Genomic DNA, 83,565 nt, shown 5'->3' with positions numbered 1-83,565 from the left:
CGACGATGACCGTAAAGAATTAAACAAAGAATTTAGCGCATTAAAAGAAGAAATCACTCGTATTTCTGATACAACTGAATTCAACAAGAAAACTTTATTAAACGGCGACTTTGATGGCGCTGCTAAAAGTAAAACAACAGCTGGAACAGAAGCTAGCAAATATTATACTCTTGACGTAAGTGACCATGAAAAATCTAACTCATTAGAAGTTTCATTCACTCGTACTGATGGCGATGCTGGAAAAGCAAAAGTGAATGCAGGTTTCTTCTTAGACACTGATGGAAAAGTTTATAAAGGTACTGATAAAACTGGTGATTTAGTAGGATCAGTTACTTTAACAACTGAAGGAAAATCAAAAGTTGGCGATGTAGCTGATACAGATACTAAATCTACTGTTGCAACAACAGCTCCAAAAGATGATACTAAATCATTAAAATTACATATTGGTGCTAACAAAGGTCAAAACATTTCTGTAACTATTGGTAAAATGGATGCTGAATCTTTAGGTATTAATGATTTAGACTTATCTAAACAAGAAGATGCTAACTCAGCTATCGAAGTTATTGATCAAGCAAAAACTCAAGTATCAAGCACTCGTTCTGACTTAGGTGCGGTACAAAACCGTCTACAACACACAATCAACAACCTTTCTACAACACAAGAAAACTTATCAGAAGCTAACTCACGTATCCGTGACGTTGACATGGCTGAAGAAATGATGAGCTTCACTAAGAGCAACATCCTTTCTCAAGCTGCAACTTCAATGTTGGCACAAGCTAACGCTATGCCACAAAGTGTTCTTTCATTATTACAATAATAAAAGCATCACGATATTGAATTGAAAAGTCGACGATTTTTGTCGGCTTTTTCATTCATTTTAGATAGTGTTGTTTTGTTTAGAAACAAAAGGAGAAAATTATGGATATTAATCATATGGTCCACGCTAGTCCAAGAGTGTTACCAATTTCTGATTCGTCTAAAGTACAAACCGGAGTGCAACCAGATATGACAAATCAAAAACAACCACTTCAAAATAGAATTCAACATTTAAAAGATTCAAATGGAGATTTTTTTGATGCGGGTACGTTATCAGGATATAGTAAGGAGCAAATCGACAAAGCCATTGAGGACGCGAATCGTTTGTTAGTTGGAAAGAATACGAAATTTAGTTATAAAATTCACGAAGATACGCAACGGATTATTATTGAGTTAAAAGATATTCAGACAGATGAAGTAGTTAAAGAAATACCACCCCAAAAAATGTTAGATATCATTGCTGATATTTGGAAACAAACGGGAATAATTGTAGATAAGAAGGGATAATAAATGGCAAACGTAACTAGCACAACGGGAATTAGTTCAACTTTAGGTAGCTATTCTGGAATTACCAGTCAAGATATTGACAAATTAATTGAAGCAGAATCATTACCGATTGTAAAACTTAATAATCAAAAATCAAAAATTAATGAGCAACAAAATGCGTGGAAAGATATTAAATTACGCTTGAGTACAATGTTGGCAAAAGTTGAGAACTTACAAAAACCAGAAGCCTTCAATACAAAAAAAATCAGTAACTCAAATGACAAGAGTGTGGTTTTTACAGCCGATGCTAAGGCGATGAATGAAAATTATACATTAACAGTTGATCAATTGGCGACGTCTTCAAGAATGACATCAGGTAAAATTGCCGATTTAGAAGGTAAAACTGTTTATGAAAAACTTGGTGTTGCCGGTGAGTTAACTTTTGAAGGAACTAAAGGCAAAGCAACGATTAATGTTGATAATTCTGATAGTCTTAAAGAAATCACTAATAAAATTAACGAAACATCTAAAGATACAGGTGTTAAAGCCGCGATAATTGATAATCGTCTTGTTATTTCAAGTGTGGAGACTGGTCAAAAAGAAATCAAGATTGAAGCAACAGCCTTAGCAGGCACTTTAGGATTGACTGAAGAAACAGGTGGGAAGTTCGACGAAGGTAAGAAAGCTCAATTTACGATTGATGGCATGAAAGTCGAACGTGACTCAAATACAATTACTGATGTGATTGAAAATGTCAAAATCCAATTAAAAGCACCATCTAAAGATCCAATTCATATTGAAATGACGCAAGATATTGATCATGCTGTGAAATCAGCGCAAGAATTTGTTGAACAATATAATAATGTTATGGATTTTATCAATGAAAAATTAGACGTTGGTGATCCTAGTAAAAAAGACAACAAAGCTGGGGCTCTTGTTGGCGATAGTTCTTTAATTCGACTTCAAACACAATTACGTGAGATGATGACTGACAATGTTGATTCTGGTGGGAAATCAGGAATTAAAAATCCGTCTGAATTAGGAATCAGTAGTAAAAAAGAGAGCCGGTCGACGATTGTTTTTGATGAAGAAAAATTTAGAAAAGCCTTTGAAAAAAATCCAGAAGATGTCCAAGCATTCTTCCATCAAGCCATTGAAACAAAAGAAACAGTTGTCAATGAAGCTGGCGAATCTGAAATTGAAAAAGTAACAACGAACTTTGGCTATACTAAAGGAATAAAAGAACTAATGAATTCTTTTATTACGGATGACAAAGGGAAGAAAAGTGTATATACTACTAAAAGTGATAGCTTTTCAGCATCTGTTAAAAATATCGAATCACGTATCGAAAAATTCACAGCGCAGATTGATAAAAAACGTGATTATTATGTTCGTACTTTTACAAGACTGGATAATGTGATGATGAAAGCTGAAGAACAAATGGCGTATCTACAAAGTCAAATGGCTGCGTTTATGCCACAATAGAGTTTAGGGGAAATTATGACAGATAATGTATTGAATACATTGTTTTTAAACTTGGAAAAGTGGGATGGCAATTTAGCTCATGGCGAGCAAATTATCAATGAGAATCACCCACTTTTTGAACAATTGAAGCAACAAGATATTATTTTTGATTCAAAAGACAGCCAAAAATTAAAAACAATTATGACAAAAACGATGATGATTCGGACACAAATTAGCACTGAAAAGAAAAAAGTTGTAAAGCAAATGTCGCAGATGAATCAAAAAGACAAAATGGTGAATAGTTACTATACGTCATCGCAAGATGCGAGTTTTATTGATCGCGCATTTTAAGGCAAAGGGGAAAATAAAATGGGGTATCAAAAAGGTGTAAATGCATATAAAAATAGTCAAATTTTAACGGCATCACCAAAAAAAATTATTGATTTGTTGTTAGAAGGTGCTGTTAAACAGATTAAATTGGCACAATTGGCTCTTGATCAAGATAATTTTGAAGCAGTTAATATCCATTTAATTAAAGCACAAGATATCATTCTAGAACTTAAATTATCTGTTGATACAACAGTTGAAGGTGATATTCCGAATCAGTTGATTGAAATGTATGAATTTATGTTCTCTCGTTTGGTCACTGCGAATATGGAAAAAGACCTTGAATTAATGGAGTTAGTCATTCAAATGCTCGAAGAGTTTCGCGAAACTTGGCAACAATTGTAATCAGGTTATGCCAATGAAAAAATCTATTTATCGAAAATTAACTATTTTAACTCTTGTTTCTCTAAGCATTGGGACAGGGATTTATTTTAAAGATACGGTCTTCGATGCTGCTGAATCAGATTATCAGCAAGTCAATTTAATGCGTGGTTATCGTGAAATTCAACCATTAAAAGAAGTGACAAATTATCAGCTAGAGGTTCCTTTATATAATCAACTTGACGCTCCTAGCCTACCTTATGGTTGTGAAGTAACTGCCTTAGGGATGTTACTAAGCTATTATGGCTATGACGGCAATAAAAATACATTACAGGATCAAATTCAAAAAGAACCTTATCAAGACGAAAATGGCTTGATGGGAAATCCTGATATTGGCTTTGTTGGAGACGCCACGGGTAAGAAACCAGGAACGGGTGTCAATCATGGCCCCATTGCTGATTTGGCACAAAAAGTTGTTCAAAATGATTATCAAGTTCATGATATTTCCAATCAATCTTTTGATAAAGTCATCGAACAAATTAAAGAAGGTCGACCGGTTTGGGTTGTGACAAGTATTGACTATGAGGTGCCTTCTAGTAGGGATAAACTAGCATGGCAAACGAAACAGGGAATGATGACTCTTGAGTTAAAACATCATGCCGCTGTTGTCACAGGTGTTGACCAGACTCATGTCTATTTAAACGATGCTTTTGGAGAGAAGAAAAAAATTGAATATCCAAAATTTGAAAAAATCTTTAAATCAATGGGATCACAAGCCATTTATTTAGAAAATAATACGATTTCATAGTAGTCTACGAAACAATTTATGTTGTTTTGTGGACTCTTTTTTGCATTTTATAATAATACCTTTTACAATTAAAGTAACAAATGAATTTAAATGGAGGTTAACTTAATGTATTGGCTATGGATATTAATTGTAGGTGCAACGATTGGTGCGATTGCAGGGGCATTAGTAAATAAAAACGATTCAAAAGGCTGTCTTTTTAATATTATTGCTGGATTAGTTGGTTCATCAGTTGGACAAAAATTGTTTGGAGATGACTGGGGCGGACAGCTTGCTAGTATGGCATTAATTCCGTCTATTTTAGGTGCTGTCATCGTTGTTGCGGTAGTTTCCGTATTTATGAAAAAGAACCACTAATTACGAAAGACTGGAGGGGTTCTGATGCATGTAAATTTTTGTAATCAAGAAAATGAAACAATGAGTGTGACTTATGCTGAATCATTTAAAAAGTATGTAAATGCTGGCAAATTTGATGCTTGGTTGAACGACGGCCCCATTTTGATTATAAGTCAGGCAACTCTTTATGAGCGATGTTATGATTTATTAATGAAACGTGTTAAAAATATCGATAAAATTCAGTGGTATATTCTCCCAAACTTACCGCTTGGTGAGTCTTTTTCATTATTTTCAAAAACACTAATGTTTATTGAGCAGATGAAATTACCGCGGGGGACAAAACTTTTGAGTCTTGGAAATGAAACAATCAATCAAATTGGCTCATTTATTCATGGTGTGAGTCCTTATATAGCTGAACAATTTCATATTGCGAGTGATTTGTCGGGCTTCCTCTCTGCCATTAGTGGTTATGCGACTTTAACCGGGCCAAATCTTGAGACTTTATCGGAGCGAAAGGCTTTGCCGAATGGTCTGTTTTACGATACAATGTTGAGTGGTAGTGAGACTCTTTTTGAGACGAGGCTGTCTTTATTTAGAATGGTTCAAATTGGTTTGCAATATGATGTGTCAATTTTGAATCGACTTTATGAAGAGACTGATAAAAGAACCGAACACTATGTTGCGTTTAGTCAGGACCTACTGGAATTAGCTCAAAAGCAGTCGCTTGATTTTGAATATGGTAAAACATTCACCCAAGCACTATTTGTTACAGAAGGTTCTTATGCCCTAAATTATGAGCAAAAACGTTGGTTAGGTTTACTGCTAACAATGTGTTGTCAAAACGAACAAGTACATTATCACGCTGATTTTAAAATAATCAAGCACTGGTTGGAGTACCAATTAGGCGAAAGCTTAAGTTTACCAAAATTTTTATTAACCAGTGATTTAGTCGAACAGGTGGCTTTAATCTTAGGAAGAGAACAGAAATGGTTTGGCTTAAGTCAAATGGGAAGTAGAACAACGCAAGCAATACCAACATTATTAGAAATTGAGCACGGAATTGAATCGTTTCGCTCAATAGAATAAAAATTTATGAATGTTAGATGGGAGTAATGAAATGTCTTATAGTAAAAAGATGTTAGATTTTATTTCAAAAGGGGAATTTATTGATGCACAAATGGTCTTAGAAGATGTCATCGCACATGACCTGCCAGAAGAGAAACTTCAATTAGCCGATAATTTATTCCAACTTGGATTTTTAGAAGAGTCAGAACAATTGTTTGAACATCTCTTAGAAGTTTTTCCAAGTGAGGAAGGGTTAAAGATTTCACTGGCTGAGATTGCAATTGAAAATAATGATATTGAAAAAGCAACGGAATTATTAACGTCAATTCCGGAATCAAGTGATGTCTATGTTCAAAGTTTATTAACGCAAGCTGATTTATACCAAATTCTTGAAATACCAGAAGTCAGTGAACAAAAATTAAAACAAGCACAAAAACTTTTACCAAATGAACCAATTATCCAAGTTGCCTTGGCAGAATTCTATTTTTCAATGGAGGATTATCAAGAGGCAGTAGAGCTTTATCAAACAGTTCTAAAAGAAAATCCGACATTAGATATTGGGATTAGTTTTTACGAAAGAATTGGTGTGGCACTCTCAAGGATTGCTGAATTTGAAGAAGCAATTCAATATTTGGAAGAAGCACTTAGAGAAGAAGAAACAGTAGAACGTTTATTCCAATTGGCGCTATGTTATTATCAATTAGGCGAAAACGAACGTGCTATCGAGTTATTACGCCAAGTTGTTTCAATCAACGAAGATTTTCAACAAGTATATTATCCACTTGGTCAAATTCTTTTTGACGAAGGAATGGACGAAGAGGCACTAAATTATTTGGAAATTGGGATTGAAAAAAATCCTTATGAAGTTAGTCTTTATCATTTAGCATCTGAATGTGCGTATCGCTTATATAAAAAAGAAACGGCCATTCATTATTTACGTCAGGCTATTGCACTTGAAGAAGATAGCGATTTTTCTAAATTACGCTTAGTAGATTTACTTAGAAATGAAGAAGATTTTGATGAGGCGTTATCGTTACTATCAACGCTGGAAAATCCCAACTTAAGTGAAGCACAATGGTATGCTGCTAGATTATATAACGATTTAGAGGAATTTGGTCAAGCTGCGGTTGCCTATGAAAAAGCCGCACCAGAACTGTTAGAAGATGCGGAATTCTTAAAAGAATATGGTATGTTTTTAAGAGAAGAAGGAAAAATAGATCAATCAACACAATTACTTCAAGCTTATTTGAAACAAGTACCTGATGACATGGAGATTAGTGATCTGATTGATTAAGGAATGAGACGATAATATGACGGGTATTGAAGAAAAAAAGACTTTTATCAAATGGGTACTAGAAACCTTTACATTACAAAAAAGAGAATCGTATTGGGTTTTGAACTATTTATTAAATCACGAGGTTTTACTTACAAAAATTATTTTTGTTAGAGATGCACTTGCGACGCCAAGAGGTTTAAGAATCAGTGAGTCTTCGATTAGCGATGATGACTCTGGAATGGTACTTGTAAAAGATGGTCTATTATTTGATGATCCAGAACAAATTTTTCATGATATTCGTTTGAATTGGCGCCAAGTTTTATATGTTGAGATTCAATTTCCGAACGCGAGCCGTTATCTACCATATCAGGCTGTTTTAGAAATTAATCCTTACGTTCCTGAAACAAATGAAATTGACAGTGAATGGGACTATTCATTAGATGCATTTTTGAATAATTATGATCAGACAGTTCAGCTGGCCAATCTTTTGACAGCTATCAATCAAGCGATTGATGAAGAAGATGAAACTAGCTTTAAGCAACTGACTAAGAAATATAATCATTTAAAGAAGTTAATATCTGAGAAATAATAAAAAAAAGAGGGACTGTGACATAAGTACGTCACAGTCTCTTTTCTAAACTTAAACGGTGTCGCAAAAGTAGCTTCTTTGGAAATAAGCCGAAAATCACAAAAATTTGAAAAGCAATATTTGTGATTTCTTTCTTATTTCTTGAAGGTGAACACTTCTGTAACAACCACTCTAGTGTGTATATATTATTCTGGGCTACTGGAGAGTTGTTCTTTTCGACGCTTAGTTAAATGTTTGAATTTTTTTGGCTTATCAAATGAGAAGCCTTCACCATGCACTTCTTTGACGTCGATAATAGAAATGAACGCTTCAGGATCGATTTCTTGGCACAGTGACTTAAGTTCAGTTAATTCTGACAAGTCAATTACACAATAAAGCATCAGACGATCTTGATTAAAGTACGCACCTTCCGATTTAATAAAGGTCGCGCCACGTTCGAGGTTTTGCATAATTGAACTGGCGATGTCTTCAGAGTAATTAGAAATAATAAAGACCCCTTTTGAGTAGTAACTAATACCCTCTTGAATGAAATCAACAACAATACTAAATATAAATACAATAATTAAGGTATATGTCATTTCACGAATAGAAAGATATGTTAGTGACAAGGTTAGAACAATAATATCGAGCATTAACATCGACTTACCAATTGAAATTCCAGTATATTTTTGAATAATCCGAGCAACGATATCTGCACCGCCTGTTGTTCCGCCAAAGCGGTAAACAATCCCACTTCCGATACCAGATGCTAGTCCGGCAAGTAAAGCTGCAATCAATAAATCATTTTCTAACGGAATAGAGACTGGAAATTGTTGTTCCCACCACAAGTTAAATGAAAGTGAAAAAGAACCAACAAATGTATATATAAGCGCTTTCTTTCCTAAAAATTTAAAACCAATGAATAAGATGGGGATATTTAATAGCAAAACTGAGGTTGCTGGATTTATGTCATAAAGATGAAAAAGAATCAATGAAATCCCAGTTAATCCTCCTTCAGCTAGACTGTTGGCCATGTTAAAATTAATTAAGCCAAAGGCGACTATTACTGTCCCAAAAAATATCATAATTGTGTCAATAAAATACTCTTTTTTTAATGTCATATCGATCGACTCCTTTCATAAATCACACGAGTTCATCATATCACAAGATATAAAAAACGAACAGATAATCTCAGTTGCGAAATGTAATTATTTCTAATAAAATTAGGGAAACTGAGTCATGATATAGGGGGAATAAAAAATGAAGCAAGAAAAAAATATTGCAGCACTACAAGAAGAACTGGCACAATATATTGCTCAGTTTGAAGAAGGTTATTTTTCTCCAACAACGCAAGTTTTGAATTTAGTTGAGGAAGTTGGTGAATTAGCACGTGAAATTAACCACCACTATGGTGAAAAGAAAAAGAAAAATCAAGATGAATCAAATCATATTGAAGAAGAGTTGGGTGACGTTTTAATTGCGTTAATTATTATGGCGAATTCTTTAAAAATAGATTTAGCTGATTCCTATGAAAGTAATATGCAAAAATTTAAAAGACGTGATCATAATCGTTTTGAGCGATTGGACCGGAAAGAGATGGAGCAAACTGAATGAAATTAGAAAACTTACCACAGGAATTTACTGATGCTATTCCAGTGATGGAAAAAATTATCGCAGCTGGTTTTGAAGCATATTTTGTTGGTGGCAGTGTCCGCGATTGTTTCTTAAATCAACCTATTCATGATGTGGACATCGCGACAAGTGCTTATCCAGAAGAAATAAAAGCGATTTTCAAAAAAACAATTGATGTGGGAATTGAACACGGTACCGTTTTGGTCTTAGCTGATCAAGGAGAATATGAAATTACAACTTTTAGAACTGAGTCAACCTATCAAGATTTTCGTAGGCCAGATCAAGTTACATTTGTTCGATCTTTAGAAGAAGATTTAAAACGACGCGATTTTACGATGAATGCCTTAGCAATGACAACAGAAGGAGAGGTTATTGATTTATTTGATGGTGTGCAATCGATTAAAAATCACGAAATTGTAGCAGTTGGCAATCCACAAGAAAGATTTTTTGAAGATGCTTTACGCATGATGCGTGCCTTACGCTTTGCATCTCAACTTGACTTTGATATTGAAGTTAAAACACTTCAAGCAATTAAAAAACATGCTCATTTACTGGAAAAAATCTCAGTTGAAAGAATCGAGATTGAATGGGTAAAACTATTACTTGGTCAAAATCGTGCTAAAGGATTGGCACTTTTCATTGAAACAGCATGTTATGAATATTGTCCAGGATTAAAGCATCAAGCTCAAGCATTGAATCGTTTCTTAAAGTTACCATCTAATAAAATTTCAAATGAAACACTTGCTTGGCTCCTATTAATTTATAAATTAGAAGTGAACAATGTTTCGAAATGGATGAAGCAATGGAAAGTTTCCAATAAAATGATTCAAGATCTAACAGCTGGTTTAGCATTATTAAAAATAAGGCTTGAAGATGAGTGGCGTTCGAATATGCTTTATCATGCGAATCCAAATCTTATTCAGTTAGTAGAGGATGCTCGAGAGTTTTTAGGGAAAGATAATGATTATTTAGCCGCAATTTCCCTTTATGAGGAATTACCAATTCATAAAATTCAAGAATTGGAAGTCAATGGCCAAGTTTTAATGCAACATACGCAAAAAAAAGGTGGGCCATGGTTGGGCGAAACACTACATGAACTTGAACGACAAGTAGTAAATGGTGACATTCAAAATAATCAAGTAGACTTGCTTAGTAAAGCTGATGAATTACTTGGAGAGGAAGCTTAAAAATGTATCGTAAAAAATTTACTGTCACAAAAGACTGGACAGCCTTAGCAATGGGTTCGGGTAGCTTACAAGTTTTAGCAACACCGGCTTTAATTGCATTTGCTGAAAATACCTGCGCTGAGTTAATTGCTCAAGAATTATCGGCAGATGATACAACTGTAGGGACCCAAATCAATTGCAAACATCTTAAGGCAACAGGATTAGACCAAGAAATTGATATTTCTGTTAAACTTATCCAAAGTACTGGTAAGAAATATGAGTTTTCATTCCAAGCTTTTGAGGGTGAAATGTTAATTGGCGAGGGCAATCATACGCGTGTTAAAGTCAATCGCGTAAAATTTTTACGTCACGTTTAGTAACGTATATAATATGTGAAATATTTCATAAAGTTATATTTTTTGCTTTCATTTCATGGTATACTAAATGCGTTCCAAGATAAGCAACCTAAATAGAAAGAGGAGATTTTGATGACAAAAGAAATGACTAGTTTTAAATTCTTTTTTAGAAATGGTGAAACATGGACAATAGACCGCGAGTATATTGGGGATCTTTGGATTAGTAAAGTAACAACAAGTTATGGCCGTATTCATGGTAGTGATTTTCAAAAAATTCACCCATGCGAAGGTTTAAAAATTGAAATATTCAGCGAAGCTGATCATGTTCAATCAGATGATATCAATCAGGGTGGCCTTGAATTAGGTATGTTTGCTAGAGCATTAAAATATCAGGACATCGAAAAAATGGCGATAAATTTTGACGATCAAACGAGTGATCTCATTTACTTCCCATACAAAGATAAAGAAACGCCAGGTCAAGAAGGTTTAGACAATATTTATCAATCAACAAAGATTTCTGCTGACAATCGTTTATATATCGTAATCGATGCTGAAAAAACAGTTGCAGAAATTTACCAAGATAAATTTTAATTAATCAAAAATTAAAAAAGTAAAAATCATAATTTGAGTGATTTTTACTTTTTTTATTGTGGTTTTAGTGAAAAAATCTAAAAGAAGCTGATACAGTAATGTCCCGTACCTTGTTTCAGAAAACTAAATCTGTTAAAATGGACAAGATAATAAAGAGGATAGGTGAAATAATGAAAATTCTAAGAGCCGATCATTTAACAAAGTCTTATGGTGAAAAGGTCTTATTAGATGATGTTTCTTTTTTAGTTCGTGAAAAAGAAAGAATTGGTTTGATCGGTATTAACGGTACCGGTAAATCAACGTTGATGTCAATTTTAGCTAAAACAGATCAACCTGAAAATGGAACACTAGATCACCCAACAGATTATTCGATTAGTTATCTTTCGCAATATACTGATTTTGAGGATGACTGGAGTGTGATGGATGTCGTCTTTGCAGGCGATAGCCCAATCATGAGAGCTGTCAAAGGTTATGAGTTAGCATTAACTAACTTGGCTCTAGATGGTGAAAACGAAACTTTCCAAAAAGCTTACACAAAAGCTGAAGAAAAAATGAATCAAGAAGATGCTTGGATTGCAGATACTAATGCGAAAACCATTTTAAGTAAATTAGGCGTTCTCTTTTTAGATAAAAAAGTTTCTGAATTATCAGGTGGTCAGAAAAAAAGATTAGGTTTAGCCCAAGTTTTAATTCAAGAACCAGATTTACTATTATTAGATGAACCAACTAACCATTTGGATTATAAGAGTATTGAATGGCTTGAGAATTATTTAAAACAATATCGCGGCGCCTTAGTCGTAACGACACATGATCGTTATTTCCTTGACCGTGTGACGAATCGAATGATGGAGCTTTCTAATGGTCACCTTTCTGAATATGATGGCAACTATGAAGCGTATCTTGTTCAGCGTGCTGAACGTGATGAAATAGAAAAGAGTCAAGAACATAAGAATAAGCAACTTTTCAAACAAGAATTAGCTTGGATGCGTGCAGGTGTTAAAGCACGTGGTACAAAACAACAAGCACGAATCGATCGCTTTACAGACTTAAAAGAAAAGGTATCACAAGCTAGTGATACAGATTCTTTTCAAATTACAACAGGCTCAACGCGCTTAGGAAAAAAAGTAATTGAAATTGAAAATGCAAATTATACAATCGAAAATCAAATTATTTTAAATGATTTTAACTTGTTGATTCAAGGGCAAGAACGTTTAGGAATTACTGGTGAAAATGGAACTGGTAAATCAACGCTACTTAATTTAATTGCAGGACGCATGAGTCTTGATAGTGGCACTTTAAGTTTAGGTGAAACCGTCAAACTTGGTTACTATACGCAAGAAAATGAAGGTATGGATGAATCAAAAAGAATGATTCAGTATTTGCAAGAAAAAGCTGAAGAAGTGAAACAAAGTGATGGCACAGTCATTAGTGTGACTGAAATGTTAGAACGCTTCCTTTTTCCACGGCATATGCATGGGACGTCAATTTCGAAATTATCAGGTGGTGAAAAACGTCGCTTATACCTATTAAACATTTTAATCCAACAACCGAATGTGCTATTATTAGATGAGCCGACGAATGATTTAGATATTGAGACGTTAACTATTTTAGAAGACTATTTAGAAACGTTCCCGGGTGCTGTTATTACAGTCAGTCATGACCGTTACTTCTTAGATAAAACAATGTCTAAAATTATGATTTTCGAAGGTAATGGTGAGATGGAGCTTTATTACGGATTAATGAGTGAGTACTTGTTAACAAAAAAAGAAGCAGATGAAGCTGTTTCCACTCCAATACCATCAGCTATTAAAGAAGTTAAGGCTGAAGAAATACAAGAAAAAGTTAAAAAGAAATTAACGTATCAAGAAAAGATAGAATGGGAATCAATTGAAACCGATATTGAAAAGTTAGAAAATAAGTGTGAAGAAATCAATGATTCAATGTTAGCAAATGCGAATGATGCTGGTAAATTACAAGATTTACAAAAGGAATTAACTTTGACTGAAACACAGTTGGAAGAAAAAATGGAGCGCTGGGAATATTTAAGCGAATTCTCCGAAAGTTAGGATGTAAAAGAATGGAACAAGTATATTTAGATTTAGGCCGTCATATTTTGGCTGAGGGTCATGAGAAAAGTGACCGGACTGGAACCGGAACTAAAAGTATCTTTGGTTATCAAATGCGATTTGATTTACAGAAGGGGTTTCCATTGTTAACGACCAAAAGAGTACCGTTCTCATTGATTAAAAGTGAATTGTTGTGGTTTATTAAGGGTGACACCAATATTCGCTATTTATTAGAACATAACAACCATATTTGGGACGAGTGGGCATTTGAAAGATATGTGAACAGCGAAGATTATGTTGGTCCTGATATGACTGATTTTGGTCGTCGTGCGTTAGTCGATGAAGCATTTAATGAGCAATATCAAAAAGAAAGCCAAGCATTTTGTCAAAAAATTATTGAAGATGATGATTTTTGTGAAAAATACGGGGAACTTGGCAATATTTATGGTGCTCAGTGGCGACACTGGCAAACATCAACAGGGGAAACTATTGATCAATTAAGTCAAGTGATAGAGATGATTAAACAAAATCCTGATTCTAGACGTTTGATTGTATCGACTTGGAATCCGGAGGATGTACCAAACATGGCTTTACCACCTTGTCACACGATGTTTCAATTTTATGTGTCTGAGGGCAAACTAAGCTGTCAATTATATCAAAGAAGTGGCGATGTCTTTTTAGGGATTCCGTTTAATATAGCAAGTTATAGTTTGCTTACACATCTCGTCGCGCATGAAACAGGATTAGAAGTTGGTGATTTTGTCCACACAATTGGAGATGCACATCTTTATAGTAATCACTATGATCAAATGGCTCTACAACTAAGCCGTGAAGTACGTGAATTACCAACATTGGTATTGAATGATAAAAAGAAAAGTTTGTTTGATTTTGAAATGGAAGATATTGTTCTGGAGAACTATCATCCACATCCAGCAATTAAGGCTCCAGTAGCTGTTTAAAATTTTAGGGGGAAAATGAATGTTAGTAGCAATATGGGCTCAAGATGAGAATGGTTTGATTGGTAAGGCGGAACAACTTCCGTGGCATTTGCCCGATGATTTGCAATTTTTTAAGAAAATGACGCAAAACAATACTATTGTAATGGGTCGTAAAACGTTTGAAGGTTTAGGCAAAAGACTGTTACCAGATCGTTCAACAATTGTTTTAACGTCTGATCAAAACTATGATGGTAACGGTGCAACTGTCATGCATTCCGTTCAAGAAGTTTTAGATTACGCTGAACAATTTGAAGGCATTACTTTTATTACTGGTGGTGGTGAGATTTACAAACAATTTTTACCATACTATGATGTCTTGTATCGTACGCTGATTAAAGCTGAATTTGAAGGTGACACTTACTTTCCTTATTTAGATTGGGATGAGTGGAATATCGTCAGTACCAGTGAAGGCACGGTTGATGATAAAAATGCCTATGCCCATGATTATGAAACATATCAACGCAATAAAAGTGTTGTAACAAATTAAAATAAAGAACTTATAAAAATCGCTGCTAAACGCAAATTTTTATAAGTTTTTTTCTTTTGTATTCTGTTGTTTTTAGAAGTATGCTTAAGGAAAAGAGGAGGAACAAAAAGGATGGATACATTTAATAAAATATTTGAAGAAATCAAACAAGATCCAATGAATCAAGCTTTCACTCAAGCAAATATTGATCCGCTTTATTCCGTTTCTAAAGAAGTTCGTTTACTTATAATTGGTCAAGCTCCAGGTATTAGAGCACAAGAAACACGTTTATTTTGGAATGACCCAAGTGGGGACCGCCTGAGAGATTGGTTGAATATTTCGCGGGCGACTTTTTACGACTCTAAAGAAATTGGTGTTTTACCGATGGATTTTTATTATCCTGGTAAGGGAAAAAGTGGCGATTTGCCACCACGAAAAGAATTTGCGGCCAAATGGCACCCACGACTTTTAGCATTAATGCCTAAAATCGAATTGATTCTGCTTGTTGGTTCGTATGCAACGCATACTTATTTAGACTTAAAATCGACAGTAAAATTAACTGATATTGTTCGAAACTATGAACATTATTTACCAACATATTTTCCAATTATCCATCCTTCTCCTCGTAATCAAATCTGGATGAAGAAAAATCCGTGGTTTGAAATAGAAGTCATTCCAATCTTACAAAAGGAAACAGCACGTATTCTGTCATAATTCTACTGAATAGGTATCCAAATCTCTGTAATATGTGAAGGAGAAGTTGGGTCTTGATCTAAAGGATAAGCTTCAAAATCTGGCAATTTTGCTGGTTTTAATTGCGAGCTTGGGAAAAAAACTTGGAAAATGTCTTGATATGTTTTTCTTAAAGCGTCAGGAACAGTACCTTGAGCTTCAAAAACCAACCAGGAACTAGCCGGTATTTCAAAAGTTTTTGTTTCAAGTTCAGTTTCTTTCAAGCCGTAAGTCGCAATCATATAGTCAAAACCATTTATATCTTTCGGAATGCAGATTCCAAGGACTTGGTTTGGCTGTGTGGTATCTCGATTCGCTAACAATCGTTCGCCTTCTTCAGATTCATTGAACCAATCCCAAAATTTTGGAATATCAGTTTGGGCTACTTCATCATTATCATAATGTCGGGTAAAACCTTGAACGGTTATTTTTTCATTTTTTATAATTTGATAATTCATGGGAACATCTCCTTCAAGTTGGATACGTATTTTTAGTTTTGGAAAAAGTGTTACAGGCGTTTCGGCTTTGCGGACTGCAGATGGTGTTTGATTAAATAAATTTTGAAATGCGCGTGTGTAAGCTTCAGATGATTGATAACCATATCGAAAGGCAGTATCGATAATTCGATCATTAGAATATTGTAGATCAGCAATCGAGCGAGAGAGTTTACGTTTTCGAATATACTCTGAAAGTGTCATACCAGTTAATCCCAAAAACATTTTTTGAAAATTATAGTATGAGACATTTGCGAGATGCTCAATTTCTTTTTCATTAATCGTATCAGTCAGCTGTGTTTCTATATAATCAAGAATATTATTTAGAGCTTTCATAAAGCAATCTCCTTTCTGATTTAAGATTAACACGGGTGGTTCATATAAAAATGATAGTATTAGTTCAATTTTATCAAAATAATAAAAAAACATAAACTCTTTCACAGGTGGAAATTGTTTATGGTTTATCTTTATATTAAAGCTTGTTAGACAATTTGCTGATTTAGTTCCCAATTATTTTCGATTTCTTTTTCATCAAAATCAAGATAATCAACAACTGATCCTTCATAAATATATTCTAAAGGTAGTTCATCAAGTAAATCCATCGGTTTAATAAAATGCGTTTGTTTTTCAAACTCTTTAATTTGCGCTTCTTTTAAAATTGTTGCGACAAATTGAGAACAAAAATAAGCATTTTGTCGTTCAAAATTAAAGTTGAGAGCAAGTGTTAATAAACCGATAAAGTTGTATGTTAATTGATGTTGGTGTTTTTCGAAGTAGTGAATAGCAGCTTGTAAAGCATTTAATTCTTCTGGCGTGACAGTCAAAGAATAAATTGCAGTTTGACTACATAAGAAAAACGGGTCATAAAAATCTTCCTTCACGAATCCTCCAATAAGTGGGTTTGAGATTTTTTTTCTACCAAAACTATAAACATTTTTAAGTTCAGAATCGAATGCTATTGAAACGTGATTATAGCGTTGTTGTGTATACATACCAATTAATTTAGATAGGAAACTATCTGTTGCGCTAAAAATTAAATATATTTTCATTTGTTAAACTTCCTTTTATTTTATGAACTAAGTATAACAAAAAAGAATAGGAAGATATATCAATCTTAAGTCCTATTCTTTCTTCATATTTAGTTAGATTATTTTCAGGTGCTTAAACATATAGCAGTACTGAGAAATAAATGAAACCAGCGCCTAGCATAACGAATAAATGCCAAACAACGTGCATGTATTTTACGTTTTTTAAATTATAGAACAAGGCGCCAATTGTGTAAGATATACCGCCAAGAACGAGTAAAGTGAAGCCAGCCATTCCCAAACCAATGTATAAAGGTTTAATGGCAACTAAGCAAAGCCAACCCATTAAAATATAGATGATGACACCGGTTTTTTTAGCTGATTTTAAGAAGAGTGATTTATAAACGATTCCTGCAATCGCCATTGCCCAAATGGCACCGAAAAGTGTCCAGCCTAACCAGCCTTTAATGACAACTAGACAGTAGGGCGTGTAGCTCCCTGCAATTAATAAGTAAATCGAACTATGATCAAATACCTGGAACACGGTTCGAGCTTTAGTAAAAATTAAACTATGGAAAAGTGTGGATGCTAAAAATAGTAGTACCATAGTTGACCCAAAAATTGTATTCGACACAACATGAATCGCAGAGCCAGTTTGCGCTGCTTTGACAATTAAAATGACGAGTCCCGCAATACTTAAACCTGTTCCAATACCATGCGTAATTGCATTAAATACTTCGTTTACGATTAAGTAGCGTTTAGTTTGTTGCTTGATTTGTTGCATGTGAAGGCACTCCTTTATTTTTTAAGTGAAAATATAAACCGTATCTGTTATACTAGTCAATAGATAAGTTTACAATAATTGTACACGAATAGCGTGCATTTTGAAAGAGGTTTGAGAATGACAACAATAAAAATAGTGACTGACTCATCTTGTTTATTTGAAACAAGCCGAGCAGACGAACTAGATATTCATATGGTTGATCTATCTGTAATGATTGACGGTGTATCTTATGATCATCGCGAAGACTTAGATCATGAAGAGTTTGTAAAGATGATGGAAGCTTCAAATGAGTTGCCAAAAACAAGTCAACCGCCATTAGGAAAATTTGTCGAATTATATGATGAATTAGGTGCGGATGGAAGTGAAATTATCTCAATACATCTAACTGAAAAATTAAGTGGAACTGTAAATACAGCACGTCAAGCAGCAGAAATGACTGATAGCAACGTGACGGTCATCGACAGTCAGTTTATTGATCAAGCATTAGGGTTCCAAGTATACGAAGCTGCAAAAGCAGTTCAAGCAGGTGCTTCAAAAGAAGAAGTCTTAGCAATCATTGAGAAAACACGTGAAAATACACAACTCTTCATTGGGGTTGCGACATTAGAAAATTTAGTTAAAGGCGGCCGCATTAATAAACTTGTCGGTGCCTTGTCAGGATTTTTAAATATGAAAATTTTGATGGAATTTGTAAATGGTGACTTCGATGTTGTTGCCAAAGGTCGCGGAAATAAAACATTCATTAAGTGGGCTAAAACATTAGAAACAAAATTAGCTGACTTAGATGTCAAATACATTGGAATTTCTGATGCAGATAGTCGCGAATTAACGACAGAAATTAAAGGAATGCTTACAGAGGTCTTTACAAAACGTAATATTCCGATTCTTCATACAAGTCCTTTAGTTGCGACACATGCTGGAAAAGGTGCCTTTGCAGTTATGTATTACAAGAATTAACATTACGAGTTAAAGCAGATCTTTGATGGTCTGCTTTTTTAGATAAAGGAGATTTTAGATGAACAAATTAAAACAAGCAAGTCCATTCGTGGCCTTTTTTGTTGGTGTGATATTTATCTCATTTTTAGGATTGTCATTATTTATTCCTAAAGCAGATAATATTGCACAACCGAAACCAGAAAAACCTAAGGAGAAACGAACCGAAATTGTTAGAATTAGTGCACTGGGTGATTCTTTAACAGAAGGTGTTGGCGATAGTACTAAAACGGGAGGTTATGTCCCGATTTTACAAAGAGATCTGGTTGATTCAATGCCAATTGATGTGGTTCAAATTGATAACTTAGGTAAATCAGGCGATCGTAGTGATCAGATCTTAAAAAGAGTAAAAAAAGATGAGTCTATTCAGGAGTCGTTAAAAAAAGCTGACGCTATTTTGTTAACAGTCGGCGGAAACGACTTATTAAAAGTTATAAAAACAAAAATGTTTGATAAATTTAATCCGAAGAGTTTTAATCGTCCTCGAAAAAAATATATTGCTGAACTGGATAAATTGTATCAAGAAATCAGAAAATATAATCCCAATGCGCCTATTTTTCAGTTAGGCATCTATAATCCTTTTTATAAGAGTTTTGGTGAAATAGAAGAGATGCAAGAAATAGTGGACCAGTGGAATCAGTCATCGCGTGAATTTGTTGAACAAACGGATAATGCCTTTTTCGTTCCAATTAATGATGATATTTATAAAGGACGTGAAGCAACTTTATCACGAGATGAAAATGCTGATACAAGTGAAACTGAGGCAAATAAAAAAGAAGCCATCAATAATCTATTGTCAGAAGATGATAGCTTCCACCCTAATAATTTAGGGTATCAAATTATAGCCAATGCGTTTAAAGCAAAACTCGAAGCAAATAAATCATTATGGATGGATGTGAAAGAATGAAAAATCGAAAAGGGCGCGTAAAAGTGCAAAAGAAAGTGCAAAAAAATAATTTTTTTAGTAATCCTTGGCGCATAGCATTTTTAACGGTGATAGCGCTAATTATAGGGGCATTCCTCTTTATTGGTAGTCGTATTTTTACAAGCCGGACAACATATGATCCTAGTCAACCAAAAGTTGAATTAAAGGGTGAACCTGCTGTTCAAATTAAAATGAAAAAAGAGCAAGTGAACCGCTTAGTCACATATTATTTTAAAGATTTTATTAATGATTCTGATGTTGATTTACACTTTGTATTAGAAAATAATGCTTTAGTTCAAGGAACATTTCCAATCTTAGGACACAATACTAAGTTTTATTTATACTTTGAACCTTATGTGATAAATGATGGGAATGTGCAACTGAGAGCTAAAGAGTTGTCGATTGGAACATTAAATGTACCAATATCAGCCGTGATGAATTACATGACCCATAGTATCGATTTTCCAAACTGGATTGATGTTGATTCAAAACAAAATATGATTACATTGCATTTAGATCAATTTGCTTTAAAAAATGGTATGAGTGTGAAAGCTAATAAAATCAATTTAATTGACGACCAAATTTCTTTTGATTTATACTTACCTAAATAAAAGAACAAATAATGAGGTGGCAAGATGAAAGAAGTAGCAATTTTTGCTGGTGGTTGTTTTTGGTGTATGGTTCAACCATTTGATCAATATCCCGGTATTTTATCAGTGATTTCAGGATATACCGGTGGACATATTGAGAATCCAACCTATGAGCAGGTTTGTTCAGGGGTAACAGGACACACTGAAGCAGTTGAAATTACCTTTAATCCAGAAATTATCACGTATAACGAATTATTAAATATTTATTGGCAACAAACTGATCCAACGGATGCTTTTGGTCAATTTGAAGACCGCGGCGATTCTTATCGTCCGGTCATCTTTTATACAAATGATTCGCAGAAAGAACTTGCGCTAAAAAGTAAACAAGCATTAACTGAAAGTGGTCGCTTTATGAATCCGATTGTGACAACAATCGAGGCAGCCAAACCTTTTTATAAAGCAGAGGAGTATCATCAAGACTTTTATAAAAAAGCCCCAAACCGCTATCATTTAACACATCAGAATCGGCAAGATTTTATTGACGATCATTGGAAGGAGTCTTTTTAACTGAATGAAAAGAAGTTTTTATCACTATATGCAGACATTTCGCGATTCAAAACTAAGAACAGATGAAACGCTACTTGCCGAAGATATTTTTAAAGATTTGCAATTTCCGAAACAATCAGAAGATTACGAGGAAGTCTCTTATTATTTAGAAACAAATGCCTATTATATTTCGAATATGAATTTATTTGATGATTTATGGGAAAAATATCTTGAAAATAACTAGAAAAAGAAGGATTTTGCGATGAATAATAATCAACCCCATAAAAAATTTACATTGAAATATATAATTGTACTTGTTGTTGTTGCTGTTATGGCTTCAGGAGCAACGGTTTTTATCTATGAATTGAGCGGTAAAAGTGCACCTCTCGCTTCTTCAGGTAGTAGTTTTGAGGAAGTTGATCAATTGTACGAGATGATTGAGGGCGGCTATATTAAAAAAGTTGATAAGGAAAAATTAATTGATGGTGCGCTAAAAGGTATGACTGAAGCTGTAGGTGACCCACATACTAACTATTTAAGTCCTGAAAAAGCAAAGGATTTTGATGATAGTGTCTCAGGAAACTTTGAAGGTATTGGAGCTATTATGACACTTAAAGATGGTTATCCAACGGTTGCTGAACCACCAATTAAAGGGTCACCAGCTGAAAAAGCCCAACTTAAAACTGATGATGTGATTATCAAAATTGACGGTAAAGATGTAATAAAAGATAAACCACTAGAAGATACAGTGAAACTGGTTCGTGGTAAGAAGGGAACCTCAGTTAAACTAGAAATTTCCCGTGGCAAAGATACATTTACTGTTAATATTAAGCGTGACACGATTCCGGTTGAATCCGTTCATAGTTCAATCGATAAAAACAATAAATCGATTGGAAAAATTGAAATTACGAGTTTTAATGACACTACGTCTGATGAATTTAATAATGCTGTAACACAACTGAGAAAAGAAGGAGCTAAATCATTTATCGTTGATTTAAGAGGTAATCCTGGTGGTGTATTAGGTGAAGTTGAAAAAATTATTAGCCGTTTCTTAAAAGATGGTGAAACAATTGTTCAATTTGAAAGTCTTCATGAAAAACGAAATGCCGATAAAGCACGCAAAGAACTAGATAAAGGAGATAAAATTAAGGAACCAACAGTCCTTTTAGTTGATGAGTATAGTGCGAGTGCGTCAGAAGTAATGGCAAGTGCCCTTAAAGACACGGGACGTTTTGAAGTAGTTGGTGAAAAAACGTTTGGTAAAGGTACAGTGCAAATGTTATTGCCACTTGAAAATGGTGGTGAATTGAAATTAACAGTTCGCAAGTGGTTAACACCAAAAGGCGAGTGGATTCACGAGAAAGGTGTAAAACCAACAGTCGAAGTTAAATATCCAGATTATTTTGAAAATCTTGTGATCGATACATCACTTAAATATCGCGAAGGCGTGATTAGTGAGCATGTAAAAATTATCAATGAGTATTTGAAACTGCTAGGTTACCCGATTGAAACAGTTGGAGATGTCTATAATGCTGAAACAGTTGCAGCAGTTAAACAGTTCCAAAGCGATCAAAAATTATCAGAAACTGGGAATGCGGATGAAGAAACAATACAAAAATTAACGACAGCAGTTTTTGATAATTGGAAAGAAAACGACCAACAATATCAAAAAGCAGTTGAAATTTTAACTAAGTAATGACAGAAAGAGGTGTGACAGAAGTATTCGGTTTATTTCCGAAGAAACTACTTCTGTTACACCATTTAAAACGTAAAAAGGATCAAATTCAGACTTAATGAATTTGATCCTTTTATATTATTTTTTGGTTTGTTGTTTTCCAGCGTTACGGCCTTTGCCGTTTTTGTTACCTGATTGATTTGCGTTTGCCTGTTTTTTAGATGTTACGTTTTTCATTGGTTTAGCATTTGGCGCTTTAACTTTAATGGGATTTTTTTCAAAATGATCTGCGATATCTTTTTTGATTCTTGGTTTGTAGTAAAGATTTGTAATCAGTGCTTGAATACAACTGAAGAACCCACTAATTACCCAATATAAAGTTACACCCGCAGGTGATTTGATTGAGATAAAGATAATCATTAAAGGTGAGACATAAGTCATCATCTTCATTTGTTTCTTTTGTTCCTCATTCATTCCAATCATACTAATGAAACTTTGTGCGAAGTAACTGATACCTGCCAAAGCAACTAAAATCATACTTGGTTTACCTAATGGAATAAAGTTTAAGAAGACTGCTTCTTGAATCCCAGGTGTTGTTTTTGCAGCAGAGAATAGTGCTGCGAAAATTGGCATTTGAATCAATAATGGTAAACATCCCATTCCACCGATTAAATTGATACCATTGTCTTTATAAAGACTTTGAAGCGCCATTTGTTCTTCACGCTGTTGTTCCGGTGTCGTTGCAGCTTTGATACGGTCATTAATTACATCCATATGCGGCTTGATTGCTTGCATTTTTTCTTGTTGAATCATTGATTTTTTCATTTGACTTAAGCCAAGTGGTAAAATAATAATTCGGACAATTAAAGTTAGGATGATAATCGCCATTCCATAACCTAAACTCATGTCCTCAGCTAAATAAGTCACTAAAGCAATCATCGGTTTCACTAAAAATCGGTATATTAGCCCAGTCTCAACAGGATTCCCACTTTTGTCATATTTGACACATCCAGATAGTAGCAAAACTAAAGCAAATAGTCCTGATCCATAGAACCATCTCTTGATATTTTTCATCGCATTCTTCCTTTTCTATAAATGTACACAAAGATAACTATAACGAATTTTGATGTAGATTTCAATTGCTTTCTTGAAATTAGTAGACGATTTCAAAACTAAGTGGTGTTGCTTCTGATTGCTCAAGTTTCTCCACTTGAAAATCTTCAACTTTACACCACGGACTAGGTCCTTTTTTGATTTCGTTAATAAATTCGTTTAGAATGCGTTCTTCTGCATAGGCTATGATTTCGACTTGTCCTGAGGTCAAATTTTGGACTGTTCCTTTAACTGTTAAATTGACAGCTACTTGTTTAGTAAAATAGCGGAAGCTTACCCCTTGAACGCGACCCGATACGACAATTTTTACTTTCATAGTCAACCCCTCCCTTTTTTCTATTATTATACGCTTAAATCTTTTAATATGAGAATTATTTGTTATAATGAAACACGAAGAAATGAGGAGATTTCGATGGAATACATTACATCAGCAAAGAATCAACTAGTAAAAAATATAAAAAAATTAGCAAAAAAAAAATATCGTGATGAACTTAATCAATATGTTTTAGAAGGCGAGCACTTAGTTGAAGAAGCATTAAAGGGTGGAGCAGATTTTGTTTACCTCTTAACAACAGACGGAGGCTTAATAGCATACCGAGAATTAATTCAGCATGTAGATGAAGATAAAATTCGAGTTTTAGCGTCCCATGTTTTTGAAGGGATTTCTGAGATTCCAACGCCACAAAAAATAATGGCAGTTGTCAAAAAACAAAATCTTAACAGTCAAAACCAGTCTTACCGAAAAATATTAATCTTAGATAATGTCCAAGATCCTGGAAATGTTGGCACGATGATTCGTACAGCGGATGCAGCAGGATTCAGCCACGTCATTTTAGGATTGGGTTGTGCGGATATTTATCAAGGGAAAGTCTTGCGCGCGATGCAAGGCAGTCAGTACCATATTGCCATTGAAGAACATAATCTATTAACTTTTATACCAGAACAACAAACTAATAAAATGAAAATTTACGGGACGGAATTAAATAAAGATGCATTTGATTATCGTCATATAGAAATGAGTGACTCTTTCGGTATTATCCTTGGAAATGAAGGTCAAGGCGTTTCAAAAGAAGTCTTAGCGTTAACAGATGCAAATTTATATATTCCAATCTTAGGTCAAGCTGAATCATTAAATGTTGCCATTGCAGCTGGTATTTTGATGTTCAGTTTATAAGAATTAATTAAAATTTGTTAATTTTTAACGAAATGATAGTCGTTACGCTCTAAAGATGGTAAAATAAAAAAAGTTGGGTTGCCGAAAGGTAAAAATTAGGAAGATGGAAGTGGAGTTAAGCATATGACATTAGATTGGCAAAATGATACAGAGTATCTTGAGCTTGTTGAAGATTTAATTTTTACTGATGAGGTTCAATCATTAAAACAATATAAACAACACCATTATTCAAATAGATTAGAGCATTCAATCAGTGTATCGTATCGTAGCTTTTTATTAGCTAAAAAATGGAATGGTGATGTTCGAGCAACAGCACGTGCTGGACTTTTACACGACCTATTCTTCTATGATTGGCGTGAAGAAAAAATGGGCGAAGGCACACATGCTTATGTGCATCCAAGAATCGCTTTAAAAAATGCAAAAGAATTAACTGAAATTTCACCATTAGAAGAAGATATTATTGTGAAGCATATGTTTGGCGCAACAATCGCACCACCTAAATACAAAGAAAGTTATATTGTGACTTTAGTTGATAAATATTGTGCTTGTGAGGAAGCAATTTCACCTTTCTATCGCAAAATGAAATTAAGAGCTTTAAGTTTTGTTTAATTAGAATAGAATGATTATAAACAGATAACTAGTAGTTTTCCTTATTTTGCTTTATACTAGTTTCACAAGATATTGGCAGAACAAAGGGGGAGATCGTTATCGACTGTTTAGAACGTCAATTCCAAATTTGCCCAAAATTCGAACAAACATTTGCAATTTTAGGTAAGAAGTGGAATGGCTTAATTATTGATGTACTGCTAGAAGAAGGTCCTCAGAGATTCGTTGAGTTGGCTGGTAAGATTCCAAATGTTAGTGATCGCGTCCTAGTAGAACGATTAAGAGAATTAGAAGAAAAAAATATTGTAGAGAAAAAAACAATTTCAGAAGAAACCAATCGTGTCGCTTATCAATTGACTTGTAAAGGAGAAAATTTGCGCGGCGTCATGCGAGAAGTCCAAAAATGGGGAGACAAATGGCTAGACTAACTTGACCTTTTGTCAAATCTTTTGTAGACTGTTTGTATTGGAATAGAAAAAATATGATGATGGAAAAGAGTAGCTTTAGCAACTTTTGACAGGAACGTTTATCACCGACTGAGAGTAAACGAAAAGAAACTTTAGTGAAGTTCACTTCCGCAGTAGTTATATGATAACCGGTGTCTGACATCGTTAACAAATTTTGAGACAAGTCTTTTTGACTTGTGAATTAGGATGGTACCACGAGACATCGTTCCTTAAGTTATTAAGGAATGATGTCTCTTTTTGATTTATAAAAGTAGAAGGGAATGGGTAAAATGTCTTTAAAAGAAGTTTTGGAGAAATTAAAGCATGAAACAACAGAAAAAATCGAAACCACTGAATCTTTACAACAATTAAATGAGATTCGTGTTCAAATTTTAGGTAAAAAAGGATCAATTACAGAAGTCTTACGTGGTATGAAAGATTTAACACCTGAAATGCGTCCAGTAGTTGGTAGTTTTGCCAATGAAATAAGAGATACATTAACAGAAGCATTGGAAGAGAAAAAAGCTGAATTAGAACAACTTGAAATGAATGCTGCTCTTGCAAAAGAAACGATTGATGTGACGTTGCCAGGTAAAAGTATGAAATCAGGTCAATCACATATTTTAACCCAAACGATGGAAGAAATTGAAGATATTTTCTTAGGTCTAGGTTATGAAATAATCGAAGGTTTTGAAGTTGAACAAGATGAATATAACTTTGAACGTATGAACTTACCAAAAGATCACCCAGCGCGTGATATGCAAGATTCATTCTATATTTCGGAAGAATTATTATTACGTACGCATACTTCGCCAATTCAAGCTCGTACAATGGAAAAACATGATTTTTCTAAAGGACCACTGCGTATGATTAGTCCAGGTAAAGTGTTCCGTCGTGATAATGATGATGCGACTCATAGTCATCAATTCCATCAAATTGAAGGCCTAGTTGTTGATGAAAATATCACAATGGGTGACTTAAAAGGAACTTTAGAAGTTTTACTTAAGAAAATGTTTGGTGAAGACCGTGAAATTCGTTTACGTCCAAGTTATTTCCCGTTTACAGAACCTTCAGTTGAAGTTGATATTAGTTGTTTTAAATGCGGTGGTAAAGGCTGTAATGTTTGTAAACAAACTGGCTGGATTGAAATTTTAGGAGCGGGTGTTGTCCATCCACGTGTCCTTGAAATGTCCGGTATTGATTCGACTAAATACAGTGGTTTCGCCTTTGGCTTAGGGCCAGACCGTGTGGCAATGTTAAGATATGGCGTGAATGATATTCGCTATTTCTATCAAAATGATCTTAGATTCTTAAATCAATTTAATGTAAAGGGGTAGAAAAATGTTAGTTTCATATAAATGGTTAAATCAATTAATTGATATTCAAGATATAACACCTGATGTATTGGCTGATAAAATGTCACGTTCAGGTATTGAAGTGGAAGAAGTAAATGTTGCCCAAGATGGTTTGAAAAAAATTGTTGTTGGTGATGTTAAAGAATGCGTACCACATCCAGATAGCGATCACTTATCAATTTGCCAAATTGATGTTGGTGAAGAGGAACTTTATCAAATCGTTTGTGGTGCTCCAAATATTCGTGCGGGCAAAAAGGTGATTGTTGCTTTACCGAATTCTCGCATTACAGGCAACGTAAAAATTAAAAAAGGTAAAATGCGTGGTGAAGTATCCTTAGGGATGGTTTGTTCATTAGGCGAATTAGGCTACAGTGATAGTGTGGTACCAAAAGAATATGCTGATGGCATTTATTTCTTACCAGATGATGCTAAGGCAGGCGATGAGGTCTTTTCATATTTAGATATGGATGATGCAATTATCGAACTTTCTGTGACGCCAAACCGTGCTGATGCTTTAAGTATGCGCGGTGTTGCGTATGAAGTGGGAGCTATTTATGGTCGTAATCCACACTTTGAAACAAAAGCTCTAATCGAAGATGAAAATGATACAATCGAAAACTATGTGTCTGTTGCTGTGGAATCTAAGGATGATGCACCAGTCTATCGGATGCGTGTGATTAAAGACGTCACAGTAAAAGAAAGTCCGTCATGGTTACAAAACCTATTAATGAATGAAGGCATTCGTCCTGTTAATAATGTTGTTGACGTTACAAATTACGTTTTATTACTATTTGGTCAACCACAACATGCTTTTGACTATGCAAAATTAAATAGCAAAGAAGTTAGTGTTCGTCGTGCCCAAGACGAGGAAAAATTAACAACTTTAGATGGCGTTGAAAGAGAATTAGCTCCAAATAACCTAGTCATTACAAATGGTCAAAAAGCAATCGCTTTAGCTGGTGTGATGGGTGGCGAAGAAACTGAAATTGACAAGTCAACAACAGTTGTTGCGCTCGAAACAGCATTATTCGAACCTGTCTTAATTCGCCGTACAGCACGTAGTTTTGGCTTATCAAGTGAATCGAGCAAACGTTTCGAACGTGGTATTAATACAGGCACAATTTCAGAAGCTAGTGATTTCGCTGCAGCAATGATTGCTGAATTATCTGGTGGTACAGTCGTTAAAGGTGAAGCAATATCAGTTTCGCCAAAAAAACCATTAGAAACAGTTTCGATTACACTTGAAAAAATTAACAATTCACTTGGTACAACATTATCTCTAGAAGAAGTGAATACAATCTTTGCTAATCTACAATTTGACTATGAGCTAGAAGGTGAGAAGTATACTGTGACGGTTCCGACACGTCGTTGGGATATTTCAATTGAAGCTGATTTAGTTGAAGAAGTGGCTCGCATTTATGGTTATGACAATCTACCATCAACGTTACCAAAAGGTAGTTCTCTTGCAGGCCGCCTATCACATTCTCAAAAATTAACACGTGAAATTCGTCATTATATTGAAGGTAATGGCTTAGTTGAAGCGATTAGTTATGCTTTAACGACACCTAAATCGGCAACTCGTTTTGTCTTAGAGCCGAAAGATGTTGTCACATTGGATTGGCCAATGAGTGAAGAACGTTCAGTTTTACGTCAAAGTCTAACTTCAACTTTATTAGAAGATGTCCGCTATAACTTAGCTCGTAAAAATAATCGTGTGGCATTATATGAAATTGGTAATGTATTTGAAGCGACATCAGCAAACGAATTACCTGTTGAGACAAAACATTTAAGTTTTGCAATCAGTGGTGAATGGCAAGCAAATGATTGGCAAGGACAAGCACAACAAGTTGATTTCTATACACTAAAAGGTGTTATAGAAAGTGTTTTAACTTCGTTAGGATTAATTCAAGATACCCGCTTTGAACCAATTCAAGACGCTCCAGACTTACATCCAGGCCGTACTGCTTTAGTTGTGGTTAAAGACGAAGTTGTTGGATTTATTGGTCAAGTTCATCCGTTAACAGCTAAAGAGTTAGATATCTCTGAAACATACGTGAGTGAGTTAAATCTTGAAAAGCTATGTGAATTGGTACCAACAATGGTTGATTTCAAAGAAGTCGGAAAATATCCTTCTGTTAAACGGGATATTGCGTTATTAGTCAATCAAGAAGTGAGCCATCAAGAAATTTTAGATGTGATTTATGCTAAAGCTGGTAAACATTTAAAACGAATTGAATTGTTTGACATTTATCAAGGAGAAAAATTAGGAGCTGGTAAAAAATCACTCGCTTACTCATTAATTTTCCAAAATGATGCTGATACATTAGTTGATGAAGAAATTACAAATACAATGACAAAGATTACTGATGAATTGGTAGCTGCTTTAGGAGCAGAAATTCGTTAAATTTAGTCAATAGATAAGAAGATGTCGTCCTTAGGGATGGTGTCTTCTTTTTATTTGTCGTTTGTGTGCAAGAGTATTCGTTAATCATAAGGCACGTGTTATACTAGAACATAGGAAGTGAGAAGCTTTTTTATGAATAATATTAAACTCTTTCTAGAAAGAAGAGTTTATTTTGAATATCTATTAAAGAAGGGAAGCAATGTTTTATGAATGAAACTATTCAGAGTCAATTAAATCATCGTACCATTCGTCAATTTAAACAAGAAAAAATATCAGAGGAAATGGTATCATCATTAATTGATGTAGCAAGACACACCGCAAGTAGTAGTTTTACACAAACATTTAGTTTAATTCGTGTGACAGATATAGAATTAAAGAAAAAAATCGCCGTAATCTGTAATCAAGCTTATGTGGCAGATGTCAGTGAGTTATTAATTTTTGTTGCTGATCAATATCGTAATGAACAGATAGCTGTAGAACAAGGACAAGAGACATCGGTTTTACAAAATATGGACCGATTTATGGTTGCAATGACAAATGCAGTTTTAGCTAGCCAAAATGTAACCGTTGCCGCTGAAAGCTTAGGTTTAGGGACTGTTTATTTAGGTAGTATTTTAAATGATAGTCGACAAATCATTGATTTATTAGAACTTCCAGAGTACACTTTTCCTATTTTGGGTTTAGGCATTGGTTATCCAGATCAAGAACCACAATTAAAACCGCGTTTACCACAAAAGTTTATGTGTTTTGAAAATAAATATGCCTTACCTTCACCGCTAATAGCTGAGTTAAAAGATTATGATGAAGTAGTTTCAGAATATTATGATTTACGGGATACAAGCCGCCGCGTAGACTCATTTACAAAACAAATGGCAAGTGATATGACGAAAAAGCCAGAGAAGAGATTGCATATCTTAGAGGAGATAAAAAAACAAAAATTAATCTTAGAATAATGATATCTTTTCGATAATTTATCGAGTATGATTATCTTGTAATTACTTATTATTGATTGGTGATGAAGGAGGCTTTTTAAGTGGGCAATGTAACAAAAGCATATCAACAAAATGAAACAATTAAAAAAATAATTATCGTCATTTTAGCTGGCTTTTTATTAGCAGTAGGTTTAAATATATTTTTAATACCTGCCAATGTGTTTTCGGTGGGATTGAATGGGATTTCGCAATTATTATCGAGTTTTATTGACATGAATTTTGGAATCCATATCAATACCGGTATCTTCATCTTCCTGTTTAATATCCCAATTGCTATTTTAGGCTGGATAAAACTCGGGAAGTCGGCAACCATTTATAGTTTGCTCACAGTATTATCAGTTACAGTCATGACACTTATCGTGCCGATTGTTGAAGTAACTGACAATATTTTAATGAACGCAATTGCTGGTGGTGTTATTACTGGTGTTGGCGTAGGGTTAACTATGAAATTTGGTTTTAGTACTGGCGGGATGGATATCATTTCATTAATCCTTGCTAAAACAACTGGACGGTCTGTCGGTTCATTAATGTTAAGTATCAATGCCTTTATTATTGTAGCAGCTGGCTTTTTATTTAACTGGGAATCAGCTTTGTTTACCGTTATTTCTATCTTTGGCACTACGCAAATGATTGATACAATCCATGTGAGTCATCAAAAAGTAACAGCTTTTATTATGACTAAAAAACCCAATGAGACCATTGAGTCAATTCAAAATGAATTAGTTCGCGGGATGACCGTTTTACCTGGGATGGGTGCATTTTCCAAAGCTGAAATTTCGACAATTATGATTGTTGTCACACGCTACGAACTATATGATTTAGAGCATGCTGTGTATGATGCAGACGCAAATGCTTTTATCAATGTCATGCCTACACAAACAGTCATGGGGCAGTTTTGGAATCAAGATCAACAAAATGAATTCCGCAAAAACTTAGTCAAACCAGAAGATAAATAAATTAAAGCTTAGTTTGAGGGAGCTAGAAGCCCTATAAACTAAGCATTTCAAATTATTTTTAAAATATTTTAAAAAAAGTGTTGCATTTCAAATTATTTCCGTATATACTTTGAACATCAAATCATTTGAGCTTCAAAGTATTTTTTATCGATACTTTGATATTCAAACTAAATGATTTGATTATTTCTCAACTAATACTTTGAGTTTCAAACTAAATTTCGAGATTGCTTTTTTTTATTTTTACTTCTATACTTTGATTATCAAACAATAGACGAAAAGAGGCTGATAAGATGTCGCAAGAATTTAACATTATCAACGCCCAACTAGTAAGAGTCTTTAATGACATTTTGACGATTGAAGAAACAGAATTAAAAAAGAGTAATTTCAGTGATTTGTCAATCAAAGAGATGCATACTATCGAAGCAATTGGTATGGGTGGAAATAAAACAAGTAGTGAAGTAGCTAAGGATTTATCTATCACAGTCGGAACGTTGACTGTCGCGATTAATAATTTAGTGAAAAAGGGCTACGTGGATCGTGTTCGAAGTGAAACTGACCGCCGGGTAGTTCGCTTAAAGTTAACAGACAGAGGTCGATTATTTTACCGAGCACATCAAGATTTCCATAAACGAATGGTTGAGGCGGCTTTAGAAGGAATGGAAGAAACAGAACGAGAAGCCTTAATGAAAGGATTACAAAGTTTACATTCATTTCTGAGAAAGTACTACTAAATTGTTAAGGAGAGTATGATGTATCCAAAAATCACAAAGGTTGCAAAGTACCTACCCCAAAAGACTGTCACAAATGATGAGTTATCAAAAATTATGGATACGTCAGACGATTGGATTCAAAGCCGAACTGGCATCAAAGAGCGCCACATTGCCCTCGATGAATCAACGAGTGACCTAGCGTTTGAAGTTGCCAAAAAATTAGTTGAAGACAGAGATGTCTCATCAATTGATTTTATTATTGTTGCGACAATGACTAGTGAATATGGCACACCTTCCACAGCATGTCTGGTCCAAGGAAAACTCGGCGCGCAACAAGCATTTGCATTTGATGTGAGTGCAGCTTGCTCAGGATTTGTCTATGCTTTATCAGTTGCCGAAAAACTGATGCAATCTGGCATTTATCAAAAAGGACTTGTGATTGGTGCGGAGAAGATGTCGAGTGTCCTAAATTGGCAAGATCGGCGAACGGCAGTTTTATTCGGAGATGGTGCTGCAGGCGTACTACTTGAAAACACAGCAGCAACCTCACATTTTCTTGGCGAACGCTTGGCTTCTGATGGAACAAGAGGATCATCATTAACAACACGTCAAAACACAAAAGAATTTCCAAATATTAGTCAAAAAACAGAAGATGCTGAATTTTTAACAATGGATGGAAAAAAAATATTTGATTTTGTCGTTAGAGATGTTGCCAAACAAATGAAGTTAATGTTAACTGACATTGAAGAAAAGAATCTAGTGTTAGACTACGTATTGCCGCATCAGGCGAACGAACGCTTACTGGATGCACTTTCTAAGAAAACAAAAATTCCGCGTGAACATTTCTTGGCAAATGTGGCGCACTATGGAAATACCTCCGGTGCATCAATTCCGTTACTTTTAGCGGATATGATTGATGAAGGGACACTTAATTTTGGAAGCGGGCAAATTGTACTGCTTACAGGATTTGGTGGCGGCTTAACTTGGGGAAACTTATTAATAAAATTATAAAAATTCGGAGGAAACAAAAATGACAACAACTTTTGAAAAAATTCAAGCAATTATTATCGATCAATTAGGTAAAGAGGAAGAAGAAGTATTAGTTACAACAAAATTAAAGGATGAGCTAGAAGCAGATAGTTTAGATTTATTCCAAATTATGAATGATATCGAAGATGAATTTGAAGACTTTGATGTTAAAATTGAAACTGATGAAGGTTTAGAAACAGTTCAAGATTTAGTGGATTATGTAGATAATCAAATTAAAGCAAACAAATAGTAGAAGATAAATAGAGAATAGCTATAAAGATTCGTCTTTTTTAGCTATTTTTTTAAAAGGATTGAAAGGGTGAAGACATGAAACAGACAAAATTATGCCAAATGTTAGGCATTGATTATCCAATATTTCAAGGAGCGATGGCGTGGGTCGCCGAAGAAAATTTAGCCAGTGCGGTGAGTAATGCAGGAGGCTTAGGTTTAATTGCTTCTGGACATGCGTCAAAGGAAGTTATCAAAGATAAAATTGATAAAGCGCGCCAGTTAACAGACCGTACATTTGGTGTAAATATTATGCTGATGTCTCCCTTTGTTGATGATATTGTCGATTTAGTAATTGAAGAAAAAATTCGTGTGATTACAACTGGTGCTGGTTCACCGGCTAAATACATGGCACGTTTCAAAGAAGCTGGAATTATTGTGATTCCTGTCATCGCTTCTGTTGCACACGCGCGTAAAATGGAGCGTGTTGGAGCTGATGCAGTAGTCGTTGAAGGAATGGAAGGCGGCGGACACATCGGTAAATCAACGACGATGACTCTAGTACCACAAGTTGCTGATGTGGTTAATATTCCAGTAATAGCAGCAGGAGGTATTGGTGACGGACGTGGCATTGCGGCAGCATTGATGCTAGGAGCCGATGCGGTTCAACTAGGGACACGCTTTTTAGTATCGACTGAATCGATTGCTCACAATAATTTTAAAGAAAAAGTTTTAAAAGCCAATGATATTGATACTGTGATTACGGGACTATTAACAGGACATCCCGTACGTGGACTTCGTAATCGCTTAACCAAAGAATTTGAAAAAGCAGAACGCGAAGAAGGCGGGAAAGCAGAACCAAACTTTGATCGTTTGGAAGATCTGGGTAAAGGTGCGTTGAAGCGTGCAGTTATTGATGGTGATACCAAAGACAGTTCAATGATGTCAGGTCAAATAGCTGGTTTAATTTCAAAAGAAAATCAAACATGTCATGAAATTATTGATGAACTAATGGCTGAAACCACAGAAGTGATAAAATCACGAAGTAATTTTTGGTTAGAATAGGAGTTATTCTATGACAATTGCATTTGTTTATAGCGGCCAAGGTGCACAATACCTTGGCATGGGCAAGGAATTTTTTGAATCTTCTGATAATTTCAAAAAGAATTTAGAATTTGCGAATGAACAGGTCTCATTTGATTTGTTATCCGTGCTTTTTGAAGATGAAGGAAGATTAAATCAAACAGAGTTCACACAACCTGCAATTTTGGCAGTTAGTGTGGCCATATCAGAATTAATAAAAGAAATGTGTCATATCAGACCTACAGCGGTTGCCGGCTTAAGTTTAGGTGAGTACACCGCTTTAGTTGAGTCTCAAGCATTATCCTTTGAAGAAGCCTTAAAACTGGTTCAGATAAGAGGCCGTTTGATGAGTCAAACTGTCCCAGACGGTGTAGGTGCAATGGCAGCCGTTATGGGTTTGGATCGTCAAATAGTTGAGAATGTTTGCCAAAAATGTTCTGGTAATGAATTAGTGGTACCGGCTAATTATAATATGCCCGGACAAATCGTCATTGCAGGACACAAGAATGCTGTATTGCGAGCAAGTGAGGAGCTATTAAATGAAGGAGCGAAAAAAGTGATTCCTCTGAATGTAAGTGGTCCATTCCATACTTCACTCTTAAAAGAAGCGAGTGATGAATTATCCCTTGTTCTAGCTGATATTAATTTTAAAGCCTTACAAATTCCAACCTATACGAACGTAAATGGTCACCAAATTAAAGATGTTTCTGAAATTAGAGATCTGTTAACAAAACAAGTCATGTCACCTGTTTATTGGGAAGATTTGGTTTTACAAATGATAAAAGATGGTGTAGATACTTTTATTGAGGTGGGCCCTGGTCGAGCACTTTCTAGCTTTATTAAGAAAATTGATCGGAGTGTCACAGTTTATAATGTTGAAAATCTGAAAACATTATCAAAATTACAAGAAAAACTAGGAGAAAACAATGTTAAAAAGTAAAACGGTTATCATAACTGGTAGTTCTCGTGGTATTGGTCGACAATTGGCATTAGATTTTGCTAAAGCGGGAGCTAACATTGTGTTAAATGCACGTCAAGAGATTCCAGTTGAAATTATCGAACAAATTGAAGCAATAGGAGTAAAAGTTCATATCGTTTTGGGCGATGTTCAGGAAAAAGAAGTTGCTAAGCGACTCATTAATGAGGCAAAAGAAACATTTGGTTCAGTTGATGTTCTAATTAATAATGCTGGTATTACGCGAGATGGACTCATCATGCGAATGTCTGAAGAGGACTTTGATACTGTCTTAAATGTGAATCTTAAAGGTAGTTTTAATACAATTCAAGCTGCGTCAAAAATTATGTTGAAGCAAAGATCAGGTACGATTATTAACCTTTCAAGTGTGATTGGTTTGATTGGAAATGCGGGTCAAGCAAATTATGCTGCAAGTAAAGCTGGGGTGATTGGTTTAACCAAATCAGTCGCTCGTGAATTAGCAAGTCGTGGCATTACATGTAATGCGATTGCACCAGGCTTTATTGAAACAGAGATGACTAATAGTTTGAATATCAAAGTAAAAGAGCAAGCTGTACAACAAATTCCGTTAAACAAGATGGGAACAACAAAAGATATTGCTCAAGCAGCACTATTTTTAGCAACGCAACCATACATCACAGGTCAAGTTTTAAATGTTGATGGTGGAATGGTAATGAATGGATAGGAGATAAACAAACATGAGAAGAGTCGTAATTACAGGGATTGGTGCCGTAACTCCTCTTGGAAATACGGCCCAAGAAACGATGACAAATTTACGTGAAGGTAAAAATGGGATTGCACCCATCTCACGTTTTGATGCTAATGAAACAGGTATTACAGTTGCAGGTGAAGTGAAAGATTTCGATCCGACTTTATATATGGCAAAAAAAGATGTCAAACGTATGGATATGTATTCTGTTTATGCGATAGCTGCTGCCGAACAAGCTTTACAAGATTGTGGCTTAATCATTGATGAATCAAATGCGGACCGAGTGGGATCAATGGTCAGCTCAGGAATTGGTGGTATGGAAACTATTCAAAACCAAGTTATTCGCATGTCTAAAAAAGGGCCTAAACGAATTGCACCACTTTTCGTACCAATGGTGATTGGTAATATGGCAGCGGCCAACGTAGCAATCAAAATTGGTGCCAAAGGAAATTGTTCGTCGATTGTAACAGCATGTGCCTCTTCAACAAATGCCATTGGTGAAGCTTTCCGCGATATTAAGCATGGTTATGCTGATGTAGTCTTTGCTGGAGGAGCAGAAGCAACAATTTGTGAAATTGGCATTGGTGGTTTTGCTGCTTTAACAGCACTTTCAGAAGAAACAGATCCAACAATTGCATCTCGTCCTTTTGATAAAGATCGTGATGGTTTTGTAATGGGTGAAGGTAGTGCAATCTTAGTGCTTGAAGAATTGGAACATGCAAAAGCACGTGCCGCAAAAATTTATGCTGAAGTTGCAGGTTATGGATCAAACTGTGATGCACATCATATTACGAGTCCCAATGCTGATGGTTCTGGTGCCGGTAAATGTATGCTCTTAGCGATTGATGAAGCTGGTATTGCAAAAGAAGAAATTAGCTATATCAATGCTCATGGTACAAGCACACCAACTAATGACGGTGCTGAAACAACAGCTATTAAATATGCATTTGGCGATTATGCATATAAAATTCCAGTTTCAAGTACAAAAAGTATGGTTGGGCATCTTTTAGGTGCCGCTGGTGCAGTTGAAGCGCTAGCTTGTATTACAGCCTTAGAAAATGATGTGATTCCACCAACAATTGGTTTAGAAAATCCAGATGAAACATGTGATTTAGATTATGTACCAGGGCAACCACGCCAAACAGAAGTTAACTACACCTTAAGTAATTCACTTGGATTTGGTGGACATAATGCAGTCCTTTGTTTGAAGAAATGGCGAGGTAATTAAGATGATAACAAGTGAATTAATGGAACTATTAAATTTCTTTGACCAAAGTTCAATTCGAGAACTTGACTTGTCACTTGAAGATTTGGATTTATATTTGAGTAAACAAGAACAAGCCAGTCAAAGAAATTTCGAACAATCAACAACTGTTCCAACACCAGAAGCACCAGTCAGTTTGACTCCCACGCAAAAAGTGGAAGTACCGATTGTTGAAACTAAAACACCCGTGGAGGAAAGTGCTGTGAATCATGTGATTACTGCTCCGTTAGTTGGGGTAGCTTATACATCAAGTGATCCAAGTGCTACACCCTATAAAAAAGTAGGTGACACGGTCGCAGTGGGTGATACTGTGGCGATCATTGAAGCAATGAAAATTATGAATGAAATCAAAAGTGAGGTTGCAGGAGAAATTATTGAAATCTCATTCGAAAATGAAATGGTTGTTGAATTTGGACAACCGTTGTTTAAAGTGAAATAGGAGGCAGAATGATGCAATTAAACGTTCAAGAAATTATGGAGATTATTCCCAATCGCTACCCAATTATGATGGTAGACAAAGTAACTGAATTAGAACCAGGAAAATATGTTAAAGCCATTAAAAATGTGACTTACAACGAGCATTTCTTCCCTGGACATTTTCCAGGAGAGCCAGTGATGCCAGGCGTCTTAATTTTAGAAGCTCTTGCTCAAACAGGCTCAATTCCACTTTTAAAAAGTGAAGAATTTCAAGGTAAAACAGGCTATTTAGGTGGTATTGATAAAGTAAAATTCCGCCAAAAAGTGGTGCCAGGTGATGTTTTAGTAATGGAAATGGAAATTATTAAACGTAAAGGAAATATCGGTGTCGGCAAAGCAACAGCTAAAGTTGAAGATAAAGTTGTCTGTCAAGCCTTAATGACCTTTATTATTGGGGCATAGTCTGATGGCATTTGGAAAAGTATTAATTGCAAACCGTGGTGAAATTGCAGTTCGAATCATTCGTGCATGTCGTGAATTAGGCATTAAGACCGTTGCAGTCTTTTCCGAAGCGGACAAAGAAGCACTACATGTCGAACTTGCAGATGAAGCGATTTGTATCGGTAAAGCACGAGCAACCGATTCATATTTGAACATGCAACAAATTTTAAGTGCAGCCGTAGTAACCAATTCTGAAGCGATTCATCCTGGTTTTGGTTTTCTAGCGGAGAATAGTTTATTCGCACAAATGTGTGAAGACTGTCAAATTAAATTTATTGGTCCTAAAGGTAAAACAATTGATGAGATGGGTAATAAAATCAATGCCCGAACTCTGATGCAAAACGCTGGTGTTCCAGTCATTCCTGGAAGTAAAGGCGAAGTCTCCAATCTAATCGAGGCTGAAAAAATTGCCAAAGAAATTGGTTACCCTTTAATGTTGAAAGCTGCTGCGGGTGGTGGTGGCAAAGGGATTAGGAAAGTTTTAACATCATCAGAATTGGCAGAACAATTTCATTCGGCACAACAGGAAGCCTTAGCCTCATTTGGTAACGGGCAAATGTATATTGAAAAAATAATTTATCCAGCCAAACATATTGAAATTCAAGTTTTGGCCGATGAATATGGCAATGTCATCCATCTCGGTGAGCGTGATTGTTCCTTACAACGAAATAATCAAAAAGTTCTCGAGGAAGCACCTTCACTCACTCTGAGTGCTGAACTTAGGGACAAGATGGGGCAAGCGGCCTTGAAAGCCGCCTATGCGGTGAATTATGAAAATGCTGGTACCATCGAATTCCTAGTTGACGCTGATCAAAATTTCTACTTTATGGAAATGAATACCCGAATTCAAGTTGAGCACCCAGTAACAGAAATGGTGACAGGTGTTGATATTGTGAAATGGCAATTACAAATTGCGGCGGGTGAAAAGCTGTCCTTAAAACAAAGTGACATCGAATTAAAAGGGTTTGCAATTGAATGTCGGATTAACGCTGAAGATGCTACCCGAAATTTTGCCCCTGCACCAGGAAGAATTAAAAATTTATATTTACCGAGTGGTGGTATGGGTTTAAGGGTCGATAGTGGTGTGTATAGTGATTATTTAATTCCGCCATTTTATGATTCAATGATTGCCAAAGTGATTGTTCATGCTGAGACACGGATTGAAGCATTGAGAAAAATGCAACGCGCTTTAGGCGAACTTGTGACAGAAGGCGTGACAACCAATCAAGAATTTCAATTAGATTTAATTACACATCCTGATATTATTGCTGGCAAGTATGATACCAGTTTTTTAGGTGAAACATTTTTACCCACATGGGAACCGCAGAATGAATAGATTAAGAATGGAGGTGGCTTGATATGGGGTTATTTAAGAAAAGAAGATACATTAAAATCAATCCCTCCCATGTCACACCAGAAGTGCCAGTCGAAAAAAAAACAATTGTTCCAGATGGGATGTGGGAAAAATGTCCAAGTTGTCATGCGGCCATCTATACCAAGCAGATGGGGCAAGAAAAAATATGTACAGCTTGCGGATATGGCTTTAGGATTGGTGCCTTAGAACGTCTCACTTTAATTGCGGATGCTTTTGAAGTGTGGGATACAGATTTAGAAACGCAAGATCCCTTGGGATACCCAGGTTATCAAGAAAAAGTAGCTAAGAATAAAGAGATGACAGGTTTAGATGAAGCAGTTGTCACAGGAAAAATTAAGATTCAGAATCAAGAATGTGTAGTAGGCATCATGGATAGTCGCTTTATTATGGGGAGTATGAGTGCCGTCGTTGGTGAGAAAATCACCCGTGCCTTTGAAAAAGCAACTGAGTTAAAATTGCCAGTTGTGATGTTTACTGCATCAGGTGGAGCCAGAATGCAGGAAGGCATTATGTCGCTGATGCAAATGGCTAAAATTTCTGGAGCGGTAAAAGTTCATAGTGATGCGGGATTATTATATATTACTGTTTTGACAGATCCAACAACCGGAGGCGTAACTGCAAGTTTTGGGATGCAAGGCGATATTATTTTAGCCGAACCACAATCCATGATCGGCTTTGCGGGTCGTCGTGTGATTGAACAAACCATCCGTCAAGAATTACCAAAAGATTTTCAAAAAGCCGAGTTTCTTTTGGATCATGGCTTTGTTGATGCCATTGTGCCGCGAAATGAATTAAAAGCAACACTAGCTCAGTTACTGGCCTACCACAATCAAGGGAAACGGGAGGTAAGCCATGAAACTAAAAAAACAGGCAAGTGAAATTGTCAAACTCGCACGAAAAGCAGAAAGACTTACTTCACGCGAAATTATTGAAGTGATATTTGATACATTCTTTGAATGTCACGGAGATCGTTACTATGCCGATGATGCAGCCGTTGTAGGTGGAATCGCCACTCTTTCAGGTGAAACAGTCACAGTGATTGGCATTCAAAAAGGTCGTGATTTGACAGAAAATTTAGCGACTAATTTTGGCTCACCGCAACCTGAAGGGTATCGCAAAGCTTTGCGGTTAATGAAGCAAGCTGAAAAATTTAAGCGTCCGATTATCACATTTGTTGATACACCAGGAGCCTTTTGTGGAATTGAAGCGGAAGAGCGTGGTGAAGGTGAAGCAATTGCGCGAAATTTATATGAGATGAGTCACTTAAAAGTACCTGTCATCACTATTATGACTGGTGAAGGTGGTAGTGGTGGTGCTTTAGGCTTAGCAGTTGGCAATAAAGTTTGGATGTTAGAACACAGTATTTATTCAATTCTTTCACCGGAGGGATTTGCCTCGATACTTTGGAAAGATAGTTCAAAAGCAGATGAAGCAGCTAATTTAATGAAATTAACAGCTAATGACTTATTAGAATTAACTGTCATCGATGGCATTATTCCGGAAACGAAACGGCAAAAAGTTTTATCAAATGAGCAAATTTTCGCGAGTATGAAAAATGTGATTCAAACCGAATTAACAGAATTGTCGCGTTTAAGTTCAGACGAACTTGTTGCACAAAGATTAGCTCGATTTAGAAAATATTAAAAATAAAATAGCCTGAAAGAAAATACTGTTTGGTTTTCTTTCAGGCTATTCTATTGGTGCTTCCTCTGAGTTAGATAATTGGATCGGTATCAAATAAGGTAAACCCTCTTCCGACAACTTCGTTTGCACTAGTAATGGTAATAAAAGCTTCTGGATCTAGTGATAAAACGTGTTGTTTAATATTAATAAAATGTTGTTCACGAATAACAGTCATAATCATTTTTTTGGGGTCTTGATTTAACCCGCCTTCAATGGCTATGTATGTTATACCTAAACCTAAATCTTTGACTAGCGATCTGCCAATCACATCGTAATGATCTGAAATGATATAAATACTTTTCGAAAGGTCAGGACCGACTTGAACGGTATCAACCATACGACTTGCAAGATAAAGTGAAATAAGTGACACTAAAACAATTTGCAAATCAAAAACGAATAAAGCACATAAAATAACGAGGCCATCACAAAAACCAAGCAAAATGCCAATTCTTAAGTTGGTTACTTTTTGTAAAAGTAACGCTAAAATACTAGTGCCGCCTGTTGAGCCATTGCCTAAAAAGACGATCCCAACGCCTATCCCAACCGTTACGCCTCCGTAAAGACTTGCTAAAAGCGGGTCATTAACACCCAAATCAACGCCTTTAAGTAAAGAAACGAAGAGTGGACTGAGCATACTGCCTAAGAGACTTTTCACAAAGACTTCACGTCCAAGGAAAATTAAACAAAGAGCAAGTAGCAGCCCGTTTGCAACAAATAGTATCACACTTGGAGACCAACGTAGAGTTTCGTAAAGAATAATGGTCAAGCCGTTAATACCACCTGAGACAATTCGGTTCGGTAAGAGGAAGGCATTAAAGCCAAAAGCAACGATGAACGACCCTAATGTTATGAAAAACACATCAACGATACGTTTTCCAAAAAGATTGTGTAGTTTTTGAATCATAAACATCCCTCCAAGGACTTATCCTAACTGATTTAGATAGACTTAGCAATCTTTTTATATGATTTTTCTAGATTTTTTTCTGAAATAAAGATAAACGTCGATTAATCGTAATATAGATAGAAAAGTCTGACAATTATGAAGCATATAGTGAAACAATGGGACGTCTTATTAAAGTTAAAAATAGGTCTTGATTATATATAATACGTCATATATAATTGAATCAGTCGTATTATATATAGGAGGTATCACATGTCAAAGCAAGTCTATCAATTTAACGAAGGTCAAGCTTCAATGCGTGATTTATTAGGAGGAAAAGGAGCTAACTTAGCCGAAATGACTCGTTTAGGTTTACCCGTTCCCCCAGGATTTACAATTACAACGGAAGCATGTATTGAATATTTAGAAAATGGTAAAACAATTTCAACTGAATTAAAAAAAGAAATCGAACGTCATTTAGTTCTATTAGAAGACCAAGAAGGTAAGAAATTTGGTTCAAGTGAAGAGTTACTTTTAATATCAGTTAGAAGTGGTTCAAAATATTCAATGCCAGGAATGATGGATACTATTTTAAACTTAGGATTAAATGATGAAAGTGTAAAAGTTTTAGCAAAAATGACCAATAATGAAGTATTCGCTTATGATTGCTATCGCCGTTTAATTCAAATGTTTGGAAATGTTGTCTATGGAATTGATGGCCAACAATTTGAAAGTTTGCTTGATTTTTATAAATCAAAATATCGCGTTAAACAAGATTCAGATTTAACGAGTGACCAATTAAAAGATATCGTAGAAGATTTCAAACGTGTCTATTTAGAAAACAAACGTCAACCATTCCCACAAGATCCAAAAGAACAATTGCTTCAGGCAGTTGAAGCGGTCTTCTCATCTTGGAATAATGAACGTGCTTTTGTCTACCGTAATCTGCACAATATTGATCACTTTATTGGAACCGCTGTCAATATTCAAGCAATGGTCTTTGGTAATAGTGGTAATGAAAGTGGAACAGGAGTTGTGTTCTCACGCCATCCAGCTACTGGTGAAAAGGAACTGTTTGGTGAATATCTGATTAATGCTCAAGGTGAAGATGTGGTGGCTGGTATTCGTACACCACAAAGTATTCATCAATTGAAAAAAGATTTACCCGAGTGTTACGACGAACTAAATCGTCTAGTTAATCTTCTAGAAACTCATTATCTTGATATGCAAGATATTGAATTTACAATTGATAACAAAAAACTATATTTACTTCAAACACGTAACGGCAAGCGAACAGCTAAATCGGCGGTTAAGATTGCTGTTGATATGGTGAGCGAACGTTTAATTACGAAAGAAGAAGCGATTATGATGATTCGTCCAGAATCAATTGTAAGCTTATTATATCCAGTCTTTGATGAAAAAGCGTTAGCTGAAGCAACGTTAATTTCTGATAAAGGTCTGCCTGCAAGTCCGGGTTCTGCCACAGGTAAAGTTTACTTTGATGCTGACAGTGCAAAAGCTGCCGCAGCTTCAGGTGAAAAAGTTGTCTTAATTCGTCAAGAAACATCTCCGGAAGATATTGGTGGCATGGTAGTCAGTGAAGCAATTGTGACAAGTCGTGGTGGTATGACGTCGCATGCTGCTGTTGTAGCTCGTGGTATGGGGACATGTTGTGTGGCTGGTTGTTCGGAACTTGAAGTGAATGAATTAGTGAAACAAGTCACTTTCCCTGGTGGCGTTATTAAAGAAGGCGACGTTGTTTCAGTTGATGGTTCGGTTGGTGCTTTATATGTCGGTGCAATTGCACAAAATGTTGCTGAACAAGATGAAAACTTAGAAATGATACTAAAATGGTCACGTGAGTTAGCAAGGTTGGAAGTTCGTATGAATGCTGAAACAGTCAACGATATCCAAACAGGACTTGATTTCCACGCCAGCGGTATTGGTTTAATTCGTACAGAGCACATGTTCTTTGCTCCAGAAAGACTAAAAGAAATGCGTCGTTTTATCTTAGCAGATACATTTGATGAACGTAAAATGGCATTGAAAACTATTTTAATGTATCAAATTCAAGACTTTAAACAAATATTCGCTACAATTGGTGAAAAACCAGGTGTGATTCGTTTGCTTGATCCACCTTTACACGAATTTGTGCCAAGTAATGAAAAAGAGTTTGCGAAAATTGCGCAGGATCTAAATGTACCAGTTGAAAAAATTGCTTCAAAAGTTAACGAACTACATGAAATTAACCCAATGCTTGGACATCGTGGTTGTCGTCTGGCTGTTACCTATCCAGAACTTTACATTATGCAAGCAGAAGCAATCATAAAAAGTATCATTGCACTTAAAAAAGAAAAAGGCATTATCGTTGAGCCCGAAATTATGATACCATTAGTAGGCACTACAAAAGAATTAACACTACTTAAAGAAAAAATTGTGAACTATGTTGACCAATTGTTAAATGAAGAACAATGTCAGGTTGTTTATACAATTGGCACAATGATTGAGATTCCTCGTGCTTGCTTTATCGCAGATCAAATTGCTGAGTCGGCAGAATTCTTAAGCTTTGGTACCAATGACTTAACACAGTTGACATTTGGTTATTCAAGAGATGATGCAGGTAAGTTTATCCATCAATATCTTGAAGAAGGTATTCTAATGGATGACCCATTCCAAACAATTGATTTAGAGGGTGTTGGCGAATTAGTGCAAACGGCTGTAGTACGCGCAAGAAAAACACGTCCGGCAATTAAAATTGGTGTTTGTGGCGAATTAGGTGGTGACCCACGTTCAATCGACTTCTTTAACCGAATCGGCTTGGACTATGTGTCATGTTCACCATTCCGTTTACCAATTGCTTATATTGCAGCAGCAAGAAGCCAAATTGAGTTTCAAGAAAAGGTAGATGTGAATAAATAATAATGAGGGATGACGATGCAATTAAGTGAGCGCCAAAAAAAAATTATTGATATTGTTAAGAATAATGAACCAATTAGTGGGGACCGAATTGCAGAACAATTAGGTTTAACAAAACCAACACTAAGAAGTGATTTAGCTGTATTAACGATGACGGGCATACTAGATGCGAGACCAAAAGTGGGCTATGTTTATTCAGGCTTAACCTTTGATCCATTGTTACAAGATCAGTTATTTAAGACGCCGATTTCAAGTATGATGTCTTCACCAGTTCTTTGCTATCCAGATACATCTGTTCGAGATGCAACAACTTCACTATTTATGTATGACAGTGGTTCCTTGTATGTTGTCGATCCTGAAAGTAAAGCCCTTTTAGGTGTGGTCTCACGCAAAGATCTACTGAGAAGTTTATTAAATAATCACGATAACGATTTGGCGATTACAGTGATCATGTCACGCATGCCGAATTTAGTAACCGTAACTGAAGATACGACTGTCTTAAAAGCGGGAGAGTTGCTAGTGAAACATGAAGTTGATTCATTGCCAGTTCTTTCAGAAGATGGCCGCGATGTTGTCATCGGTAAAATCTCAAAAACAAGAATAATGGAACATTTTATCCAGATGGGGAGCGAAAAAGAATGAACCAACTACAAAAGAGACGCGAAAGTCCTTTAAAACTTTTTGTCATTTCAGATTCGATTGGAGAAACAGCACAACGTGTGATCCATGCAGTCTTAGCCCAATTTCCTGATTTAGACGAATATGAAGTGAAAACTTTTCCGTTTATCAATTCAAAAGAAGGCTTATTAGAAATTTGTCAGGATGCTTTAAATGAAAAAGCTGTTTTAGTGACAACAATGGTCGATCTTGAGTTAAATCAAGTTTGTCGGGAGTTTTGTGATAAAACAAGTTTAGAATTAGTTGACTATATGTCTGAGTTGATGGGGATCATTTCAAACAGAACACATATGGAGCCAATTTTCGAGAGTGGCTCACAATATCACTTGAACCAAGAATATTTCAAGCGTGTGGAGGCGGTTGAGTTTGCGGTTCGTTATGATGATGGAAAAGATGCGAAAGGTTTTAAAGATGCTGACATCGTTGTTTTGGGTGTTTCGCGTACATCTAAAACGCCACTTAGTATGTATTTAGCTAATAAATCATATAAAGTTGCCAATTTACCATTAATTCCTGAAGTGATGTTACCACATGAAATTGAGGATTTAAAAGGCAAAGTTGTCATTGGTTTAACAGCAAACGCGAATTACTTGATGAATGTTCGTCAAGCGCGTTTAAGTTCGTTAGGATTAGAAGGGCTATCTTCTTATGTTAAATTGGAAAGAATCAAAGAAGAATTGGCATATGCACGCGACGTTTTTGAAAAAACTGATGCCTATGAGATTGATGTCACAAATCAATCAATTGAAGAAACAGCACAAGCAGTAATAGAATATCACAATGATTTTTATCAAAAATAAAAAATAAATAAGTTTGTACCCAAATTTCACATTAAAGTTGAAATAAAAAGGAGTCAAGCTTTAAGTGTGGTATTTGGTTTAAAGGATGAGTCAGCTGACAAGTCATTCAAACAATTTTGTTTGAGTTTGTCAGCTGATTTTTTGTTGGATTTATTAGAACACTTGAAATGAGGTTGAGCTTTCTAAAAAAATAGTTTAAGGTAAATTAGAAGAAAGAGATAAGCTAAACGTATCTTTAGATAGAAGTAAATAAATGGATGAAGGATGTTTTGTAGAAATGAAAGAAGCACAAAAAATTTTAGCAGAGACGTTTGGCTATGAAACTTTTAGAGAAGGCCAAGAAGCTATTATATCGCTTATTTTGGCACAAGAAAATAGTTTGGGAATTATGCCAACAGGTGGTGGGAAATCGATTTGTTATCAGCTTCCAGCACTGATGTTAGATGGGTTAACACTTGTCGTGTCGCCACTAATTTCTTTAATGAAAGATCAAGTTGATGCCTTAAATGATATGGGCATTCCCGCAACGTATGTTAATAGTAGTCTGAATTATCAAGAAGTGAGTCACCGCTTTGGTTTAGCAGCGCGAGGCGAAGTAAAACTACTCTATGTTGCACCAGAACGTTTGGAATCGCCAGACTTTCTTGAAATGGTACGCCATACGCGAATTGATTTACTTGCAGTGGATGAAGCCCACTGTATTTCCCAATGGGGGCATGATTTTAGGCCAAGTTACTTAAAATTAGCAGAAACGATTCAAGTGATTCAACCCAAACCGACAATCGTCGCCCTAACAGCGACAGCAACTCCAGAAGTTGCGCAAGATATTTCTAAATTACTGGCTATCAGTCCGGAAAATCAAATCAAAACTGGCTTCGCACGTGAAAACCTAGCCTTTCAAGTGATGAAAGATCAAAATGATATTTATTTAATTGAGTATTTAAAAATGAATCAAGGTCAATCCGGCATTATTTATGCGAGTACACGTAAGGAAGTTGAACGTTTATATCGCTTGATTCATGCTGAAAACTTAAGTGTAGGGATGTATCACGGCGGGATGTCAGAGGTTGAGCGAACGAAGAATCAAGAGTTGTTCTCTTACGATAAACTCCAAATTATGGTGGCAACCAATGCTTTTGGAATGGGAATTAATAAAAGTAATGTCCGTTTTGTCGTCCATGCTCAAATACCAGGTAATTTAGAGTCTTATTATCAAGAAGCAGGACGTGCGGGTCGAGATGAATTGCCAAGTGAGGCAATCTTACTTTATCGCCCACAAGATGTTCAAATTCAACAATATTTTATCGATCAATCAGAGTCAGAATTAGAATATAAACAACATGAATATGAAAAACTGCGTGAAATGAATCAATATGTGCATACGCAAATGTGCTTACAACGCTTTATCTTACGTTATTTTGGTGAAGAGGGTGAAGATTGCGGTCGTTGTACAAACTGCTTGGATGACCGTGAATCTGTTGATATCACCGTTGATGCGCAAAAAGTGCTATCTTGTGTGAAAAGAATGGACGAAAAATTTGGTAAAGCGTTGATTGGTAAGGTACTAACAGGTTCCAAAGATCAAAAAATTAGTCAATGGCGTTTTGATCAACTCTCAACCTATGGCATTATGAAGCATTTAAGTCAAAAAGAAGTCAATCATTTGATTGATTTTCTAACAGCAGAGCAACTGTTAGTCCCATCAAAAGGACAATTTCCAACTTTATCTGTTTCGGCGACTGGTGTCGATGTGTTGTTAGGAAAAGAAAAAGTTTTCCGTAAGCAAGTGATGGTTCGAAAATTGGTTCAAGACGATGCGTTGTTTGAAAAATTAAGAGTCATTCGTTCTGATTTAGCATCTGAACAAAATCTACCACCATATGTTGTCTTTTCGGATAAAACTCTTCGCGAGTTTTCAGAAATCCAGCCTCAAACATCCGTTGAGTTTTTACAAATTAAAGGGGTAGGAAAAAATAAATTAGACAAATACGGTAAAATTTTTATGGATGCCATTCATGACTATCAACAGACGAAAGAGTCTGAATAAAAAAATTAGCGAGATTGTGACAGAAGTGTTCACCTTCAAAATTAAGAAGGAAATCATGAAAACTGCTTTTCAAATTTTTGTGATTTTCGGCTTATTTTGGAAGAAGCTACTTCCGTGACACCGTTTAGTTCGTAGGAAAGGGACTGTGCCGTATTTATGTCACAGTCCCTTAAAATAATGTGGTGTTTATTTAATTTGGTTTTTCTTACGCATTGATTTCGTCCAAAAACCACCTGAGATGTATTTGGGCTCGTAAGAAATAATGAAAGCACGCTCTTCAAATTCTTTGACAAGTTGATAAAGAGCACGTTCACGTTTTCGAGATGACAGAATTTCTAAGACAAGGCGTTCGCCGTCACGACCTTCACCAATACTTTGTGTGACACCATACCCTTCATCACGAATTTGATTGGCTAATTTTGAATGAATGTCAGGGTTATAAGGAATAATAACAGTTACCATAATATATCCAAGTGCTAAATAGTTTTCAATTTGAATCCCGACACTAATTCCGACAGCGTAACCCAACGCATAAACAAAAATGTTAACCGGGTTATCCATTCGATTTAAGACCAGCGATAAACCAACAATGTAGATGGTGATTTCTACCATGCTGACGAGTGGCGCAATGACTCGGTAACCTTTCATCGTCAACATGAAACGAATTGTGTTTAGTGTGATGTAACAAAAGTTAATCGAAAAAATCATTAATAATTCTTTGATATCCATAAGTGAGTCACTCCTTCTATATTCTCTGTATTAATAGTAGCATATTTGTGCGAAAATGAATTTAATTTGACGGATAATTTTGAGTATGTTATATTGCTTTTAGCAATTATAAGGGTGAGACAAATGGTTTTTATTAGACGAATTTGCTCTGAGCATATGAAATTTAGATGAAGCATACGTTCAGAGCTTAATGAAAGATTTCTTCATCACTACTTTAGAATAAGTGGAACGAAAAGACTGTTTTAATTAGTCTTATTTGATGATGCTTTTATTCTAGTAGTGATTGTAGAGAGGGCGATTGAGGGATGTGTTTCAATTGTCTTCTCTATTTTTATCTAGAATGAAAGTAGAGAGATTAAACGCAAGCCTACATCCGCGCTTAATCTCTTTTAATATGTATACGAAAGAAGGAGTAACAAAATGAGTATTTTAACAATTACAGATTTAAATTATGAATTACCAGATAAAGTTTTATATAAAGACAGTTCGTTACGTTTAAATAAAGGTGAACATTTAGGTTTAACTGGAAAAAATGGTGCCGGAAAATCGACACTATTAAAAATGATTCAAGGAGATGTTTTGCCGGATAGTGGTCAAATCATTTGGCAAAATAATATTCGCATTTCATACTTGGAGCAACAATTAACATATGCAGAGGGAGATACAATTTTTGACTATCTAAAAAATGCCTATGCCTACCTGTATGAAATTAATGATAAAATTCAAGCTTTGTATATGGAATATGCTGAATCATATGATGATGCATTGCTAGAAGAAATTGGAAGCTATCAAGAAACATTAGAAAATCATGATTTTTATAATATTGAAACCGAAATTGAGCGTGTTGCATCAGGTTTGGGCATTCAAGCGCTCGGTTTGGATCGTGAAGTCGACGCTTTAAGTGGGGGTCAACGCTCGAAAGTCTCTTTAGCAAAATTATTACTTGAAAAAGGGGATGTCTTCTTATTAGATGAGCCAACCAACTATTTAGATGTGGAACATATTACTTGGTTAGCCGATTACTTAAATCAATTAGAAGATAGTTATATTGTGATTTCCCATGATCGTGATTTTCTAAATCGTGTGACAAATTGTATTTGTGATATTGAGTTTCAAACTTTAACAAAATATACAGGTTCTTTTGAAGCTGCGATGAAGCAAAAAGAAGCCCAACAAGAACATCTACACCGTGAATATGAAAAACAACAAAAAGAAATTGATAAGTTAGAAAATTATATTCGTAAATATAAAGCGGGTAGTCGTTCAACAATGGCGAAAAGTCGTGAAAAACAATTAAATAAAATTGACCGCTTAACACCACCAGTTTCTCCAAAACCTGGCCATTTCCACTTCCCTTATACTGCATCACATGGCAGTTTAGTTGTTGAAACAAAACGTTTGGAAATTGGTTATAAAAAAGCTTTATTACCACCAATCAATTTATTGGTTAAAAATGGTGAGAAAATTGCAATTAATGGTTTTAACGGGATTGGTAAATCAACCTTACTTAAAACGTTAATTCAGGAAATTCCAGCTATTGCTGGTGAAGTGGAATTATCACGAGAAGCAAAAATTAGTTATTTCTCTCAAGATTTACACTGGGAAAATCCACATCAATCAGCTTTTGATTGGATTAAGGAACAGTTTCCAAAATTAAATAATAAAGAAGTGCGTCGCTATTTGTCTCGTAGTGGGATTGTTGATGATAATGTGACGAAAGATTTAGATCAATTAAGTGGTGGAGAACAAACCAAAGTTAAACTTTGTGGTTTAACACTGCAAAAAAGTAACTTCTTAATTCTTGATGAGCCAACTAACCATTTAGATCAAGGGACTAAAGATGGTTTGAAACGTGCATTAAAAGATTATCAAGGAACATTAATTGTCGTTTCGCATGAACCAGATTTCTATACTGGTTTAGTTGACAAGCAGTTTGATGTTGAAAGCAATCAAATGAAATTTGTCTAAGCAAATATGTGTTTTAAAACGTCTTTTCACAATTTAAGTGAAAGGCGTTTTTTATTGGTTTTTTTACATTAAAAATGATGAGATATTTTTGTTGAAATTCTCAAACATGTGTTAGACTATTCTTAAGATGCATTAGATAAATTCAGTACAGCTAGGAGGAATGATTATGTTTTCAAAAGTAACAAGAGAGCAACACCTAGAACGTATGAAAGAAGAGCAATTAGATGTCTTAGTGATTGGTGGCGGTATTACTGGTGCAGGCATTGTTTTGGATGCGGTTACACGAGGGCTTAATGTTGGCTTGGTTGAGATGCGTGATTTTGCTTCAGGCACTTCAAGCCGCTCGACAAAATTAGTCCACGGTGGTTTACGTTATTTGGCTCAATTTGATGTCAAAACCGTTGCTGAAGTAGGAAAAGAACGTGAAATTGTTTATCAAAACGCACCCCATGTTACAACACCAGTCAAAATGATGCTACCCTTCTATAAAGGTGGCACGTTTGGTTCATTGACAACCGGAATAGGCTTAGATATATACGACCGTTTGGCCCAAGTAAAAAAAGCTGAGCGTAAATTTATGCTAGATAGTGAAGATGCTTTAAAAAGAGAACCGATTCTCCAAAAAAATAATCTTGCTGGGGCAGGAGTTTATGTTGAATATCGGACTGATGATAGTCGTTTAACATTAGAGGTTATCAAGAAAGCGAATGACTTAGGTGCGAGTCTGGCAAACTATGTTAAAGTAGTGAAATTACTTTATCGTCAAGACACGAACCAACTAATAGGTGTCCGTGTCTTCGATGAAATAAATAAAGAAGAATTTACGATTCACGCGAAACGTATTATTAATGCAGCTGGACCATGGGTTGATAATTTACGTGAGTTAGATCATTCTAAAGAAAACAAATATTTACATCTGACAAAAGGGGTTCATATTGTCGTTGATCACAAAAAATTTCCGATTCAAAATGCTTTATATTTTGATACTCCATTCAACGATGGCCGGATGATGTTTGCGATACCACGCGGAGAGAAAGTTTACGTAGGCACGACAGATACATTTTATGAAAAAAATCCAGCCGAACCTGAAATAAAACGCGCCGATGTTACATATATTTTAGATGCCATTAATCAAATGTTTAATATTCAGGCACTCACAATTGATGACATTGAATCGGCATGGGCTGGCGTTCGTCCATTGATTCACCAAGCTGGGAAAGATCCTTCTGAGATTTCGCGTCGTGATGAAATATTCCATTCTACAAGTGGCCTTTATTCAATTGCAGGTGGAAAATTAACTGGCTATCGTAAAATGGCCGAAACAATTATGGATCAAGTTTTGAAAGATTTATCCGAAAATGAAGGGATTCCTTATTTAGATTGTCAAACACGGACTGTCTCTTTATCAGGTGGAACAGATTGTGGTTATCCGGCTTACGATCAAATGATTATGAAATTAACGCAGCAAGGTGTGACTCACTATAATTTAGATAAGCAAGTCGCGAAAGAAGTGGTAGCACATTATGGTACCAACGCAAAATTGGTCTTTGACTTTCTCCTAGAAGATAATCCATCAACGTTAACCGATATTTGTTTTGCTAAACTACGTTACGCTTTAGAATATGAAATGACCTTGCACCCAATTGATTTCTTGCTGCGTCGTACTGGCTTGATGTTGTTTGATATTGCGGAGTGTCGTGCGATTGAAGCCGAAGTGATAAATTATATGGCCAGCTATTATGATTGGAATGATGCACAGAAAGAAAAAATCATAGCAGAAGTAGCCACAGAATTTGAACGTCACACACAATTTAATTATTAATTTTTTAGATAAAGTTGTTTTCGATGTAAGTTAATCGGAAGCAACTTTTTTATTAATTACTTTTTGTAAGCAAATTATTTTGGATTTGATCTTAAAAGCGGTACACTATTTTTATCAAAGAAAGAGTGGGGAATGAACGTTATGAAAATTGAGATTTGGTCAGATTTTTTATGTCCATTTTGTTATATCGGTAAGAGAAAGTTAGAAATGGCTTTAGCACAGTTACCTTTTATTAAAGATCCTGAAATTGTTTATAAAAGCTTTGAATTAAATCCAGAAGCCTCTTTATTTAATGGCACTAAAATTGAAGTTGAATTGGCTGCTAAGTACGGCATGTCGATCGATCAAGCGCGCCAAAATAATCAACAAATTAAACAGGTAGCTGCAGAAGTTGGTTTAGCATTTGATTTTGAGGCGATGAAACCAACAAATAGTTTGGCGGCTCATCGTTTAGCAAAATATGCGAAAACAACAGCCTTTGAAACTGAATTTGTAGAAGCTTTATATCAAGCTTATTTTGAAGAGGGACAACTAATTAGTGATGCTGAAGTTCTAAGTGCAATTGCTGTCGAAGCTGGTTTGGACAAAGTAGCAGTACAAGAAGTTTTAGCAGATGATTCACGTTATCTTGCTGAAGTTCGTCAGGATGAAAATGAGGCTTATCAATTTGGTATTTCAAGTGTCCCATATTTTGTTTTAGATCAAAAATTTGCGATTCAAGGCGCACAACCAATGGAAATTTTTATTAAAGCATTAACGGATGTGTGGGCTGAAGGTAATGCGACCGATTCGATTCAACAACAAAGTGATATGATGTGTGATGAAACAGGATGTGAAATAAAGAAAAGCTAAATCCGTTTTAGGGATTTAGCTTTTTTCTTTATTATTTTTATCTTTGCTCGTTTCATTAAGAAACTTTTGTGCGAGATGGTTAAACTGATTAGGTCGTAAAAATGGGATAGAGTGTGGTGTGTTTTTAAACGTTGTAAAGAAAGCATTTGGTAATTTTGACGCAAATTCTTTAATTTGTTGCGGTTCCATAATATCATACTCACCCACGACAATCAGAGTCGGGATATCCCAGTCTTTAAATTGATATTTAAAAATAGGTAAGTCGGTCATTGCCAGACGAATGACACGCGCTTTTTTCTTCAGTTTTAAGATATTTTTTGTAAATGAATAAGAAATTCTCGAAGCTGTTCGTGACACAAATTTTAGTTGATCAAATGTGATATTTGGTGAAACCAAAATAATGCGGTCTACTAGCTGTCGATAATAACTACTAAATGTTAAGGCAATATTTGCCCCATCACTAAAGCCAATAAATGAGACTTTTTCTATTTTTTCATTTTTTAATATGGCACGGATATCAGACATGATTTGTCCAAAAGTGAGATGATCAGAACGATTAATCGAGCGACCGTGATCACGTGTATCCATTAAAATAAGCTGATACTTATTTTTAAAGAAATCAATTTGTTTCTTAAAATAGCGATGATTACTACTATTACCATGGATAAAGAAAAGAGGTTGTCCTTCACCAATTACTTCGTAGAAAATTGTACCGCCATCTGCAGTTGAAATCATTTTTTCCATATTTATCACCTTCAAAGCGAATTATTTTTTTAGTTCATAAATTTTGGACGGACGTCCAACACCTATTGCTTTTTGTCCTACTTCATTAAAGTAAGGAAGGAGAGCTTTCTTGAAATTAGAATGATCTAAATCTCGATAGTCGACCCCTAAAAATTTTGCATAAACTTTACGTGCTTCTGTGATTGTAAAGTTTTCCCCTAGAACGCGTAATACTTGTGGTTCATGAAACATTTTGTTGCAGACACGATTAAAAGCTTTCGTTACGATTTCAGCGTGGTCAAAAGCAAGAGAGTCTTTACCTAATGACTCACCATCAATTAAATTGAGTTTAATCTGTGTTTTATTTGGATTGGATAAAACCAATAAGTTAGCAGTGCGTTTAATTGATAACCAAGAAGCTTCATTTGCTTCTAAACCAGCTTTTAGTGGTTCTTCGCCGATAAATGCCAAATAACTAACTGTAATCACCCAACCACGTGGATCTCGGTCTGGACGACTGAAAGTGTGCAGTTGTTCAATATTCGAGCGTGTAATTGAGACGCCTGTTTCAGCATAGGTCTGTCTAATACAGCATTCTGATGTTGCTTCTTGTTGATTGACAAAACCGCCCGGTAGTGCCCATGAATATTGGTACGGGTGTGTATTTCTCTTAATTAAAAGAACTTTTAAATCATCCTCTTCTCTATTATAACAGAAAAGAACGATATCGACCGTGACAGAGGGTACCTCTTGGGTCGGAAAATGTTGATTTTTATACCAACTGAGGAACTCTTTTTCAGAAACTTGTGTTTCAAAATAGTGCTGTTCTTCAGTCTTAGATTGAAATGATACCATACTTGCCAACCTTTCTAAATTATCAGTAAATAGTACTATAACAGTATCATTTTAAGCCGAAAAAATCATCTGTTTTGCTAATTTTTTTGATGATTTTAACAATTGAAGGAAATGTTTTCAAAATTTTTAATAATTAGTGGTTTCACAAGCTTGTGAAAGGGTTTTATGATAAGATTAAATAAAAATGGAATGTAGAAAGGGTATTGATAAATGAGTATGTCAAAAGACCAATTAAGCGTTGAAGCTGCTAAATTGTATTACCAATTAGAATACGGCCAACAACAAATTGCGAAAGAATTAAATATCTCAAGACCAACAGTTTCTAGACTTTTAAAACATGCTAAAGATAATGGATTTGTGACGATTACAATTACAGATCCATTTAATGAAACAGTTGTGTTAGCCAATAAATTAAAAGAGAAGTTTGGCTTAAAAGAAGTTCGTATCGCTCAAACACCGAGTGAAAACTATGATCTTATTATTGATCAAATCAGTACCGAAGCAGCAACATTCCTTGATGAAGTGATTGTTGATGGTGACACAATTGGAATAGGGTGGGGAACCACAATCTATGAAGTTGCCAAAAAATTAAGTCACAATCAATTAAAAAATGTGCAAGTTGTTCAGCTAAAAGGCAGTATCACTCATTCTAAAGTGAACACATATGCACATGAAACTTTATCATTATTTGCAGATAGCTATCATACAACAGGAACGGCTTTACCTTTACCTGTTATTTTTGATAATAGTGAAGTGAAACATGTTGTCGAACAAGACCGTCATATCCAACATATTATGACGTTACAAGAAGAAGCGAATATTGCCATCTATACAGTGGGAACGACGCGCGAAGAAGCACTTCTGTTTCAGCTAGGCTATTTAACCGATGCTCAACGTGAGAATCTCCAAGAAAAAGCAGTTGGTGACATTTGTTCACGTTTTTACAATCAAGAGGGAAAAATTGCCTCAGAAGAGATAAATGATCGAACAATTGGTATCGAACTATCTGAACTACATAAAAAAGAGCTTTCGATTTTAGTTGCGGGAGGCGAGCACAAGCTTGACGCAATCAAAGGAGCATTACGGGGAAACTACGTCAATACACTGATTACTGACTATTGGACTGCAGAAAAACTGGCGGATTGAAAATAATTTCATTTTGTACTTTACATTTGTTCAAAGAGGGTATATACTTCATTTATAAACAAAAGAGAGGAAGATTTTATTATGACAAACTACGCACAAATGATCGACCACACAAAACTAAAAGCAGATACTACAAGAGCGGACATTATTGCTTTAACTGGTGAAGCTAAACAATATGGCTTCTGGTCAGTATGTATTAATCCATTCTGGATTCCATTTGCTAAAACTGAATTAGCAGGAAGCGACGTTAAAATTTGTACTGTTATTGGATTCCCTTTAGGTGCTAACTCTTCAAAAGTAAAAGCTTTTGAAACTGATCAAGCAATCAAAGATGGTGCTGATGAAGTGGATATGGTAATTAATGTTGGTGCTTTAAAAGCTGGCGAATTCGATGTTGTCTTAGAAGACATCAAAGCTGTTATTGATACAGCTAAAGGTCGTGCTTTAACTAAAGTGATTATCGAAACTGCATTATTAACTAAAGAAGAAATCGTTAAAGCTTGTCAATTATCAGTTGAAGCTGGTGCTGACTATGTTAAAACATCAACAGGTTTCTCTACACAAGGTGCAACACCTGAAAACGTTAAATTAATGAAAGAAACTGTTGGCGACAAAGCATTAGTTAAAGCATCTGGTGATGTTAGAACAACTGCAGACGCTGAAGCAGTAGTTGCAGCTGGCGCATCTCGTATTGGTGCAAGTGCTGGTGTACAAATCATTGGCGCTGCTGATGGTTCTGCAACAAGCGGATATTAAGAGTCTTATCCAAGATCAATTAGGGACATTGTCTTGAAATCCCCGTTTTAAGTCATGACTCGTTTGATAATGATTGGGCTTCCCCATTCTCCCACATCTTAAATAAATGTAAAAAAGCAAGCGACCAAGATCAAAATAATGATTTTGGTCTTTTGTTTATGTAAAAAATAGTTAAAATGAAAAATTTATGAGAAAATGTCATTTTTTTTATTGACTTCTTAATAGTGCTTTGGTAAGATGAATCCAATCAAACAACAAAATGATTTAAAAATTAGCTTTGAAAAGAAGAGTATATGTTTTAGAACTTTTAAAGAGACCTCGGTTGGTGAGAAAGAGGATAGGGACAGACATAGAAGATGGTCTTTGAGCTTAAAGTGGGTGAGTTTAAGATGAGCCTACTTCGGGAGTTCCCGTTAGCGGACAGCAGTATTGAAGAAGAAAACTTCTGCGTACTGAGTAAGGTCATTGTTGCAAAGCAATGATAAAAAAAGGTGGTAACACGAATAATGCTTTCGTCCTTTGTTTACTTTTAATTAGAAAAGTAGATAAAGGACGGGAGCTTTTTTTGTTCATCGCGTTTACAAAAGGAGGATTATTGAAATGGGAATTATTAATTTAAAAAATGTAACGAAAACATTCCAAACAAAAGATAAGGCTGTTACAGCCGTTGATGATGTCACATTATCAATCGAAAAAGGTGAAATATTTGGTGTGATTGGTTTCTCTGGAGCGGGAAAAAGTACTTTGGTCCGCACATTGAACCAACTTGAAACAATTACAAATGGATCAGTTGAAATTAACGGCCAAACAGTGAACGACTTACAGGGAAAAGATTTACGTGATTTTAGAAAAAAAGTTGGCATGATTTTCCAACATTTTAATCTATTGTGGTCACGGACAGTCATTGAAAACATCGCGTTACCATTAGAACTAAATGGTATGTCAAAAGAAGAACGAACTAAAAAAGCGACAGAACTTCTGAAACTTGTTGGTTTAGAGGGTCGTGAGAATGCTTATCCAAGTGAATTGTCTGGTGGGCAAAAACAACGTGTCGGTATTGCCCGAGCTTTAGCAAATGATCCTGAAATTTTACTTTGTGATGAAGCGACGAGTGCACTTGATCCACAAACAACTGAGGAAGTATTGGATTTATTACTTTCAATTAATCAAAAATTAAATTTAACGATTGTCTTAATCACACATGAAATGAACGTGATTCGTAAAATTTGTCACCGGGTGGCAGTCATGGAGAATGGTCGTGTAGTGGAAGAAGGACCAGTTATCTCAGTGTTTAAACATCCGCAAACCGAAATTACCAAACGCTTTGTTAATCAAGATGTGGTGATTGAAACAGAAGAAAACCAAGAAACAGTGCGTGACTTAATCGCAGCTTATCCCGATGGTATGTTACTTCGTTTGTTATTTGAAGGTAAGAAAGCGACGGAAACGATTATCAGTAGTGCTTTAAGAGAATTTGATATTAATATTAATATTTTACAAGCGAATATTCGTCCGACTAACCAATTGTCTTTTGGGACAATGTTGGTACAAGTGACTGGTAACCCAGAACTTGTTAGTGAGAGTGTCGCTTACTTTGAGAAAAATGGTGTTGGTGTGGAGGTAATCAATTATGGATAAATCATTTGTAGAAACATATTTTAATTGGAGCGAAGTCCAATTAGACGCACTTTTAAAAGCATCAAAAGAAACATTATACATGACATTTGTTTCAACATTGTTTGTTGCGATTATCGGATTATTAATTGGTTTGCTACTTTTCATTTTTAGTCGTAAAAATACAAAAGTGAATCGCACGCTTTACACAATTGTCTCAGTCATTAGTAACACATTCCGTTCGATTCCATTTATTATTCTCTTGATTCTTTTATTCCCAGTTGCGAATACGCTCTTTGGTTCAATGATTGGACCAACGTCAGCCTTACCGGCGTTAATCTTATCAGCATCACCATTTTATGCACGGATGGTTGAGATTGCCTTTCGTGAAGTCGATCAAGGTGTGATTGAAGCGAGCGAAGCAATGGGCGCGTCACTCACTCAAATCATTTGGAAAGTCTTGATTCCAGAAAGTCTTCCTGCATTGATTTCAGGCATTACCGTGACAACAATTACCATGATTGGTTTTACAGCAATGGCTGGTGCTGTTGGTGCCGGAGGTTTAGGTAACTTAGCGTATCAAACTGGCTATGCTGCCAATAAATATACAGTCATTACCGTTTCAACCGTTTTAATTCTAGTCCTTGTCTTTATTGTACAGTGGATTGGTGATTTATTAGTTAAAAAAATAGATAAACGATAATATAGGAGGAATTTATGATGAAGAAAAAATTATTAACACTTGGTTTAATCGGGTTAGTTGCAATTGGTTTAGGAGCTTGTGGTAAAAAAGAAGCCGCATCATCAGATAAAACAATCAAAGTTGGGGCTTCACCAATGCCTCATGCTGTTATTCTAGAAAAAGCAAAACCACTTTTAAAAGAAAAAGGTTACGATTTAGAAATTGAAGAAATTAGTGATTACAAAATTCCAAATAAAGCTTTAGATGGTAAAAATATTGATGCTAACTTTTTCCAACATATTCCTTATTACGAAAAAGACGTGAAAGATAAAGGCTATAAATTTGCGAATGCTGGACCCGTTCATATTGAAAAAATGGCTTTTTATTCAAAACGAATTAAAGATGTGAAAGATTTGAAAGAGGGCGCACAAGTCCTGGTTAGTAATTCACAAGCAGACTGGGGACGTTTAATTACAATTCTTCAAGATGCTGATTTAGTGAAAGTGAAAGAAGGTACGGATTTAACTAAAGCAACTTTTGATGATATTACCGAAAACCCTAAAAAACTTAAATTCAAATATGATATTGACCCAGCAATTATGGCAACAACTTATACAAATGATGAAGCTGATTTAGTAGCAATCAATGCTAACTTTGCTCAATCAATCAATTTGAACCCAGAAAAAGATGGTGTTTTAGTTGAGAAAGACAATTCACCATACGCAAATATCGTTGCTGTTCGTGCAGAAGATAAAGATAGTAAGAAAATTAAAGCGTTAATGGACGTTCTTCATTCAGATGAAATCCAAAAATTCATCACGGACGAATGGAAAGGTAGCGTTACAGCAGTCAAATAAACAAATAAACAGTCGTTAAATACTCAAAAGAGTATTCAGCGACTGTTTTAATTTACTATAAAGGGATTGTAAAATATTAGACTTTTAAATGGTTGTTAAATTAATTGTTTGAAAGTTTTTTGTTTTGTCGTAAATGTATTAAAATAGAAGTATGAAAACTAATACTCTATTTGATGTCTATAATAAAAGGGATAATGTTTTAAAGAAGCATACTAAGCGTATTCGTTCAGTTTTTAAAGCTGAAGTGAAAAAGTTTCGTTATTGTGGAGATTATACAAAAGGATAGCTGTTAAAAAGATTTAATTTTCTATGAGCTACTAATGCTTCTAAATATATGATACGAGGAGTTGTTGGATGATGAAAAAACGATTTTTTAAATTGACAAGCTTTTTACCAATGAGTGTTGTTTTTGTATATTTTTTATTTGATATATATCTGACATTAAAAGATATTGAAGGGCCAATGTTTACTAATAATCATACTAGTTCTAACTATGGTAATGCAATGGGAGCAATGACTGGTACTACTTTTATAGTTCTCTTTATGTTGATCGATAATTTTTTATTTAAAAAGAAAAAAATAAAGTTACTTTTTTCTTCAGATAATAGAGGATATCTTATTGGCGTTCTAGTGATGTTAAGTATTTTTATTATAGAAAACCTAGTGATTATTCGATTTATAATTAATAATAAATTAGTTTAAAAAGTAAGGAGTAAAGAGATGGCTAGATATGCTGAAATTGAAATCGTAACCTTTAAAGAAAGACAAAATAGATTTATCGCGACTTGCGTAAAAGACATGGGTGAAGAAATTATAACTCATGTCAAAAATACTGGAAGGTGTAAAGAACTACTAATACCAGGCGTTCAAGTTGCTGTTAATTTCCAAGATAAAGCAACAAGAAAAACCAAGTATGATTTAGTATCTGTCAAAAAAGAGGACGCTTGGTTCAATATTGACAGTCAACTCCCTAATGACTTGGTTGAAGAAGGTATCAAGCAAAATCTGATAAAATTTGCCATACTAAGGGGCAAAGTGACGAATCTAAAAAGAGAGTTCACGTATAAAGATTCAAGAATTGATTTTTTAATTGAAACAGATTTAGGTGAAAAACTCCTAGTTGAAGTAAAAGGGATGACTCTAGAAGCCAATAGGATAGGCTCATTTCCAGATGCGCCGACGTTAAGAGGTCTTAAACATGTAGAAACTTTGATCGGTGCCAAAGAAGATGGCTATTTAAGAGCTGTGTTATTTGTAGTTCAATTTGAAAATATTGATGTAGCGACCATTAATAAAGAGATGCAGCCTGATTTGCAAGTTAGCTTTCAAAAGGGCATGGAACAGGGGCTAGAAGTATTAGCTTACAATTGTAACGTTACTCATGATGAAGTAGTTATTAAAGAACAAGTCCCATTTAAATTATTATAGGAAATAGAAAGGTTGAGTTACTTGTTTTAAATTTAGGAATTATTGGATCAAATTGGATGACCCGCGAATTTGTAGGCGCAGCAACCACAAGTGGCGAGTATCAATTAAGCGCAGTCTATTCAAGAAATGAAGACCAAGAAAAAGATTTTTCAAGTAAATATCCTAATGCTAAAAGTGTGATTGCCTCAACCAATCTTGTTGAGTTTTTTCAAATTGTTTGATATTTATTTAAGATGTCAGCTTTGAAATCAGCTAAACTCATTTCAGGAAGGACTTCAATAACGACAGGAATATCAAAACATAAGCGTCGATAAGGCACTCTAAAATATGATTCTAAGGTATCTTTAAATTGAACGTTTTGATCAAAATTGTGAGCATCAATGCTTAATAACTCTTCTTTGTTATCATCTAACAAGACCAGTTCTTTTAAGTTTAATTCGTTGGGAGACAGATTAAATAAATCTGCATGACGATAGACTTCGTAAATTTTGTAGAGTGTTAAAGTAGTCTGCGTATTGTCATAACTTGAGATAGCTTCTTGGGTTGCTAATAAATTATATTTCATTGTTTTTACCCCTCCTACATGATGCCTAAGAATGCATGAGCTAACGGTACTACGACGACTACAATGACACCAATAATAACAACAGAGATACTAGCCATCGCAGTCTCGGTCTCACCCATATCCATTGCAACGGCAACACCTAATGCATGTCCTGACGCACCAAGAGCTAAACCTTTCGAAATAGGATCATTGATATGGAATAATTTAAGAGCTGCTTGACCAAGTGCAAAAACAATCACAGCATTGAAAATAACAGAAAAGGCAGTTAGAGATGCAATCCCGCCGATTGATTCAGCTACAGGAATTGCAATGGCAGTCGTTGCAGCTTGAGGTAAGAGTGAACTAATCATTTTACCGTCCATTGCAATCACCCGTCCAACAGCAATGATACTAATTACAGAAACCAATGAACCAATTACGATAGCAGATGTAATTTCAAGCCAATATTTTTTTAAGATGTCGCGTTTTTTATAAAGTGGAATTGCAAAAGCAATCGTTGCAGGTTCTAAGAAAAAGCTGATGACTTTTCCACCTTGATTGTAGTCTTCATAGCTGATGCCAGTAACCTTTAAGATCAGTACACCTAAGATCATAGCGACAAATAATGGGGTAAAGAGAAAGAACTTATTGGTTTTTTTGAAAAGATAAGTCCCAATTCCGAATGAAACAAGTGAAATAATAATACCGACATATGGTGTCATGATTAACGAACCTCCTTAACGTGTTGTGTAGCTTGTTTAAGACTGACTTGCTCGGTAGCTTTTTCTTCGCTAGAAGCTCGGCGAACTTTTAAAAGGAAATCTGAACTCCAACCAATTAATGCGAGTAGGACAAAAGTAGCAACAAAGATGATGAGTAGTATTTGGAGACCACTGGTGCGCATGATGTCTAATGAGTTAATTAATGAAATTCCAGAAGGAACAAATAAAAATGAAAGAATGGCAGAAAGTTTGTTACCGACACTTTCAACTTGTTCTAGTTTGACAACATGCGTTGATAATGCAATAAAAAGTAAGATTAAACCAATTACTGATGCAGGCATTGGGAAAGGTAAGATTGCAGAAATGCCATTTGAAATAAGTAAGATGAAAGAGAAAATAAAAGCTTGTGATAAAAATGTTGCCGGTGTGGCGGCTTTTTCCTTGCTTGTTTGTTCTTTAATAAGTTTTGAATGTTTTGTATTTTCCATCTAAATTCACTCCTATATTCTTTTGACACTCTTAGTATAGGTGGAAAGAAAGCGCTTGAGCTCGATTTTTCGTCAAATGCAAGCTACTCGACGTAGAATACAAAAATGACCACCCAAAATACATCATATTTTAGGTGGTCTTCTTTTAATTTAATCCAAAATATTCTTTCAATGTTTTTACGTAAGAGCGACTAACCGGTACTTTTAAGCCATTATCCAAGGTCACTTGTAGTGTATGGTTAAACCAAGGTTGGATTTCTTGGACTTTCGTCACATTCAGAATATAGCTACGGTGTGTTTTGAGAAATAGCTGTTGTGGCAATTTTTTCTCAATCCCACTTAAAGTACCAGGTGTTTGATAAGTGTCACTATTCGTGTGAACCGTAAGTTCTTTGTCATCAACAGAAACAAGATAGATTTCTTGCGGATGTAAGAGATAAATACGATCTTCGCCTTGGATTGGAATGGCTTCAACAACATTATTCGCTTGTGTTTTATTATCAGTTTGATTATTTTGATTGTTTTGTTGATTTAATGCTTTCTCAATCACTTTTAAGACCTTGGATTCTTCGAATGGCTTTAAGAGATAGTCATTTGCGTTAACCTGAAATGCTTTTAAAGCATAATCATCATAAGCCGTGGCAAAGACAAGATAGGGCGGCTGTTTTAATTTGATAAGTTTATTCGCTAAATCAAAACCTGATTCTCCAGAAAGTTGGATATCAAGGAATAAAAGGTCGGGTTTTTGGTCCATGATGGCATTCAGCGCAGTTTCAACTGAATCTGCTTCTGTAATTGTAGTGATTGCTGGATGCTGTGAAATTAAATAGTGTAGTTCTTCTCTTGCGAGAGGTTCATCGTCAACAATTAAGACATGCATGATAAATTAACTCCATTTCATAAAGTTATGCTTCACTTTTGTGGTGTGGGAAACTAATCGTAAAGTTTGCACCACCTTCGATTCGATTATAGCATTTAAAAGTGGCTTTTGAGCCAAATAGGTTTTGAAGTCGACGTGAAAGGTTTTCTAAGGCAGTCCCCGTTCCTTTCTCAGAACCGACTTGTTTATTTCCGAGAAGAGGTAAACGGTCTAACGGGATACCAATGCCGTTATCACTGACTGAAATTGTAATAATATCTTGGTTACTAGATATAGTAACCGTCGCTTGATTCGCGTCTTTTCTACCCAAAAAGGCATGTTTAATCGTATTTTCGATTAAAATCTGGACGGCATATGGTGGGACCAACGCATCTTCGAGACCAGGTTCAATGTTGAAATTAATCTCAAATCGATTAGGAAAACGGGCTGATTCGAGTGCTAAATACGCGTCAACTTGTGCTAATTCCTGTTGTAAAGGAATCAGCGTTTGCCGTGCACCTTGTAAGTTACCTCGGAAATAGGTGCTTAATTGTAATAATAATTCGCGTGCTTGTTCACTATTTCGTCGCATCAAAGCCGAAATTGTATTGATTGCATTGAAGAAAAAGTGCGGATTAACCTGTGCTTGGAGCGACTTGATTTCAGCTTCTTTAAGTAGTTTTGACTGTTCTTCGGCTTTTCCCAGTTCAATTTGCGAAGAAAAGATTGAACCAAGTCCTTCAGCTAACTGTTCTTCTACATGCGTCAATTGATCCGCATCAGTAAAGTACATTTTGAGTGTACCGATCACTTCATCTTGAATGATTAACGGAATGACAATGGCGGCTTCTAATGGGCAATCGGGATGTTGACAGCCGATGCCTTCTTTTTGATGTACAACCGTAATTTCCCCAGTTTGTAACACTTTTTTCGATAATTCAGTCAGCAATTCCAAATCTTGAATATGATGATCGTCACCCGCGCCAACATGCGCTAAGATTTGGTGAGTATTTGTAATACTAATCGCACTGACTTTCGTATAGTGTTTGATGATTTTCGCAACTTCTTGACTTGAAGTCTCATTTAATCCAGAACGGAAATAGGGTAGCGTTTGCGCAGCAAGTTCCAAAACATCATGGGTTTGAACAGCCTTTGCTTGTTCCTCTTGCTTCAAGGTAATCGTTAAAATCGAGAGGAAGATGTAGGTGCCAATACTATTTAAAATAATCATTGGTAAAGCAATCAAAGAGACAAGTTCGATGCCGTGCGTTAAGTTATCACTGGTAAACAACATGACAAAAAACATTTGGACACTCTCGACTAAGGCACCAATTAAAGCACCTTGAAGTGGAGAAGGAAACTTATTTTTCTGAGCTACTTTTTTACCAAGTAACCCCGCAATCACCCCTACTAATACTGAAGAGGGGATGTAGAAAGAACTCGCGGAACTTCCCTGTAGCATCCTGTGAATCCCACCGATAAAGCCAACAGCAGTCCCAACAATGGGACCGCCCACAATGCCAGAAACGCCAATCGCGAGTGTCCGCGTATTTGCGATTGAGGTATTTGACGCAATGTCAGTTAAAATATTACTCGGAATAATTTCATTATTGGCAATTTGGATACCAGTCAAATTCGAAATAAAAGTGAAAAGTGCAAAAATAAAAATTAAAACCAATTTAGACGTCCATTTTTCACGACTTAAAAGAATCTGTTTAAAAAAGGGGACGTTCACAAGTAGAAACGCTAATAAGATAATAATCCCAACACGTTCCACCATTAAAATAAATAGTTCTAACATGGTAACCTCCTAATCAAGTAACGCTAGATAAATATTTTTTAACACTAGTGTATAGTGAAAACCCGACTTTGTATAGGGAGCTTGCTTAATTAAACTAATTATTATTTATAAAAGTATGTGAAATAATCGGAAACGACAGAATAGACAACAATTGTTGCATTTTAGATTTGAAATACGTTCTCAATTAGGCTAGAATTGAAGAGTAGTTTATTAACAGATGGAGGGATTAGTATGTCCGTTTTAGAAATTAAAAATTTACATGTATCGATTGAAGATAAAGAGATTTTAAAAGGTGTGAACCTGACGATGAAAACAGGAGAAATTCACGCTATCATGGGACCAAACGGAACTGGTAAATCAACTCTTTCCGCAGCAATCATGGGTAATCCAAACTATGACGTGACTGAAGGAGAGATTCTTTTAGACGGTGAAAACGTATTGGAAATGGAAGTTGATGAACGTGCACGTGCGGGTCTATTTTTAGCCGTACAATATCCTAGTGAAATTCCTGGTATTACCAATGCTGAATTTATGCGTGCAGCAATTAATGCCAAACGTGCTGAAGATGATAAAATTTCAGTGATGGACTTTTTAGATAAATTAGATGAAAAAATGGCGTTATTAGATATGCCTGAAGAGATGGCAGAGCGTTACTTAAACGAAGGCTTCTCTGGTGGTGAGAAAAAACGTAACGAAATTTTACAATTATTAATGCTTGAACCAACTTTCGCTATTCTAGATGAAATTGACTCAGGTCTTGATATTGATGCTTTACAAGTTGTTTCAAAAGGTGTCAACAACATGCGCGGTGATAACTTTGGTTCACTCATAATCACTCACTATCAACGTTTATTAAATTATATCGTGCCAGATGTGGTTCACATTATGATGGATGGCCGCGTTGTATTAACAGGCAATGCCGATTTAGCAAAACGCTTAGAAGCAGAAGGCTACAAAGGCATTGGTGAAGAATTAGGCATTGATTTTAAAGAATCAGCTGAATAAATCGTAAAGAGAGGACAAGATAGCATGAAATCAGTAGAATTAAATAAATATCTTGACGACATTACGTTATTCTCAGCGAGTCAAGAAGAGCCTCAATGGCTGTTAGAAATGCGTTTAAGTGCTTTAGAAAAAGCTGAAACGTTACCATTACCAAAAATTGAACGAGTGAAATATCATCGCTGGCCACTTATGAACGTGGGTAACTTGAATGAGGAACTGATTGGAGATCTTGTTTTACCAGCTTTTGATGAATTAGAAGACAATCCATTGATTATTCAAGGTCGTACGACAACGATGTACGAACAATTATCTTCTGAATTAATCGAACAAGGTGTCATCTTTACTGATATCTTTACGGCTTTCCAAGAACATGGCGATTTAATGAAGGAATACTTCATGACAAAAGCGGTTAAATACGATGAAGATCGTTTAACATCCTTTCATGCCGCAATGTTAAATGGTGGTGTCTTCTTATATGTTCCTAAAAATGTCGTGGTTAAGGATGCTTTCGAAGCATTGTTTTACCATAATGCACAAGATAATAGTGCCTTTATCAAACACGTTTTAATCGTTGCTGATGAAAATAGTGAATTAACATATGTTGAACGCATGCAATCATCTGGAACAACTGATGAAAAATTGTCTGCCAACGTTGTGGTCGAAGTGATCGCTAAACCAGGTGCGAAAGTTAAATATGCTGCGATTGACCGTTTAGGTGAATCAGTGAGTTCATATATCAATCGTCGTGGCTATGTCATGCGTGACGCAAGTGTCGACTGGGCATTAGGTGTGATGAATGATGGTGATGTGATTGCGGACTTTGATTCTGACTTAATTGGTGAAGGCTCACATGCCGAAACAAAAGTAGTCGCAATTAGTTCTGGCCGTCAACGTCAAGGTATTGATACACGCGTAACCAATAAAGCGCCACATTCAATCGGCCATATTTTACAACATGGTGTGATCCGTGATCGTGGCACTTTAACTTTCAATGGTATCGGACATATCCTTAAAGGAGCCAAGGGAGCAGATGCACAACAAGAGAGTCGTGTATTAATGCTTTCAGATCAAGCTCGCGGTGATGCGAACCCAATTTTATTGATCGATGAATTTGAAGTAACAGCGGGACATGCTGCCAGTGCTGGTCGTTTAGATCCAGAAGAATTATATTATTTAATGAGTCGTGGCTTACCACAAAAAGAAGCCGAAAGACTTGTAACGAGAGGATTTTTAGGTTCTGTTATTACAGCTATCCCAGTGAAACATATTCAAAAGGAATTTGTTGATGTGATTGATAGAAAGCTGGCTGACTAATATGAACGTAGAAAAAATCAAACAAGATTTTCCGATTTTATTTCAAGAAGTCAATGATGAACCCTTTGTTTATTTGGATAATGCCGCAACTGCGCAAAAGCCAAAACAAGTGTTAGAAGTCTTGAATCACTATTACGAACATAATAATGCCAATGTCCATCGTGGCGTCCATACGTTAGCTGAAAGAGCAACAAGTCAATATGAAACTTCACGCGAGAAAGTGCGTCAATTTATTCATGCTGAGCATGTCTGTGAAATTCTATTTACACGTGGTACGACAACCGGTTTAAACTGGGTAGCCCGTGGCTTAGGTGACAAACTTGTTTCTGCAGGAGACGAAATCGTCATTTCACAAATGGAACATCATTCGAATGTCGTCCCTTGGCAAGAACTGGCCAAACGAACAGGCGCAACCTTAGTCTATATCGACTTAACGCCTGAGGGTGAACTTGATTTAGAAGATGCGCGCGCTAAAATTACCGCTAAAACAAAAATTGTCTCACTGGCACATGTTTCAAACGTGTTAGGGGTAGTCAATCCAATCGCGACGATCACTGAATTAGCTCATAAAGTTGGAGCCGTGATGATTGTTGACGGAGCACAATCAGTTCCGCATATGGCAGTCGATGTCCAAGCGTTAGATGCCGACTTTTATGCCTTTAGTGGCCATAAAATGTGTGGACCAACCGGAATCGGCGTGTTATATGGTAAAAAGAAATGGTTAGAAATCATGGACCCCGTTGAGTTTGGGGGCGAGATGATCGATTTTGTTTATCATGATCACAGTACTTGGGCAGAACTGCCTTATAAATTTGAAGCAGGGACACCCAATATTGCGGGCGCGATTGCATTAGGTGCTGCGATTGATTACTTGACTGAATTAGGGATGGATAATATTCATCACTATGAACAAGAATTAGTTAATTATGTGCTACCAAAATTGCTAGAAATTGACGGCGTCATAGTCTATGGACCAAGTGATCCAGCAAAACATACGGGTGTCATTGCTTTTAATATTGACGGCTTGCATCCCCATGATTTATCAACTGCACTTGATATGGAAGGGGTCGCTGTTCGAGCAGGACATCATTGCGCACAACCTTTACTATCATATTTAGGCGTTCAATCAACAGCGCGTGCTAGTTTTTATTTCTACAATACTAAAGAAGATGCAGATCGTTTAATTGAAGCGATTCATGCGACAAAGGAGTTTTTCGGTCATGGCTTTATCTAGATTAGACAATCTTTACCGCCAAGTCATTTTAGATCATACCGCCCATCCTAAAAATAAGGGTGTCCTTGACGTGGCGACAAGCCAAATTGAGTTAAATAACCCAACTTGTGGCGATGTGATTCAATTACAATTACAAATTGAAGACCAAGTCATTAAAGACGTTCGTTTTGACGGGCACGGCTGCTCAATCAGTATGGCAAGCGCCAGTATGATGACAGATGCAATTAAAGGAAAAACTGAAAAAGAGGCGATTGAAACTATCGCGACATTCCTTGAACTTGTTCAAGGAGAAGATGTCAAAGAGAATAAAAAAGCCTTAGGTGATGCTCAAATGCTCGCAGGTGTGGCGAAGTTCCCAGCACGAATCAAGTGTGCAACTTTAGCCTGGAAAGCACTAGAACGCGGTATTATTGAGGAAAATGAAACAATCGTTGATGAAGTGAAACACACTGACGATTAAGAAGGAGTGTAACCAATGAGTGATGTACCACAACTAGAAGAATATAAATTTGGCTTTCATGATGATGTCAAACCTGTCTTCAGTACAGGCGAAGGGTTAACAGAAGATATTGTCCGTGAAATTTCAGCCAGAAAAGAAGAACCAGAATGGATGTTAGATTTCCGTTTACGTTCCTTAGAAATGTTCAACAAAATGCCAATGCAAACTTGGGGACCGGATTTATCAGATTTAGATTTCGATAAAATTAAGTACTACCAACAAGCAAGCGACAAACCAGCCCGTGACTGGGATGACGTGCCAGATAAAATTAAAGAAACATTCGAAAGAATTGGGATTCCAGAAGCTGAGCGTAAATACTTAGCCGGCGCCTCTGCCCAATATGAATCAGAAGTGGTTTACCACAACATGAAAGATGAATTTAAAAAATTAGGCATTGTTTTTACCGATACAGACACAGCGCTAAAAGAATATCCTGATTTATTTAAACAATACTTTTCAAAATTAGTGCCACCATCAGATAATAAATTAGCAGCACTAAACTCAGCCGTTTGGTCAGGCGGAACTTTTATCTATGTACCAAAAGGCGTCAAAGTAGATGTTCCCTTACAAACTTATTTCCGTATTAATGCTGAAAACACAGGTCAATTCGAACGAACATTAATCATCGTTGATGAAGGTGCAAGTGTGCATTATGTCGAAGGCTGTACAGCACCAACCTATTCAAGTAATAGTTTGCATGCCGCAATCGTGGAAATCTTTACCCTTAAAGACGCGTATACACGCTATACAACCATCCAAAACTGGTCAGATAACGTGTATAACTTAGTTACTAAACGTGCCAAAGCTGATGCTGGCGCAACAGTCGAATGGATTGACGGCAACTTAGGTGCCAAAGCAACCATGAAATACCCAAGTGTTTACCTTGAAGGCGAAGGCGCACGTGGTACTATGCTTTCAGTCGCATTTGCCGGTGCAAATCAAGTGCAAGATACAGGTGCTAAAATGATTCATAACGCACCAAATACCTCAAGTTCAATCATTTCAAAATCCATCGCAAAAGATGGCGGTGAAGTGAACTACCGAGGTCAAGTTACATTTGCCAAAAATAGTGCCGGATCAATGTCACATATCGAGTGTGACACGATCATCATGGACGCACTATCAAAAAGTGATACCATCCCATTCAATGAAATCCATAACAGCCACGTTGCCCTAGAGCACGAGGCCAAAGTATCAAAAATCTCTGAAGAACAACTTTACTACCTGATGAGCCGCGGTTTATCAGAAGAAGAAGCTACAGAGATGATCGTCATGGGATTCGTCGAACCGTTCACCAAAGAATTACCAATGGAATATGCGGTTGAGTTGAATCGATTGATAAGTTATGAGATGGAAGGGTCGGTTGGTTAATAAATTTAAAGAGTACCAAAACATTGAATTAACAATGTTTTGGGCTCTTTTTTTGTTGCGTGGTTTAAGAGTAAATGCCAAATTAAATGCCATTTGATTATTCCATAGCTCCAAAGACTTTTCTATACTCGGTAGGATCTCTGAAGCCTCTTAATAGTGCATCATGCTTATAGCTATAAATTTTAACTGGTTTCTTTATGAAAGTTAGCTCATCAGAAGTTACTTTATTAATATATATATCTGCTGAAATATAGCATCCTGTTGTAATAGCTAATGGATAACAAGTTTCTGAATTTGCAGATAGATAGTTAATATTTATTGAGTTTTGTATAGTTTTATAATCTATAAATTCTATAGACTCTTCAATTATATCAATTTCATCTATGCCAGTTTCATATATTACTTTTTTAATAACATATGAAATATCAATTTTTACATTAGTTGCTGGGAAATCAGCTTTATTATGTATTAATAAATCAATATAAGTAGGTGAATGAGAATCTTTAGGGAAACCACTACCAGCTTTTGTGTCAGCAATTTCCCATTCTAAAAGTTTTAATTCATGACCAAATAAAAGATTTTGTATAAAGTATTTGCTATGTTCAAAACTACTCATATCCGTTTTGTCTGTAAATATTTCCTTTTGTTTTACTACTTCAAAAGATAATTTTGGATTACTATCTTTCTTGTTTATTTTGTAAACTAAAATAACGAAATAAATATTAATAACACCAAGAATGACTTCAAAAATATCTTTCCAGTTATCAATAAAAAAGCTTTTTAACCAAACTATCAAAAAAATTACTCCCCTCAAAATAATTTTTAAAAATTAACATATTTTGCAAATCGTTCTCCTGTCTCCCTAACTTTTTCAGGAGTAACATGAGTATAAATATTCATAGTAGTTTTAACATCTTTATGTCCTAAACGCTCTTGAACTTCTTTGATACTTGCTCCAGATTCAAAAAGCAAACTAGCATGGGTATGTCTAAAACCATGTAAAGTAATTTTAGGTAAGTCATATTTTTCAAGAATATTATATAACCAGTCATTTGGAGCTTGAGGGTAATACAATTCATTGAATTTGTTTGTAAAAAGAAACTGAGTATCTTTTGATGTATTATAACCAAACTTAAAATACCATTCTTTTTGATTATATCGCCATTGTTCTATGACCTTAATGGTTTTAACATCAAGAGCGATAACTCTTTGAGAACTAATGGTTTTAGGCTCTTGAATGATTATTTGATTATGCTCGTCCATAGCAAGAGTTTTTCCAATAGTTAGCTTTTGATTGAAAATATCTATATCTTTCCACTGTAAGGCAAGAACTTCTGATTTTCTCATTCCTGTGAAAGCTAAAATACGGAAAAAAGTTAAAATTTTGGTGCTAGTACGACTAACTTGTTCTGTATGACTCTCTAAACACTTAAAAAACACCTCTAGTTGCTCTTTGGTGTAAAAGTTAGGGAATTCCTCCACTTCTTTTTTACGGGGCAGTACAGTCTTTCTCATAGGGTTAGAATCGATTAACTCCATTTGAACACCAAATTGAAGAACCTGACCAACTACTTTTCTAAAATAATGATACTGTTTGTATTGATCATGCCAAAGATTGACTATTTCTTGACAATATCTAACAGTGATTTTATCCAACTTTAATTTACCAAAGTGTTGTAACGCATAATTTTCTACAAATCGACGTGATGTAGCAACCGTTGAAGGTTTCACTTTTAGTCGATATTGTTTTAACCACAAATCATAAAGTTCTGAAAAAGTGATTTTTTCTTGATTAGTTAATTCTCGATTATTTTGTTCAAAATCTGTTTGTAGTTGTGCTAAGGCAATTTGTGCTTCTTTTTTGGACTTAAAACCACTTCTAGTTGTTTTTACAGGTATACCTTTTACAGGATGAGTACCTAAATATGCTTGGAATTTCCAACGTTTATTGCCGTTGCTTAATGTGTATTGCTTAAATGAAGCCATGTTGTACCTCCTAGTTGTATTGTTTTTGAGGAGCTATTTCAAAAATCAATTCAGGAGTTAAATATCATTTTATCCGTTCATTTAATAACTGATTATATTCCTCAGTTAAGGTTTTTATTAATTCAGATTTTTTATCTTCAGATGTGGTCTTATCAACATTTAAACCTTCAATTATCGAATCTAAGATGTCTCTGAATATTTCAGATAGATTCTCATTTTTAATCGTTTTTAATTTTATGTGTAAAAACCTATCAGTTAAAAATTCATTCATACCTTTTTGTAGGTAATCTAAATTAAGTTCTTTTATTTTTTCCTCAGATTCCTTCACAGATTCTATGACTGGGTTTGATTCTTCATTCCATAGTAATTCATCAATCGTAGTGCTAGCCATTGATACAATCATTTCTAATTGTCTTTTTGTAGGCAATAAATTTTCATTTTCCCAATCTGAAACAGTGTTTTCTGTTACATCGCCAGTGTTCCTAAAGATACGGCTAAATTCTAATTTAGTTATTCTTAACTCATTTTTTCTGAGACTTCTTATTTTATTCCCGTATCCATTTAATTGTTTTCCGAATAGTAAATAATCTGTGGAAACTCCGCCAAGACTAGCAATTTGGTGCAATCTATCCTCGTTAGGTAGATTAATACCTTTTTCCCATCTTGCAACTAAACTTCTGTCAGCTACAGGAGTTAGGAGTTTTCCGAAAGCAGCCATAGAAGTTTTGGAGTCTTTTAGATTTTTTCTGATTTTGCTTATCCTCAAACCGACACTTTGTTTATCAATAGACATCAAATCACCTCATTAAAAAATATTATAAACCAAACAAGTCATTATTGATACTATGTGACGAAAAAACTTCTCGTTTTTATTGACGCATAATTCTTCTGATGATATATTTATCTAGATGAGACGTTTTTTCGTCTCATTATTTTGAGGAGCTACTCAGAAATAAATAAAGAAAGGAATGGTAAAAATGTCAGGATTTCAAGTTATGCTTAATGAAACTCAGACAAAAGAATTACAGAGGTATATTTTTGAATTAACGAATGAAGCAGTGCAGCAAGCGATTCATAACGCTGGAACAGACAAGGAATTTTTAAATCAAAAGGAAATGGCAAGTTGGGTTGGAGTTAGTTCAACTACATTAAGATCATACGTTAATGAAGGGATGCCGATGATTGTAATTGGAGGGAGGAATTTATATTCAAAAAAAGAAGTATCTAAATTTTTATTGTCTAAACAAAAATAGAGCACTGTTCTTAGCTTGGTGGCATAAACAGTACTCATATTTACAAAAAATAAATACAAAAGTATTTACAATTGGAATATAGCATTTTTTTATTATTATTTCAATGATGTTGATACTTTGGAATGGAGAAGTTAGTGGCAGAAAGAAGAATGATGTCCAAACAATTTGTTAACAATGCTAGTTTTATGAAAATGTCTGATTCCGCAAAACTATTATATTTTTATTTGAATGTTAATGCCGATGATGATGGAATTGTAGAAGCCTATGCATATTCTCAAATGTTAAATACACCTGAAGATGATGTTAAAGTTCTATGTCAAAAAGAATTTATTGTATTTTTAAATGATGATTGGTTAGCATTTTTACCTCATTGGTTAATAAATCAACAACTAAGAGCTGATAGATATAAGCCATCAATTCATAGAAATACACTATTGAATAAATATCCGGATAGTATTTCTAAGTTAAAAAAAATAAGTTTAGAGCAATTTAATAAATCTATACAACAAGAGGAGCTGAAGCCAGAAGTTTATAAGAAAATTTTTGGTATACCAACTGACAACCAACTGGAGACACAGGTGAGGTCAGGTCAGAAAAGTCAAGGTCAGGAAAGTTTAGAAAAGGGTAGTGTAGATGAGTTGAGGTCAGGTCAGATTAAAAGAAGTGAACTTCAAAAAACAATAACTGCTAGTTTCCTAGATCCAAAATCTAAAGAAATTATTATGGATAGAGTTGATAACTTTTCAGAAGAAGAGCAAATACAAATATTCAAAATCCTTTCTCAAAGCAAATCGTCAATAGAGAGGAAAACAGGCGTAATGATTAGGGGGTCTGAATACGAATCATTGACCCATCAAATGCTAGAAATAGTTTTAGAGGAGCTCGTAAAAAAAGTGAAGTCCAGAGAAAAAGTAAATATGTTTGCTTATCTAAATAAATCTTTTACAGAGTATTGGAATTCACTCGTTAAAACTATTCATAACGAAAGAAATTTGAATTTTTTCCAGAATTAAAAATTTGAAAATTATAGAAAACAGGGATAGTATTTTTATCTCTGTTTTATCCAAAAAATAAAAAATAGAAAATGATACTGTTTTTGCTTTATTAAAAGGGCAAGCAACGGGTTTGTCATGACAATCCCAAAAATCAGAGATTTTTTCTTGTTAGGTTACACCTAAAACCGTTGAAATATAGTTCAAATTTCAGATGAAATTTAAAGCAATATTTTTGTCGTTTTACTCGAAAGGAGAATGGAAATGACTAAAAGGAAAAAGACGTATTTACAGATATCTTTAGACCCTAAAGAAAAAGAATATATTAAGGAAAAAACCAAACTTTTTGGATATGCAACTATATCAGCATTTCTAATAGATTCTGCTAATTCTCATTTTATGTTGAATGTAGATATGTCTGTTTATAGGAAGTTATATAGAGAGGTAAACTACATTGGAAAAAATATAAATTCCATAGTTCGAAGAATTAATTCAGAAAAATTTTATAGTGATTTAGAAGTAGAACATCTTGAAAGAAGAATGGATGAAATATATGGATTGATGGAAAAAGAATACGATCGGTTAGAAAAAGTAGCTTTTCATTTTACTAGTAATGATTTAACAGAAGATGAAGTTGTAAAAATAATAAAAGCATATGAGGAAAATCATCTGCCTATCCCTAAATTTGTATTGCTTCAAGATGTTTATCAGAATATACATGATTCGTTGGTTTTTATAACTGAAATGATTCGAGAATCTAAATATCAAGATGAAGAAATAGAAGAGTACCTCTGGATTTACTTAAATAATGATTTTTTCAAGAATCTAAGTGATGAGAGGTTAACAGAATTTTCTAATAGGCTACTCAAATACTATGAAAATTTGAGACGAAAAAAACTTAATCTTGATTATCATTTTTCTGATGATGATTGGTTTGATTTAGTTGATATATTAGATGATTACGAGGAATAGGAAATAAAATAAGAGGGAAAGAGCTAGGATAAAATAATCTATCTTAGCTTCTTCTCTCTTATTTTCATTATTACGAGCGATATTAAAGTGTAAGAATCGTATAAAAAAGGTAACAGTAGTAGAAATACATTAGTGTACATGTATGTTTTACTTGAAATGTAACCTTGCTTTGTAATGTTATCAAGATAAACAAAGATGATAGGAACAAGGAATACTAGAATAATAGTGACCAGGTAGTTTTTAGATATTGCAAAACAAGTGTAGATAATAGAAATAGCTAAATAAGTAAGAAAAATAGTTCCTATTTTTGAATTATATGGATTTGATATTGGAAAGAAAGCAATAATTAAAGAAATAATAATCTTTGAAAAAACTACTCTAGAGTATCTTTTTTTCTCAAAAATTTTAATATCATTGTAAGTCATAATGTTCTCCTTTAAGTGGACTAGTATTAGTCCCATTGTAACATATTAATTCTCTAAGATTAATAAAAAAGGACTAATTTTAGTCCAGAAAGTGTGTTAATCTTGAGGGAAGAGAGAATTATTGATAACGATAATATTATTGGTAGTAATATAAGACGAATTCGTCTTGAGAAAGGCATAGGACAGACTGAGTTGGTTAAACAATTACAATTGATGGATGTTGATATTACAAGGGAAACACTAGTTAAGATAGAGAGTGGAAAACAACATATTAAATTAGAACAACTTATTGGGATCAAAAACATTCTACTAATTAATCTAGAAAAAATATTAGAAAGAGAGTAAATTCATAAAAAGTGGTAGTATGGACAGCAAGAATACAGTTTAATGCTTAAACAGTAATTTTGAGAAAATTGTTGATCATTAAAAGTTGAGAAAAAACTCAGAATGGAAAAAATAAGAATCAATAATTATTTAGAAATCTTAACCTTTATTCTTTAATATTTAATAGTAACATGAAATAGATTTCTAACTTTGCTTCAATATTAAAAATTGATTTTATAAAGTAATGAGAAGTGTAAGAATTATGATATAATATGAATTAAAAATTAAATTATAAATGGAGATTAAAATGAGTAAGAGTGAGAATATTGAGTTTATTTGTATGAAACTGCAAGGGTTAACAAAGCTCAATTTTCAAGTACACTTAGGTCGAGTACTTGAAGAATTTTATGTATATAAAGGATTAACTTATGAGATGCCATCACCAAATGGTGGTGATGATAAAAATGATGGTTGGGTAGAAGAAGAAAAGTTGTTTTATCAAATATATGCACCAAGTCAACTTAGAGAAAGTTTACCTAAAGACATGAAAAATAAATTTTCTGAGGACCTAGAAGAACTTTTAAATAAATTAAAAACAGGTAAATGGAATGGAGATATAAAACAATTTATTTTTTTGGTTAATACATTTGATGATAATTTGCCTAAAGATTCGGAACGATTTTATGATACAAAAGTTGAAGAGCTTAAGAAAAAAACTGGGTTTGAATTTACTTATAAAGTTTCTAATTTATCTTTTGTTAAACGATTATTATGGGAAATAGATGATTTAAATGTTTTTGAAATAATTAAATCAAGCTTAAATATAACAATGGGTAACCCAATTGCTTCAATGTCAAATCAAACTATGTATCATTTTCTTACACAATTGGGAAATCAAATAATGAGTAGTACAATAATGGCTTCAACAGGAACTGGTTATAGTAGAATTTCTACCCAAAGAAAAATAGATATAAATGATCTTGGTGATATGAGAGAAGAGTTAAATTTTATTATTGAAAAACTTTATGTAATAGAAGAAGCTGTAGCAGCAATGAATAAAAGTACGGATACGAGTGAGCTATTTGAAAATATTGTTAAATTCGTTATTTCAGCTTATAATATTTTATCTAGAGATCTTGAAGGCATTGAGTTATTTGATGCATTATGTAAAGAAATATCTAAACACTGTGACCAAGAACTTATTGTCGATATTCCAACAAAGTATTTAATAGTTTATGTGTTTGATCATTGTGATATTTTTAAAAAAGAGGAGGTACCTAATAATGCTAACACCTAATAAATATTTGACACTAGTTGAAAGCTACATAGGTATCAGCGGATTGATTTTGGAGTGTCTAGGAAAACAGTCATTAACTGTTGATAAATTATGGGAAAAATTTTCGAAAAGAAATATAAATAGAATTAATATAAAGTTTCCAGACTATCAAAAATTTATCTTTTCATTAGATTTTATGTATATGGCAGACATGATATCTTATAATTGTGATGGAGAGGTGTATAATGAAAATCTTAGAAATGATAATTAAAAACAAAAGTGGAGATATTGTTAGAGATATAAAGTTTAAGGAAACAGGACTAACTTTTATATATGGTGACATAAAAGAACCACAAAATATTAATGCAACTATTAATAGTTTAGGAAAAACATTATTTTTAAAAATGATTGATTATATTTTTGGAGCCAATAATGACCCAAAAACTATGAAAAAAGATATTGATGGCTTTGAGTTACATGCCAAGATAAAATTTAAGGAAAAATGTTATTTAGTTAAAAGAGTTATTGGAGCGAGTAAAGAAGAAGCTATTTTTGTAAATGCTGAATCGAAAACTATTACCGAATATAGAACTATGTTTGAAATAAATAGAAGTTATCTAGATAAACAAATAATTTTAAATAGAAAAAATAGTGAAGTTTCTTTAAGAGAAAATCCAAATAAATCAGACTACACTGCGTTATTAGAATTATTAGATTTAAATAGTCTTTGTTCAGAAGTTCAAAAAATTTATGACTTTCAGGATGAATTAAAAAAATTAACAAAAGAAAGTAAAGCATTTACAGAGGAATTTGATGATATTTTAAAGGAGAATGAGACTCTAACTGAAAAGATATTTGTGATCGATAAGACTGTAGAAGAACTTCAAAAAAATCTAGATGGTATTTCAAAACAAGTCTCTGACTTAGAGACTTCTGCAATTAAAGAAGATAGTATTAAAGAGTATGAGCTTAAAAATATAGAGTTTAAAAAATTAAGTCAAAATTTAGAACAATTAAAAATAGAACAAAAAAGACTAGTAAATTATATTAATGAAGTTGATAGCAACGAAATAACCAATGCTCAATTAATTAAAATGTTTAATAAGGCTGAGGTTGAATTGCCACAAATGGTTATAAAAAAATTAGAAGAAGTAGAAGAATTCCATAAAAATGTAGTGAGTGAAAGAAAACAAACTATAAAGAAAAATATTGAAAGAACTTCACTTTTGATAGAAAAAACCTCAAGAGAATTAGAGGTTTTATCTAATGAATTGGATAGATTAGGAAAAATTCTTTCAGAAAATAAAGCTTACCGAGAGTCTATTGAGTTGTATGGGGAGTATAATTTAAGACTACAAGAATTATTATTTCAACAAGGGCAATTGACAAATGTGAAAAAAATAAACGATGAAATTACGGAATTAGATAAAAATTTAACAACTTCATTCTCTAAGTCAAAATTAGAATTAGAAAATGAAGTTGTAAAGAATAAAATAAAAAGTTATCGAGAGTTTGTGTTTAACTTAGTAAAAGAGATATATAGTAAATCTATTATTAGTTTTTTTGATATCGAAATAAAAGATAGACATAAAACAAGAAGACCAATCGAATTGAAATTAAGCATGCAAGGTGAGACCGGAGAAGGGATTTCTGAAGTTAAAAAAAATATAGTTGATTATTTAGTATTTAATTTTAATAAAGAGTTGGAAATTTTAATTCAAGATTCTTCGTGCTACAACGGGATTGATCCTAGGCAGGTTTCAAATATGTTAGTAGAATTAAATAAAATGGCAATTAATAATCAAAAACAAGCTATCGTTGCAATTAATAAGTATCAGTTGGTTTCTGACAATCAACATGATGTATTTAAAATTTTTGATGAAAAATTTGGTATTAAATTATCAGAAGATAATAAGTTATTAAGATTTAATTTCTGAAATAGCTCCTCAAAAAAATTAATGCCAAACTAAATGCCATTTAGTTTAATTTAGTTGAATACCATTCATTGTAATTTAAAAAAATGAAATGATAAAATGTTGATTTAAAGCTTATTACTATCCATTGATAATTAAAAAATCTAATGGAAGGCTCCGTCGGATGATGTGAAATTTTAATCAAGAAAGTTGATTTAACAACTTTCTTGATTATTTTTTATCACAAACTTTTTAAGTGTCCCACCATATTACCCATTTAGAAGTAAAAAAAATTAAGGGGGTTATCAAAGATTTTTAGTGGATGTGTCAAGCTGGCAGAGAAGGCAGGCTTTTTCTTATTCTACTATATATATTGTAGAATAAAAGTTTAAGTTAGAAATTTATATATTTCGCAAACTTCTCACCTGTATTTTCAATCATCTGAGGGGTAGTGCAGGCATAGATATTCATAGTTGTTGAAACGTCTTTATGCCCAAGTCTCGATTGAACTTCTTTAATACTTGCGCCACTTTCAAAAAGAAGACTACAGTGAGTATATCTGAAACCATGTGGGGTAATCTTATGAAATAATTTTTTTGAGTCTTTTTCATAAATCCAATTCAACCAGTCATTAATGATTTGTGGATAGTATAAACTATTATTCTTCCCAGTGAAAATATGTTGTTTATCAGATTGTCTAACATTTAATAGTTTAAGCTGTTTTTCTTGTTCACTTTTCCAAGATTCTAATTGTGATATTGTCCCTTCATCCAACTTGATTACTCTAGTTGAATTGAGAGTTTTAGGCTCTTGTAAAATTACTTGTTTAAACTCATCAATAGCTACAGTTTTACCAATATTAAGCGTTTTACTAATAAAATCAATGTCCTTCCATTGTAAAGCAAGTGCTTCAGATTTACGCATCCCAGTAAAAGCAAGTAGACGAATAAAGGTGTATGTTTTTGGGTTACATATATCTTTAGAAAAGTTTAGAAAATCAATTAACTCACTCTTAGTGTAGAATTTAACAGGGGTGTCAATTTCTTTTTTACGCGATACTATTACTTTAGACATTGGATTTGAAGCCATGAGTTCACTAGAAACCCCAAATTTCATTATTTTTTGAGTTTCTTTTCTTAAATAGTTATACTGTTTGTACTTTGAGTGCCAGATGTTTACTTGCTTTTGACAATAAGCTACAGTAATTTTATTTAGTTTTAAGTGACCAAAGGCAGGTAAAACATGTAATTCACAGTATCTTTTGGCAGTAGCGACAGAAGAAGGTTTAACAGATAAGCGGTATTGTTCTAACCATATATCATAAAGTTCTTTAAACGTTAATTGTACCTGTAATTCAGGTGCTTTTTTTGTTTCATAATCAGAAATAGCTTGATTTAAAGCTTTTTGAGCTTCTTTTTTAGTTTTAAATCCTTTCCTAGTTAAGCGCAGTTCCCTTCCATCTTCTTTATAACCAATAAAAGCTCTTACTTGCCAGAAAGAACCTTTAGAATTGGTGTATTTAGTGATCGATGCCATAAATATACCTCCTAAATTTTTTTATTATTATAACGAGTAATTACTAGAATTAAATTAGAGTTAAGTTAGTTAAAGGCTAGGCTTTGGATTTAGAAATTAAGGCTGTATGCTATAAAATGTTCTGAGGTACAATTTCATCATTTTTCGTAGATAGTGAGAGCATGTCGAAATACTTAAAAACATATTACAAGTCTAGCTTTTTGAGTTAACTATTTTTTTTTCAGTTATTCTAAAGCCACTTAGAAGCTGAGCTTTTAAACTCTCTTAGTTGTGATTACAGTTAAAAGTAAATAAAATGCAGTAGATGTGACAAAGACTTGATAGATTAATCAACCAGCAAGTATAAGTTATTTTTTGTCAAAAAAATAGCCTACAAGTGAGGTATAAGGTAGTTAAAAAAGATTAATCTAAAGGAAAATAAAATGAACAGGTGATACGAAACGCAAAATACAAAATACATAAAAAAGAAGTAGAAATGTCCCTAATCAGAGTAAAATGGGAAGCGTGTATTAAATATCGAAAAAAGTTCACAGATTTTTACAAACGGTAATTACAAGTAAGTTATGTTATTGGGACTGTTCTAAAAATGAAGTTAAGGGAAATACTGTTTACTTGGCATATCAATTAAACCATTAGAAGTGATGGACAAAGAGGTAACTAAGCATACCTCTTTTTTATTTTGTTTAAAATTTTTTTGGATTTGAGTCAATATCT

Annotated in this window: 89 protein-coding genes and 1 other annotated feature; of the genes, 70 read left to right on the top strand and 19 right to left on the bottom strand. The window is 34.7% G+C overall.

From position 1 onward, the window contains the following. The 10 genes from ESZ54_RS12655 to ESZ54_RS06005 form a co-directional block, all read left to right on the top strand. Window positions 1-817, top strand: an 817-nt coding sequence (locus ESZ54_RS12655) for a flagellin (protein WP_420824357.1), incomplete at its 5' end; no start/stop codon positions are given. Window positions 818-918: 101 nt separating this feature from the next. Continuing rightward, entirely contained in the window at window positions 919-1,323 is a 405-nt protein-coding gene (locus ESZ54_RS06045) for a flagellar protein FlaG (RefSeq protein WP_136136770.1), read from the top strand. 3 nt (window positions 1,324-1,326) lie between these two features. Beyond that, the gene (gene fliD, locus ESZ54_RS06040; protein WP_136136769.1) at window positions 1,327-2,787 is read left to right on the top strand and encodes a flagellar filament capping protein FliD; all 1,461 of its coding nucleotides are present in this window, start codon (window positions 1,327-1,329) and stop codon (window positions 2,785-2,787) included. A 15-nt stretch (window positions 2,788-2,802) separates the two neighbouring features. After that, on the top strand, window positions 2,803-3,117 hold the full coding sequence (locus ESZ54_RS06035; protein ID WP_136136768.1) for a hypothetical protein: 315 nt from the start codon (window positions 2,803-2,805) through the stop codon (window positions 3,115-3,117). Between the two features lie 18 nt (window positions 3,118-3,135). Continuing rightward, on the top strand, window positions 3,136-3,498 hold the full coding sequence (gene fliS / locus ESZ54_RS06030; RefSeq protein WP_136136767.1) for a flagellar export chaperone FliS: 363 nt from the start codon (window positions 3,136-3,138) through the stop codon (window positions 3,496-3,498). 7 nt (window positions 3,499-3,505) lie between these two features. Continuing rightward, window positions 3,506-4,282, top strand: a complete 777-nt coding sequence (locus tag ESZ54_RS06025; RefSeq protein WP_136136766.1) for a C39 family peptidase — start codon at window positions 3,506-3,508, stop codon at window positions 4,280-4,282. A gap of 105 nt (window positions 4,283-4,387) precedes the next feature. Then, the gene (locus ESZ54_RS06020) at window positions 4,388-4,636 is read left to right on the top strand and encodes a GlsB/YeaQ/YmgE family stress response membrane protein (RefSeq protein ID WP_136136765.1); all 249 of its coding nucleotides are present in this window, start codon (window positions 4,388-4,390) and stop codon (window positions 4,634-4,636) included. 24 nt (window positions 4,637-4,660) lie between these two features. After that, window positions 4,661-5,701, top strand: coding sequence for a hypothetical protein (locus ESZ54_RS06015; RefSeq protein ID WP_136136764.1), 1,041 nt, complete (start codon window positions 4,661-4,663; stop codon window positions 5,699-5,701). 31 nt (window positions 5,702-5,732) lie between these two features. Next, window positions 5,733-6,974: a tetratricopeptide repeat protein gene (locus ESZ54_RS06010; RefSeq protein WP_162615113.1), complete on the top strand. Its 1,242-nt coding sequence runs from the start codon at window positions 5,733-5,735 to the stop codon at window positions 6,972-6,974. Window positions 6,975-6,990: 16 nt separating this feature from the next. Beyond that, window positions 6,991-7,545, top strand: coding sequence for a YpiB family protein (locus tag ESZ54_RS06005; RefSeq protein ID WP_136136762.1), 555 nt, complete (start codon window positions 6,991-6,993; stop codon window positions 7,543-7,545). A 185-nt stretch (window positions 7,546-7,730) separates the two neighbouring features. Here the strand turns inward: ESZ54_RS06005 and ESZ54_RS06000 are convergent, their stop codons facing one another. Continuing rightward, window positions 7,731-8,645, bottom strand: a complete 915-nt coding sequence (locus ESZ54_RS06000) for a YitT family protein (RefSeq protein ID WP_136136761.1) — start codon at window positions 8,643-8,645, stop codon at window positions 7,731-7,733. Between the two features lie 139 nt (window positions 8,646-8,784). Here ESZ54_RS06000 and ESZ54_RS05995 point away from each other — a divergent pair, with 139 nt between their 5' ends. The 8 genes from ESZ54_RS05995 to ESZ54_RS05960 all read left to right on the top strand — a co-directional run bounded on the left by ESZ54_RS05995 (window position 8,785) and on the right by ESZ54_RS05960 (window position 15,513). Beyond that, window positions 8,785-9,138, top strand: a complete 354-nt coding sequence (locus ESZ54_RS05995) for a nucleotide pyrophosphohydrolase (RefSeq protein WP_136136760.1) — start codon at window positions 8,785-8,787, stop codon at window positions 9,136-9,138. Continuing rightward, entirely contained in the window at window positions 9,135-10,343 is a 1,209-nt protein-coding gene (locus ESZ54_RS05990; protein WP_136136759.1) for a CCA tRNA nucleotidyltransferase, read from the top strand. The genes ESZ54_RS05995 and ESZ54_RS05990 overlap by 4 nt, the downstream gene beginning before the upstream one ends. Window positions 10,344-10,345: 2 nt before the next feature. Beyond that, complete coding sequence (locus tag ESZ54_RS05985) at window positions 10,346-10,699, top strand: thioesterase family protein (RefSeq protein WP_136136758.1); 354 nt, start codon at window positions 10,346-10,348, stop codon at window positions 10,697-10,699. 111 nt (window positions 10,700-10,810) lie between these two features. Then, a complete protein-coding gene (locus ESZ54_RS05980; protein WP_136136757.1) occupies window positions 10,811-11,269 on the top strand; it encodes a hypothetical protein in 459 nt (152 codons plus the stop codon). Window positions 11,270-11,439: 170 nt separating this feature from the next. Next, window positions 11,440-13,335 carry an ABC-F family ATP-binding cassette domain-containing protein gene (locus ESZ54_RS05975; protein ID WP_136136756.1) on the top strand — a complete coding sequence of 632 codons (1,896 nt, stop codon included), beginning with the start codon at window positions 11,440-11,442 and terminating at the stop codon, window positions 13,333-13,335. 11 nt (window positions 13,336-13,346) lie between these two features. After that, window positions 13,347-14,294: a thymidylate synthase gene (locus tag ESZ54_RS05970; protein WP_136136755.1), complete on the top strand. Its 948-nt coding sequence runs from the start codon at window positions 13,347-13,349 to the stop codon at window positions 14,292-14,294. A 19-nt stretch (window positions 14,295-14,313) separates the two neighbouring features. Then, window positions 14,314-14,820: a dihydrofolate reductase gene (locus ESZ54_RS05965; RefSeq protein WP_136136754.1), complete on the top strand. Its 507-nt coding sequence runs from the start codon at window positions 14,314-14,316 to the stop codon at window positions 14,818-14,820. A gap of 111 nt (window positions 14,821-14,931) precedes the next feature. Next, entirely contained in the window at window positions 14,932-15,513 is a 582-nt protein-coding gene (locus tag ESZ54_RS05960; RefSeq protein WP_136136753.1) for a uracil-DNA glycosylase family protein, read from the top strand. 2 nt (window positions 15,514-15,515) lie between these two features. Here the strand turns inward: ESZ54_RS05960 and ESZ54_RS05955 are convergent, their stop codons facing one another. From ESZ54_RS05955 to trhA, 3 genes are all read right to left on the bottom strand, one after another. Next, window positions 15,516-16,361, bottom strand: a complete 846-nt coding sequence (locus tag ESZ54_RS05955) for an AraC family transcriptional regulator (RefSeq protein WP_162615112.1) — start codon at window positions 16,359-16,361, stop codon at window positions 15,516-15,518. A gap of 146 nt (window positions 16,362-16,507) precedes the next feature. Then, complete coding sequence (locus tag ESZ54_RS05950; RefSeq protein ID WP_136136751.1) at window positions 16,508-17,074, bottom strand: hypothetical protein; 567 nt, start codon at window positions 17,072-17,074, stop codon at window positions 16,508-16,510. Window positions 17,075-17,186: 112 nt separating this feature from the next. Then, a complete protein-coding gene (gene trhA / locus ESZ54_RS05945) occupies window positions 17,187-17,834 on the bottom strand; it encodes a PAQR family membrane homeostasis protein TrhA (protein ID WP_136136750.1) in 648 nt (215 codons plus the stop codon). Window positions 17,835-17,951: 117 nt separating this feature from the next. Here trhA and ESZ54_RS05940 point away from each other — a divergent pair, with 117 nt between their 5' ends. The 6 genes from ESZ54_RS05940 to ESZ54_RS05915 are packed head-to-tail and all read left to right on the top strand — an operon-like array spanning window position 17,952 to window position 22,584. Next, window positions 17,952-18,791, top strand: a complete 840-nt coding sequence (locus ESZ54_RS05940) for a DegV family protein (RefSeq protein WP_136136749.1) — start codon at window positions 17,952-17,954, stop codon at window positions 18,789-18,791. Window positions 18,792-18,849: 58 nt separating this feature from the next. Continuing rightward, entirely contained in the window at window positions 18,850-19,734 is an 885-nt protein-coding gene (locus tag ESZ54_RS05935) for an SGNH/GDSL hydrolase family protein (RefSeq protein WP_136136748.1), read from the top strand. After that, window positions 19,731-20,363, top strand: coding sequence for a YpmS family protein (locus tag ESZ54_RS05930; RefSeq protein ID WP_162615111.1), 633 nt, complete (start codon window positions 19,731-19,733; stop codon window positions 20,361-20,363). The genes ESZ54_RS05935 and ESZ54_RS05930 overlap by 4 nt, the downstream gene beginning before the upstream one ends. Window positions 20,364-20,387: 24 nt before the next feature. Further along, window positions 20,388-20,909: a peptide-methionine (S)-S-oxide reductase MsrA gene (gene msrA / locus ESZ54_RS05925; protein WP_136136746.1), complete on the top strand. Its 522-nt coding sequence runs from the start codon at window positions 20,388-20,390 to the stop codon at window positions 20,907-20,909. Window positions 20,910-20,913: 4 nt separating this feature from the next. Beyond that, window positions 20,914-21,132, top strand: coding sequence for a YozE family protein (locus ESZ54_RS05920; RefSeq protein ID WP_136136745.1), 219 nt, complete (start codon window positions 20,914-20,916; stop codon window positions 21,130-21,132). An 18-nt stretch (window positions 21,133-21,150) separates the two neighbouring features. Then, entirely contained in the window at window positions 21,151-22,584 is a 1,434-nt protein-coding gene (locus ESZ54_RS05915) for a S41 family peptidase (RefSeq protein ID WP_136136744.1), read from the top strand. A 117-nt stretch (window positions 22,585-22,701) separates the two neighbouring features. On the opposite strand, the gene yidC is transcribed toward ESZ54_RS05915, so the two are convergent. Then, window positions 22,702-23,637 (bottom strand): membrane protein insertase YidC, encoded by a 936-nt coding sequence (yidC, locus tag ESZ54_RS05910; RefSeq protein WP_136136743.1) that lies wholly within the window; start codon window positions 23,635-23,637, stop codon window positions 22,702-22,704. A 79-nt stretch (window positions 23,638-23,716) separates the two neighbouring features. Continuing rightward, entirely contained in the window at window positions 23,717-23,992 is a 276-nt protein-coding gene (locus ESZ54_RS05905) for an acylphosphatase (protein ID WP_136136742.1), read from the bottom strand. Window positions 23,993-24,088: 96 nt separating this feature from the next. On the opposite strand from ESZ54_RS05905, the gene ESZ54_RS05900 reads away from it, so the two are divergent. The 19 genes from ESZ54_RS05900 (at window position 24,089) to ESZ54_RS05810 (ending at window position 41,545) form a co-directional block, all read left to right on the top strand. After that, on the top strand, window positions 24,089-24,850 hold the full coding sequence (locus ESZ54_RS05900; RefSeq protein WP_136136741.1) for a TrmH family RNA methyltransferase: 762 nt from the start codon (window positions 24,089-24,091) through the stop codon (window positions 24,848-24,850). 123 nt (window positions 24,851-24,973) lie between these two features. Beyond that, window positions 24,974-25,459 carry an HD domain-containing protein gene (locus ESZ54_RS05895; protein WP_136136740.1) on the top strand — a complete coding sequence of 162 codons (486 nt, stop codon included), beginning with the start codon at window positions 24,974-24,976 and terminating at the stop codon, window positions 25,457-25,459. Between the two features lie 98 nt (window positions 25,460-25,557). Further along, window positions 25,558-25,884 (top strand): winged helix-turn-helix transcriptional regulator, encoded by a 327-nt coding sequence (locus tag ESZ54_RS05890; protein ID WP_136136739.1) that lies wholly within the window; start codon window positions 25,558-25,560, stop codon window positions 25,882-25,884. A gap of 308 nt (window positions 25,885-26,192) precedes the next feature. Then, entirely contained in the window at window positions 26,193-27,239 is a 1,047-nt protein-coding gene (gene pheS, locus ESZ54_RS05885; protein WP_136136738.1) for a phenylalanine--tRNA ligase subunit alpha, read from the top strand. A gap of 4 nt (window positions 27,240-27,243) precedes the next feature. Further along, a complete protein-coding gene (gene pheT, locus ESZ54_RS05880) occupies window positions 27,244-29,661 on the top strand; it encodes a phenylalanine--tRNA ligase subunit beta (RefSeq protein ID WP_136136737.1) in 2,418 nt (805 codons plus the stop codon). A gap of 206 nt (window positions 29,662-29,867) precedes the next feature. Further along, on the top strand, window positions 29,868-30,614 hold the full coding sequence (locus ESZ54_RS05875) for an NADPH-dependent oxidoreductase (RefSeq protein WP_136136736.1): 747 nt from the start codon (window positions 29,868-29,870) through the stop codon (window positions 30,612-30,614). An 80-nt stretch (window positions 30,615-30,694) separates the two neighbouring features. Next, a complete protein-coding gene (locus ESZ54_RS05870) occupies window positions 30,695-31,609 on the top strand; it encodes a YitT family protein (RefSeq protein WP_136136735.1) in 915 nt (304 codons plus the stop codon). Window positions 31,610-31,899: 290 nt separating this feature from the next. Continuing rightward, window positions 31,900-32,340, top strand: coding sequence for a fatty acid biosynthesis transcriptional regulator FabT (fabT, locus tag ESZ54_RS05865; protein WP_136136734.1), 441 nt, complete (start codon window positions 31,900-31,902; stop codon window positions 32,338-32,340). 15 nt (window positions 32,341-32,355) lie between these two features. Next, window positions 32,356-33,330 (top strand): beta-ketoacyl-ACP synthase III, encoded by a 975-nt coding sequence (locus ESZ54_RS05860; protein WP_136136733.1) that lies wholly within the window; start codon window positions 32,356-32,358, stop codon window positions 33,328-33,330. 19 nt (window positions 33,331-33,349) lie between these two features. After that, window positions 33,350-33,598: an acyl carrier protein gene (locus ESZ54_RS05855; RefSeq protein WP_136136732.1), complete on the top strand. Its 249-nt coding sequence runs from the start codon at window positions 33,350-33,352 to the stop codon at window positions 33,596-33,598. A 77-nt stretch (window positions 33,599-33,675) separates the two neighbouring features. Further along, on the top strand, window positions 33,676-34,641 hold the full coding sequence (fabK, locus tag ESZ54_RS05850; protein ID WP_136136731.1) for an enoyl-[acyl-carrier-protein] reductase FabK: 966 nt from the start codon (window positions 33,676-33,678) through the stop codon (window positions 34,639-34,641). 10 nt (window positions 34,642-34,651) lie between these two features. After that, on the top strand, window positions 34,652-35,599 hold the full coding sequence (gene fabD / locus ESZ54_RS05845; RefSeq protein WP_136136730.1) for an ACP S-malonyltransferase: 948 nt from the start codon (window positions 34,652-34,654) through the stop codon (window positions 35,597-35,599). After that, complete coding sequence (fabG, locus tag ESZ54_RS05840; protein ID WP_136136729.1) at window positions 35,586-36,320, top strand: 3-oxoacyl-[acyl-carrier-protein] reductase; 735 nt, start codon at window positions 35,586-35,588, stop codon at window positions 36,318-36,320. The genes fabD and fabG overlap by 14 nt, the downstream gene beginning before the upstream one ends. A 13-nt stretch (window positions 36,321-36,333) precedes the next feature. After that, window positions 36,334-37,572, top strand: coding sequence for a beta-ketoacyl-ACP synthase II (fabF, locus tag ESZ54_RS05835; RefSeq protein ID WP_136136728.1), 1,239 nt, complete (start codon window positions 36,334-36,336; stop codon window positions 37,570-37,572). Between the two features lies 1 nt (window position 37,573). Continuing rightward, a complete protein-coding gene (accB, locus tag ESZ54_RS05830) occupies window positions 37,574-38,047 on the top strand; it encodes an acetyl-CoA carboxylase biotin carboxyl carrier protein (RefSeq protein ID WP_136136727.1) in 474 nt (157 codons plus the stop codon). Window positions 38,048-38,055: 8 nt separating this feature from the next. Next, complete coding sequence (gene fabZ, locus ESZ54_RS05825) at window positions 38,056-38,487, top strand: 3-hydroxyacyl-ACP dehydratase FabZ (protein ID WP_136136726.1); 432 nt, start codon at window positions 38,056-38,058, stop codon at window positions 38,485-38,487. 4 nt (window positions 38,488-38,491) lie between these two features. Further along, window positions 38,492-39,862, top strand: coding sequence for an acetyl-CoA carboxylase biotin carboxylase subunit (locus ESZ54_RS05820; RefSeq protein ID WP_136136725.1), 1,371 nt, complete (start codon window positions 38,492-38,494; stop codon window positions 39,860-39,862). 23 nt (window positions 39,863-39,885) lie between these two features. Then, on the top strand, window positions 39,886-40,779 hold the full coding sequence (gene accD / locus ESZ54_RS05815; RefSeq protein ID WP_136136724.1) for an acetyl-CoA carboxylase, carboxyltransferase subunit beta: 894 nt from the start codon (window positions 39,886-39,888) through the stop codon (window positions 40,777-40,779). Then, on the top strand, window positions 40,754-41,545 hold the full coding sequence (locus ESZ54_RS05810; RefSeq protein WP_136136723.1) for an acetyl-CoA carboxylase carboxyltransferase subunit alpha: 792 nt from the start codon (window positions 40,754-40,756) through the stop codon (window positions 41,543-41,545). The genes accD and ESZ54_RS05810 overlap by 26 nt, the downstream gene beginning before the upstream one ends. Window positions 41,546-41,615: 70 nt before the next feature. On the opposite strand, the gene ESZ54_RS05805 is transcribed toward ESZ54_RS05810, so the two are convergent. Further along, window positions 41,616-42,488 carry a YitT family protein gene (locus ESZ54_RS05805; protein ID WP_162615110.1) on the bottom strand — a complete coding sequence of 291 codons (873 nt, stop codon included), beginning with the start codon at window positions 42,486-42,488 and terminating at the stop codon, window positions 41,616-41,618. 249 nt (window positions 42,489-42,737) lie between these two features. On the opposite strand from ESZ54_RS05805, the gene ppdK reads away from it, so the two are divergent. The 4 genes from ppdK (at window position 42,738) to recQ (ending at window position 48,905) form a co-directional block, all read left to right on the top strand. Then, window positions 42,738-45,383 carry a pyruvate, phosphate dikinase gene (gene ppdK / locus ESZ54_RS05800; RefSeq protein ID WP_136136721.1) on the top strand — a complete coding sequence of 882 codons (2,646 nt, stop codon included), beginning with the start codon at window positions 42,738-42,740 and terminating at the stop codon, window positions 45,381-45,383. Between the two features lie 15 nt (window positions 45,384-45,398). Beyond that, window positions 45,399-46,022, top strand: coding sequence for a helix-turn-helix transcriptional regulator (locus tag ESZ54_RS05795; RefSeq protein WP_136136720.1), 624 nt, complete (start codon window positions 45,399-45,401; stop codon window positions 46,020-46,022). After that, entirely contained in the window at window positions 46,019-46,858 is an 840-nt protein-coding gene (locus ESZ54_RS05790; protein ID WP_136136719.1) for a pyruvate, water dikinase regulatory protein, read from the top strand. Before ESZ54_RS05795 ends, ESZ54_RS05790 begins: the two co-directional genes overlap by 4 nt. 277 nt (window positions 46,859-47,135) lie before the next feature. Further along, window positions 47,136-48,905 carry a DNA helicase RecQ gene (gene recQ / locus ESZ54_RS05785; protein ID WP_136136718.1) on the top strand — a complete coding sequence of 590 codons (1,770 nt, stop codon included), beginning with the start codon at window positions 47,136-47,138 and terminating at the stop codon, window positions 48,903-48,905. Window positions 48,906-49,091: 186 nt separating this feature from the next. Here recQ and ESZ54_RS05780 read toward each other — a convergent pair whose 3' ends face one another. Continuing rightward, complete coding sequence (locus ESZ54_RS05780) at window positions 49,092-49,634, bottom strand: DUF2179 domain-containing protein (RefSeq protein ID WP_136136717.1); 543 nt, start codon at window positions 49,632-49,634, stop codon at window positions 49,092-49,094. 420 nt (window positions 49,635-50,054) lie between these two features. Between ESZ54_RS05780 and ESZ54_RS05775 the strand changes: the two genes are divergently transcribed. The 3 genes from ESZ54_RS05775 to ESZ54_RS05765 all read left to right on the top strand — a co-directional run bounded on the left by ESZ54_RS05775 (window position 50,055) and on the right by ESZ54_RS05765 (window position 54,276). Next, entirely contained in the window at window positions 50,055-51,602 is a 1,548-nt protein-coding gene (locus ESZ54_RS05775) for an ABC-F family ATP-binding cassette domain-containing protein (protein WP_136136716.1), read from the top strand. Between the two features lie 166 nt (window positions 51,603-51,768). Then, entirely contained in the window at window positions 51,769-53,424 is a 1,656-nt protein-coding gene (locus ESZ54_RS05770) for a glycerol-3-phosphate dehydrogenase/oxidase (protein ID WP_239433753.1), read from the top strand. Window positions 53,425-53,565: 141 nt separating this feature from the next. Further along, the gene (locus ESZ54_RS05765; protein ID WP_162615109.1) at window positions 53,566-54,276 is read left to right on the top strand and encodes a DsbA family oxidoreductase; all 711 of its coding nucleotides are present in this window, start codon (window positions 53,566-53,568) and stop codon (window positions 54,274-54,276) included. A 15-nt stretch (window positions 54,277-54,291) separates the two neighbouring features. Here ESZ54_RS05765 and ESZ54_RS05760 read toward each other — a convergent pair whose 3' ends face one another. Together ESZ54_RS05760 and ESZ54_RS05755 are read right to left on the bottom strand one after the other, a co-directional pair. Beyond that, window positions 54,292-55,020, bottom strand: a complete 729-nt coding sequence (locus tag ESZ54_RS05760) for an alpha/beta fold hydrolase (protein WP_136136713.1) — start codon at window positions 55,018-55,020, stop codon at window positions 54,292-54,294. Between the two features lie 21 nt (window positions 55,021-55,041). Beyond that, window positions 55,042-55,854, bottom strand: a complete 813-nt coding sequence (locus ESZ54_RS05755) for an NUDIX domain-containing protein (protein ID WP_136136712.1) — start codon at window positions 55,852-55,854, stop codon at window positions 55,042-55,044. A 210-nt stretch (window positions 55,855-56,064) separates the two neighbouring features. Here ESZ54_RS05755 and ESZ54_RS05750 point away from each other — a divergent pair, with 210 nt between their 5' ends. The 8 genes from ESZ54_RS05750 (at window position 56,065) to ESZ54_RS12490 (ending at window position 62,558) form a co-directional block, all read left to right on the top strand. Continuing rightward, complete coding sequence (locus ESZ54_RS05750; protein WP_136136711.1) at window positions 56,065-57,000, top strand: sugar-binding transcriptional regulator; 936 nt, start codon at window positions 56,065-56,067, stop codon at window positions 56,998-57,000. An 81-nt stretch (window positions 57,001-57,081) separates the two neighbouring features. Then, the gene (deoC, locus tag ESZ54_RS05745; RefSeq protein WP_136136710.1) at window positions 57,082-57,756 is read left to right on the top strand and encodes a deoxyribose-phosphate aldolase; all 675 of its coding nucleotides are present in this window, start codon (window positions 57,082-57,084) and stop codon (window positions 57,754-57,756) included. A 268-nt stretch (window positions 57,757-58,024) separates the two neighbouring features. Further along, window positions 58,025-58,279, top strand: a binding site (T-box leader). Window positions 58,280-58,356: 77 nt separating this feature from the next. Beyond that, the gene (locus ESZ54_RS05740; protein ID WP_136136709.1) at window positions 58,357-59,394 is read left to right on the top strand and encodes a methionine ABC transporter ATP-binding protein; all 1,038 of its coding nucleotides are present in this window, start codon (window positions 58,357-58,359) and stop codon (window positions 59,392-59,394) included. Then, window positions 59,387-60,073, top strand: a complete 687-nt coding sequence (locus tag ESZ54_RS05735) for a methionine ABC transporter permease (RefSeq protein ID WP_136136708.1) — start codon at window positions 59,387-59,389, stop codon at window positions 60,071-60,073. Before ESZ54_RS05740 ends, ESZ54_RS05735 begins: the two co-directional genes overlap by 8 nt. Window positions 60,074-60,090: 17 nt before the next feature. Continuing rightward, a complete protein-coding gene (locus tag ESZ54_RS05730) occupies window positions 60,091-60,909 on the top strand; it encodes a MetQ/NlpA family ABC transporter substrate-binding protein (RefSeq protein WP_136136707.1) in 819 nt (272 codons plus the stop codon). 357 nt (window positions 60,910-61,266) lie between these two features. Further along, entirely contained in the window at window positions 61,267-61,611 is a 345-nt protein-coding gene (locus tag ESZ54_RS05725) for a hypothetical protein (RefSeq protein ID WP_136136706.1), read from the top strand. Window positions 61,612-61,629: 18 nt separating this feature from the next. Continuing rightward, window positions 61,630-62,337, top strand: a complete 708-nt coding sequence (gene sfsA / locus ESZ54_RS05720; RefSeq protein ID WP_136136705.1) for a DNA/RNA nuclease SfsA — start codon at window positions 61,630-61,632, stop codon at window positions 62,335-62,337. Between the two features lie 56 nt (window positions 62,338-62,393). Continuing rightward, entirely contained in the window at window positions 62,394-62,558 is a 165-nt protein-coding gene (locus tag ESZ54_RS12490; RefSeq protein WP_162615108.1) for a hypothetical protein, read from the top strand. Here the strand turns inward: ESZ54_RS12490 and ESZ54_RS05715 are convergent. The 5 genes from ESZ54_RS05715 to ESZ54_RS05695 form a co-directional block, all read right to left on the bottom strand. After that, window positions 62,546-62,902: a hypothetical protein gene (locus tag ESZ54_RS05715; RefSeq protein ID WP_136136704.1), complete on the bottom strand. Its 357-nt coding sequence runs from the start codon at window positions 62,900-62,902 to the stop codon at window positions 62,546-62,548. The two genes, ESZ54_RS12490 and ESZ54_RS05715, sit on opposite strands and share 13 nt — an antisense overlap. A 14-nt stretch (window positions 62,903-62,916) precedes the next feature. Next, window positions 62,917-63,603 carry an antiholin-like protein LrgB gene (gene lrgB, locus ESZ54_RS05710; protein WP_136136703.1) on the bottom strand — a complete coding sequence of 229 codons (687 nt, stop codon included), beginning with the start codon at window positions 63,601-63,603 and terminating at the stop codon, window positions 62,917-62,919. A 2-nt stretch (window positions 63,604-63,605) separates the two neighbouring features. Next, entirely contained in the window at window positions 63,606-64,091 is a 486-nt protein-coding gene (gene lrgA / locus ESZ54_RS05705) for an antiholin-like murein hydrolase modulator LrgA (RefSeq protein ID WP_136136702.1), read from the bottom strand. A 145-nt stretch (window positions 64,092-64,236) separates the two neighbouring features. Then, on the bottom strand, window positions 64,237-64,971 hold the full coding sequence (locus tag ESZ54_RS05700; protein ID WP_136136701.1) for a LytR/AlgR family response regulator transcription factor: 735 nt from the start codon (window positions 64,969-64,971) through the stop codon (window positions 64,237-64,239). Window positions 64,972-64,996: 25 nt separating this feature from the next. Beyond that, window positions 64,997-66,751, bottom strand: a complete 1,755-nt coding sequence (locus tag ESZ54_RS05695; RefSeq protein ID WP_136136700.1) for a sensor histidine kinase — start codon at window positions 66,749-66,751, stop codon at window positions 64,997-64,999. Between the two features lie 231 nt (window positions 66,752-66,982). Between ESZ54_RS05695 and sufC the strand changes: the two genes are divergently transcribed. Genes sufC through sufB form a run of 5 tightly spaced genes read left to right on the top strand, consistent with a single transcriptional unit; the run spans window position 66,983 to window position 72,174 of the window. Further along, window positions 66,983-67,756, top strand: coding sequence for a Fe-S cluster assembly ATPase SufC (gene sufC / locus ESZ54_RS05690; protein ID WP_136136699.1), 774 nt, complete (start codon window positions 66,983-66,985; stop codon window positions 67,754-67,756). 24 nt (window positions 67,757-67,780) lie between these two features. Further along, window positions 67,781-69,070 carry a Fe-S cluster assembly protein SufD gene (gene sufD, locus ESZ54_RS05685; RefSeq protein ID WP_136136698.1) on the top strand — a complete coding sequence of 430 codons (1,290 nt, stop codon included), beginning with the start codon at window positions 67,781-67,783 and terminating at the stop codon, window positions 69,068-69,070. 1 nt (window position 69,071) lies between these two features. Next, window positions 69,072-70,304: a cysteine desulfurase gene (locus ESZ54_RS05680; protein ID WP_136136697.1), complete on the top strand. Its 1,233-nt coding sequence runs from the start codon at window positions 69,072-69,074 to the stop codon at window positions 70,302-70,304. Then, complete coding sequence (gene sufU, locus ESZ54_RS05675; protein WP_136136696.1) at window positions 70,291-70,764, top strand: Fe-S cluster assembly sulfur transfer protein SufU; 474 nt, start codon at window positions 70,291-70,293, stop codon at window positions 70,762-70,764. The genes ESZ54_RS05680 and sufU overlap by 14 nt, the downstream gene beginning before the upstream one ends. A 15-nt stretch (window positions 70,765-70,779) precedes the next feature. Beyond that, window positions 70,780-72,174, top strand: coding sequence for a Fe-S cluster assembly protein SufB (gene sufB / locus ESZ54_RS05670; RefSeq protein ID WP_136136695.1), 1,395 nt, complete (start codon window positions 70,780-70,782; stop codon window positions 72,172-72,174). A 97-nt stretch (window positions 72,175-72,271) separates the two neighbouring features. Here the strand turns inward: sufB and ESZ54_RS05665 are convergent, their stop codons facing one another. The 3 genes from ESZ54_RS05665 to ESZ54_RS05655 all read right to left on the bottom strand — a co-directional run bounded on the left by ESZ54_RS05665 (window position 72,272) and on the right by ESZ54_RS05655 (window position 74,953). Beyond that, entirely contained in the window at window positions 72,272-72,970 is a 699-nt protein-coding gene (locus ESZ54_RS05665) for a hypothetical protein (RefSeq protein ID WP_136136694.1), read from the bottom strand. Between the two features lie 26 nt (window positions 72,971-72,996). Then, window positions 72,997-74,160, bottom strand: coding sequence for a tyrosine-type recombinase/integrase (locus tag ESZ54_RS05660; protein ID WP_136136693.1), 1,164 nt, complete (start codon window positions 74,158-74,160; stop codon window positions 72,997-72,999). 64 nt (window positions 74,161-74,224) lie between these two features. Then, window positions 74,225-74,953 (bottom strand): hypothetical protein, encoded by a 729-nt coding sequence (locus ESZ54_RS05655; RefSeq protein ID WP_136136692.1) that lies wholly within the window; start codon window positions 74,951-74,953, stop codon window positions 74,225-74,227. Window positions 74,954-75,128: 175 nt separating this feature from the next. On the opposite strand from ESZ54_RS05655, the gene ESZ54_RS05650 reads away from it, so the two are divergent. The 7 genes from ESZ54_RS05650 (at window position 75,129) to ESZ54_RS05620 (ending at window position 81,339) form a co-directional block, all read left to right on the top strand. Continuing rightward, on the top strand, window positions 75,129-75,413 hold the full coding sequence (locus ESZ54_RS05650; RefSeq protein WP_239433752.1) for a MerR family transcriptional regulator: 285 nt from the start codon (window positions 75,129-75,131) through the stop codon (window positions 75,411-75,413). A 134-nt stretch (window positions 75,414-75,547) separates the two neighbouring features. Then, window positions 75,548-76,426, top strand: a complete 879-nt coding sequence (locus tag ESZ54_RS05645; RefSeq protein WP_136136690.1) for a DNA replication protein DnaD — start codon at window positions 75,548-75,550, stop codon at window positions 76,424-76,426. 243 nt (window positions 76,427-76,669) lie between these two features. Continuing rightward, window positions 76,670-77,377, top strand: coding sequence for a hypothetical protein (locus ESZ54_RS05640; protein ID WP_136136689.1), 708 nt, complete (start codon window positions 76,670-76,672; stop codon window positions 77,375-77,377). Window positions 77,378-77,895: 518 nt separating this feature from the next. Then, window positions 77,896-78,147 carry a helix-turn-helix domain-containing protein gene (locus tag ESZ54_RS05635; RefSeq protein WP_136136688.1) on the top strand — a complete coding sequence of 84 codons (252 nt, stop codon included), beginning with the start codon at window positions 77,896-77,898 and terminating at the stop codon, window positions 78,145-78,147. A 286-nt stretch (window positions 78,148-78,433) separates the two neighbouring features. After that, entirely contained in the window at window positions 78,434-79,423 is a 990-nt protein-coding gene (locus ESZ54_RS05630; protein ID WP_136136687.1) for a hypothetical protein, read from the top strand. Then, window positions 79,410-79,673, top strand: coding sequence for an ABC-three component system middle component 6 (locus tag ESZ54_RS05625; protein ID WP_136136686.1), 264 nt, complete (start codon window positions 79,410-79,412; stop codon window positions 79,671-79,673). Before ESZ54_RS05630 ends, ESZ54_RS05625 begins: the two co-directional genes overlap by 14 nt. Next, window positions 79,648-81,339, top strand: coding sequence for a DUF2326 domain-containing protein (locus ESZ54_RS05620; protein WP_162615107.1), 1,692 nt, complete (start codon window positions 79,648-79,650; stop codon window positions 81,337-81,339). Before ESZ54_RS05625 ends, ESZ54_RS05620 begins: the two co-directional genes overlap by 26 nt. Before the next feature lie 369 nt (window positions 81,340-81,708). Here ESZ54_RS05620 and ESZ54_RS05615 read toward each other — a convergent pair whose 3' ends face one another. Then, window positions 81,709-82,851 carry a tyrosine-type recombinase/integrase gene (locus ESZ54_RS05615; RefSeq protein WP_136136684.1) on the bottom strand — a complete coding sequence of 381 codons (1,143 nt, stop codon included), beginning with the start codon at window positions 82,849-82,851 and terminating at the stop codon, window positions 81,709-81,711. Window positions 82,852-83,565: the final 714 nt, after the last annotated feature.

Origin of the sequence: Vagococcus silagei, from assembly GCF_004795745.1 — a bacterium.
GTDB classification, from domain to species: domain Bacteria; phylum Bacillota; class Bacilli; order Lactobacillales; family Vagococcaceae; genus Vagococcus; species Vagococcus silagei.
Note: the sequence above shows the minus strand (reverse complement) of the source record. Positions and strands in the feature narration are given on the sequence as shown.

Coding starts and splice junctions, on each gene's coding strand:
- ESZ54_RS06045 (WP_136136770.1), top strand. CDS start 919: ATGGATATTAATCATATGGTCCACGCTAGTCCAAGAGTGTTACCAATT.
- fliD (WP_136136769.1), top strand. CDS start 1,327: ATGGCAAACGTAACTAGCACAACGGGAATTAGTTCAACTTTAGGTAGC.
- ESZ54_RS06035 (WP_136136768.1), top strand. CDS start 2,803: ATGACAGATAATGTATTGAATACATTGTTTTTAAACTTGGAAAAGTGG.
- fliS (WP_136136767.1), top strand. CDS start 3,136: ATGGGGTATCAAAAAGGTGTAAATGCATATAAAAATAGTCAAATTTTA.
- ESZ54_RS06025 (WP_136136766.1), top strand. CDS start 3,506: ATGCCAATGAAAAAATCTATTTATCGAAAATTAACTATTTTAACTCTT.
- ESZ54_RS06020 (WP_136136765.1), top strand. CDS start 4,388: ATGTATTGGCTATGGATATTAATTGTAGGTGCAACGATTGGTGCGATT.
- ESZ54_RS06015 (WP_136136764.1), top strand. CDS start 4,661: ATGCATGTAAATTTTTGTAATCAAGAAAATGAAACAATGAGTGTGACT.
- ESZ54_RS06010 (WP_162615113.1), top strand. CDS start 5,733: ATGTCTTATAGTAAAAAGATGTTAGATTTTATTTCAAAAGGGGAATTT.
- ESZ54_RS06005 (WP_136136762.1), top strand. CDS start 6,991: ATGACGGGTATTGAAGAAAAAAAGACTTTTATCAAATGGGTACTAGAA.
- ESZ54_RS06000 (WP_136136761.1), bottom strand. CDS start 8,645: ATGACATTAAAAAAAGAGTATTTTATTGACACAATTATGATATTTTTT.
- ESZ54_RS05995 (WP_136136760.1), top strand. CDS start 8,785: ATGAAGCAAGAAAAAAATATTGCAGCACTACAAGAAGAACTGGCACAA.
- ESZ54_RS05990 (WP_136136759.1), top strand. CDS start 9,135: ATGAAATTAGAAAACTTACCACAGGAATTTACTGATGCTATTCCAGTG.
- ESZ54_RS05985 (WP_136136758.1), top strand. CDS start 10,346: ATGTATCGTAAAAAATTTACTGTCACAAAAGACTGGACAGCCTTAGCA.
- ESZ54_RS05980 (WP_136136757.1), top strand. CDS start 10,811: ATGACAAAAGAAATGACTAGTTTTAAATTCTTTTTTAGAAATGGTGAA.
- ESZ54_RS05975 (WP_136136756.1), top strand. CDS start 11,440: ATGAAAATTCTAAGAGCCGATCATTTAACAAAGTCTTATGGTGAAAAG.
- ESZ54_RS05970 (WP_136136755.1), top strand. CDS start 13,347: ATGGAACAAGTATATTTAGATTTAGGCCGTCATATTTTGGCTGAGGGT.
- ESZ54_RS05965 (WP_136136754.1), top strand. CDS start 14,314: ATGTTAGTAGCAATATGGGCTCAAGATGAGAATGGTTTGATTGGTAAG.
- ESZ54_RS05960 (WP_136136753.1), top strand. CDS start 14,932: ATGGATACATTTAATAAAATATTTGAAGAAATCAAACAAGATCCAATG.
- ESZ54_RS05955 (WP_162615112.1), bottom strand. CDS start 16,361: ATGAAAGCTCTAAATAATATTCTTGATTATATAGAAACACAGCTGACT.
- ESZ54_RS05950 (WP_136136751.1), bottom strand. CDS start 17,074: ATGAAAATATATTTAATTTTTAGCGCAACAGATAGTTTCCTATCTAAA.
- trhA (WP_136136750.1), bottom strand. CDS start 17,834: ATGCAACAAATCAAGCAACAAACTAAACGCTACTTAATCGTAAACGAA.
- ESZ54_RS05940 (WP_136136749.1), top strand. CDS start 17,952: ATGACAACAATAAAAATAGTGACTGACTCATCTTGTTTATTTGAAACA.
- ESZ54_RS05935 (WP_136136748.1), top strand. CDS start 18,850: ATGAACAAATTAAAACAAGCAAGTCCATTCGTGGCCTTTTTTGTTGGT.
- ESZ54_RS05930 (WP_162615111.1), top strand. CDS start 19,731: ATGAAAAATCGAAAAGGGCGCGTAAAAGTGCAAAAGAAAGTGCAAAAA.
- msrA (WP_136136746.1), top strand. CDS start 20,388: ATGAAAGAAGTAGCAATTTTTGCTGGTGGTTGTTTTTGGTGTATGGTT.
- ESZ54_RS05920 (WP_136136745.1), top strand. CDS start 20,914: ATGAAAAGAAGTTTTTATCACTATATGCAGACATTTCGCGATTCAAAA.
- ESZ54_RS05915 (WP_136136744.1), top strand. CDS start 21,151: ATGAATAATAATCAACCCCATAAAAAATTTACATTGAAATATATAATT.
- yidC (WP_136136743.1), bottom strand. CDS start 23,637: ATGAAAAATATCAAGAGATGGTTCTATGGATCAGGACTATTTGCTTTA.
- ESZ54_RS05905 (WP_136136742.1), bottom strand. CDS start 23,992: ATGAAAGTAAAAATTGTCGTATCGGGTCGCGTTCAAGGGGTAAGCTTC.
- ESZ54_RS05900 (WP_136136741.1), top strand. CDS start 24,089: ATGGAATACATTACATCAGCAAAGAATCAACTAGTAAAAAATATAAAA.
- ESZ54_RS05895 (WP_136136740.1), top strand. CDS start 24,974: ATGACATTAGATTGGCAAAATGATACAGAGTATCTTGAGCTTGTTGAA.
- pheS (WP_136136738.1), top strand. CDS start 26,193: ATGTCTTTAAAAGAAGTTTTGGAGAAATTAAAGCATGAAACAACAGAA.
- pheT (WP_136136737.1), top strand. CDS start 27,244: ATGTTAGTTTCATATAAATGGTTAAATCAATTAATTGATATTCAAGAT.
- ESZ54_RS05875 (WP_136136736.1), top strand. CDS start 29,868: ATGAATGAAACTATTCAGAGTCAATTAAATCATCGTACCATTCGTCAA.
- fabT (WP_136136734.1), top strand. CDS start 31,900: ATGTCGCAAGAATTTAACATTATCAACGCCCAACTAGTAAGAGTCTTT.
- ESZ54_RS05860 (WP_136136733.1), top strand. CDS start 32,356: ATGATGTATCCAAAAATCACAAAGGTTGCAAAGTACCTACCCCAAAAG.
- ESZ54_RS05855 (WP_136136732.1), top strand. CDS start 33,350: ATGACAACAACTTTTGAAAAAATTCAAGCAATTATTATCGATCAATTA.
- fabK (WP_136136731.1), top strand. CDS start 33,676: ATGAAACAGACAAAATTATGCCAAATGTTAGGCATTGATTATCCAATA.
- fabD (WP_136136730.1), top strand. CDS start 34,652: ATGACAATTGCATTTGTTTATAGCGGCCAAGGTGCACAATACCTTGGC.
- fabG (WP_136136729.1), top strand. CDS start 35,586: ATGTTAAAAAGTAAAACGGTTATCATAACTGGTAGTTCTCGTGGTATT.
- fabF (WP_136136728.1), top strand. CDS start 36,334: ATGAGAAGAGTCGTAATTACAGGGATTGGTGCCGTAACTCCTCTTGGA.
- accB (WP_136136727.1), top strand. CDS start 37,574: ATGATAACAAGTGAATTAATGGAACTATTAAATTTCTTTGACCAAAGT.
- fabZ (WP_136136726.1), top strand. CDS start 38,056: ATGATGCAATTAAACGTTCAAGAAATTATGGAGATTATTCCCAATCGC.
- ESZ54_RS05820 (WP_136136725.1), top strand. CDS start 38,492: ATGGCATTTGGAAAAGTATTAATTGCAAACCGTGGTGAAATTGCAGTT.
- accD (WP_136136724.1), top strand. CDS start 39,886: ATGGGGTTATTTAAGAAAAGAAGATACATTAAAATCAATCCCTCCCAT.
- ESZ54_RS05810 (WP_136136723.1), top strand. CDS start 40,754: ATGAAACTAAAAAAACAGGCAAGTGAAATTGTCAAACTCGCACGAAAA.
- ESZ54_RS05805 (WP_162615110.1), bottom strand. CDS start 42,488: ATGATTCAAAAACTACACAATCTTTTTGGAAAACGTATCGTTGATGTG.
- ppdK (WP_136136721.1), top strand. CDS start 42,738: ATGTCAAAGCAAGTCTATCAATTTAACGAAGGTCAAGCTTCAATGCGT.
- ESZ54_RS05795 (WP_136136720.1), top strand. CDS start 45,399: ATGCAATTAAGTGAGCGCCAAAAAAAAATTATTGATATTGTTAAGAAT.
- ESZ54_RS05790 (WP_136136719.1), top strand. CDS start 46,019: ATGAACCAACTACAAAAGAGACGCGAAAGTCCTTTAAAACTTTTTGTC.
- recQ (WP_136136718.1), top strand. CDS start 47,136: ATGAAAGAAGCACAAAAAATTTTAGCAGAGACGTTTGGCTATGAAACT.
- ESZ54_RS05780 (WP_136136717.1), bottom strand. CDS start 49,634: ATGGATATCAAAGAATTATTAATGATTTTTTCGATTAACTTTTGTTAC.
- ESZ54_RS05775 (WP_136136716.1), top strand. CDS start 50,055: ATGAGTATTTTAACAATTACAGATTTAAATTATGAATTACCAGATAAA.
- ESZ54_RS05770 (WP_239433753.1), top strand. CDS start 51,769: ATGTTTTCAAAAGTAACAAGAGAGCAACACCTAGAACGTATGAAAGAA.
- ESZ54_RS05765 (WP_162615109.1), top strand. CDS start 53,566: ATGAAAATTGAGATTTGGTCAGATTTTTTATGTCCATTTTGTTATATC.
- ESZ54_RS05760 (WP_136136713.1), bottom strand. CDS start 55,020: ATGGAAAAAATGATTTCAACTGCAGATGGCGGTACAATTTTCTACGAA.
- ESZ54_RS05755 (WP_136136712.1), bottom strand. CDS start 55,854: ATGGTATCATTTCAATCTAAGACTGAAGAACAGCACTATTTTGAAACA.
- ESZ54_RS05750 (WP_136136711.1), top strand. CDS start 56,065: ATGAGTATGTCAAAAGACCAATTAAGCGTTGAAGCTGCTAAATTGTAT.
- deoC (WP_136136710.1), top strand. CDS start 57,082: ATGACAAACTACGCACAAATGATCGACCACACAAAACTAAAAGCAGAT.
- ESZ54_RS05740 (WP_136136709.1), top strand. CDS start 58,357: ATGGGAATTATTAATTTAAAAAATGTAACGAAAACATTCCAAACAAAA.
- ESZ54_RS05735 (WP_136136708.1), top strand. CDS start 59,387: ATGGATAAATCATTTGTAGAAACATATTTTAATTGGAGCGAAGTCCAA.
- ESZ54_RS05730 (WP_136136707.1), top strand. CDS start 60,091: ATGAAGAAAAAATTATTAACACTTGGTTTAATCGGGTTAGTTGCAATT.
- ESZ54_RS05725 (WP_136136706.1), top strand. CDS start 61,267: ATGAAAAAACGATTTTTTAAATTGACAAGCTTTTTACCAATGAGTGTT.
- sfsA (WP_136136705.1), top strand. CDS start 61,630: ATGGCTAGATATGCTGAAATTGAAATCGTAACCTTTAAAGAAAGACAA.
- ESZ54_RS12490 (WP_162615108.1), top strand. CDS start 62,394: ATGACCCGCGAATTTGTAGGCGCAGCAACCACAAGTGGCGAGTATCAA.
- ESZ54_RS05715 (WP_136136704.1), bottom strand. CDS start 62,902: ATGAAATATAATTTATTAGCAACCCAAGAAGCTATCTCAAGTTATGAC.
- lrgB (WP_136136703.1), bottom strand. CDS start 63,603: ATGACACCATATGTCGGTATTATTATTTCACTTGTTTCATTCGGAATT.
- lrgA (WP_136136702.1), bottom strand. CDS start 64,091: ATGGAAAATACAAAACATTCAAAACTTATTAAAGAACAAACAAGCAAG.
- ESZ54_RS05700 (WP_136136701.1), bottom strand. CDS start 64,971: ATGCATGTCTTAATTGTTGACGATGAACCTCTCGCAAGAGAAGAACTA.
- ESZ54_RS05695 (WP_136136700.1), bottom strand. CDS start 66,751: ATGTTAGAACTATTTATTTTAATGGTGGAACGTGTTGGGATTATTATC.
- sufC (WP_136136699.1), top strand. CDS start 66,983: ATGTCCGTTTTAGAAATTAAAAATTTACATGTATCGATTGAAGATAAA.
- sufD (WP_136136698.1), top strand. CDS start 67,781: ATGAAATCAGTAGAATTAAATAAATATCTTGACGACATTACGTTATTC.
- ESZ54_RS05680 (WP_136136697.1), top strand. CDS start 69,072: ATGAACGTAGAAAAAATCAAACAAGATTTTCCGATTTTATTTCAAGAA.
- sufU (WP_136136696.1), top strand. CDS start 70,291: ATGGCTTTATCTAGATTAGACAATCTTTACCGCCAAGTCATTTTAGAT.
- sufB (WP_136136695.1), top strand. CDS start 70,780: ATGAGTGATGTACCACAACTAGAAGAATATAAATTTGGCTTTCATGAT.
- ESZ54_RS05660 (WP_136136693.1), bottom strand. CDS start 74,160: ATGGCTTCATTTAAGCAATACACATTAAGCAACGGCAATAAACGTTGG.
- ESZ54_RS05655 (WP_136136692.1), bottom strand. CDS start 74,953: ATGTCTATTGATAAACAAAGTGTCGGTTTGAGGATAAGCAAAATCAGA.
- ESZ54_RS05650 (WP_239433752.1), top strand. CDS start 75,129: ATGGTAAAAATGTCAGGATTTCAAGTTATGCTTAATGAAACTCAGACA.
- ESZ54_RS05640 (WP_136136689.1), top strand. CDS start 76,670: ATGACTAAAAGGAAAAAGACGTATTTACAGATATCTTTAGACCCTAAA.
- ESZ54_RS05630 (WP_136136687.1), top strand. CDS start 78,434: ATGAGTAAGAGTGAGAATATTGAGTTTATTTGTATGAAACTGCAAGGG.
- ESZ54_RS05625 (WP_136136686.1), top strand. CDS start 79,410: ATGCTAACACCTAATAAATATTTGACACTAGTTGAAAGCTACATAGGT.
- ESZ54_RS05620 (WP_162615107.1), top strand. CDS start 79,648: ATGAAAATCTTAGAAATGATAATTAAAAACAAAAGTGGAGATATTGTT.
- ESZ54_RS05615 (WP_136136684.1), bottom strand. CDS start 82,851: ATGGCATCGATCACTAAATACACCAATTCTAAAGGTTCTTTCTGGCAA.